This window comes from Halomonas kalidii, from assembly GCF_030010475.1.
GTDB lineage: Bacteria > Pseudomonadota > Gammaproteobacteria > Pseudomonadales > Halomonadaceae > Halomonas > Halomonas heilongjiangensis.
In genome coordinates this window covers 1-97,155 of sequence record NZ_JASCQN010000029.1, presented here as the reverse complement: position 1 = coordinate 97,155, position 97,155 = coordinate 1, and the positions used below count along the sequence as shown (strand labels likewise).

The 97,155-nt window shown below is 67.8% G+C and carries 91 protein-coding genes, 1 CRISPR repeat array and 1 riboswitch; of the genes, 39 read left to right on the top strand and 52 right to left on the bottom strand.

Going from position 1 to position 97,155, the window contains the following annotated elements:
* From QLQ85_RS07705 to QLQ85_RS07675, 7 genes are all read right to left on the bottom strand, one after another.
* The coding region (locus QLQ85_RS07705; protein WP_282738455.1) for a contractile injection system protein, VgrG/Pvc8 family at positions 1 to 356 on the bottom strand (356 nt) is incomplete at its 3' end.
* 253 nt (positions 357 to 609) lie between these two features.
* On the bottom strand, positions 610 to 1,128 hold the full coding sequence (locus QLQ85_RS07700) for an Hcp family type VI secretion system effector (protein ID WP_282738454.1): 519 nt from the start codon (positions 1,126 to 1,128) through the stop codon (positions 610 to 612).
* Positions 1,129 to 1,399: 271 nt separating this feature from the next.
* On the bottom strand, positions 1,400 to 2,869 hold the full coding sequence (locus tag QLQ85_RS07695) for an ABC transporter ATP-binding protein (protein ID WP_282738453.1): 1,470 nt from the start codon (positions 2,867 to 2,869) through the stop codon (positions 1,400 to 1,402).
* On the bottom strand, positions 2,866 to 3,690 hold the full coding sequence (locus QLQ85_RS07690) for an ABC transporter permease (RefSeq protein WP_282738452.1): 825 nt from the start codon (positions 3,688 to 3,690) through the stop codon (positions 2,866 to 2,868). Before QLQ85_RS07690 ends, QLQ85_RS07695 begins: the two co-directional genes overlap by 4 nt.
* Positions 3,687 to 4,673, bottom strand: a complete 987-nt coding sequence (locus QLQ85_RS07685) for an ABC transporter permease (RefSeq protein WP_282738451.1) — start codon at positions 4,671 to 4,673, stop codon at positions 3,687 to 3,689. Before QLQ85_RS07685 ends, QLQ85_RS07690 begins: the two co-directional genes overlap by 4 nt.
* Complete coding sequence (locus tag QLQ85_RS07680) at positions 4,670 to 6,202, bottom strand: ABC transporter substrate-binding protein (RefSeq protein WP_282738450.1); 1,533 nt, start codon at positions 6,200 to 6,202, stop codon at positions 4,670 to 4,672. Before QLQ85_RS07680 ends, QLQ85_RS07685 begins: the two co-directional genes overlap by 4 nt.
* Positions 6,203 to 6,295: 93 nt before the next feature.
* Positions 6,296 to 6,943, bottom strand: a complete 648-nt coding sequence (locus QLQ85_RS07675) for a DUF1826 domain-containing protein (protein WP_282738449.1) — start codon at positions 6,941 to 6,943, stop codon at positions 6,296 to 6,298.
* 249 nt (positions 6,944 to 7,192) lie between these two features.
* Here QLQ85_RS07675 and QLQ85_RS07670 point away from each other — a divergent pair, with 249 nt between their 5' ends.
* The gene (locus QLQ85_RS07670; protein WP_240569720.1) at positions 7,193 to 8,068 is read left to right on the top strand and encodes a DMT family transporter; all 876 of its coding nucleotides are present in this window, start codon (positions 7,193 to 7,195) and stop codon (positions 8,066 to 8,068) included.
* A gap of 6 nt (positions 8,069 to 8,074) precedes the next feature.
* Here QLQ85_RS07670 and thiE read toward each other — a convergent pair whose 3' ends face one another.
* The 10 genes from thiE to QLQ85_RS07620 form a co-directional block, all read right to left on the bottom strand.
* Positions 8,075 to 8,692, bottom strand: coding sequence for a thiamine phosphate synthase (thiE, locus tag QLQ85_RS07665; protein ID WP_282738448.1), 618 nt, complete (start codon positions 8,690 to 8,692; stop codon positions 8,075 to 8,077).
* A 36-nt stretch (positions 8,693 to 8,728) separates the two neighbouring features.
* Positions 8,729 to 8,831: riboswitch (TPP riboswitch) on the bottom strand.
* Positions 8,832 to 8,874: 43 nt separating this feature from the next.
* Positions 8,875 to 9,150: a hypothetical protein gene (locus QLQ85_RS07660; RefSeq protein WP_282738447.1), complete on the bottom strand. Its 276-nt coding sequence runs from the start codon at positions 9,148 to 9,150 to the stop codon at positions 8,875 to 8,877.
* Complete coding sequence (locus QLQ85_RS07655) at positions 9,147 to 9,935, bottom strand: glycosyltransferase family 32 protein (protein ID WP_282738446.1); 789 nt, start codon at positions 9,933 to 9,935, stop codon at positions 9,147 to 9,149. The genes QLQ85_RS07660 and QLQ85_RS07655 overlap by 4 nt, the downstream gene beginning before the upstream one ends.
* 114 nt (positions 9,936 to 10,049) lie before the next feature.
* Entirely contained in the window at positions 10,050 to 11,438 is a 1,389-nt protein-coding gene (locus QLQ85_RS07650; RefSeq protein ID WP_282738445.1) for an ATP-binding protein, read from the bottom strand.
* Positions 11,435 to 12,100 carry a response regulator gene (locus tag QLQ85_RS07645; protein WP_282738444.1) on the bottom strand — a complete coding sequence of 222 codons (666 nt, stop codon included), beginning with the start codon at positions 12,098 to 12,100 and terminating at the stop codon, positions 11,435 to 11,437. The genes QLQ85_RS07650 and QLQ85_RS07645 overlap by 4 nt, the downstream gene beginning before the upstream one ends.
* 96 nt (positions 12,101 to 12,196) lie before the next feature.
* Complete coding sequence (locus QLQ85_RS07640) at positions 12,197 to 12,637, bottom strand: C40 family peptidase (RefSeq protein WP_407650365.1); 441 nt, start codon at positions 12,635 to 12,637, stop codon at positions 12,197 to 12,199.
* 137 nt (positions 12,638 to 12,774) lie between these two features.
* Positions 12,775 to 13,122, bottom strand: coding sequence for a hypothetical protein (locus QLQ85_RS07635; protein WP_282738443.1), 348 nt, complete (start codon positions 13,120 to 13,122; stop codon positions 12,775 to 12,777).
* A 141-nt stretch (positions 13,123 to 13,263) separates the two neighbouring features.
* On the bottom strand, positions 13,264 to 14,286 hold the full coding sequence (locus QLQ85_RS07630; protein ID WP_282738442.1) for an asparaginase: 1,023 nt from the start codon (positions 14,284 to 14,286) through the stop codon (positions 13,264 to 13,266).
* A 2-nt stretch (positions 14,287 to 14,288) separates the two neighbouring features.
* Positions 14,289 to 15,689, bottom strand: coding sequence for an aspartate ammonia-lyase (locus QLQ85_RS07625; protein ID WP_282738441.1), 1,401 nt, complete (start codon positions 15,687 to 15,689; stop codon positions 14,289 to 14,291).
* Positions 15,690 to 15,759: 70 nt separating this feature from the next.
* Positions 15,760 to 17,232 carry an alanine/glycine:cation symporter family protein gene (locus QLQ85_RS07620; protein ID WP_282738440.1) on the bottom strand — a complete coding sequence of 491 codons (1,473 nt, stop codon included), beginning with the start codon at positions 17,230 to 17,232 and terminating at the stop codon, positions 15,760 to 15,762.
* A 157-nt stretch (positions 17,233 to 17,389) separates the two neighbouring features.
* Between QLQ85_RS07620 and QLQ85_RS07615 the strand changes: the two genes are divergently transcribed.
* A complete protein-coding gene (locus tag QLQ85_RS07615; RefSeq protein ID WP_282738439.1) occupies positions 17,390 to 18,208 on the top strand; it encodes a helix-turn-helix domain-containing protein in 819 nt (272 codons plus the stop codon).
* A gap of 12 nt (positions 18,209 to 18,220) precedes the next feature.
* Here the strand turns inward: QLQ85_RS07615 and QLQ85_RS07610 are convergent, their stop codons facing one another.
* The 13 genes from QLQ85_RS07610 to QLQ85_RS07550 form a co-directional block, all read right to left on the bottom strand.
* A complete protein-coding gene (locus QLQ85_RS07610) occupies positions 18,221 to 18,958 on the bottom strand; it encodes a dioxygenase family protein (RefSeq protein WP_282738438.1) in 738 nt (245 codons plus the stop codon).
* A gap of 65 nt (positions 18,959 to 19,023) precedes the next feature.
* Positions 19,024 to 19,446 carry a DoxX family protein gene (locus tag QLQ85_RS07605; RefSeq protein WP_282738437.1) on the bottom strand — a complete coding sequence of 141 codons (423 nt, stop codon included), beginning with the start codon at positions 19,444 to 19,446 and terminating at the stop codon, positions 19,024 to 19,026.
* A gap of 150 nt (positions 19,447 to 19,596) precedes the next feature.
* Positions 19,597 to 20,508 carry a LysR family transcriptional regulator gene (locus QLQ85_RS07600; RefSeq protein WP_282738436.1) on the bottom strand — a complete coding sequence of 304 codons (912 nt, stop codon included), beginning with the start codon at positions 20,506 to 20,508 and terminating at the stop codon, positions 19,597 to 19,599.
* A 3-nt stretch (positions 20,509 to 20,511) separates the two neighbouring features.
* A complete protein-coding gene (locus QLQ85_RS07595; protein ID WP_282738435.1) occupies positions 20,512 to 21,669 on the bottom strand; it encodes a lipocalin-like domain-containing protein in 1,158 nt (385 codons plus the stop codon).
* Positions 21,666 to 24,155, bottom strand: a complete 2,490-nt coding sequence (locus tag QLQ85_RS07590; protein WP_282738434.1) for an ABC transporter permease — start codon at positions 24,153 to 24,155, stop codon at positions 21,666 to 21,668. Before QLQ85_RS07590 ends, QLQ85_RS07595 begins: the two co-directional genes overlap by 4 nt.
* A 144-nt stretch (positions 24,156 to 24,299) precedes the next feature.
* On the bottom strand, positions 24,300 to 24,983 hold the full coding sequence (locus QLQ85_RS07585) for a TVP38/TMEM64 family protein (RefSeq protein WP_282738433.1): 684 nt from the start codon (positions 24,981 to 24,983) through the stop codon (positions 24,300 to 24,302).
* Positions 24,970 to 25,653, bottom strand: coding sequence for an ABC transporter ATP-binding protein (locus tag QLQ85_RS07580; protein ID WP_282738432.1), 684 nt, complete (start codon positions 25,651 to 25,653; stop codon positions 24,970 to 24,972). Before QLQ85_RS07580 ends, QLQ85_RS07585 begins: the two co-directional genes overlap by 14 nt.
* 90 nt (positions 25,654 to 25,743) lie before the next feature.
* Positions 25,744 to 26,865 carry a metal ABC transporter solute-binding protein, Zn/Mn family gene (locus tag QLQ85_RS07575; protein WP_282738431.1) on the bottom strand — a complete coding sequence of 374 codons (1,122 nt, stop codon included), beginning with the start codon at positions 26,863 to 26,865 and terminating at the stop codon, positions 25,744 to 25,746.
* Between the two features lie 45 nt (positions 26,866 to 26,910).
* On the bottom strand, positions 26,911 to 27,801 hold the full coding sequence (locus tag QLQ85_RS07570) for a metal ABC transporter permease (RefSeq protein WP_282738430.1): 891 nt from the start codon (positions 27,799 to 27,801) through the stop codon (positions 26,911 to 26,913).
* A complete protein-coding gene (locus QLQ85_RS07565; protein ID WP_282738429.1) occupies positions 27,795 to 28,532 on the bottom strand; it encodes a metal ABC transporter ATP-binding protein in 738 nt (245 codons plus the stop codon). The genes QLQ85_RS07570 and QLQ85_RS07565 overlap by 7 nt, the downstream gene beginning before the upstream one ends.
* Positions 28,532 to 28,687 (bottom strand): hypothetical protein, encoded by a 156-nt coding sequence (locus tag QLQ85_RS07560; RefSeq protein ID WP_181422068.1) that lies wholly within the window; start codon positions 28,685 to 28,687, stop codon positions 28,532 to 28,534. Before QLQ85_RS07560 ends, QLQ85_RS07565 begins: the two co-directional genes overlap by 1 nt.
* A 149-nt stretch (positions 28,688 to 28,836) precedes the next feature.
* Positions 28,837 to 29,715 carry a metal ABC transporter permease gene (locus QLQ85_RS07555; protein WP_282738428.1) on the bottom strand — a complete coding sequence of 293 codons (879 nt, stop codon included), beginning with the start codon at positions 29,713 to 29,715 and terminating at the stop codon, positions 28,837 to 28,839.
* 92 nt (positions 29,716 to 29,807) lie between these two features.
* Entirely contained in the window at positions 29,808 to 30,473 is a 666-nt protein-coding gene (locus QLQ85_RS07550; RefSeq protein ID WP_282738427.1) for a hypothetical protein, read from the bottom strand.
* Between the two features lie 197 nt (positions 30,474 to 30,670).
* Between QLQ85_RS07550 and QLQ85_RS07545 the strand changes: the two genes are divergently transcribed.
* Both QLQ85_RS07545 and QLQ85_RS07540 read left to right on the top strand, forming a co-directional pair.
* The gene (locus QLQ85_RS07545; RefSeq protein WP_282721043.1) at positions 30,671 to 31,264 is read left to right on the top strand and encodes a malonic semialdehyde reductase; all 594 of its coding nucleotides are present in this window, start codon (positions 30,671 to 30,673) and stop codon (positions 31,262 to 31,264) included.
* Positions 31,265 to 31,462: 198 nt separating this feature from the next.
* Positions 31,463 to 31,696 carry a hypothetical protein gene (locus QLQ85_RS07540; RefSeq protein ID WP_282721042.1) on the top strand — a complete coding sequence of 78 codons (234 nt, stop codon included), beginning with the start codon at positions 31,463 to 31,465 and terminating at the stop codon, positions 31,694 to 31,696.
* 104 nt (positions 31,697 to 31,800) lie between these two features.
* On the opposite strand, the gene QLQ85_RS07535 is transcribed toward QLQ85_RS07540, so the two are convergent.
* Together QLQ85_RS07535 and QLQ85_RS07530 are read right to left on the bottom strand one after the other, a co-directional pair.
* Positions 31,801 to 32,802: an aldo/keto reductase gene (locus QLQ85_RS07535; protein WP_282738426.1), complete on the bottom strand. Its 1,002-nt coding sequence runs from the start codon at positions 32,800 to 32,802 to the stop codon at positions 31,801 to 31,803.
* A gap of 398 nt (positions 32,803 to 33,200) precedes the next feature.
* The gene (locus QLQ85_RS07530) at positions 33,201 to 34,070 is read right to left on the bottom strand and encodes a WYL domain-containing protein (protein WP_282738425.1); all 870 of its coding nucleotides are present in this window, start codon (positions 34,068 to 34,070) and stop codon (positions 33,201 to 33,203) included.
* A gap of 148 nt (positions 34,071 to 34,218) precedes the next feature.
* On the opposite strand from QLQ85_RS07530, the gene QLQ85_RS07525 reads away from it, so the two are divergent.
* The 9 genes from QLQ85_RS07525 (at position 34,219) to QLQ85_RS07485 (ending at position 47,816) form a co-directional block, all read left to right on the top strand.
* Entirely contained in the window at positions 34,219 to 36,444 is a 2,226-nt protein-coding gene (locus QLQ85_RS07525; RefSeq protein WP_282738424.1) for a CRISPR-associated endonuclease Cas3'', read from the top strand.
* A 351-nt stretch (positions 36,445 to 36,795) separates the two neighbouring features.
* Entirely contained in the window at positions 36,796 to 37,464 is a 669-nt protein-coding gene (cas5c, locus tag QLQ85_RS07520; RefSeq protein ID WP_282738423.1) for a type I-C CRISPR-associated protein Cas5c, read from the top strand.
* Positions 37,461 to 39,260 (top strand): type I-C CRISPR-associated protein Cas8c/Csd1, encoded by a 1,800-nt coding sequence (gene cas8c, locus QLQ85_RS07515; protein WP_282738422.1) that lies wholly within the window; start codon positions 37,461 to 37,463, stop codon positions 39,258 to 39,260. The genes cas5c and cas8c overlap by 4 nt, the downstream gene beginning before the upstream one ends.
* Positions 39,257 to 40,126, top strand: a complete 870-nt coding sequence (gene cas7c, locus QLQ85_RS07510) for a type I-C CRISPR-associated protein Cas7/Csd2 (protein WP_282738421.1) — start codon at positions 39,257 to 39,259, stop codon at positions 40,124 to 40,126. Before cas8c ends, cas7c begins: the two co-directional genes overlap by 4 nt.
* Positions 40,127 to 40,135: 9 nt before the next feature.
* Positions 40,136 to 40,774 (top strand): CRISPR-associated protein Cas4, encoded by a 639-nt coding sequence (gene cas4, locus QLQ85_RS07505; protein ID WP_282738420.1) that lies wholly within the window; start codon positions 40,136 to 40,138, stop codon positions 40,772 to 40,774.
* A 5-nt stretch (positions 40,775 to 40,779) separates the two neighbouring features.
* Positions 40,780 to 41,820 carry a type I-C CRISPR-associated endonuclease Cas1c gene (gene cas1c, locus QLQ85_RS07500; RefSeq protein ID WP_282738419.1) on the top strand — a complete coding sequence of 347 codons (1,041 nt, stop codon included), beginning with the start codon at positions 40,780 to 40,782 and terminating at the stop codon, positions 41,818 to 41,820.
* A gap of 24 nt (positions 41,821 to 41,844) precedes the next feature.
* A complete protein-coding gene (cas2, locus tag QLQ85_RS07495; protein WP_253452289.1) occupies positions 41,845 to 42,135 on the top strand; it encodes a CRISPR-associated endonuclease Cas2 in 291 nt (96 codons plus the stop codon).
* 189 nt (positions 42,136 to 42,324) lie between these two features.
* A CRISPR array of direct repeats spans positions 42,325 to 45,279; the repeat unit is 33 nt; unit sequence GTCGCGGCCCGCCCGGGCCGTGCGGATAGAAAC.
* 1,048 nt (positions 45,280 to 46,327) lie between these two features.
* The gene (locus tag QLQ85_RS07490; RefSeq protein ID WP_282738418.1) at positions 46,328 to 47,149 is read left to right on the top strand and encodes a CmcJ/NvfI family oxidoreductase; all 822 of its coding nucleotides are present in this window, start codon (positions 46,328 to 46,330) and stop codon (positions 47,147 to 47,149) included.
* A 76-nt stretch (positions 47,150 to 47,225) separates the two neighbouring features.
* Complete coding sequence (locus QLQ85_RS07485) at positions 47,226 to 47,816, top strand: DUF4202 domain-containing protein (RefSeq protein ID WP_282738417.1); 591 nt, start codon at positions 47,226 to 47,228, stop codon at positions 47,814 to 47,816.
* A gap of 68 nt (positions 47,817 to 47,884) precedes the next feature.
* On the opposite strand, the gene QLQ85_RS07480 is transcribed toward QLQ85_RS07485, so the two are convergent.
* Both QLQ85_RS07480 and QLQ85_RS07475 read right to left on the bottom strand, forming a co-directional pair.
* On the bottom strand, positions 47,885 to 49,432 hold the full coding sequence (locus tag QLQ85_RS07480) for an alkaline phosphatase D family protein (protein ID WP_282738416.1): 1,548 nt from the start codon (positions 49,430 to 49,432) through the stop codon (positions 47,885 to 47,887).
* A 520-nt stretch (positions 49,433 to 49,952) separates the two neighbouring features.
* A complete protein-coding gene (locus tag QLQ85_RS07475) occupies positions 49,953 to 50,888 on the bottom strand; it encodes a 4-hydroxyproline epimerase (protein ID WP_282738415.1) in 936 nt (311 codons plus the stop codon).
* A gap of 116 nt (positions 50,889 to 51,004) precedes the next feature.
* Here QLQ85_RS07475 and QLQ85_RS07470 point away from each other — a divergent pair, with 116 nt between their 5' ends.
* The 7 genes from QLQ85_RS07470 to QLQ85_RS07440 all read left to right on the top strand — a co-directional run bounded on the left by QLQ85_RS07470 (position 51,005) and on the right by QLQ85_RS07440 (position 59,284).
* Positions 51,005 to 52,297 (top strand): NAD(P)/FAD-dependent oxidoreductase, encoded by a 1,293-nt coding sequence (locus QLQ85_RS07470; protein WP_282738414.1) that lies wholly within the window; start codon positions 51,005 to 51,007, stop codon positions 52,295 to 52,297.
* A gap of 67 nt (positions 52,298 to 52,364) precedes the next feature.
* Complete coding sequence (nhaC, locus tag QLQ85_RS07465; RefSeq protein ID WP_282738413.1) at positions 52,365 to 53,807, top strand: Na+/H+ antiporter NhaC; 1,443 nt, start codon at positions 52,365 to 52,367, stop codon at positions 53,805 to 53,807.
* A 72-nt stretch (positions 53,808 to 53,879) separates the two neighbouring features.
* The gene (locus QLQ85_RS07460; RefSeq protein ID WP_282738412.1) at positions 53,880 to 54,770 is read left to right on the top strand and encodes a dihydrodipicolinate synthase family protein; all 891 of its coding nucleotides are present in this window, start codon (positions 53,880 to 53,882) and stop codon (positions 54,768 to 54,770) included.
* Positions 54,771 to 54,772: 2 nt separating this feature from the next.
* Complete coding sequence (locus QLQ85_RS07455) at positions 54,773 to 56,266, top strand: aldehyde dehydrogenase (RefSeq protein ID WP_282738411.1); 1,494 nt, start codon at positions 54,773 to 54,775, stop codon at positions 56,264 to 56,266.
* A gap of 95 nt (positions 56,267 to 56,361) precedes the next feature.
* On the top strand, positions 56,362 to 57,408 hold the full coding sequence (gene dctP / locus QLQ85_RS07450) for a TRAP transporter substrate-binding protein DctP (RefSeq protein WP_282738410.1): 1,047 nt from the start codon (positions 56,362 to 56,364) through the stop codon (positions 57,406 to 57,408).
* Between the two features lie 65 nt (positions 57,409 to 57,473).
* Entirely contained in the window at positions 57,474 to 57,965 is a 492-nt protein-coding gene (locus tag QLQ85_RS07445; RefSeq protein ID WP_282738409.1) for a TRAP transporter small permease subunit, read from the top strand.
* Positions 57,965 to 59,284: a TRAP transporter large permease gene (locus QLQ85_RS07440; protein ID WP_282738408.1), complete on the top strand. Its 1,320-nt coding sequence runs from the start codon at positions 57,965 to 57,967 to the stop codon at positions 59,282 to 59,284. Before QLQ85_RS07445 ends, QLQ85_RS07440 begins: the two co-directional genes overlap by 1 nt.
* Positions 59,285 to 59,337: 53 nt before the next feature.
* Here QLQ85_RS07440 and QLQ85_RS07435 read toward each other — a convergent pair whose 3' ends face one another.
* Positions 59,338 to 60,015, bottom strand: coding sequence for a GntR family transcriptional regulator (locus QLQ85_RS07435; protein WP_102628116.1), 678 nt, complete (start codon positions 60,013 to 60,015; stop codon positions 59,338 to 59,340).
* 157 nt (positions 60,016 to 60,172) lie between these two features.
* Positions 60,173 to 60,544, bottom strand: coding sequence for a DUF6746 family protein (locus tag QLQ85_RS07430; RefSeq protein WP_282738407.1), 372 nt, complete (start codon positions 60,542 to 60,544; stop codon positions 60,173 to 60,175).
* A 209-nt stretch (positions 60,545 to 60,753) separates the two neighbouring features.
* Here QLQ85_RS07430 and QLQ85_RS07425 point away from each other — a divergent pair, with 209 nt between their 5' ends.
* Positions 60,754 to 61,038: a hypothetical protein gene (locus QLQ85_RS07425; RefSeq protein WP_282738406.1), complete on the top strand. Its 285-nt coding sequence runs from the start codon at positions 60,754 to 60,756 to the stop codon at positions 61,036 to 61,038.
* Position 61,039: 1 nt separating this feature from the next.
* Here the strand turns inward: QLQ85_RS07425 and QLQ85_RS07420 are convergent, their stop codons facing one another.
* Together QLQ85_RS07420 and QLQ85_RS07415 are read right to left on the bottom strand one after the other, a co-directional pair.
* The gene (locus QLQ85_RS07420) at positions 61,040 to 62,095 is read right to left on the bottom strand and encodes a C45 family autoproteolytic acyltransferase/hydolase (RefSeq protein ID WP_282738405.1); all 1,056 of its coding nucleotides are present in this window, start codon (positions 62,093 to 62,095) and stop codon (positions 61,040 to 61,042) included.
* 88 nt (positions 62,096 to 62,183) lie between these two features.
* A complete protein-coding gene (locus QLQ85_RS07415) occupies positions 62,184 to 62,942 on the bottom strand; it encodes a dienelactone hydrolase family protein (protein WP_282738404.1) in 759 nt (252 codons plus the stop codon).
* A 344-nt stretch (positions 62,943 to 63,286) separates the two neighbouring features.
* On the opposite strand from QLQ85_RS07415, the gene QLQ85_RS07410 reads away from it, so the two are divergent.
* Positions 63,287 to 64,492 carry an ABC transporter substrate-binding protein gene (locus QLQ85_RS07410; RefSeq protein WP_407650363.1) on the top strand — a complete coding sequence of 402 codons (1,206 nt, stop codon included), beginning with the start codon at positions 63,287 to 63,289 and terminating at the stop codon, positions 64,490 to 64,492.
* Positions 64,493 to 64,576: 84 nt separating this feature from the next.
* Here QLQ85_RS07410 and QLQ85_RS07405 read toward each other — a convergent pair whose 3' ends face one another.
* The 9 genes from QLQ85_RS07405 to tdh form a co-directional block, all read right to left on the bottom strand.
* Positions 64,577 to 65,875, bottom strand: a complete 1,299-nt coding sequence (locus QLQ85_RS07405) for a branched-chain amino acid ABC transporter permease (RefSeq protein WP_282738403.1) — start codon at positions 65,873 to 65,875, stop codon at positions 64,577 to 64,579.
* Complete coding sequence (locus QLQ85_RS07400) at positions 65,872 to 66,879, bottom strand: branched-chain amino acid ABC transporter permease (RefSeq protein ID WP_282738402.1); 1,008 nt, start codon at positions 66,877 to 66,879, stop codon at positions 65,872 to 65,874. Before QLQ85_RS07400 ends, QLQ85_RS07405 begins: the two co-directional genes overlap by 4 nt.
* Before the next feature lie 28 nt (positions 66,880 to 66,907).
* Positions 66,908 to 67,612 carry an ABC transporter ATP-binding protein gene (locus QLQ85_RS07395; RefSeq protein WP_282738401.1) on the bottom strand — a complete coding sequence of 235 codons (705 nt, stop codon included), beginning with the start codon at positions 67,610 to 67,612 and terminating at the stop codon, positions 66,908 to 66,910.
* A 64-nt stretch (positions 67,613 to 67,676) separates the two neighbouring features.
* Positions 67,677 to 68,447, bottom strand: a complete 771-nt coding sequence (locus QLQ85_RS07390) for an ABC transporter ATP-binding protein (protein WP_282738400.1) — start codon at positions 68,445 to 68,447, stop codon at positions 67,677 to 67,679.
* A 120-nt stretch (positions 68,448 to 68,567) separates the two neighbouring features.
* The gene (locus tag QLQ85_RS07385; protein ID WP_282738399.1) at positions 68,568 to 70,013 is read right to left on the bottom strand and encodes a sodium-dependent transporter; all 1,446 of its coding nucleotides are present in this window, start codon (positions 70,011 to 70,013) and stop codon (positions 68,568 to 68,570) included.
* A gap of 178 nt (positions 70,014 to 70,191) precedes the next feature.
* Complete coding sequence (locus QLQ85_RS07380; protein ID WP_282738398.1) at positions 70,192 to 70,518, bottom strand: hypothetical protein; 327 nt, start codon at positions 70,516 to 70,518, stop codon at positions 70,192 to 70,194.
* Between the two features lie 156 nt (positions 70,519 to 70,674).
* The gene (typA, locus tag QLQ85_RS07375; RefSeq protein ID WP_282738397.1) at positions 70,675 to 72,501 is read right to left on the bottom strand and encodes a translational GTPase TypA; all 1,827 of its coding nucleotides are present in this window, start codon (positions 72,499 to 72,501) and stop codon (positions 70,675 to 70,677) included.
* A gap of 208 nt (positions 72,502 to 72,709) precedes the next feature.
* Entirely contained in the window at positions 72,710 to 73,909 is a 1,200-nt protein-coding gene (locus tag QLQ85_RS07370) for a glycine C-acetyltransferase (RefSeq protein ID WP_282738396.1), read from the bottom strand.
* 1 nt (position 73,910) lies between these two features.
* Positions 73,911 to 74,939: an L-threonine 3-dehydrogenase gene (gene tdh / locus QLQ85_RS07365; protein WP_282738395.1), complete on the bottom strand. Its 1,029-nt coding sequence runs from the start codon at positions 74,937 to 74,939 to the stop codon at positions 73,911 to 73,913.
* A 233-nt stretch (positions 74,940 to 75,172) separates the two neighbouring features.
* Between tdh and QLQ85_RS07360 the strand changes: the two genes are divergently transcribed.
* Positions 75,173 to 75,754 (top strand): helix-turn-helix domain-containing protein, encoded by a 582-nt coding sequence (locus tag QLQ85_RS07360; protein WP_282738394.1) that lies wholly within the window; start codon positions 75,173 to 75,175, stop codon positions 75,752 to 75,754.
* Between the two features lie 42 nt (positions 75,755 to 75,796).
* Here QLQ85_RS07360 and QLQ85_RS07355 read toward each other — a convergent pair whose 3' ends face one another.
* On the bottom strand, positions 75,797 to 76,330 hold the full coding sequence (locus QLQ85_RS07355) for a glycosyltransferase family protein (protein WP_282738393.1): 534 nt from the start codon (positions 76,328 to 76,330) through the stop codon (positions 75,797 to 75,799).
* A gap of 556 nt (positions 76,331 to 76,886) precedes the next feature.
* Here QLQ85_RS07355 and glnA point away from each other — a divergent pair.
* The 11 genes from glnA (at position 76,887) to QLQ85_RS07300 (ending at position 89,417) form a co-directional block, all read left to right on the top strand.
* Entirely contained in the window at positions 76,887 to 78,293 is a 1,407-nt protein-coding gene (glnA, locus tag QLQ85_RS07350) for a glutamate--ammonia ligase (RefSeq protein WP_282738392.1), read from the top strand.
* A gap of 195 nt (positions 78,294 to 78,488) precedes the next feature.
* Complete coding sequence (locus QLQ85_RS07345; protein ID WP_282738391.1) at positions 78,489 to 79,061, top strand: DUF4124 domain-containing protein; 573 nt, start codon at positions 78,489 to 78,491, stop codon at positions 79,059 to 79,061.
* A 359-nt stretch (positions 79,062 to 79,420) separates the two neighbouring features.
* Positions 79,421 to 80,464 carry a nitrogen regulation protein NR(II) gene (glnL, locus tag QLQ85_RS07340; RefSeq protein WP_282738390.1) on the top strand — a complete coding sequence of 348 codons (1,044 nt, stop codon included), beginning with the start codon at positions 79,421 to 79,423 and terminating at the stop codon, positions 80,462 to 80,464.
* Entirely contained in the window at positions 80,457 to 81,866 is a 1,410-nt protein-coding gene (gene ntrC / locus QLQ85_RS07335; RefSeq protein WP_102628136.1) for a nitrogen regulation protein NR(I), read from the top strand. The genes glnL and ntrC overlap by 8 nt, the downstream gene beginning before the upstream one ends.
* Before the next feature lie 127 nt (positions 81,867 to 81,993).
* Positions 81,994 to 82,947, top strand: coding sequence for a hydroxymethylglutaryl-CoA lyase (locus QLQ85_RS07330; protein WP_282738389.1), 954 nt, complete (start codon positions 81,994 to 81,996; stop codon positions 82,945 to 82,947).
* Positions 82,948 to 82,949: 2 nt separating this feature from the next.
* On the top strand, positions 82,950 to 84,155 hold the full coding sequence (locus QLQ85_RS07325; protein WP_282738388.1) for a CaiB/BaiF CoA transferase family protein: 1,206 nt from the start codon (positions 82,950 to 82,952) through the stop codon (positions 84,153 to 84,155).
* 90 nt (positions 84,156 to 84,245) lie between these two features.
* A complete protein-coding gene (locus tag QLQ85_RS07320; RefSeq protein WP_282738387.1) occupies positions 84,246 to 85,241 on the top strand; it encodes a Bug family tripartite tricarboxylate transporter substrate binding protein in 996 nt (331 codons plus the stop codon).
* Entirely contained in the window at positions 85,238 to 85,714 is a 477-nt protein-coding gene (locus QLQ85_RS07315) for a tripartite tricarboxylate transporter TctB family protein (protein WP_282738386.1), read from the top strand. Before QLQ85_RS07320 ends, QLQ85_RS07315 begins: the two co-directional genes overlap by 4 nt.
* A 10-nt stretch (positions 85,715 to 85,724) precedes the next feature.
* Positions 85,725 to 87,221, top strand: a complete 1,497-nt coding sequence (locus QLQ85_RS07310) for a tripartite tricarboxylate transporter permease (RefSeq protein ID WP_282738385.1) — start codon at positions 85,725 to 85,727, stop codon at positions 87,219 to 87,221.
* 63 nt (positions 87,222 to 87,284) lie between these two features.
* Positions 87,285 to 88,634, top strand: coding sequence for a deoxyguanosinetriphosphate triphosphohydrolase (locus tag QLQ85_RS07305; RefSeq protein WP_282738384.1), 1,350 nt, complete (start codon positions 87,285 to 87,287; stop codon positions 88,632 to 88,634).
* Between the two features lie 3 nt (positions 88,635 to 88,637).
* On the top strand, positions 88,638 to 89,417 hold the full coding sequence (locus QLQ85_RS07300; protein WP_282738383.1) for a ribonuclease T2 family protein: 780 nt from the start codon (positions 88,638 to 88,640) through the stop codon (positions 89,415 to 89,417).
* Here QLQ85_RS07300 and QLQ85_RS07295 read toward each other — a convergent pair whose 3' ends face one another.
* Positions 89,418 to 90,329 carry a nuclease-related domain-containing protein gene (locus tag QLQ85_RS07295; RefSeq protein ID WP_282738382.1) on the bottom strand — a complete coding sequence of 304 codons (912 nt, stop codon included), beginning with the start codon at positions 90,327 to 90,329 and terminating at the stop codon, positions 89,418 to 89,420.
* 98 nt (positions 90,330 to 90,427) lie between these two features.
* Between QLQ85_RS07295 and QLQ85_RS07290 the strand changes: the two genes are divergently transcribed.
* Complete coding sequence (locus QLQ85_RS07290; protein ID WP_282720998.1) at positions 90,428 to 91,300, top strand: NAD-dependent protein deacetylase; 873 nt, start codon at positions 90,428 to 90,430, stop codon at positions 91,298 to 91,300.
* Here the strand turns inward: QLQ85_RS07290 and QLQ85_RS07285 are convergent.
* The 3 genes from QLQ85_RS07285 to QLQ85_RS07275 form a co-directional block, all read right to left on the bottom strand.
* Positions 91,269 to 91,676, bottom strand: a complete 408-nt coding sequence (locus QLQ85_RS07285; RefSeq protein WP_282738381.1) for a hypothetical protein — start codon at positions 91,674 to 91,676, stop codon at positions 91,269 to 91,271. The two genes, QLQ85_RS07290 and QLQ85_RS07285, sit on opposite strands and share 32 nt — an antisense overlap.
* A gap of 14 nt (positions 91,677 to 91,690) precedes the next feature.
* Positions 91,691 to 92,065: a translation initiation factor Sui1 gene (locus tag QLQ85_RS07280; protein WP_102628142.1), complete on the bottom strand. Its 375-nt coding sequence runs from the start codon at positions 92,063 to 92,065 to the stop codon at positions 91,691 to 91,693.
* 73 nt (positions 92,066 to 92,138) lie between these two features.
* Entirely contained in the window at positions 92,139 to 92,825 is a 687-nt protein-coding gene (locus tag QLQ85_RS07275; protein WP_282720997.1) for an HAD family hydrolase, read from the bottom strand.
* 257 nt (positions 92,826 to 93,082) lie between these two features.
* Between QLQ85_RS07275 and QLQ85_RS07270 the strand changes: the two genes are divergently transcribed.
* From QLQ85_RS07270 to QLQ85_RS07255, 4 genes are all read left to right on the top strand, one after another.
* Positions 93,083 to 93,820, top strand: coding sequence for a GntR family transcriptional regulator (locus QLQ85_RS07270; RefSeq protein ID WP_282738380.1), 738 nt, complete (start codon positions 93,083 to 93,085; stop codon positions 93,818 to 93,820).
* Positions 93,817 to 95,028, top strand: coding sequence for a D-mannonate dehydratase ManD (manD, locus tag QLQ85_RS07265; protein ID WP_282738379.1), 1,212 nt, complete (start codon positions 93,817 to 93,819; stop codon positions 95,026 to 95,028). Before QLQ85_RS07270 ends, manD begins: the two co-directional genes overlap by 4 nt.
* Before the next feature lie 10 nt (positions 95,029 to 95,038).
* A complete protein-coding gene (locus QLQ85_RS07260) occupies positions 95,039 to 96,061 on the top strand; it encodes a Zn-dependent oxidoreductase (RefSeq protein WP_282738378.1) in 1,023 nt (340 codons plus the stop codon).
* A gap of 100 nt (positions 96,062 to 96,161) precedes the next feature.
* Positions 96,162 to 97,130 (top strand): TRAP transporter substrate-binding protein, encoded by a 969-nt coding sequence (locus QLQ85_RS07255; RefSeq protein ID WP_282738377.1) that lies wholly within the window; start codon positions 96,162 to 96,164, stop codon positions 97,128 to 97,130.
* Positions 97,131 to 97,155 lie beyond the last annotated feature (25 nt).

Genomic DNA, 97,155 nt, shown 5'->3' with positions numbered 1-97,155 from the left:
GTCAGCGGCGAGACCTTCTGGAAGATCCGCGAGTTGTGGCGCAGGCCGAGGCGCCACAGCGCCGGCTGGAGGGTCAGCGTGTAGCGGGTGCGGCGGTGGCCGCGGTCGCCGCGGCCGAACTCGGTGGCCACGCCGTGGATCCGGCGCAGCGCCTCGCCGTCCTGCCAGATGGTCAGGGTCAGCTCGCGGTCGAGGAAGGCCTCGGGCGAGAGGTCGCCGTCGCGGCTGGCGAGATTGACGACCAGCGCGAAGGGCGCCGAGAGGGTTTCGGTCAGCGTGAAGTCGACCACCGCCAGGTCGAGGTCGTCGGCCCCGGCGAGGGCCAGGGTGAACTGCAGTCCGGTTGCGTTGGCCATCTGGGCTTCCCTCCTGGAAGATGCTGGCGCGCCACGCCATAGCCCGGCAGGTTACGTGAGTGCCCCGGCATGGCAAGGGCGAACCGGCCGCTGAGGGCAATGGCTGACAGGGAATGTCGTCGATCGCTGACACGCCACGCGGCCAGCACTCGCTGAGCAAGCACTGGCCGCGTGACGCCAAGGGCGTGATGCCCCGCCCGCGCCTGAGAGTTTGCGAGCAGGGAGCGGGCGGGACATCACGCCAGGCTAACCCTCAGCCCTCGATCGGCGCGCGCCAGTCGTCGGAGCCGGAGGTGCCGGCGACGGTGTGCTCCCAGTCGATCTTGCGGTAGGCCAGGGAGACGTCCATCAGCTGGGTGAACTCGGCCTTGTGGATGTCCTGGGCATGGGGCATGCGCAGGTTGATGTCGACGATGGTGGCGTCGGTCAGGCTGGTGGTGAAGAAGTGTTCCTGCTTGCCTTCCACCGAGGTGCGGTACCACTTCAGCTCGACGTTGGGCAGCATCTCGCCGGAGGCCAGGGCGTTGTACATCAGCGGCACGGCCTTGTTCAGCGCCACGGTGAAGACGAACGGCTTGTGGGCGCGTTGGCCGGAGGGCTGGCCGGACTGCGGGTCGGTGGGCACGGTGACGACGTGCTTGAACTCCTGGACCAGCATCTCGTCTTCGTGGCCTTCCACGTAGATGTTGCCCACGGAATCGGGGGTGAAGGCCCCGGCGGTGATGTTGCCCTGGGTCTGGCCTTCGATGCTGATATAGCAAGGTGTCGGCATGAGTCTGCTCCTTGACGAGGTAAGAGAATGTCCGATGGACACCCCGTATAGAGCAGGCGGCGTGCCAATGTCGAGAAAATCATTGTCCATCAATTGATTAGCTGTTTTTTATGGAGCGGGGCTAAATGGGGTTAGGCAATGCGTTGCCCGGGACGGGCAAGAAGTTGCCCGCGGGGCCATTTCTTGCTCGCGACGCGGGGCGCTGTTGGCGGCCACGGTGAAAAAAGGCGGCCAAGGATGGCCGCCGTAAGCACTGCTTGCCATGAAAGGGTTATGACATCGTGAGAGTGGTCTCGGGCCGCGCACGACGCTTTCTGCCCGCGGGTACCTCTTGCTCCAACGACAGCCGCCGGTCGCACAGCCGCCCGATCAGCGCCGGGTCGTGGCTGACCAGCATCACGCCGCAGCGGCGCTCCCGGGCCAGTTCCACCAGCAGGGCGAGGGTCTCGCGCTGGGTGATGGGGTCGAGCCGCGAGGTGGGTTCGTCGGCGAACAGGAAGCGCGGTTCGAGCAGCAGCACCCGCAGGATGGCGAAGCGCTGCAGCTCGCCGCCGGAGATCTCCCCGGGACGGCGCGCCAGCAGCCGCTCGTCCAGCCCCAGGCGTGCCATCCAGGGGGGGATGGCGCGGCGATCGAGGCGATGACGGCGGACCAGGTCGTCGAGCAGCCGGCCGAGCGTCCAGTGGGGCGAGAAGGCCGCCGGCGGATCCTGGTAGAGCTTCTGCCGGCCGAGCGGCGAGCCCGGCGCATGGTGGATCTCCCCGGCGTCGGCGTGGGCCACCCCCAGCAGCATATCGCCCAGGGTGCTCTTGCCGCAGCCCGAAGGCCCGACCACGCCGACGATCTCGCCGGGATGGATGGCCAGCGAGAGGCCGCGGAACAGCTCGCGGCCGCCGCGGGCCTTGGCCAGCCCGGTGGCCGCGATCACGGGTGCGCCGCGGTCGCCCGAGAGCGGCGGCGGTGGCGGCCAGCGCGCCGGTTCGGCGGCCAGCAGGCGCTGGCCGTAGTCGCTCTGCGGTGACGAGAGCAGGCGCTCGGCCGGGCCGCGCTCGACCACCTGGCCCTGGCGCAGGATCGCCACCTCGCCGCCCAGGCGCCGGGCGACGTCGATGTCGTGGGTGATGGTCAGCAGGGCCCCACCCCGTTCCGGCGTGCGCGCCAGCAGTGCCACCACGGCGTCGCGGCGCGGCGCGTCGAGGCCCTTGGTGGGCTCGTCGGCGATCACGATGGTCGCGCCGCCGGCGCTGGCGGCGGCGAACGCGACACGTTGCGCCATGCCGCCGGAGAGCTCGCCGGGCAGCTTGTGCCCGGCCTCCGCCAGCCCCAGCTCGGCCAGGTCGGCCCTGGCCGCCTGGCGCGCTTCATGCTTGCCGCGACCGGCCACGTGGTGGTGGCTCTCGGCGACCTGGTGCACCGCCCGCATGGTCGGGTCCAGGGCGTGCCAGGGTTCCTGGGGCAGCAGCGCCAGGGTGCGGCCCCACAGCGGGCGGCGCGAGCGGCCGTCGGCGGCCTCGAAGGCCTCGCCGTCGATCGCCAGCCGGCCGCGGGCGGCGAGGCCGCGGGGCAGGGTGCCCATGATCGCCTGGGCGATCAGGCTCTTGCCGGAGCCGGTCTCGCCGAGCAGGGTCAGGCGCTCGCCCGGGGCCAGGGTGAGCGAGACCGGGGCGATGGTCACGCCATCGCCGTGGATCGCCAGGTCGTCGACCCGCAGCAGGGGTGTCGGGGGCATCATCGAGGTCATCGCGGGTCCCTCCCGGCCAGCAGGTTGAGGCTCATCACCAGCACGAACAGCACCAGGATCGGCTGGGCCATGGCCCAGGGGGCCTCGTGGTAGTAGGGCAGCAGCTCGATCATCATCAGCCCCAGTTCGGCGGTGGGCGGGCGCAGCCCGACGCTGACGAAGCCGAGCGCGGCCATGGCCAGGATCGCGCTGGCGGCGCCGAAGGCGGCCAGGGTCAGTACCTGGGGGGCGAGCTCCGGCCACAGGTGGCGGCGGAACAGGTAGAGCGGGCCGAAGCCCAGCAGGCGGCTCGCCTCGAGCTGAGGCGAGGCCGCCAGTGCCCGGGTGCGGGCGCGCACCAGGCGGAAGTACTCGATCCACAGCACCAGCGAGATGCCCACGTAGAGCGCCCAGAAGTTGCCCGGGGCGATGGCCACCAGCAGCAGCACCAGCAGCAGGCCGGGCAGCGCCAGGCAGGCATCGGCCAGGCTGCCCAGCCCCCGGTCCAGCCAGCCGCCGCGCCAGCCGGCGATCACGCCGAGCAGCACGCCGGGTACCGCGGCGGTGGCCACGCTGAGCAGCGCCATGCCGAAGGACAGGCGGATGGCGGCGGCCAGCCTGGCCAGCAGGCTGCGCCCCAGGTGGTCGGTGCCCAGCGGCTCGGCCAGCGTGGGCAGCTGCAGGATGCGGGTCAGCTGCTGGCGGGCCGGGTCGGCGTCGAAGAGCCACGGCACCAGCCAGGCGAAGGCCAGCAGCAGTGCCAGCAGCGCCGCCCCCAGGCGCTGGCGGGGGCCGAGCGATGGCAGGGGCAAGGCGCGGGATCGAAGCGCGAGGGTCGTCATGCGTGTCGCCTCCTGGGGTCGAGCAGGTGGCAGACGATATCCACCAGGGTGTTGAGCGCCACGAACAGCAGCCCCATGACCAGGGCGGTGCCCTGGATCATCGGCACGTCGCGGGCGACGATGGCGTGCACCAGGGCGTGGCCGATGCCGGGCCAGGCGAACAGCGTCTCGACCACCACCACGCCCTCGATCAGGTAGACGAACTGCACGCCGAGGTAGGCGATCACCGGTACCGCGGCGTTGCGCAGGCCATGGCGCAGGAAGCTGAGCCGCTCGCTGAGCCCCTTGGTGCGCGAGAAGGCGTAGTAGGCCGACTGGGAGACGTCGGCCATGGCGTTGCGCGCCACCCGGCTGGAGACCGCCGCCAGGGCCAGCGCCAGGGTCAGCGCCGGCAGCACGCTGTGGGCGGTGCGGCCGTGGCCGGCGGCGGGCAGCCAGCCCAGCGTCACCGAGAACAGCAAGATCAGCAGCAGGCCCACGGCGAAGGGGGGCAGGGCGCGCAGCACGCTGGCGGCGACTTCGCTGGCGCGGTCCAGGGCGCCGCGGGGCTTGAGGCCGGCGGCCAGGCCCAGCGGCGGCCCGAGCAGCAGCGAGAGCAGCACGGCGGACACCGCCAGCCCCAGCGAATGGCCGAGCTGGTGCCACAGCTCGTGGACCACCGGTGCGCCGCTGACCAGCGAACGGCCCAGGTCGAACTGCACCAGGTCCCATAGCCAGCCGAAATAGGCCGTGAACGCCGGCTGCTCCAGGGCCAGCTCGGCGCGTACCGCCTCGGCGGCGGCGCTGTTGACCATGTCGTGGCCATAGCGCCCGGCGGCGATACGATAGGCCATGTCGCCGGGCAGGGTACGGGTCAGCACGAAGGTCAGGGTGCCGACCATCCACGCCACCAGCCCGGCCTGGAACAGCCGCTGCAGCAGCAGGCCGCCCACCCCCTTGCCACGCCCCCTGCCGACGGCTGCCTGTGTCAGGGTGGCGCTCATTCCGACCACCTCAGCTCGTCGATGCGGTAGCTGCGTTCCAGCGCGTCGATGGAGAAGCCCTCGAGCGTGCCGTTGACCGCGGCGGTCTGCTGGTACCAGGCCACGGGAATCACCGGCATCGCCTCGTGCAGGCGCCTGGCGACCCGGGTCGCCAGCTCGGCGCGGGCGTCGGGGTCGGCCTCATGGCGCAGGGAGTCGAGCCAATCGGCCAGCTCGGCATCCGACCAGCCCATGGCGCCCCAGTCGCCGCCCATGGCGTCCGGATCGCTGCCGAAGTCGTCGAGCAGCGTGCCCAGCGGGTCGGGCACCAGGCCGTAGTTGCGGGCCATCAGCCCCAGCTCGAGGCTGCCGTCGCGGTGGCCGGAGGGGATCTCGCTGGCGTTGCCCACCGCCACCTCGAGATCCACGCCCAGCTCGCGCCACTGGTCCTGCAGGGCGGTGGCCACCAGCGGCAGCTCCGGGCGGTCGGAGAAGGTGCGCAGGGTCAGCCGGAAGGGCTCGCCGTCGCGCTCGAGGATGCCGTTGCCGTTGGCCTCCCAGCCCAGCTCGGCCAGTAGCCCCCGGGCCTGGTCGAGGTCCCGGGCCGCATCGGCCTCGAGGCCCAGGTGCCAGGGCCCGAGGCTTTCCGGGAACAGCTCGGCGGCCGCGGCCTCCGGGTGGCGCAGCAGGCCGCTGGCGATGCCGGGGCGATCGATGGCCAGGCCCAGCGCCCGGCGGGCGCGGTCGTCGTCGAGGAAGGGGTGGCCGGCATTGGTCTTGAGCACGATGGTGCGCGGCAGCGGTTCGGCGTGCAGGTCGAGCCGGTCGTGGCGGGAGAGCCGCGCCTGGCTTGCCGGGTCGAGGGTGAAGACGATATCGGCGTCGCCGCTCTCGGCCATCAGCGCGCGGGTCTCGCCGCGGCCCACCGCCAGGTAGCTGGCGTGTTCGATCTCGGGGGCCTCGCCCCAGTAGTCGTCGAAGCGGCTCACCGTGAGCCGTTGGGGCGGTGTCAGGGACTCGACCCGATAGGGGCCACTGGCGATCATCTCCGTCACCTGGCCATCGTCGCCGTAGGCCGCGGGGGCCAGGATCAGGGTGGTCGAGTGGGCGAGCAGCGCCGGCAGCGGCGCGAAGGCTTGCGCCAGGCTTATCACCACCTGGTCGCCGTCGGCCTCGATGGCGGTGATCGGCGCCGAGTCGAGAATGCCCGGCTTGGCCAGGGCGTGTTCGAGGCTCGAGACGACGGCCTCGGCGGTGACCGGCGAGCCGTCATGGAAGCGGGCGTCGTCGCGCAGGGTGAAACGCCAGCCGAGGCCATCGTCGTCCTGGTGCCAACGGGTCGCCAGCCCCGGCGCGGGCCGGCCGTCGGCGTCGGTGTCGACCAGGGTCTCGGCGACCCGCATGCGGCCGAACACATAGCCCGAGGTGGAGGGATCGGCACCGGTGATCTCCCAGGGGGCGACGATATCCAGGCTGCGGGCATCGGCCAGGGCAGCGGTGGAGCTCAAGGCCAGGGCGAGGCCGGCGAGTAGGGGGCGGGGAGGGAACATCTTGTGCAGTCTTCCTTGGTGGGTATGTCGTTGAAAGCGGTGTCGGTGGCGCCGGTTCGGTCGCCTGATCCGGGGCGACGCATCCGGGGTGGGTCACCCGGGGTCAAGGGCCAGCAGCAGGCGCGTCTCGCCGGGGACCGGCCGCGGGCTGCGATGCACCAGGCCGCGGCCCTCGTTGCCGATCCAGCCGTCGCCCTTGAGCAGCGCCAGGTCGCCTGCGCCGAGCCGCCCGATCGCGGCGGGGTCGGTGACGATCGCCGGCTTGTCGGCGCGGGGCGCGCCCAGGCCGGCACGATTGACGGCGTGCTCGGGCAGCCACTCGCTGCCGGGGCCGGCGTAGGTGGTCACCAGGCGTACCGGCAGGTTGTCGACGTGGAAGCGCGGGCACATGGCCTCGTCCAGGCGACGCAGGCGGATGCCGATGGTCCCGGTATCGAACAGGAAGGCCAGGGCGCTGGCGATGGTGCCGATGTCGTCCAGCAGGGCCGCGGCCCGATCCGGCGCCGGCAGGTGGCGCCGCAGGTCGGCTCGCATGGCCTCGCCGGGAGCGCCGCGCCAGTGCCAGTCCAGCTTGGCCGCGGGCGGCAACTGGGCCGCCACGCTGTCACGCAGCGCCTCCGGCAGCGTGCGCTCCATGACGGCGAGGGTGATATCGTCCTCGAAGATACGGGGCAGCACGCCGATGTCGTGACCGTAGGCCCAGTGGGGGCAGTCCGGGGGCATGGGAAGCGGGGCGACCATGGCGAGGCTCTCGTCGGCAGAAAAATAAAGGTTACTATATAACATAACAAGGGGGCTCTCGGACAATGCCCGGACACGACATGAGGACGGCATCCTCGCCAGCGTCCAGCGCATGGCTGTCGGCGACCCGGCGGTTGCCGTTTGTCTGCTAACCTCCTAGCCTGTCGTCACGATCACGCCCCGTCGGCCTCCTGGACCGGCGGGGTGGTTTTTTGGGCGCCGGCTAGCCGGAGGGGCGGGGAGGTCTCCATGTCATCGTCGTTGAAGGGCATCCTGTTCATGTGTGCGGGCGTCTTCTGCCTGGCACTCGGCGACGCCATCGCCAAGTGGCTGGGCGAGGTGCATTCGCCGCTGCAGATCATCTTCTTCCGTACCCTGGTGTCGCTGCCGCTGATCGCGCTGCTGGCGCATTTCGGCGGCGGCCTGCGCAAGCTGCGCACCCGCCGGCCCGGCGTACACCTGGCCCGCGGGCTGATCTACACCGGCACCATGGTCTTCTTCGTGCTCGGCCTGACCCTGCTGCCGCTGGCCGAGGCCACGGCCATCGCCTTCGCCGCGCCGCTGTTCGTCACGCTGCTCTCGGTGCCGCTGCTCGGCGAAAGGGTCGACCGCCAGGTGCTGGCGGCCTCGTTGCTGGGCTTTGCCGGGGTGCTGGTGGTGGTGCGGCCGGGCGGCGAGGGTTTCCACTCCGGCGCGCTGGTCATGCTGGCCGCGGCGGTCTTCTATGCGTTGCTGATGATCACCTCGCGGCGCTACGGGGGCCGCGAGCATCTCTGGGCCATGGTCTTCTACATCACCCTGGTGCCGCTGATGGTGACCACGGTCACCCTGCCCTGGGTGTGGCAGACGCCGCATCCCTGGCACTGGCTGGGGTTTCTCGGCTCGGGGATCGTCGGTATCGGAGCGACGGCGTGCATCACCCTGGCGTTTCGTTTCGCGCCGGCGGCCATCGCGGCCCCCTTCGACTACAGCGCCATGCTCTGGGCGGTGCTGCTGGGCTGGTGGTTCTGGGGCGAGATGCCCGACCTCTGGGTCTTCGTCGGCAGTCTGCTGATCATCGGCAGCGGCCTGGCGATCGCCTACCACGACCGCCGCACGACGCTGAAGCGCCGCCCCACCTCCTGAGGACGATCAGCGCGACGCGAAGAAGGCCCGGGCCGCGGCCTCGGGATCGGGTTGGCCGCAGATCGCCGAGATCACCGCCAGGCCGTCGGCCCCCGCCGAGCGCACCGCCGCGGCATGCTCGGCCGTGAGGCCGCCGATGGCCACCGTGGGCAGGGGGCTGGCGGCGACCAGCGCGGCCAGGCCGTCGAAGCCCAGCGGGCGCGCGTGGTCGTGCTTGGTGGGGGTGGCGAACACCGGGCCCAGGCCCAGGTAGTCCAGCGGGCCCGGATCGAGGCGGGCGAGCTGGCCGTGGGTCTGCACCGAGAGCCCGAGGATCGCCCGCTCGCCCAGGGCGGCGCGGGCGGCGGCCACGTCGCCGTCGTCCTGGCCCAGGTGCAGGCCGTCGGCCCCGGCGGCCAGGGCCACCTCGAGGCGGTCGTTGATGATCAGCGGCACGCCGCTGCCGGCGAGTGCGGCCTTGAGGCGGCGGGCCTGGTCGATCAGCTCGGCCGTGGAGGCGTGCTTGTCGCGCAGTTGTACCAGCGTCACGCCGCCGCGCACGGCGGCGACCACCGTGTCCACCAGCCCGCGGTCGGCGCAGAGGCCGGGGTCGGTGACCAGGTAAAGGGAAAGGTCGATTGGCATGCTGTCCTCCCGGCGGGGAGGTACAGGCAAGCGGAAGGCCGTCGCTGCACGACTCCCTACGCCGGCATTATCCGGGTCAGGTTCCGAGGGTACCTCTCAGCCGCTGCGCGGTGTCGCCGCGGCGCCCCTGTCGTCGGCTTCCTACTATCCATGCCGGTCGTGCTCCTGTAAAGCCGCCGGGCTCAGGCCAGCAGGTGAAAGCCGGCCAGGGTGAGCAGGCTGGCCTGGGTCAGGCTGAGGCAGTCGTTCCGCAGCCTGCCTGGGCCAGCCTCGTTCGCCACGGTGTCCCGGTCCTCCGGCCACAGCAGGGCCATGACGCCTGCGGCCAGGCTGATCATTCCCAGTGGCAGGTCCACGAGCTGCCAGCTCGCCGTCAGCCCTCCGATGCCCAGCAGCAGCAGGCCCGCCACCGTCAGCAGGCCGGCGCGCAGGAGGGGATCGATTCGTCTGGCTCTCATGCCGCCTCCTCCCTCACGACCGCGACGCGCTTCTGCTCCCGGTTCCACTTGCCCTGCGGCTTGTCGATGTACTGGAAGTGCTCATTGGTGAAGCTGCCCTGGGTGCAGGCGTAGCGGTAGAGCACGGTGTCCAGGCTGCCCATGTCGAGCACGCGGTTGAACACCCCGGGGCCGGTCATATCGAAGACGCCCTCGAGCGTGTTCGCTTCGATATTGGCGTTGATCGCCCGGATCACGGCCTCCAGCTCGGGAGAGTGGGGCCTGCTGGCGATGAAGAAGTTGTTGAGCGCGTCGCGCTTGGTCCTGATGAACAGCGACTGCCGATCGGATCCGAGCAGCCGGCCGAGCGGCCATGTCAGGTGGGCGTCGATATCCAGGTAGACGCCGCCATGCGCCTGCAGCACCAGGACCCGCCAGAAATCCGCCTGGGCGGCGCCGATCTGCAGCCGGGAATAGTGCCGAACTATCTCGCCGGGGTAGTACTGCGCGATGAAGTCGGCACGGGCCGCCGTCGTCATGAAGCGGTACTCGAAGTCGGGCGCCATGAGGCGGTTGAACAGGTAGTTCAGGTAGACCGGCAGGGTCACGCGGTCGGTGAAGTTGGTCTGCCAGAGGACGCGGGGAATGGTGGCTGGCCGCCGGCTCCGGATCAGGGGGCTGGCTCGAGCCGGCAGGGTGAAGCGCGTGTCGGGATAGGCGTAGTGAAAGGCGTAGCACGCGACCTTGAGCAGGTTGGCAATGAGCTTGATCAGTCGATTGGTCAACAATCTATGCAGCGGCTTCATGGGGGGACCTGTGGTGTCGGATTCGAGAGCACGCGCAGCGGGTTGCGCCGCGTCTCGACACCATCGTGCGGGGTGAAGCTTAAGGCTGACTTAACAAGAGATGACGATCCGGCGTCAGTCGAGTTCTTTGCGTCGTGGCAGCAAGGCCATGGCGCGCAGCCCCCGGTCGGGGGCGTCTTCCAGCACCAATCGTCCACCATGGCGCTGCAGCAGCCGGTCGACGATGGAGAGCCCCAGGCCGGCACCGGCGCCCGGGCCGGCCCGATGGAAACGCTCGATCACCCGCTGGCGCGCCTCGGCCGGGATGCCGGGCCCCTGGTCGTCGACACACAGGGCGACCCGGTCATCGCCCGCCGACAGCGTGACGCGGATCGTCCCGCCGTCGGGTGAGTGCTGCAGGGCGTTGCTCACCAGGTTCTGGATCAGGGTATCGATGGCACCGGGTTCGACCCGAAGCTGCCAGTCGGCATCCTCGTCGGCGTCCAGGCGTATCTCGAGGCCACGTTCGGCGGCCAGCGGCGAGAGCTTGGCCAACGCCTCCCGGGTCTCCTGCAGCAGGTCGCCGTCGCGTCCGGTCTCGGTGGTGTCGTCCTCGGGGTCGAGGCGGGCCAGGGTGAGCAGTTGGGCGACCAGGCGGGTGGCCCGGGCGACGCCGTCGCGCAGCTCGTTCAGCGCCTCGCGGCGATCCTCGGGATCCCCGGCGGCCAGGGCGTTCTGGGCGTGCAGGTCGAGCACGGCCAGGGGGGTGCGCAGCTCGTGGGCGGCATCGGCGATGAAGCGCTTCTCGCGGATGCGCAGCAAGCGGATGCGCTCGAGCAGGCGATTGAGGGCGCCGGCGATGGTGTCCAGCTCGCGGGGCAGGGGGTGCAGGATCAGCGGCTGCAGGTTGTGCGGGTCGCGCCGGCGAATCTGCTCGGCCATCCGCGAGAGTGGCTTGAGGCCCCAACCGATCGCCCACCACAGCAGCAGGGCGAGTACCGGCAGCCCGAGCAGGTCCGGCATCAGGGTACGCAGGGCGATGAGGGTCACCAGTTCGCCGCGGACGTCCTCACGCTCTCCCACCAGCACGCGCAGCGGCCGTTCGGGATTGCTCAGGGCGTAGACCCGCCAGCCGTGCCCCTCCAGGCTGGCATCCTGGTAGCCCTCGGCCTGCGCCGTGAGCGGTGCCTCCGGCGCGCTGGCCGAGCGCAGCAGCAGGGTGTCGTCCTGCCAGATCTGGAAGGTGAGCTTGCTCTCGTAGCGGTGCCCGGCGATGCGCTTGTCGGCCTGATCGGCCCGCTGCAGGGCGCTGTCCAGGCTGGCCAGCAGGGCATCGCGCTGATCGGCGGCCAGCGGGGCCTGTACCAGCCCCTCCAGCAGGCGGGCGTTCTGGGCCAGGTTGGCATCGAACAGCTCCTCCACCTCATGGGCGGCGTCGCGGTAGCTGGTGATGCCGATCGCCAGCATGCTCAGGCCGAACACCAGCAATACCACCCCGAGGGTGCGGCGGCGGATCGAGATCACGAGGCCTTGTCCAGCACGTAGCCGATGCCGCGCAGCGTGCGGATCAACTCGGGAAAGAGCTTGCGGCGCAGGTGGTGGATGTGCACCTCGATGGCGTTGCTCTCGACCTCCTCGTCCCAGCCGTAGACCAGCCGGGTCAGGGTGTCGCGGGTGAATACCCGGCCCGGGTGGCCGAGAAACTCCTGCAGCAGGGTGAACTCGCGACGCGAGAGCGTCACCGGCTCGCCGCGGTAACTGACGCTTCGGGTGCCCGGGTCGAGCCGGATGCCGCGCACCTCCAGCACGTTGCTGGCCAGCCCCTGGCTGCGGCGCAGCAGGGCGCGCAGGCGTGCCTTGAGTTCGCCGACCTCGAAGGGCTTGACCAGGTAGTCGTCGGCGCCGGCATCCAGGCCGCGGATACGGTCGTCGATGGCGTCCCGGGCGGTCAGCACCAGCACCGGCACGCGGTTGCCGCGGCGCCGGACGGCCTCCAGCACCTCGAGGCCGTCGAGCCCGGGCAGGCCAAGGTCGAGGATCACCGCATCGAAGGGCTCTTCGCCCTTCAGGGCGGCCAGGGCCGAGCGGCCGTCGGCGAGCAGGTCGACGGTGTAGTGCTCCGGCTTCAGGGCCAGGCGAATCCCCGCCGCCAGGCTGGGGTCGTCTTCCACCAGCAGTATGCGCATAGCGTGTCCCGAATCACTCCTGTCGCTGACCGAGCAGTTGGTGGTGCGTCTCATGGCATCCCGCGTCGGCGGGGTTGCAGCCGGGGCGGAGTGACCTCAGGGCGCCGGCGCGGCGGCGCCGAGGAAGCGGTCCTGCCAGTAGGCGACCTGCAGCGGCACGCTGACCACTTCGCGGCCGCGGCCCGGGGCGTGGATCATCTGGCCGTTGCCGCGGTAGATGCCGACATGGGTGGCCTTGCGGCGGTCGCCGAAGAACAGCAGGTCGCCCGGGCGGGCCTGGCGCACCTCCGGCAGTTCGCGGTACTGGTCGTCGGCGGTGCGCGGCACCGCGATGCCGGCGCTGCGATAGACCAGCTCGACCAGGCCGGAGCAGTCCAGGGCCTCGGGGGTGTTGCCCCCCAGGCGATAGGGCGTGCCGAGGGCCTGCTCGGCGGAGGCGAGGATCAGTGCCCGCTCGAGGGAGAGGCCCTCGCCGGGGGCGGTGTCGCGGGTGGCCAGCTCGCGGCCGGCGCAACCGGCCAGCATCAGCAGCGCCATGCCTGCCGCCAGCAGGGGCAGGGCCGGGCCGAAGACGGGGCGACGCCGGTGGGCGGCGCGACGGGGCGTGCAGGGCAGGTGGCGCATCGAACGGCATCACTCGCTGATGGTCATGCCCCTACATTAGCCCGAGGTGGTCAGGAGCGAAAGGCGATGCGCGTGCCGTAGGTCAGCCGCTCGTCGGGGGTGATGGCGTGTCCCGGCACACCGATCATCTCGTCGCCGCACTGGTCGGCCCAGGTCAGCACGCCATGGGTCAGGCCCAGGTCGCCGAGCACGTCCTGGATCTCGCCGGTGCCGAGGAAGGTCCAGGTCTTGCCGTCGGCGTCCGCCAGCTCCGAGACCCCGTTGGCATGGTGGAAGCGCACGATGTAGATGCCGTCCTGGGACTCGACCTCGACGATGGGCGAGAGGCCGTGGGACAGCGCGTGGGACAGTTCCTTCAGGGTGAGGTGATCACCCAGGCTCATGTCGATGGCGGTCATGGTGAACCCTCGACTCGTTCCGATTTCAGGGGCGTACCCTCATCAATGTAGGCGCAGGGGGATGGGCCGGCCAGCCCCCTGGCGATACGGCAGGCATTCGCCTCGCTCACGCCCTGCGATGCCAACCGCGTGACCCTCCTCTCACGGCGTCGACAGCGTCATTTCGCCGCGCAACGGCCGGCTCATGGCCTCGCGCAGGGCGTCGCCCGCGAGCCCCCTGCCCAGCAGCACCTGCAGCTTGGTCACGGCGGCTTCCGGTGTCATGTCCCGACCGGCGACGACGCCGGCGGCATTCAGGGCGGCGCCGGTGGCATAGGCGCCCTGATGGACGCGCCCCTGGTGACACTGGGTCAGGTTGACCGTGGCCAGGCCTCGCGCCGTGGCCCGCTGCAGGCCGGCCAGGAGGCGTCCCTCCTGGCTCGGCGGATTGCCGACGCCATAGGTCAGCAGCACCAGGCCCCGGAGCCGGGCATCCTCGAGCATCGCCTCCGCCAGGCGAGCCGACATGCCGGGATGGCAATGGAGCACGCCGACGCGGTCGGCCTCGAAGGCGACCGGCGAGAAGTCCGGCGTGCCCCCGGGCAGGGCCGATGCCTGGCCAAGCCGCAGATCGATGCCGGCTTCGCCCAGCCAGGGGGCATTGGGCGAGTCGAAGGCATCCAGGCCCTGGCTGCGCACCTTGCGCGCGCGGTTGCCGCGCAGCACCCGGTCATGGAAGACGACGCAGACCTCGCGCGGCGCCCCGGGGGCAACGGCCGCCTGCATCGCCGTGGCGACGTTGCCCGGCGCATCGCTGCGCGGCTCGCCCAGGGGGATCTGGGCGCCGGTCAGCATGACCGGCTTGTCCAGGGCGCCGAGCATGAAGGAGAGCGCCGAGGCGGTGTAGGCCAGGGTATCGGTGCCGTGCAGGATCACCACGCCGTCGTGGGCGTCCCAGTGGCGTGCCAGCACGGCGACGATCCGGTTCCACGCCTCCGGGGTCAGGTCGGCGCTGTCGATGGCCGGCTGCAGCTCCACCAGCCGATACCCGGGGAGTGTCGCACCGCCATGGGCCGCCAGCTGGGTCGCCAGCCGTTCGGCGAAACCCTCGCCGGGCCTGTAGCCAGCGGGGGAGGGCCGCATGCCGATGGTGCCGCCGGTGTACAGGATCAGCAGGCGCGGCATGGTCAGGGCTCCAGGTGCGGGGCCAGCATGGACCGGGGGCTCAGCAGGCGGTCCAGCTGGGCCGCGTCGAGCAGCCCCTCGGCGAGGGCCTGCTCGCGGAGGGTGGTGCCGCTGTGCAGCGCCGCCCTGGCGAGGCGCGAGGCATCGGCGTAGCCGATGTGCGGGACCAGTGCGGTGACGATGCCGATGCTCGCCTCCACATGGCGGGCGCACTGGTCGCGATTGGCCTGGATGCCCTCGATGCAGCGTGTCTGGAGCATGTGGCAGGCTTCGCACAGCATGCGCATGGCGTTGAGCAGGTTGTAGACGATCAGCGGCTCCATGGCGTTGAGCTGGAGCTGGCCGGCCTCGGCGGCCAGGGTCACGGCCAGGTCGCCGGCGATCACCTGATAGACCGTCTGGTTCACCGCCTCGGGGATCACCGGGTTGACCTTGCCCGGCATGATCGACGAGCCGGGCTGCACGGCGGGGAGGACGATCTCGCCGAGGCCGGTGCGTGGCCCGCTGGAGAGCAGCCGCAGGTCGTTGCAGATCTTGCCCAGCTTGAGGGCGAAGCGCTTGAGGATGCCGGACAGGTAGACGAAGGCCCCCATGTCCGAGCTGGCCTCGACCAGGTGCGAGGCCGGCACCAGGGGCTTGCCGGAGATGGCCGCCAGGCGTGCGACCGCCAGGGCCTGGTACCGGGGGTGGGTGTTGATGCCCGTGCCGATGGCGGTGCCGCCGAGGTTGACTTCGCACAGCAGCCGGCAGGCGTCGTGGAGGCGGTCGATGTCCTCGCCCAGGGTCACCGCGAAGCCCTCGAACTCCTGCCCCAGCGTCATCGGTACCGCGTCCTGCAGCTGGGTGCGGCCCATCTTCACGATATCGGCGAACTCGGCCCCCTTGTCCTGCAGGGCATCGCGCAGCGCGGCGATGGCGTCCCGCAGCGGCTCGGCGGCGAACTGCAGGCTCAGGCAGGCCGCCGTGGGGTAGGCGTCGTTGGTCGACTGGGCGCGATTGACGTCGTCGTTGGGGTGGAGGTGGCGGTACTCCCCCCGAGCGTGGCCCAGCTTGCTCAGCGCCAGGTTGGCGATGACCTCGTTGGCGTTCATGTTGGTGGACGTGCCGGCGCCGCCCTGGATCAGGTCGACCACGAACTGGTCGTGCAGGGCGCCGTCGATGATGTCCTGGCAGGCGGCCTGGATCGCCTCGGCCTTGTGCGGCTCGAGGGTGCCCACCGCCTGGTTGGCGTGGGCGGCGGCCGCCTTGACCATCGCCAGGGCCCGCACCAGCTCGGGGAAATGGCTGATGGGGACGCCGGTGATCCTGAAGTTGTCCAGGGCTCGCTGGGTCTGGATGCCGTACCAGACGTCCTGGGGCAGTGTCATTTCGCCCAGCAGGTCGTGTTCCAAACGTGTCGTCATGAAGCTTCCACCGGTAAGGGACAGGGGGGCCAGCCCTGCCGGGAAGGCAGGGCCGGCAGGCCGTGGCGGTTCAGTCGCCGGCGCTTGCCGGCTGGCCGGGGGCGCGAGCTTGCAGGCGCTCGAGGTCCTCGGGCTCGAGCTCCCAGGCGCGCGGATCCAGATCGAGCTCGGGGTGCCGGCTGGCGTCGAAGATCGGCTGGTCGATGCCCTGGCGGATCTGGTCGTCGAAATCCCTGAGGATGCGCAGCCCGGGCTTGAACAGCAGGATCAGGGCGACCAGGTTGGCGACCGCCAGCAGGCCCATGGTGACGTCGGCGAAGCCGAACACCGTGCTCAGGTCGGTGGTAGCGCCCCAGCACACCAGCAGCACGATGGCCACGCGGAAGGCATTGAACAGCTTACGGTTGTCGCGGCTGAAGAAGTTGAGGCTGTTCTCGCCGAGGTAGTAGTTGTAGAGGATGGTGCTGAAGGCGAACAGCAGCAGCGCCACGCTGACGAAGCTTCTGCCCCACTCGCCGACATGATCGGCCAGCGCCGCCTGGGTCAGGGCGATGCCCGCCACGTTCTCGCCGCTGCCCGGCACATAGGCACCGCTGAGCAGGATCAGGAAGGCGGTGGCGGAGCAGATGATCAGGGTGTCGATGAACACCGAGAAGGCCTGCACGATGCCCTGGTTGGCCGGGTGAGGGACATAGGCCACGGCGGCCACGTTCGGGGCGCTGCCCAGGCCCGCCTCGTTGGAGAACAGGCCGCGCTTGAGGCCCATCATGATGGCCGCGCCGATGCCGCCACCCACCGCCGGCTCGAGGCCAAAGGCGCTGTTGACGATCAGCGCGATCACCCCCGGCAGCTTGTCGATATTCATGCCCACCACGATCAGGGCGACCAGCAGGTAACCGACGGCCATGAAGGGCACCAGCACCTCGGAGATTCGCGCGATACGCTTGATGCCGCCGAAGATGATCAGGCCGACCAGGATGGCCAGGGCGATGCCGCTGTAGAGCACCGGCACGCCGAAGGCGTCCCCGAAGGAGGTGGCCACGGCATAGGACTGCAGGGCAGTGAAGGCGAAACCGAAGGTGAGCAGCAGCAGCACGGAATAGAGGCCCGCCAGCCAGCCCCAGCGCCGACCCAGCCCCTTGACGATGTAGTAGGCCGGCCCGCCGCGGTAGGTGCCGCCGGCCTCGGCCTGCTTGTAGGTCTGGGCCAGGGTGCACTCCAGGAAGCTCGTGGCCATGCCCATCAGGCCGACCAGCCACATCCAGAAGATGGCGCCCGGGCCGCCCAGGGTGATGGCCACGGCGACCCCGGCGATGTTGCCGCCGCCGACCCGGCCGGCGACCGACAGCACCAGCGCCTGGAAAGAGCTGAGGTGGCCATGCTTGTCGCGCCGGAAGGCCTGGCTGGCCCCGAGGATCCGGAACATACGGCCGAAGTAGCGAAACTGGACGAATCGGGAGGCGATGGTGAAGCCGACACCGACGGCCACCAGCAGTACGAGGAGTATCTTGCCCCACAGGAGCTCATTGAGAAGATCAAGCATGGTACGTCTCCGCTGTTGTGTTGTTGAGAGCGTGAGACGATTGAAGCAGCCGCGAGGCGCCGTGGGATTTGGCGCTGCGTTGCACTCCAGTGCACTATCCGCCAAGGTGAGTGCATCAGACTGCACCACCCTGCGTGGCGCACTGGGAGCCCTCCACATGCATGACGATTTCGTCGCCAACCTGCGGCTGCTGTGCAGCTACTACCCCTCCATCGCCGAGGTGTGCCGGCGGCTGGAGATCAATCGTGCCCAGTTCAACCGGTACCTGACGGGGCGCTACCGGCCCAGGCATGCCGCCATGGGACGCGTCTGCGCCTTCTTCGGCGTGGAGGAGCATGAGCTCTATCTGCCCCACGACGACTTCCGCACCCTGGTGCAGGCGGGCCGTGCGGCCCGGGGGTCACCCAGGGGCGGCGGCGTGGCGTGGCCCGATGAGCTGCTCGAGCGTGGCCGCGAGGGCATGGCGCGCTACCTGGGGTGCTACTTCGAGTACTACCACTCGATGTCACGCCCCGGGCACCTGATCCGCACCCTGGTGTGCCTGGAGGAGCGCGAGAGCGGTATCGTCTACCAGCGCACCGAGCGCATGCAGACCCCGGCCAATAGCCGGCCCTTCCACAACCGCTACCGGGGCGTGGTCGTCAGGCTGGCCGACCGGATCTTCCTGGTGGATCACGAGACCCTCAACGGCCACGAGGTCACCCAGACCATCCTCTTCCCGAGCTTCCGGAGCCAGGTGACCCGGCTCACCGGGCTCAAGCTCGGCGTGGCGGACAACAGCGAGCGCATGCCGTGCTGCGTGCGGGTCCTCTACGAGCGACTCGACGAGCAGGTGGGCCTGCGCCAGGCGCTGTCGCAATGCGGGCTGCTGGCCCTCGACGATCCCGGCCTGGATGCCGAGCTGCTGGCCGCGGTGCGCAACGACGTGGCGCCCGGCGAGCAGCACTTCCGGGCCCGGCACCAAGGCGATGGGTAACGCGCCATGGGGTCAGGCGAAGGCGTAGACATCCATGGCCAGCACGCCGTGCTCGATGCTGTGGTGCAGGCGCTGTGCCGGGCCGCCGGCGCCCAGCGCCACCAGCAGCGGCTGGAAGTGCTCGGGGGTGGGGTGGTTCTCGCGGGCGTGGGGGGCCTGCTCCCAGGCGAGCAGGGCATCGCGGTCGGCGGTGGTCAGCTTCTCGTGCACCCAGTCGATGAACTCGCCGACCCAGGGCGGCATCGGCGTGCCCTGCACCTGCATCTCGCTCAGGTTATGGGTCAGGCTGCCTGAACCGATCACCAGCACGTTCTCCTCGCGCAGCGCGGCGAGCTTCTCGCCCAGTTCGACCAGCTCGGCATTGGACCAGGTGGTGGGCAGCGACAGCGACACCACCGGGATGTTCGCCTCGGGGAACATCAGCGACAGCGGCACCCAGGCGCCGTGGTCGAGACCGCGCGCCACCGGCACGGCGTTGAGCTCCCGGGCCAGGCGCCTGGCCAGCTCCGGCTCGCCGGGGGCGGGGTACTGGCACTCGTAGAGCTCCCGCGGAAAGCCGCCGAAGTCGTGGATGGTCTCGGGGTGGGCGCTGGTGCTCACCAGCAGCTGGCGGCTCTCCCAGTGGGCCGAGACCACCACGATGGCCGAGGGGCGGTAGTGCTTGCCCTGCTCGCGCAGGAAGTCGTTGGCCGGCCCCGGCGTCAGCGCCAGCATGGGGGAGCCGTGGGAGATAAACAGGCTGGGTAACATGGGGAGACTCCTGTGAACGGGGTACGCCTGCCCAGGATGGGCAGGCGCAGGGTGACTCGAGTGGCTCAGGCGAAGCGGCGGCTCAGGGTCAGGCTACCGCTGCCGAGGCCGGCTTGCACCAGAAGGGCGATGGCCCAGAACACCGGGAACTCCCAGCCGCCGCCTTCGTTGGAGAACACCCAGCCGTTGCCCAGGTGGACCCAGGCGGCGCCGAGCAGCACCGGCACCAGCGCCAGGCTGATCCAGCGGGTGTAGAGGCCGAGGATCAGCGCCAGGCCGCCGCCCACCTCGGCGAGGATGGTCAGGTGGGCGAGAAAGCCGGGCAGCCCCAGGGACTCGAAGTAGCCCACGGTGCCGGGAACGGTGAAGAGGAAGACCTTCATCAGGCCATGGGCCAGGGTCATGACGCCGAGCGCGATGCGCAGCAGGGCGATGGCGTGGGGCTGCAGGTCGTTGGCCCGGGTCAGGGCGGCAGTTTGGGTCGTCATGGTGATGATCTCCGTCAGGAATGTTGTGTTGTGTGCCGTTGATGGTTGTCACTCTACTCGACACCTGCACGGAGATAATCTGCGTGATTCGCAAATGACTGTTGCGATTTATGGGGCAGTCGCTGGCGCCGGCTACCGCCGCTGCTCCCCTTATTCCAGCCCCAACCCCAGTTCCCGTTCCCAATGGGGTGGCTCCCCCCAGGCCTCGGCCAGCAGCTCCAGGAAGTGCTCGACCTTGGCCGGGAGGTGGCGGCGGGCGGGGTAGAGCCCGTGGATGTCCAGGGTCACCGGGGGTTCATGGGACAGGATCGGCACCAGGCGGCCGCTGCGGACGCTCTCGGTGACCAGGAAGCTCGGCTGCTGGACGATACCGAGCCCCAGCTCGGCGGCCTGGGTCAGCACGTCGCCGTTGTTGCTCTCCAGCGGGCCCCGCACGCTGAGGTCGCTGCCGCCGAACTGCCAGTCGGTGCCACTGTGGCCGGAGCGGTAGCGCAGGCAGCGGTGACGCTCCAGCTCCGCCAGGTCGCGCGGCTCGCCATGCTCGGCCAGGTAGCCGGGCGAGGCGCACAGCAGCAGGCGGCAGCGGGTCAGGCGGCGGGCCACCAGGCTGGAGTCGGGCAGGCTGCCGATGCGGATCGCCAGGTCGTAGCCCTCCTCGAGCAGGTCGACCCGGCGGTCGTTGAGGTCGAGGCGCACCTCGAGGGCCGGGTGTTCCACCATGAAGCGGGCCACCAGCGGGGCCAGGTAGCGAGTGCCGAAGCTCATCGGGCCGTTGACCCGCAGCCGGCCGCGGATCTCGCTGGCACCGCGCCCGACCTCGGCCTCGGCCTCCTCCAGCGCCTGCAGGATGCCCAGGGCCCGGGCCAGGTAGCGCTCGCCGGCCTCGGTGAGGTGGAGGCGACGCGTCGTGCGCTGCAGCAGGCGCACCCCCAGGTGCTCCTCCAGATCCATCACCTGGCGCGACACGCGGGTGCGCGACAGGTCCAGCGCCTCGGCGGCGCGGGTATAGCTGCCCAGCTCGGCGACCCGAACGAAGGCGGTCATGGCATCCAGCAGGTTCATCGGTCAGTACCCCGTCATCTCCAGATAGCCCTCGCCCAGGGCCTCGTCGCTGTCATGGTCGCTGACCGTCACCTCGCCCTCCCAGTAGGGCACCGAGGTGGCCATCCAGCGTTCGCTGTGGCGCGCCTCGACCACCAGGTCGAGCCCCTGGGCCGGCAGCTCGAGCCGCCAGCGGGTGGGCAGCTCGCGGCCGGCGACGAGGCTGGTGCTCAGTGGCGTCAGGCGCAGTCCTCCCTGAGCGACCGGGGTGGCAGCGCCGTCGGGTGCGATCACATTGCCGAACAGGAAGTCGCCGCCGGCCTCGCCACCGCCCCGCAGCCGGTAGGCCATCAGCTTGTGGCCGCTGTCGAGATGCAGTGCTACCCAGTCCCAGCCACTCTGCTCGGGCTCGAGCAGCTGGCTGCTCCACTCCCGGTCGAGCCAGCCGCGGCCGCTGACCGCGCGGGTCTCGCCGTCGAGCATCACCTCCCCCTCGATGCGCCAGAAGGGTTGGCTGTAGTACATCGAGCCCTGGCCGTCGGCGGTCTTCTGGCTGAACCCGGCCTCGCCGTGCAGCACCAGCGGCCCCTCGGCGGTGAGCTCGAGCCGGTAGCCGAAGCCGCCGTGCGCGTCATCCTGGTGGGCGACCAGGGTTAGCCGTTCGAAGGTATCGGCGTCGGGATCGTCCACCCGGCTCTCGAGCCGCCAGTCGTCGAGCCAGGCGGCAAAGGGCTGGGCCCGGACGCCGGCCTGGCCATCGGCCTGCCGGGAGTGGCTGCGAGCGAAGCGCTCGGCGACCCGGTGGGTGGCGCCCCGGGAGACCGCCATATGCGCCATCCACAGCTGGTCGGTGGCCCAGGGGGCGGGCGCGGGACGCTCTTCCGGCGGCGCCTCTGGCGGGGGAGCCAGGGCCTGGCGGAACAGTGTCCACTGCAGCCCCAGCGGCTCGCCGGCCTCGTCCTTCAGGTTGGCGGTGAGGTACCACCACTCGATGCGGGTGGCGGGGTGGGGGCCATGATCCTCGGGGAAGCGCAGCGTCATCCCGGGGCTCGCCGGCACGAAGCCTTCGCTTGCCTCGCCGAGCCCGGCGAAACCGGGCGTCTCGCCGGGCGGCGGCTCGCCCCCGCAGCCGACGAGCGCCAGCACGACCAGCAGGCCCGGCAGCATGTCCCTGAGCGTCATGTGGCCTCCTCCTCGGCCAGCAGGGCGCGGGGCGGGATGCGCCACAGCGCCAGGGCCGGCAGCACGGTGGCCAGCAGCGCCACCGCCACGGCGGTGGCCAGGGTCAGCAGGATCTCGCCGGGAAACAGCGACAGCGGCAGGCGCCAGCCGAAGGCGGCCACGTTGATCACCTTCACCAGCCCCGCCGTGACGGTGATGCCCAGCGGCACGGCGAGCAGGCCGGTGGCCAGCGCCGCGCCACCCAACTGGGCGAGTTGGCTGCCCACCAGGCGCCTGCGCGGCACGCCCAGCGCCCAGAGCGGCGCCAACTGGCGGCGGCGCTCCCGGGCCTGGGCCAGCAGGCTGGCGAGCAGCGCGAGCGCCGCCACGGCGAGGGTCAGGGTGCTCAGCGCCCGGGTGATGGTGAAGGTGCGCTCGAAGATGTCGGTGGAGAGGCGCTTCACCTCACTCTGATCGAGCAGGGTGTCGCTGTCCGCGCCGAAGCGGGCGGTGAGGGCGCCGCGCAGGGCGGCCTCGTCGGCGTCGGCGCGCAGCGCGATGCCCACCGAGCCCGGCGGCGCCCGGTAGTGCTCGGCGAGGCGCGGCGTGGCCAGCAGCACCTCGCCGCGGGGGTTGCCGTAGTCGGGGTAGATGGCGGCCACGGTCAGCGTCTCGCGGCGGCCCGTGGCGTCGAGGGTGATCCGGTCGCCCGGCGCCAGCCCGGTGGCGATGGCGAGCTGCTCGTTGATGAAGGCCCCACCCTCGCGGAAGGCCTGCCAGGCCGACTCGCGCCCCTCCCGGGTCGCCAGCAGCGGCCAGCTCGTCACGAGCCGCTCGCCCGGGGTGATGCCGTAGAGGCCGACCGGCAGGGGCCCGGGGGCGTCGCCGCCGGCGTCGCGCAGGGTGGCCTCGGTGCGCCGGGTGGCCAGCAGCTCGTCGACCTCCGGCCGGTCGGCGAGCCAGGCGTGGATCTCGTCGTAGCGCTCCGCCGGCGGGCGCAGATAGAGGTCCGCCACCAGGCGCTGGTCCAGCCAGTCGAGGAAGGTCAGGCGAAAGCCGCCCACCATGCTGCTCACCCCCAGGTTGGCGGAGAGCGCGATCAGCAGCGCCATCATCGCCAGCGCCAGGCGCGGCAGCTGCAGCTGCAGGTCGGCCAGGCCCCACTGGAGCAGGGCCCGTCGCCGGGCGAGGCGCGCGAGCCCGGCCAGGCCCAGCGCCAGCAGCGGCGGCAGCCAGAGCGCACTGGCGAGCAGCAGCATGGCCATCAGGCCGAAGCCGGCCAGCAGCCCCTCGCCGGGCGGCTGGCGCACAAGCCAGGCCCACAGCGCCAGCCCGGCCAGGGCGCAGGCGGCACCGGCGGCGGCCATCAGCCGCAGCTGGCGGTGGTAGCCGGTGCGCCAGGCCTGGGCCTGGCCGAGGCCCAGCACGCCGAGCCGGGCGGCCCGCCACAGCACGCCGCTGCCGGCCAGCAGCAGGCCGCCGAGGGTCACCGCCAGCCCGCCGAGCCAGTAGTGCCAGGGCAGCTGCAGCTCGGCCGCCACCCCGGCGCCGTAGAGGCTGTCGAGGGTGGCGGCGACGTCCGGCAGCAGAACCCGGGCCAGCCAGACGCCGCTGACGATGCCGGCCAGGGCGCCGAGGAACCCCAGCAGCACCAGCTCGAGCAGCAGCAGGCCGACCAGGCGGCGGCCGGGCACGCCCAGCGCGCGCAGGGTGCGCAACATGCCCAGGCGCTGCTCCAGGGCCAGGCCGAGCGCCGCCTGGACGATGAACAGCCCGACCACCAGGGCCAGCAGCGCCATGGCGGTGAGGTTGAGATGGAAGCTCTCGGTGAGCTGGCCCGGCGAAACCAGGGTCGTCGCCCGGGACAGGACCAGGCCGTCCGGCGCCTCGGCCAGGGCGTCGGCGGCGGTGACCAGCCGCGTGAGCGTCTCGCCGGTGTCGAGCAGGGCTGCGGCGGCGGCGATATCCATCACCAGGGTGTCGGGGGGCAGCGCGGGGGCCGGGGCCAGGGGCGGCAGCCGCCGGCCGTCGAGGACGGGGGTGGCGCCTGCGGCGTCGCGGGCCGCAACGCCCAGGGCCGGCAGGGTGTCCGGGGCCAGGCGGGTCTGCCACGGCGGGGTGAGAAAATCCGTCAGTTCACCGGGACTGCCCGCCGCGGCGAAGGCGCTGTCGCCGGGCAGGGTCAGCGGGTCGATGCCGATCACCGTCAGCCGGGTGCCGTCGGCGGCCTCCAGCTCGCCCTCGAGCAGCGGCGACACCGGCAGCCCGGCCCGGCGCAGGGCCAGGAAGTCGTCGCGGGTCAGCGGGGCGCCGTCGCGGCGCTCGAGACGGTCCATCCCGGTGGAGAACAGCGCCTCGGCGCGGGCGTAGCTGTCGCGGGCCGAGGCATTGATCGCCTGCACGCTGCTCCACAGGGCGCTGGCCACCCATAGCCCCAGCAGCAGCATGGCCAACTGGCCGGGGTGGCGGCGATAGTGCGAGAGCAGGGTGGCCAGGGTGGTGAGCATGGGGGCACGAGGGTGAGGTTCGACCGGGGCCCAGTGGCCCCTTGTGCCGGCATCGTCTCACAGAAGCGGCGAGGCGGGGAGTGGCAGGCGCCGCGCGCTCTCGACGCCCTGCCACCTCCCGCCGACCGGCGAGCCCGCAGAGGACTAGTCGAGATGCAGCCACCTGGCCAGTCGCGATCGGCGGTGGCGCCTCAGGTACCAGGGCAGCAGGGCCATGACGGTGAGGATCGTGACGGCCGCCGTGGTGCTGAGCAGGGGATGGAGCTCGAACGCATGGCCGAGACTGGCGAATACCACGGTCATCGGCAGCATGCCGATGACCGAGGCCAGGGCGAAACGCCATGCCCGGATGGCGGTCACGCCGGCGGCGTAACTGATCAGGGCGAAGGAAAAGATGGGAATCAGGCGGGTGAGCAGCACCGTGACGAAGAGCAGCCGCTGCGAGCCGTGCGTACCGAACAGCGGATTGTCCCGGAACCGCTCGCGCAACAGGTCACGCCCCAGTAGCCGGGCGAGGAAGAAGGCGATCAGTGCCCCGCTCAGGGCGCCGGTCACCGAGAGCATGACCCCGGGAATGATGCCGAATGCCAGCCCCGAGGCGGCTGTGACCGGCAGCGTGGGCAGGGGGCCGACCACCACCGTCAGCACCATGAGGGCCACCAGCAGCAGCGGCCCCAGCGCGCCGCGGCCGTTCAACCACCGCGACAGGGCGTCGGGCGACAGGGAGTCGGGCATGCCCAGCTGCCCCAGCACCAGCCAGACCAGGATCGTGCTCAGCGCCGCAGCGATGAGCACGCCCGAACGAAACAGCCAGTCACGCCGGGTCATGTCGCTCGCTCGAGGCGTCATCTACCCGGCCATGGGACAAGCGCAGACAACGGTCTAGCGGCGCCGCCACCCGGGGGCTATGGGTCACCACCAGCAGCGCGCTGCCGGCGTCATGCACCAGGGCGAGCAGCAGCGCGAGCACCTCGTCCGCGGTGGTCTCGTCGAGGTTGCCGGTGGGTTCGTCGGCGAGCAGCAGGGCGGGGCGCGGGGCGAGGGCGCGGCCGATGGCCAGGCGTTGCTGCTGGCCGCCGGAGAGCTGCTCCGGGTAGCGCTTCTCCAGCCCGGCCAACCCCAGGCGCGCGACCAGCTCGGCCGACCAGGCGGCCTCTTCGCGGCCGGCCAGGCGCGCCTGCAGGCGCAGGTTGTCGGCGACGTTCAGGCTCGGCACCAGATGGAACTGCTGGAACACCAGGCCCAGGGCCTCGCGGCGCAGCCGGGCCCGGGCGGGCTCGGCAAGCGTCGAGAGCGCGCGGCCGGCGAGGCGCACCTCGCCGGCATCGGGCAGGTCGAGCCCCGCGGCCAGGTGCAGCAGGGTCGACTTGCCGCTGCCCGACTCGCCCATCAGCGCCAGGCTCGCCCCGGCGTCCAGCGTCAGGTCGATGCCATCCAGCACCGTCAACGGCCCCTGGGGCGTGGCGTAGGCCTTGTGGACCTGGCGGAACTCGAGCATGAGGGGCTCCCATCGTGTTCAGGCTTCGATGGTCCCACAAAAAAGGCGCCACCCGAAGGTGGCGCCGGAAACCGTCGTCGGGGACGAGGATCAGTGGCTATGGCCGTGGTTGTCCTCGTCGTGGCCGTGACCATCGTCGTGATCGTGGCCGTGATCGTCATCGCCGTCATCGTCGTGGCCCGGCTCGGCCAGGGCGTCATGCAGGGTCTTGGCGTTGTGGCGCATCATGCCCAGATAGGTGCTCGCTTCGCCCTCGGCGGCCAGGGCGTCGGCGTAGAGGGTGCCGGCGATGGGCAGGCCGGTCTCCTCGGCGAGCTGATTGATGATCGCCGGGCTGGTCATGTTCTCGTGGAACAGCGCCTGGACGTTCTGCTCGCGGATCACGTCGATCAGCCGTGCCATGTCGGCGGCGCTGGGCTCGGCCTCGGAGGAGAGCCCCACCGGCGAGAGGAAGCGCAGGCCGTAGGCATTGGAGAAGTAGCCGAAGGAGTCGTGGCCGGTGATCACGCTGGTGGAGTCGGGAATCTCGGTGAGCAACTCGCGGATCTCTTCCTCGGTGGCCTCGATCTCGTTGAGGTAGCGTTCGGCGTTCTCGTTGTAGGCGATCTCGTTGGCCGGGTCGGCCTCGATCAGGCCGTCGCGGATATTGACCACGTAGACCTGGGCCATGGCCAGGTCCTGCCAGGCGTGGGGATCCCGGTCGCCGTGGTCGTGATCATCCTGGGCGTGATCGTCATGGCCCTCGTCCCCATGCTCGTCATGCCCGTGGTCGTCATCATCGTGGTCATGGCCGTGATCGTCATGGCCATGCTCATCGGGAGTGTCGTCATGGCCGTGGGCCTGATCAGGCGCGTGGCCAGGGTAGCCCAGCTCGTCGACGCCCTCGCTGGCGACCACCCGCGGCCCGGCATAGTCGCTTGAGTCGATCAGTCGCTCCATCCACCCCTCGAAGCGCAGGCCGTTGAACACCACCAGGTCGGCGTCGGCCAGGGCCCTGGCGTCGCCGGGGCTCGGTGAGTAGACGTGGGTATCGCTGTCGGGGTCGACCAGCGACATGACGTCGACGTGCTCACCGCCGACATTCTCGACCATGTCGGCGAGGATGCTGAAGCTGGCGATCACCTGGGGGCGTTCGGCCGCGAAGGCGGCCGGCAGTGCCAGCATGGCGGACGCGCCTATCACCAGGGCGGAGGGTCTGAGGGAACGCAACATGCAAGGGCTCCTTGGAATGATGTCAGTGGGGGTCGGTCACGCTGGTCAGTGGGGTTCGGGGGCGCCCAGCGGTGCGGCCTGCCGGCGCTGGCGCGCCAGCAGGCTGTGGTATCGCCCGAACAGGGCGGAGAGCATGTAGCCGATGCCGGCCAGCAGGATGATCGCCGGGCCGGAGGGGATGCCGAGGTGGTAGGAGAGCAGCAGGCCGCCGCTGCTGGCGACCATGGCGATGCCGATGGCGACGCCGATCAGCCCCTCCAGGCGCTTGCTCCAGAAACGTGCGGCGGTGGCCGGCAGCATCATCAGGCCCACGGCCATCAGCGTGCCCAGGGTCTGGAAGCCGGCGGTGAGGTTGAGCACCACCAGGCCGAGGAAGATGCCGTGGACCAGGCCGCCGTGGACCCCCTGGCCGCGCAGGAACAGCGGGTCGAGGCACTCCACCACCAGGGCGCGGAAGATGCCCGCGAGGATCACCACGATCAGGCTGCTGATGGCGGCGATCAGGACCAGCGCGGTGCTGTTCACGGCGAGGATCGAGCCGAACAGCACATGGGTGAGGTCGACGCTGCTGCCGCCCAACGAGACCAGCATCACCCCGGCGGCCAGCGAGATCAAAAAGAAGCTGGCCATGGCGGCGTCCTCGCGCTGGCCGGTCATCTGCGACACGCTGCCCGCCAGCACCGCCACCAGCAGCCCGGAGAGCACGCCGCCGAGGCTCATGATCGGCAGCGAGAAGCCGGCGACCAGGAACCCCAGCGCCACCCCGGGGAGGATGGCGTGGGCCATGGCATCGCCGATCAGGCTCATGCCGCGCAGCACCAGGAACACGCCCATGGGCGGGGCGGCCAGGGAGAGGGCCAGGCCGGCGACCAGGGCGCGACGCATGAAGCCGTAGTCGAAGGGGGCGATCAGCCACTCCTGGAGCAGCGCTAGCATGTGCCGACCCCCGGAATCGCGATCGACAGCGAGGCGGCCGCCGGGAACGGCGCCTGGGTCTTGAGGATGGCGTCGGGGGACGACCACTGCACATGGCCGCCGGCGAGCACCACGACCTCGTCGGCCAGCCGGGAGAGCTGCTCCATGTCGTGCAGCACCACGATGATGGTGGCGCCGGCCCGGGCCATGTCGCGCAGCACGGTCATCAGCACGTCGACGGTTTCGGCATCGACGTTGGCGAAGGGCTCGTCGAGCAGCAGCAGCTCGGCTTCCTGCATCAGGGTGCGGCCGATCAGCGCCCGCTGGCGCTGGCCACCGGACAGCTCGCCCAGCGGGCGGTGGGCCAGGTGGGAGATGCCCAGGCGCGCCATGATCTCGCGGCCGCGACGATAGTGCGAGGCGCAGTAGCCCGTCAGCGCCCCGTGGCTGGGCCAGCTGCCGGTCATCACCAGCTCTTCCACGCTCATCGGGAAGCTGAGGTCCAGGGCCAGCTGCTGGGGCAGCCAGGCGCGCCGCTCCTTGGGCACCGAGCACTCGACACGGCCGGTGATCGGCTTGAGCATGCCCATGATGCCCTGGATCAGGGTGCTCTTGCCGGTGCCGTTGGCACCGATCAGTGCAGTGATGGCGCCGTCGCGGAAGCTGCCCTCCACATGCTCGAGCACGGTGCGGTTGCCCTGGGCGAGCTGCAGGTCGTGCAGGCGCAGTCGGGTCGATGCTGCCCGGGACATCAGGACCACCACCCCGCCGCCCAGGATACCGTCAGCCACAGCAGGGCGAGCGGTATCGTCGCCAGCAGCAGCCGGCGCGTGGCGGACAGCGACATCAGCGAGAAATGACAGGGCCCCTCCGGGCGATGCCGGTGGGTGTGTGAGCGGTGTGCCATGACACGGCTCCTCCGGGTATCAGGAATAAGATATAACATAACAAATGCGCGACGCGAGCACAGCCTCACGGCGATCATTTTCCCGGGCAGATGGCCGCCCGGGACGGCAGTATCCCGCATCCGGGGAGAAATGGCACCGCCCCGCGGGCTCATGTCGCAGCTCGGTGTCGCGGTCGAGCAAGCCGCCGCCCCAGTATCCCGCGGGGGGCGGCCAGCAGCGAGACCAGGTAGCCCGCACCGGCGAGCAGGATGATGCTGGGCCCGCTGGGCAAGCCCAGGTGATAGGACGCCAGCAGGCCGACCACACTGGCCGCCAGCGCGACGCCCACAGCGATGGCGATCATGCCCTCGAGCCGCTGGCTCCAGTAGCGGGCCACGGCGGCGGGCAGCAGCATCAGCCCGGCGGCCATCAGGGTGCCCAGGGTCTGGAAGCCGATCACCAGGCTGGCGACGACCAGCGCCATGAACAGGGCATGAAACCACCCGGCGTGCCGGCCCTGCAGGGTGAGGAAGGTGGGATCGAGGCACTCCACCACCAGGGCCCGGAAGGCGACCGCCACGGTGGCCAGCACCACGCTGCTCGCCACTCCCACCAGCAGCAGGGTGGGCGTGTCGACGGCGAGGATCGAGCCGAACAGCACGTGGCCGAGGTCCAGCGGCGACCCCGACAGGGACATCACCATCACCCCGGCCGCCATGGCGACCAGGAACAGGCTGGCCATGGCGGCGTCCTCCCGCAGCCCGCTGATGGTGGAGATGCTGCCGGCCACGGCGACCGTGGCCAGACCGGCGGCGAGTCCGCCGAGCATCATCAGCGGCAGCGAGAAGCCCGCCAGCAGGAAGCTCACGGCCACGCCGGGCAGGATGGCATGCGACAGCGCCTCGCCCATCAGGCTCAGGCCGCGCAGGATCAGCAGCACGCCGATGACCGGCGCGGTCAGCGACAGGGTGATGCAGGCGGCCAGGGCGCGCCGCATGAAGGCATAGTCCAGCGGCGAGGTGAACCACCACAGCAGGGTATCGAGCATCGGAGCATCCGGAAGACGATGTTAGGTATGTTATATCATAACATTTGTGCGGATGCTTCCAATGCCTGGCGACTCGAGCCGCGGCGGCTGGCTCAGTAGCGCAGCGCCACCCCCAGCTGGTTGGGTCCCACCAGGAAGGCGTATTCGCCCTCGAGATGGATATCGCCGATCGACACCCGCGCCGGCTGGAAGCGGTTCACCGCCGACGTGGCCTGGCGCGGCTGGGTCTGCAGTTGCAGCTCGCTGACCAGCATGCCGGTGGCGAAGTTGATCGCCCCGTCGCGCTCGCGGCCATCGCCCACGGCGATCAGTAGCCCCGCCGCGGCGTTTACCGCCAGCGAGCCGAGGCGGGCCTCCAGGCTGCGCCGCTGGCGCTCCTCCTCGGCCACGGCCTCGAGCAGCCGGCGGGCGCTCTCGATATCGCCCCCACCGTCACGCAGCTCGCGATGGGCCCGGGGGTGCGGCTGACGATCCAGGAACATGCCGCCCAGCGCCAGGGCGGACTTCACCACCCCCACCCGGGCGTCGTAGCGGTCGTCGCGGTCGCTCGCCTCGCTGGCCTGCCAGGCGTTCACCGCCAGGCTGGTGGCATAGACCCCGGTCCAGCCCGCCTGCCAGAGGTTGGCGTGGCGCTCGCCCCGGGCCAGGGCGTCCTCGTAGGCTTGCAACTCCTGCCCGGGCGTCTGGGCCAGGGTCGGGGCGGCAAGCCCGGTCAGCAGCAGGGCCAGCAGGCAGGCAAGCAGGCGAGTCGATGGCATGGTGGTCTCCGATGGGCAGGGGTGGGCCTTCCAAGCGTAGCACCGGCGGGCCGTCCGGGCGGCGTGGCCGTCACCGGTTCGCCGACGGCGAGAGCCCCTTCATCGCTTGGCTCGCGAGCCGACACCGCCGGGCGCGGAAGTGACCGCTCACCGGCGGATGTCGTAGAGTCGAGGGGCGCAGCCACGAGGAGGACCCCATGCGCCCGTCTCTCGACGACCTTGCCCTCGATACCCTCTTTCGAGAGGCGCACACCGCCCACGACTTTCTCGACGAGCCCGTCGACCCGGCCACCTGGCGGCGGCTCTACGACCTGCTGAAGTGGGGCCCCACCTCGATGAACTGCCAGCCGGCGCGCTATGTCTTCGTCACCAGCCTCGAGGCCAAGTCGCGGCTGGTCCCGGCGCTTTCCGAGGGCAACCGCGACAAGAGCGTCCGGGCCGCCGCCACCGTGATCGTGGCCACCGACACCCGCTTCTACGAGCACCTGCCGACGCAGTACCCCCACTCGCCCAATGCCTGCGAGCGCTTCGCCGCCAACCCCGACAAGGCGCGTGAAACCGCCCTGCGCAACGCCACCCTGCAGGGCGGCTACCTGATCCTCGCCGCCCGCTCCCTGGGCCTGGACGCCGGCCCCATGAGCGGCTTCGACAACGCCATGGTCGACGAGGAGTTCTTCCCCGACGGCCGCTACCGGAGCAACTTCCTGGTCAACCTGGGCGTCGCCGACCCGCAGGCGACCCGCCCCCGGGCGCCGCGGCTGGCCTTCGAGGAGGTGGCGGAGGTGCTGTGAGGGAGCGGCCCCTGGGGGTTCCCGGCGCTCTCGATGAACGGGGCCCGTGGGGTGCCGGCACGCGCGCCGTCGAGGAGTGATCGCGGCCGCGCCGGTTGTCCACTAGGCTTGAGGGTGAGCCAGGGGAGGCCGCGGCGTGGGAAGTCGCGGTGGCGGGGCTTGAGTGCAGGTTCACTTGCCGAAGACAGGAGGTGTGTGATGGGTACCTGTGCCACTTGCGGTAATCAATACGACAACACTTTCACGGTCAGCAAGGACGGTGAGAGCTTCGATTTCGACTCCTTCGAATGCGCCATCCACAAGCTGGCGCCGACCTGTGTGCAGTGCGGCTGCCGGGTGGTCGGGCACGGGGTGCAGCACGACGACACGATCTTTTGCTGCGCCCACTGTGCCGAAATGGCCGGTGAGACCGGGCTGGTCGACCACAACTGAAGCAGGGCCGGATTCCCGCCCGACGCGGCACTGCCGCACTCTCGGTGACGACCAGCACGCCCCCGCCCGCAGGCGGGGGCGCTGGTTTCGGGCCAGGCAAAGGCCTAGGCAAATTCCTCGGTATCGATTTCCTTCTGCAGGGCCTCGCTGTATCGCTCGCCCGCCACCTGGTCCGGCGTCATCATGGCGTTCAAGCGGGTGACGGTGGCGGCCTCCAGGCTCAGCTCCTCGGCGGCCAGGTTCTCGCGCATATGCGCCACGGAGCGGGAGCCGGGGATCGGGATGACGTCGTTCCCCTGCGCCCTGAGCCAGGCCAGCGCCAGCTGCGCGGGGGTCACCTCCAGCTCCGCGGCCACCGCCCGCACCGCCTCCAGTTGGCGCAGGTTGCGGGGCAGGTTCTCGGCGCTGAAGCGCGGCATGTTCCGGCGAATGTCCTTCGCTTCCAGGCTCTCCACCTCGGTGATGGTGCCCGTCAGGAAGCCGCGCCCCAGGGGGCTGAAGGCCACCAGCGCCGTGTCCGCCTCGCGGCACGCCGCGATCAGCGCGATCTCGGGGTTGCGGGTCCACAACGAGTACTCGGACTGCACCGCGGCGATGGGGTGCTCGGCCCGGGCGCGGCGCAGGGTGGCCGCGGAGACCTCGGAGAGCCCGACCGCGCGGATCTTGCCCTCCTCCACCAGGCGCCCCAGCGCCCCGACGCTCTCCTCGATGGGCACCCGGCGATCCAGGCGGTGCAGGTAGTAGAGGTCCAGGTGGTCGGTGCCCAGGCGCGCAAGGCTCGCCTCGCACTGCCGGCGCAGCGTCTCGGGGCGCCCGTCGATCACCTTCCGGCCGAGCTCGGGATCGAAGGCCATGCCGCACTTGCTGGCCAGCAGCACCTGGTTCCGCCTGCCCGCGAGGGCCTTGCCCACCAGCCGCTCGTTGGCCGTCTTTCCGTACAGGGTCGCGGTATCGAAGTGGCGATAGCCCATGTCGAACGCCTGATCCAGGGCGCGCAGCGCCTCGGGCTTGGACACCGGGCTGCCGTAGGCATGGGAGAGGTTCATGCAGCCCAGGCCGATGCTGGGCGAGGCCACTTCCTTCAGGCGAGCGAAGACGGTCGACATGGAGACTCCTGGTCAGGGGGCACGGAAAAGGCGCACCGGCAGGGCCGGTGGCGGTAGCGCCTCATCATGCCGAGGCGGGGCAGGGGATCGCAAGGTGGAGACTCTCACCGACCGGGCGATCCGGCCGGGCCGCCAGCGCCGGGAGGTCCTGGGGCAGGCTCGGAGGAATCCCCAGGAGCCTTACTGGAAAATCAGTATCTCGAGAGTGTTCTGGCGGTGGGCCGCCGGCGCTGGGAGGCCCTAGGGGGTCAGACCCCGGCGGCGGCGAATCCACTCGCCTCGTGCACGATGACACGCCGGCAACTCGGCTGGGGTCTGACCCCTTAGGGGCGGGCCGCGGCGTTTTTGTTCGGCGAACGTGCCGCTATCGTCAAGAAACTTGTAAAAAGGCCCCGGGGTCAATCCCAGCGGATCCAGCTGGCCAGCGCCTCGCGGTTGGCGATCTCGATCTGCTGGGCGCGCGGGTCGGGTTCGCTGTGATGCGGGTTCACCCCGAGTTCCCGCAGGGCGTAGAGCACCAGCGGACCTCGGCAATACAGCAGCAGCTCACCCTCCGTCATGCCGTAGTCCATGGCGAGGAGCTCACGCTCGGCATCGGGCAACCGCCGGTCGGGGATCAGCCTGACGGCCACCTGGGTGTGCCACTTCTCGTCATGCTGGCCGCCATGAGCCCCCAGCATCTCTCCACAGGGCTCCGGTACTCCCCGGAAGCGGCTCAACACGAAGTCCCGATAGGCAAGGTGCTTCTCACAGAAGGCACGCACATGCCAGCGCCCGGCAGCGAACACCAGGGTATGTGGCACGATGATGCGCTCCTCCCCCGCCGGGCTGGAAAACGACGCATAGGTCACCTCCAGCCTCAGCCCCTGGCGCGATGCCTTGACCAGTTCGCGTACCACTTCCGGTGACACCTGGCGGCTGGGCAGGGGCAACGACTCGGTATCCGCAGCCCCCAGCCCTAGACCGGCGAAGGGCGAGTCCAACCCCTGACCCGACCCCAGCAGATGTAGGTACTCTTCGACCCGGCCGAGGGTGACGTGTGGCGAGAAGTGCTCGGCGGGCAGGAATCCCTTGCGCGACTCGTCATACACCAGGTTCGCGGGCACCAGTTCCCGATAGCGCTTGAGCACCTTCTGCGCCTGCTGGCGCCCGATGCCGAACGCCTGGCCGATATGCGAAGACGTCACCCGCCCCTCCCACAGTGCCAGGATCTCGATCAGCCGGTAGCGGGCCAGGGTGTCCCAGGGGAGAGAGGTGTTCTCTTGCATGAGGACTCCTTCCATGAGCATCGACTGATCATGACCCGGATCAGGACAGGGTTGAAGAGTAAGGTGGTCATATCATCAGGAGTGGCGAAGTGGGATTAGGGGTGCTTAGCTGGAGGGACTGAGTTTTATCTGACTAAGGCAGGGTTGCATGCATTACGCACACTCATCTTCCAACCCAGATAAATCAGACTGGCAGTCCCTTGAAAATCATCTCAAGGCTGTCGCACGTTTGGCCATTGAGCGAGCAAGCCGTTTTGGAGCCCCCGCTTGGGGTGAGGCTGCAGGACTGCTCCACGATGTTGGCAAGTACACCCTTCCCTTTCAGCGACGCTTGGAGGGTTCGCCGGAGCGAGTGGATCACTCCACAGCCGGCGCGCATATCGCCATCGAGACGTATCCTCAGGTTGGCCACCTGTTGGCCTACCTGATCGCCGGTCACCATGCGGGGCTCGCCAATGGACGCGATGTCGGCGAGCGCACACCACTGGAGCTGCGCCTGGAGGCGGACCTGCCCACGCTCGATCCGGTATGGCAGCAGGAGATAGGCCTACCCGGCGAGCTGGAGCCCCCACCACACTTCCAGATGCGTCGCGACAGAGGCTACTTTCAGTATGCCTTCCTGGCGAGAATGGTGTTTTCCTGCCTGGTCGATGCCGATTTTGTCGATACCGAGGCCTTCTATGCCGTGCATGAGAAAGGCGTGCCCCACGCGCGTGGTGGCGGGCCGCCGTTGGACGTGCTGCGTGATGCTCTGAATCAGCACCTGGCCACCTTCAAGGCAGACCGCGACGTCAATCGCCTGCGTGGTGAGATCCTCTCCCATGTGCGCGCTCAAGCCGAGCTGCCGCCTGGCAGGTTCTCGCTGACAGTGCCGACCGGTGGGGGCAAGACGCTGACCTCGTTGGCTTTCGCTCTCGATCATGCCATCGCTCACGGCATGGATCGGGTGATCTACGTGATTCCGTTTACGAGTATCGTCGAGCAGAACGCCGCGGTGTTTCGCGATGCCCTGGGGAAGCACGGCAAGGCGGCGGTACTGGAGCACCATAGCGCTTTCGATGCTGGCGATCATCGCGACCGCCATAGCATCGACAAGCTGCGCCGCGATAGCGAGAACTGGGATGCGCCGATCATCGTTACCACGGCGGTACAGTTCTTCGAAAGCCTGTTTGCCGCCAAAACCTCGCGCTGCCGAAAGCTACACAACATCGCAAGTAGCGTGGTAATTCTCGACGAGGCACAGACCATGCCCTTACCGCTACTGCGGCCCAGCGTGGCGGCACTGGACGAACTGGCGTTGAACTATCGAACCAGCATCGTGCTGTGCACGGCGACCCAGCCGGCGTTGGCAGAAACCGACGATTCCGAGCGTAGTTTCGTCGGTGGCTTGCGTAATCTCAGGGAACTGGCACCGGAACCCGAATGCCTCTACCGCCAGTTGGAACGCGTAAGCGTGCGCCATATCGGTCCGCTGGACGATGAGGCGCTGCGCGATGAACTGCTCGCGACCGATCAGGTGCTGTGCATCGTCAACAACCGTCATCATGCGCGGTCGCTGTTCAAATCGATAGCGGATCGGCCCGGTGCCTATCACCTCACCACTTCGATGTGCGCCGTACATCGTCGCCAAGTACTGGCCGAGATACGTTTAGCCCTCGGAGATGGCCAGTTCTGCCGAGTAATTTCGACATCTCTAATAGAAGCTGGTGTCGATGTCGACTTCCCGCGCGTATTGCGCGCCGAGGCGGGACTGGATTCCATCGCCCAGGCGGCCGGGCGCTGTAACCGTGAGGGCAGGCGCAGTACGTCGGACAGCGAGGTCGCCATCTTCGCCACTGCCAACGACGAATGGGCTCCGCCGCCTGAGCTCAAGCAATTCGCCCAGGCCACCGTCGAAGTGCTCAGGCACCACCGAGACGACCCCCTGTCGTTGGCGGCGATAGAGGCCTATTTTCGGCTGCTGTACTGGCAGCAGGGGCCGCAGCGGCTGGATCGGCACGACCTATTGAAGTTGGTCGAGGATGGCCGTCTTGAAGGCCTTCCTTTCGAAATCCTTGAGCAGAAGTTTCGCATGATCGAGAACAACCAGCGTGCCGTGATCATCCCTTTCGATGACAAGGTTCGGGATGCGTTGAGGGAGCTAGCGTATGCCGAGGGGGTAGGGGGTATCGCCCGCAAGCTGCAGCCCTATACGGTGCAAGTGCCGCAGCAGGGCTTCGTCGCGCTGGAGCGGGTGGGAGCCATCGCGGCCATTGAGCCCGACAAGTTCGGCGACCAATTTATGGTGCTGGTCACCGAGGATCTCTATGACGAGCGGTTAGGGCTGAACTGGAGCGAGCCCACGTATATGAAGACGGAGAATTTGATTTTGTAAGGACAACTGATAGGAAGTGGATGTTTGCCAAGTAGGGGACTAGTCTTGTGGACAGCCACACTGAGCTGAGAGCAGGCCATGCCCCCCGACCATCAGGGAGACCCAAGAGAGTTCATCCTGCTGTGTAGTATTCGCAGAGGACGAGTCTTGCTGGCCATGGAGTGGGGGGCAGCGGTTATTAGGCTTGAAGCGCCCACTAGAAGGATTTGGCTTTTGGTCTCCCTGGCAGTAGCAGCGCTACCTATCTGGTTGGGCTGGCTCATGTGAGGGAGTGGATAGAAACCTATCAGTTGTACTTACTGTTGTCGCCCCGACCTGTCGGGGCGCGGATCTCTACCAAAGGACGCAACGATGGCATATGGGGTTCGTCTGCATATCTGGGGGGAGCGGGCCTGCTTTACACGGCCCGAGATGAAGGTCGAACGCGTCTCCTACGATGTGATCACACCGTCTGCGGCACGAGGCATCCTGGAGGCAATCCACTGGAAACCGGCGATTCGCTGGTGTGTGGATCGCATCCATGTGCTGAAGCCAATCCGTTTCGAGTCGCTGCGCCGTAACGAAGTCGCGGGCAAGGTGCCCGCTTCCATCGTCACCAAGGCGATGAAGTCAGGGCGCGTCGACGATGTGGCCTACTTCGTCGACCAGAACCGTCAGCAGCGCGCTGCCACGATCCTGCGTGATGTCGGTTATGTGATCGAGGCTCACTTCGAGTTCACCTCGCGTGCCGACAAAAGCGATACGCCCGGCAAGCATCTGGATATCTTCAACCGCCGCGCCCGGCAGGGGCAGTGCTTCCATATGCCGTGTCTGGGCACACGGGAGTTTCCCGCTAGCTTTACCCTGATCGAAGCCGATGCTGCTATGCCAGCCATTGATGACCTCTTGAGCGGTGAGCGTGACCTTGGCTACATGCTGCACGATATCGACTTCGCCAATGGCAAGGCGCCGCGTTTCTTTCGCGCCAGTATGCTGGATGGCGTGATCGAAGTGCCGCCTTTCGAGGAGGCGCTGGCATGATCCTTACGGCTCTCAATGACTACTACCAGCGGCTGGCGGAAGAAGAGAAGGTGCCGCTGCCAGGCTTCAGCAGTGAGAAAGTCAGCTTCTGCTTGGTGTTTTCCCAGGATGGAAAGCCGTTACAGATCGGTGATCTGCGCGACACTACCGGCAAGAAACCACGGCCGAGACCTTGTCAGATGCCTGTGGACAAGCGGCGCACCTCGGGCATCCACGCCTATCCGCTGTGGGACAAGACTGCCTATGCCCTTGGTGTCTCTGCCGGAGAAGGCAAGCGCCTGGCCGATGAGCATGCGGCGTTCAAGGCGCGCCAGCTGGCGCTGTTCGGCGAGAACGATGATCCCGATCTGGTTGCCTTTCTGAGATTGCTCGATCAATGGAAGCCGGAGCAACTCGCCGAACTCCCCGGATACAGTGAAGAGGTATTGGATACCAATGTCATATTCCGGCTCGATAGCCAGCGGCAGTACCTGCATGAAAACAGGGAGGCGCGCCGGCTATGGGGCGCCGCGCTGGAAAGTGGCGAAGGGGTATCGGGTCAGTGCTTGATCACCGGCGAGATCGCCCCGTTGGGCACCGACCATCCCGCAATTCGGGGAGTCAGGGATGCACAGTCGTCTGGCGCATCGCTCGTTTCGTTCAACAGTGATGCCTATGAGTCTTACGGCTACAGCAAGAATCAAAACGCCTCGATCTCCAAGGCGGCCATCTTCGGCTATTCGACGGCGCTGAATCATTTGCTTCGAGGTGATGCCGACAATCGTCAGCGCCTGCAGATCGGCGATGCTACGGTGGTGTTCTGGGCCAAGGCCAGGGACACGGCGCATGCCGAGGCCGCCGAAGGCTTTTTTGCCATGCTCAACGAACCGCCCAGCGACGAGCAGGAGGCCACCAAGCTAGGTACCCTACTGAAGCAGGTCGCCGAGGGGCGCCTTTTGGCAGAACTGGATCCCATGCTGGAAGCGGATACCCAGTTCTTCGTGCTGGGATTGGCGCCCAACGCGGCGCGCCTATCGGTGCGCTTCTGGCATGTCGATAGTTTGGAGCACCTGGCGCAGCACTATGCCCACCACCACCAAGACATGTCGCTAGAGCCTTCTCCTTGGAAAGGTATGACGCCGGGAGCGTGGCGGCTTGCACTGCAGACGGCACCCATTCATGGCGACAGGCCAAAAGCTGAGGACGTTCTTCCTCAACTAGCCGGAGAGTTGATGCGCTCCATTCTTACCGGCTCTCGTTACCCACGCTCACTTCTCAACAATATCGTCATGCGATTTCGCAATGACGGCAAGATCAGCGGCATTCGAGTCGCACTCTGCAAGGCTGTGCTCGCGCGCGAGGGTCGCCTCGCGGTGCATTCGAACTCAACCACTCAGGAGGTGCCCGTGAGTCTCGATCCTCATTCCACCCACCCCGGCTACTTGCTGGGCAGGCTATTCGCCGAGTTGGAAAGCGCTCAGCGCGGCGCGCTCGGTAACGAGGTGAATGCCACCATTCGTGATCGATATTACGGCGCTGCCTCGGCAACGCCGGCCAGCGTCTTCCCCATGCTGTTGCGTAATGTTCAGCATCATTTGTCGAACATGCGCAAGAAGGACAAGGGAGGGCTGGCGCACAAGATCGAAGGCGAGATAGGCACCATCATCGACGGTTTGGGCGACAGGTTCCCCAGGAGCTTGCGCATTGAAGAGCAGGGGCGTTTTGCGATTGGTTATTACCATCAGTCTCAAGCCCGCTTTGCCAAGAAAGACAGCGCCGCTAAAAATGCAGAAGACGAGCAGGGAGAGTCAGAATGAGTGCCATCACGAACCGCTACGAATTTGTGCTGCTGTTTGACGTCACCAATGGCAATCCCAATGGTGATCCGGATGCCGGCAACCTGCCAAGGCTCGATCCGGAGACCAACCAGGGCCTAGTGACCGATGTCTGCCTCAAGCGGAAGATCCGCAACTACGTTGCCCTGGAGAAGGAAGAAGACGCCGGCTATGCCATCTATATGCAGGAGAAGTCGGTGCTCAACAACCAACACAAGAAGGCCTATGATGCGCTCGATATCAAGCCCGAGCCGAAGAAGCTGCCTAAGGAGGTGGAAAAGGCTCGTGCGCTGACCGAATGGATGTGCCGGAACTTCTTCGACGTACGCACCTTCGGTGCGGTGATGACCACCGAGGTCAACTCCGGCCAGGTGCGTGGCCCGGTGCAGATGGCCTTTGCCAGCTCTATCGACCCGGTAGTGCCGATGGAGGTCTCGATCACCCGCATGGCGGTCACCAATGAGCGCGACCTCGAGAAGGAGCGCACCATGGGCCGCAAGCACATCATCCCCTATGGCCTCTATCGCGCGCATGGCTACATATCGGCCAAGCTCGCCGAGCGTACCGGCTTCTCGGAAGACGATCTCGAGCTGTTGTGGCGTGCGCTGGTTAATATGTTCGAGCATGACCGCTCCGCTGCCCGGGGCGAGATGTCGGCACGCAAGCTGATCGTCTTCAAGCATGACCACTCGATGGGTAACGCCCCGGCGCACCAGCTTTTTGATAGCGTTATCGTCAAGCGTGTCGAAGGCGAGGAGAATACGCCGGCTCGTCACTACAGCGACTATCGCGTCTCAATCGATGCCGAGGCCTTGCCGGCTGGGGTCAGCGTCGTCGAGCAGCTGTAGGCGAATGAGATGGAGGATGACGTTCGCCCGATCCCTCTCTCGGCGCTGCAGCACATGCTGTTCTGTCCGCGCCAGTGTGCGTTGATCCACCTAGAGCAGCAGTGGGCGGAAAACCGCTATACGGCGGAAGGGCGCATCCTCCATGAGCGTGCTGATCATCTGGGGCATGAGCGTCGGCGAGGCATTCATACCGCCATGGCGCTTCCGCTGGCCAGTGAGGCGCTGGGATTGACCGGGGTTGCCGATGTGGTCGAGTTCGATGAATCCCGGGAGCCTGCAGTGGTTCGGCCCATCGAGTACAAGCGTGGTCGGCCCAACGCCCATCGCGCCGATGAAGTGCAGCTCTGTGCCCAGGCGCTGTGCCTGGAGGACATGCTAAACGTCAGGGTTGAGTACGGCGCGCTCTACTATGGCAAGACGCGGCGGCGAAAGAGTGTCGCGTTCGACGATGAGTTGCGGGCACTGACCCTGCGCGTCATCGCCGAGACTCGCGCGCTCTTCGATAACAACCGTACACCTCCAGCCATCTATGAGCCCAAACGCTGTGACCACTGCTCGTTGGTCGATGCCTGCCAACCGCAAGTAATGGGCAAGCAGCGCTCGGCAGGCCGCTGGCTGGAGCGCCAAATTCAATCTCTGGATGAGTGAATCGTATGCGCCGCCAGCTCAATACGCTCTACATCACCACTGAAGGTGCCTGGCTCAAGAAGGATGGAGACAATGTGGTCATGGATGTCGAGGGCAAGGAGCGGGCGCGGCTCCCCATCCATATGCTCGAATCGCTGGTGTGTTTCGGCAGGGTGCTGGTATCTCCACCATTGATGGGCTTTTGTGCCGAACAAGGGGTCACCATTACCCACTTGTCGCCCAACGGTAAGTTCCTCGCGCGTATCGAGGGGCCGGTATCCGGCAACGTGCTGCTGAGGCGCGCACAGTACCGCACAAGCGATGACGCAACCGGCTGCGCCGCCATCGTCCGTGGTATGTTGATCGGCAAGGTGCACAATCAGCGCGCGGTGATCGCCAGGGGGCTGCGTGACTACGGTAGCAAGCTGGACCTGTCCGAGCGCGAAGGGGTGGAAAGGGCGCGTACTCGCTTGGGCAGAATCGCACGCGACCTATTGAGCGAGCCCGCCACGAACGGACTGCGAGGCTTGGAGGGTGAAGCCGCGCAGGTCTATTTCAGCGTTTTCGATAGCCTTGTTCGCCACGACGGAGAAGCATTCCGTTTCACTGGCCGCAATCGCCGCCCACCGCGTGATCGCCTCAATGCGCTGCTGTCCTTTCTCTATACCCTGTTGACCCACGACTGCCGTTCGGCGGTGGAAAGCGTAGGGCTGGACCCCGCGGTGGGGTTCCTGCATCGGGATCGACCCGGGCGGCCCAGTCTGGCACTCGACCTTGCCGAGGAGTTCAGGCCGTTACTGGGGGACCGGTTGGCGCTGTCACTGGTCAATCGTCGGCAGCTGGGGGAGAAGGACTTCACGGTTGCCGAAAGTGGTGGCGTGGTGCTGACCGACGATGCGCGCAAGACGGTGCTGACTGCCTATCAGGAGCGGAAGCGCGAGGAGCTCAACCATGCCTTTGTCGGTGAGAAGGCCCCGATTGGCATGTTGCCGATCCTGCAGGCGCAACTACTGGCACGCCATCTGCGCGGTGATCTGGATGCCTATCCACCCTTCCTGTGGAAATGATCTGTCGATGAGGAGAGCGCGGCGATGATGGTTCTGGTCAGCTACGATGTCAGTACCTCTTCCGAAGGTGGTGAGGGTCGGCTGCGTCGCGTCGCGAAGGCCTGCCGTGATGTCGGGCAGCGTGTGCAATTCTCGGTATTCGAGATTGAGGTCGATCCCGACCAATGGGTGCGTCTGCGGCAGCGGTTGATCGACCTGATCGACGATGAGGTCGACAGCCTGCGCTTCTATTTCCTGGGCAGGAACTGGAAGAACCGTATCGAGCATATCGGCGCCAAGCCCGCCTTGGATATGAACGGCCCCCTCGTTTTCTGATTTTCCTGTTGTCTTGCGAACCCTAAGCGTCCGGTGTTTTTCGGGCAGGTTCGCGACTCTTTAACAATATGATTTTTTTGTGCTTTTTTGACCGTGACCAGTTGGCTTGCTGAAGTGGTCGTCGATATTGGTATGGATCGCCGTGGTGACGGCATTTCATTCAATATTTCAATGCTTTATAAAGAAGCAGTCGCGGCCCGCCCGGGCCGTGCGGATAGAAACATCAAGAGAGGGGCGGGGCCCTGGACAACGATCTGCGTCGCGGCCCGCCCGGGCCGTGCGGATAGAAACAACGACAGCACCCTCGCGGCCATCCGCAAGCTCAAGTCGCGGCCCGCCCGGGCCGTGCGGATAGAAACTTCGCCGCGCCGATGAGCGCTGATAGGTCGGGGTCGTCGCGGCCCGCCCGGGCCGTGCGGATAGAAACCACATCACGCTGAAGCGGCAAGACCCACACTCAGGTCGCGGCCCGCCCGGGCCGTGCGGATAGAAACTCAGTGGAGAGCGGGCCGCATGCATTCACCGAAGGTCGCGGCCCGCCCGGGCCGTGCGGATAGAAACGAGGAGGGCGGCGGCGCCATCCGCGCCGCCGCGCGTCGCGGCCCGCCCGGGCCGTGCGGATAGAAACTACTCGGTAGGGGGTGTTGTGTGAGCACTGACCGCGTCGCGGCCCGCCCGGGCCGTGCGGATAGAAACCCCATCTATTGGGCTCGCGGCATGGTCAATAACGGGTCGCGGCCCGCCCGGGCCGTGCGGATAGAAACCGTCGCGGTGGCGCCATTGGTCGCGAACGACTGGTGTCGCGGCCCGCCCGGGCCGTGCGGATAGAAACAGTCTGTCCAGAAGGAAAATCGCCAGGTCATCGCCTGTCGCGGCCCGCCCGGGCCGTGCGGATAGAAACCTCGTCGCTGCGCCCCTTGCCCGGCCGGCGCAGCGTCGCGGCCCGCCCGGGCCGTGCGGATAGAAACCCATTTAACGTACCGCGTGCGCCCCGCTGGCTGTCGTCGCGGCCCGCCCGGGCCGTGCGGATAGAAACCCGGCGATCGTGACGCCCCTGGAGATTTGACCATGTCGCGGCCCGCCCGGGCCGTGCGGATAGAAACACCACTTTGGGCTTGTCAGCAGCGGCCAGACTGACGTCGCGGCCCGCCCGGGCCGTGCGGATAGAAACCGCGTGTCCGGATGGCGACAAGGTGGCGACGTGGAGTCGCGGCCCGCCCGGGCCGTGCGGATAGAAACAGCGTCTTCCACTCGCTCACAGACTGCTCGGTCACGTCGCGGCCCGCCCGGGCCGTGCGGATAGAAACGCCCCGGGCCTTCACCGGCTGCTCGACAACCCCATGTCGCGGCCCGCCCGGGCCGTGCGGATAGAAACCATCTCGCACGTCGGCCTCGAGGACGCGATCTCCCGCGTCGCGGCCCGCCCGGGCCGTGCGGATAGAAACCTGCTGACCCTCAACCAGGGCGGCGCGACGACCGAGTCGCGGCCCGCCCGGGCCGTGCGGATAGAAACGTCGTGGGCATCGCACAGGTCGCGCAGTCCCTGGAGGTCGCGGCCCGCCCGGGCCGTGCGGATAGAAACGTCGACCGCAACGGCGGCGTCCACCTGATCGCCGGGTCGCGGCCCGCCCGGGCCGTGCGGATAGAAACGAGTCGACCAGCGGCGAGTCGATCCCCGGCTGGAACGTCGCGGCCCGCCCGGGCCGTGCGGATAGAAACAATATGTTCCGCGACCTGGCCGACATCGGGCAGCAGTCGCGGCCCGCCCGGGCCGTGCGGATAGAAACGCCAGCACTGGCGCCGCAACCAGGATGAGGCCAAGGTCGCGGCCCGCCCGGGCCGTGCGGATAGAAACTGCACTGGGCTCGTCGTCATCGCGTGGCCCCTCGTGTCGCGGCCCGCCCGGGCCGTGCGGATAGAAACCCGACGACATGGGCCGCGTGCTCAGCCTCGACGAGGTCGCGGCCCGCCCGGGCCGTGCGGATAGAAACACGCCGAGCGAGCCTGCGACCGAGACGATCCGGCTGTCGCGGCCCGCCCGGGCCGTGCGGATAGAAACTCCGCGCTGCTTCAGGTCGATGCCGGCGACCTCTAGTCGCGGCCCGCCCGGGCCGTGCGGATAGAAACACGCAGATCTACATCCAGAACAACCTGCCGTATGCCGTCGCGGCCCGCCCGGGCCGTGCGGATAGAAACTACCTCCGCCGCCAGTGCCCTCGATGGACACGGGTCGCGGCCCGCCCGGGCCGTGCGGATAGAAACAACACTGACAAGGGGGAGAGAACCTCCCACGAGCAGTCGCGGCCCGCCCGGGCCGTGCGGATAGAAACTCGCTTTTCTCGTCAGTCATCACGCTGACCGCCTTGTCGCGGCCCGCCCGGGCCGTGCGGATAGAAACGTCTTCGAGCGCGACGACATCACCGAGAAGCAGCTGTCGCGGCCCGCCCGGGCCGCGCGGATAGAAACGCTCTCGGGTGAGTAGTGCTCGGTGGCGATCATCGCGTCGCGGCCCGCACGGGCCGCGCGGATAGAAACAGGCTGCCTTTGCCGATAGCGTTGATGTTCAGAGGTCGCGGCCCGCACGGGCCGCGCGGATAGAAACCACCACGGCCACCAGAAGCCCAACGCCTCGCTGCGTCGCGGCCCGCCCGGGTCGCACGGATAGAAACGACGGTCAGCCGCCGTTCGACGCTGACCACCCTGATCGCGGCCCGCCCGGGTCGCGCGGATAGAAACACGTAGCGGCCGACCTTCAGGGCGTTGTAAAGCTGTCGCGGCCCGCTCGGGTCACGCGGATAAAAACTGCCATCCGGGCAGCATGGCCAGATTGTAGAACACGTCGCGGCCCGCTCGGGTCGCGCGGATTGAAACCAGGTCATGGGCTTCCACTGGGAACGCCTCGGCTGTCGCGGCCCGCACGGGCCGCGCGGATAGAAACATGGGCTGGATCGCCGGCAACCGGGCCGACCGGCTCGTCGCGGCCCGCCTGGGCCGCGTGGATAGAAACCGCTGGCAGCGCGCCCCGGTGATGAGCATCAGCGTGTCGCAGCCCGCTCGGGCCGTGCGGATAGAAACTGGCGTTATCCCAAATGGATATTTAACGAGTATTTGGTCGCGGTCCGCCCGGGGCGCGCGGATAGAAACATGAAGGGCGGGGTGATGCTCATCGACCTGGTGGAGTCACAGCCCCGGGCTGCGCGGATAGAAACCGCTCGCTCGGCTCGGCCATGTCGGAGTCCGTGGTCGCGGCCCGCCCGGGCTGCGCGGATAGAAACACAGGGGTAGTCGGGCATGGCTCAGGCCTCCTGGGTCGCGGCCCGCCCGGGCCGCGCGGATAGAAACGGCACGTCACGCACTTCGAGCACGCTGTCGGCGGGTCGCGGCCCGCACGGGTCGCGCGGATAGAAACTTTTATGTTCATTGACCGTCGAGGCCAGGAGAATGTCGCGGTCCGCACGGGCCGCGCGGATAGAAACCCCACCTATGATGAGCTGCAGCCCTTGTTGCGTAATGTCGCGGCCCGCACGGGCTGCGCGGATAGAAACAAGACCACCGCCCAGCTGTGGGTGGAGGACCTCGTCGCGGCCCGCATGGGCCGCGCGGATAGAAACCTCGCCCGAGATCGAGGGCGAGAGCCTTGAGGGCGGGTCGTGGCCCGCCCGGGCTGCGCGGATAGAAACACGCCCAGGCGCTTGGCCTTGCCGCGAACGGCTCAAGTCGCGGTCCGCCCGAGCCGCGCGGATAGAAACATCATCGGCAGGTACTGGCGCCAGGCAGTGGCGTGGTCGCGGCCCACCCGGGGCGCGTGAATAGAAACTCTGTGAGCAGATACTCGTGCAGGCGGTTGAGCAGTGTCGCGGTCCGCCCGGGCCGCGCGGATAGAAACTCGTCGATGCCGTTGATCAGGCCGTCGAGCAGGTGTCGTGGTCCGCCCGGGCCGCGCGGATAGAAACGCCCGCCGCTACAACGGGCCCGACTTCGAGCGCAAGTCGCAGCCCGCACGGGCCTCGGGGATAACAACGCGCCGCATGGCCCCCGACCGAGGCCCTCGCCCCGGCCGGGGCCATGCGCCTCCGGGCGCATTTGAAAGCGCCCGCTGGAAGCCATATACCTGATAGGAAGGAGCCGACAGGCAAGCTACCGCGCCGCCACGGTGATACCCCACCGCATGCGGCCAACCGGGAGGCATTACATGCAGCGCACGACCGACATGCCCGCCAGCGTCACCGCGACACTCACCTATCTGGTCAAGCGCGATGCGAAACCCTACGTGCATACCGAGGCGCTGACCGGTGACAGTGAGCCGCACTATTTTGCCGAGCAGGAGGCGCGCGAGGTCACGCTATACAACGGCCGTCCGTTGGCGGACGGCTTGTCCCTGGACACGCAGGGCTTCGAGCTGCACCGGCGGGAGACGACGGTCGACGATCTCTACGACGATGCGTCGGTCGAAAGCGCCTACTATGCCGAGGTCGAGGCCTTGATCAAGGAGCTGACCGGTGCGCGCCGGGTCGTCATCTTCGATCACACCCGGCGCAGCGACGCCGAGCAGCGGGATATTCGCGGCCCGGCCTGCCGTGTGCATAACGACTACACCGAGCACTCGGGCCCCGAGCGTATCCGCGACGTGCTGGGCAGGGACGAGGCCGCCGCGCTGGAGACGGTGCCGGTGGCCCAGATCAACCTGTGGCGCCCGATACGCGGGCCCGTCAAGCGTTCGCCGCTGGCCTTGCTGGACGCCTCGACGCTCGACCCCGGCGACCTGCTGGCCACCGATCTGGTCTACCCGGATCGCCTCGGCGAGATCTACCACCTGGCCTACCATCCGCACCAGCGCTGGTACTATTTTCCCGATATGCGCCGTGACGAGGCCTTGCTGATCAAGGGGTATGACTCGCGTCGCGACGGCCGTGCCCGCTTCACCCCCCACACCGCCTTCCAGGACCCTACTACGCCGCCGGGCGCCCCGCCGCGCGAGAGTATCGAGGTCCGCACCCTGGCCTTCTTCGGCTAGGCTCCTGCTCCCCGGCGGTGCCGCCCCGTTGCTGTTACCCTCTGGGCAGGCCCCATCTATCGCAAGGAACCGTGCCATGACCCCCGATACCCCCTTCGACAAGACCCTCGCCGCCCTCGATGCCCTGCACGCGGAGGACCCGCGCCGCGTCGAGGTCGATGGCGAGTCGTTGCCGCTGGAGCTGTGGCATGGCCGGCGGATGAGCGCCTGGCTCGAGCGGCTGATGGAGGCTCCCGACGAGCTGGTGCAGCTGGCGGTGCGGGCGCAGCACCTGCAGCGCTGGCAGGTGCCGCGCGGCGACTACCCCGAGGGGCGGGTGGGCTATCTCACCTGGCGGCGCGACCAGGGCAAGCGCGCCGGCGAGACCACGGCGCGGGTGATGCAGGAGGCCGGCTACGCGGCCGAGCAGGCCGAGCGGGTGGCGCAGATGATCCGCAAGCAGGGGCTGGGGCGCGACGAGGGCACCCAGGCGGTGGAGGACTGCGCCTGCCTGGTGTTCCTGGAGAACTACTTCGCCGACTTCTCGAAGCAGGTGGAGCATGACCACCTGATCCGCATCGTGCAGAAGACCTGGAAGAAGATGTCGCCGCGGGCCCACGAGCTGGCGCTGGGGCTGCCCATGGCGCCCGAGGCGCGGGCGCTGGTGGAAGAAGCCCTGGCCGGGTAACCGCGCGGTTGCGTGGAGCTTCACCGGGTAGCCGGCCCAGGCCATGCGCTTCCCTCAAGTCCTGTGCCTCAAGCCCGCTGCGGCACGAGTACCTGCCGATGCAGCGCCTCGCCGGCCGAGTCCATCAGGGTGACGGTGAGGGTTTCGCTCTCGCCGTCCAGGTCGACCTGGCCGAAGAACTGGTAGCCCTCGGCGGGTGACAGGTTGGCGCGGCCCTCGGGCGGGGCCTTCTGGAAGACCACCCGAGGGCCGAAGGTGGCGTCGAGCTCGCCCGGGCCGAAGGTGCCGGCGTGCAGGGGGCCGCTGACGAACTCCCAGAAGGGGGCGAACTCCTGGAAGCGGGCGCGCTCCGGCGCGTAGTGGTGGGCGGCGGTGTAGTGCACGTCGGCGGTGAGCCACACCACGTTGCGGATGGCGTCGTCGCGGATCGCCCTGAGCAGCTCGGCGAGCTCCAGCTCGCGGCCGAGGGGGTCGCCGTGGTGGTCGTTGGCGATGGCCTCGAAGTCGTCGCCGTCGCGCACGATCAGGCCGATGGGCATGTCGGAGGCGATGATCTTCCAGGTCGCCCGGGAGCGGCGCAGGCCGTCGCGCAGCCAGCGCAGCTGGTCCTGGCCGAGGAAGGTGGTTTCCTCGCCGCCGGCCTGCTGGTTGCGGCTGTTGGCCGCGCGGTGGGAGCGCATGTCCAGCATGAAGATCTCCAGGCCGGGGCCGTAGGCGAAGTGCCGATGGATCCGCCCGGGGGCCTCGGGGCGTTGGCGCAGCGGCATGTATTCGTGGAAGGCGCGCCGGGCGCGGGCGGCGAGCAGCGAGACGTTCTTCTCGGTGTAGCGGTCGTCGTCGAGGATCTCGCCGGGGTACCAGTTGTTGACGGCCTCGTGGTCGTCCCACTGGGCGAGCATGGGCACGGCGGCATTGAAGCGGCGCACGTTGACGTCGAGCAGGTTGTAGGCGTGCTGGCCGCGGAACTCGTCCAGGGTCTCGGCCACCTTGGCCTTGGCGGGTGTCACCAGGTTGCGCCACAGCTCGCCATCGGGCAGCGCCACGCTCTCCTTCAGGGGGCCATCGGCGTAGACGGTGTCGCCGGAGTGGATGAAGAAGTCGGGCCGCTGGCGCAGCATGGTGTCGTAGGTGGTCATGCCACCGCGGGATTCGTCGATTCCCCAACCCTGGCCGGCGGTGTCGCCGGACCAGACGAAACGCACGTCGCGGCGGGTCGCCGGGGGCAGGCGCAGCTGGCCGGTGACCGGCTCGCTGACGGCGCGGCGGTCGTCCAGCGCCTCGAAGCGGACCCGATAGTGGGCGGTGTCCATGCCGGCCAGGCCGGTGGCGTCGAGCTTGGCGGTCAGGCCGGTGACCGGCAGGGCCTCGGGGCCGAGCAGCCGGCGAGCCCCCCGGAACTCGGGGTTGTCGGCGATCTCGATCAACATCCGGGCCGGCCGGTCGACGCGCGACCAGAGCATGGCGCGGTCGGCGAGCATGTCGCCGCTCATCACGCCGGCGGTGATCACGGGGCGGCGGCTCTCGGCCAGGATGATGGAGGGCGCGGCCAGGGTGGCGCCCAGGGCGGCATCGCCCTTCAGGCCCAGGCTCAACAGATTCCGTCGCGTCAAGTGCATGGCTAGCTCCTGAGGATGGGGGAAGACCCATGCATCCTGGCAGGGCGCCATGACAGTGGCTTGGCAGCGACATGACAGCTCGGATCGATGTCGAGTAGGTGGGCAATGGGCGAAAGCCGGGCAGGCCGAAGGGTGGCCGGAAGGCGGCGTTGTCGGGCGGCGCCGGGATGGCGCACGCCGCGACCGGAAGGCGCTGCTGTGGTGCAATATGAGGGAAAGGCGTTGCGAAATCCAGGCCGCCAGGTATTGTAGTTATTGGCAAGCCATTGTTATTGATGTTGTTTGTGCAGTCTGGCGCGGGATTCGCATTGTCTTTGGCAGGCTCGCCGCTGTGGCGGCGGCGAGACAAAGCGTGAGCTGGCGTGCTCCACCTGGTCCCCTTCGGGGGGCCTTTTTTATGTGCTCAAGCTGGCGGGTAGGATGTTGGTTCAGGCCGGCGGCGACAATGCGACATAAGTGGAAGGCCACCAGGCCGGTGGAGCCGAGCCCTCCCGGGCCAGTGCCTTGTGGTGGAAGGCGGCTAGTCGCCGGTGATCCCCCAGGCGAACGGGTCGTCCGGGTCGATGACCAGCGTGGCCTCGGCACTGATATGGGCGCGGCCACGGACGTAGGGCCGGATCCTGTCGCCCTCTAACTCGTAGTACCCCTGGAACTCGCTGCCGGTGATGCTGGCCTGGTGCCAGACCGTGCCGGGGCTCAGTTTGCCGTCTGCCGCCAGGCAGGCCAGCTTGGCACTGGTGCCGGTGCCGCAAGGGGAGCGGTCGTAGGCCTTCCCCGGGCACAGCACGAAGTTGCGGCTGTCCGCCCGCGGGTCATCGGCGAACATTTCGATATGGTCGATGATGCCGCCATCCTCTCCCGTGATTCCCTCCCCCTCCAACGCTTGGCGTACCGCCCAGGCGTAGTCGGTCAGGCCCTCCACGTTGTCCAGCGCGATGCGCTGGCCATGCTCTGCGATCAGGAAGAACCAGTTCCCGCCCCAGGCGATATCGCCCGTCACGCGGCCATGGCCCGGTACGTCCAGGGTCACGGCCTGGCGGTGGCGGTAGGCCGGTACGTTGCGCACCGTCACCTCGCCATCCTCGTGCAACGTGGCCTCCACCGTGCCGACCGGGGTATCGATGCGGTGCCGGCCGGGCTTGATCTTGCCGAGATGGGCCAATGAAGCCACCACGCCGATGGTGCCATGGCCGCACATGCCCAGGTAGCCGCTGTTGTTGAAGAAGATCACGCCGCAGGTGGCGTCTTCGCTCGCCGCGGGGCAGAGCAGGGCGCCGACCAGTACGTCGTGTCCGCGCGGTTCCAGCATGCAGGCGCGGCGCCAGTGGTCGTGGTGGTCGCGCAGGGTGGCCAGGCGTTCGGCCATGGTGCCGTGGCCCACGTCGGGGAAGCCATCCAGCACCAGGCGGGTGGGTTCACCTCCGGTATGGGAGTCGATGACCTGGATTCGTTTCATGTGCCTGCCGTCCTCTTTGAGGTGGGGTGATTCCGTCGGGGAGCCGGTTCTCGATACTTGCCAATATAGATTTTATATTTTATACAATCAACGGAGCGCGAGATGGAGAGCCCCCGATGATGGCCTCAGCCACCACCCCGACAACCACCACCGACCGGCCGGCAGCGGATATCGCCGTGATCGGTGCAGGCATCGTCGGCGCCGCCTGTGCGCTGGAACTGGCACGCGCCGGGATGAAGGTCCTGGTGCTGGATCGCCAGGCGCCGGGGCGGGGGGCTTCCTACGGCAATGCCGGTCATATGGCCACCGAGCAGGTCTTCCCGATCGCCGATGCCGGCCTGCTGAAGCGGATTCCCGGCATGTTGCTCGACCCCTTGGGGCCGTTGCGCCTGGACTGGCGCTACCTGCCCAGGGCCATGCCCTGGTTCGTGAAGCTGTTGTGGAACCTGCGCCAGGCTCCCTACCAGGCCAGCACGGCGGGACTCCGTGCGCTGAACGAAGCCAGCCTGCCGGCCTGGCAGGCGTTGCTCGACAGCATCGGCAGGCGCGAGCTGCTCAAGGACGAGGGCTCGCTGCTGATCCATGAACGCCCGGAGACGACCGAGGCGCTGGAGGCCGCGGCCCGGTGCATGCAAGCCCAGGGGGTGCCGGTCGAGCGGCTGTCGCGCCAGGCGGTATTGAGCCAGGTGCCGGCCCTGACGGAAAAGGTGCAGGGCGGGCTGTTCTTCCCGGCCACCGGCCATGTCAGCGATCCCCACCAGGTGGTGTTGGCGCTTTGCGCAGCGGCCGAACGGCAGGGGGTGCGCTTCTCGACCTGCAAGGTGGCGTCGGCGCGGGCCAGCGAGGAGGGCGTACGGCTCGAAACGTCCGAGGGAACCTTGACGGTGCCACAGGTGCTGGTAGCGGCCGGTGCCCACTCCGCCCCGCTCGTTTCTGGGTTGTGTGGCAGGCGTGTGCCGCTGGACACCGAGCGTGGCTACCACCTGATGTTGCCGCGGGAGGTCGCGCGCCTGCCGGTCGCCATCACCTCCCTGGAGCGGCGCTTCATCATGACGCCGATGGCGGAGGGGCTGCGGCTGGCCGGTACGGTGGAATTCGCCGGCCTGCAACGACCACCGAACATGCAGCGCGCGTGGCAACTCGAGCGGCTGGCGCAAGGACTGTTCCAGTGCCCCTTGAATACCGAGGAAGCCACTCCCTGGATGGGCTTTCGGCCCTCGCTGCCCGACTCCTTGCCGGTCATCGACCGGGTCGGCCCGCAAGGCCGGGTATGGCTGGCGTTCGGTCACCACCACCTCGGCCTGACCCAGGCGGCCATTACCGCGCGCCTGGTGCGCCATTTCCACGACGACACGATCGATTCGGCATTGCCGTCCCTGGCGCCTTATCGCCTGGGACGCTTTGCCTGACATGGCCGGAAAGGTGTTCCGGCAGCCAATTCATTCATAGGCGGTACAACAACAACCGGAGAGAACCATGAAGGAAAGGCAAGCGACCCGACTACCCACCATGCAGGAAGTGCTGGCGCTGATGATCGGTTTCATCGCCATCATGTTCCTGTACATCAATGTCTTCGATCTCCCCATTCAACTGGCCCTGTTCACCTCCTGGTTCCTGGTGATGGCGTTGGGGCTGAGGCTGGGGCTCTCCTACGACGGCATGCAGAAGGGGCTGATCGACGGCATCCATAACGGCATGGAAGCGGTGCTGGTGCTGATCACCGTGGGTGCCCTGATCGGCACCTGGATCGCCGGCGGCATCGTGCCGAGCATCATCTATTACGGCCTCACGGTGATGAACCCGCAGATCTTCCTCTGCGCGGCCTTCCTGATCTGCGCCATCACCTCCCTGTCCACCGGCACCTCCTTCGGCACCGCCGGTACCGCCGGGGTGGCGATGATGGGGATCGGCTACAGCTTCGGCATCCCGTTGCCCCTGGTGGCCGGTGCGGTGATCTCCGGTGCTTACGTCGGCGACAAGATGTCTCCGCTGTCGGACACCACGGTGATGACGGCATCGCTGTGCAAGGTCAGCCTGGTCGACCATATCCGCTCCATGTCGCTGGTCAGCGGGCCGGCGGCCCTGATCGCCGCCTTGCTGTTCCTGGTGGTCGGCTTCTTCTACGTCAAGGAGGGCGCCGATATCCAGCGCGCCGAGCAGGCCATGCAGGCGCTGAATGCCCACTTCACCATCAATGGCTGGCTGCTGCTGCCGGCGGCGGTGGTCATCGCCCTGCTGATACGCCGCTATCCCGCCGTACCGGTGATCACCCTGGGGGCGGTGATGGGGGCGGTCTGCGCCTGGCTGGCTCAGGGCGTCGAGCTGCTGGACGCGGTGCGCATCGCCTATGTGGGCAATGCGATGCAGTCGGACGTCGACTTCCTCAATACCCTGCTCAACCGCGGCGGCATCGAATCGATGCTGGGTGTGATCGCGCTGATCCTGTTCGCCCTGGGCCTCGGCGGCCTGATGGAGCGAGTCGGCGTGCTGCAGGCGATCTGCAACGGCTTCCTGCGCTGGGCCAACAACCCCGGCCGGCTGACGGTTTCCACCATGCTGGGCGGCTTCTTCGGCAACTTCTTCGGCGGCGCGGCCTATGTCTCACTGATCACGGCCAGCACCATCACCGAGAAGAACTACGACCAGCAGGGCATCGATCGCCGTGTGCTGTCACGCAATGCCGAGGCCGGCGGCACCATCACCACGCCGATGGTGCCCTGGACCGATGGCGGGGTATTCATGGCCACCACCCTCGGGGTCTCCACCCTCGGTTACCTGCCGTTCCTCTGGTACCACATGCTGGTGATCCTGATCTCGCTGTTCTACGGCTTCGCCAATATCGCCATCTGGCGCACGGCGAGCAGTGCCGACACGCAAGACGCACCTTCCCGCGCCGCAATCTCGACGGCCAACTCCTGAGCGACTCATTTGCCAGGACGGCTCACCAAGACGGCTCATCAGGACGACTCACTAAGACAGGAAGCGACATTTATGCAACTCGATGGTGTATTGGTACCGATCGTCACTCCCTTCGATGCCCAGGGGCGAGTGGACCTGGAGGGACTACGGGCATTGGTCGCCCGATTCATGGACGCCGGTGTACGCGGCATCGTCGCCTGTGGCACCACCGGCGAGTACTACGCCCTCGATGAGCAGGAGCGCGAGGCGGTCCTGCGCACCGTGCGCGAGTCGCTGGGTGACCAGGCACTGGCGATCGCCGGGATCAACTCGCTCTCCACCGCCGCGGCGATCGAGCGTGCGGAGCAGGCCGAGGCCTTGGGCTATCAGGCACTGATGTTGGCGCCACCGGCGTATAGCCTGCCCAACCAGGCAGAAGTCATCGCGCACTACCGCGACGTGGCGGCGGCCACGGACCTGCCGATCGTCCTCTACAACTTCCCCGCCCGAACCGGGGTGAATCTCGAACTGGAGACCGTCGCCAGCCTGGCGCGGCTACCAGGGATCATCGGCATCAAGGAGAGCAGCGGTGACTTCACCCGTGCCCTGGCGCTGATGCAAATGGCCGGGCCGGCGTTCCAGGTCGTCTGCGGCTCCGACGACCAGGCCGCCGACTACCTGTTCTGGGGCGCGCGCTCCTGGATCAGCGGTGGCGCCAACGTCTTCCCCGCCGAGCAGGTCGGCATGCTCGAAGCCGCCAGGCGTGAAGACTGGCATCGGGTGCGCGACCTGATGCGCGACATGCTGCCGGCGATCCAGAACATGGAGGCGGCCGACTACAACCAGAAGGCCAAGCTGGGTTGCCGCCGCCACGGCGTCGACGCCGGTGAGGTGCGCCCGCCGCTTCGCCCTCTCTCGCCAGACGCTGCCCAGGCATTCCTCGATGCCCTGGACGCGTTCGAGACCAAGCAACAGGGAGCGTAACCATGAGCAATCAACCTCTGACGGTGGAGCAGGTCTTCGCACGTGCCCGTGAAAGCCGGCTATGGGCCGGTCACCTGGTGCCCGGCCTGCAGCCGGAAGTGCCGCCGAGCTTCGCCACCCTAGCGCCGCATGATGGCTCGGAAATCGGCCAGGTGGCCCATGGCAGTGCCGAGATCGTTGACACCGCCGTGCGCACCGCCCGAGCCGGCTTCGTCGCCGGCGAGTGGTCACGGCTGGCGCCCGCGGAGCGCAAGCGGGTCATGCTGCGCTGGGTGGCCTTGCTCGACCAGCATGCCGAGGAGCTGGCGGCGCTGGACTGCATCGATGGTGGCAAGCCGATCACCGAATGTCGTGAGACCGATATTCCCGAGACCCTCAATACCCTGGCCTGGTATGCCGAGGCCGTCGACAAACTCTACGGCAAGGTTGCCCCCACCGGCGGTGATGCGCTGGGCCTGATCGTCAAGGAACCCATCGGCGTGGTGGGCGCCGTGCTGCCCTGGAACTTCCCGGCCCAGATGTTCGCTTGGAAGGTCGGCCCCGCCCTGGCCAGCGGCAACTCGGTGATCGTCAAGCCGGCGGAGCAGACCTCGATGAGCGCCTACCGCATGGTGCAACTGGCCCACCAGGCCGGCGTGCCGGCGTCGGCACTGCTTCTGGTGACCGGCCACGGCGAGGATACCGGCCAGCCGCTGGGCCTGCATCCTGACGTGGATGTGGTGTCCTTCACCGGCTCCACGGAGGTCGGGCGCAAGTTCCTCGAGTATTCCGCGCGCAGCAATCTCAAGGAGATCGTCCTCGAGTGCGGTGGCAAGAGCCCCCAGGTCGTGTTCGCCGACGTGCCGGATCTGGATGCCATCGTCGATGACGTGCTCAGCGCCGCTTTCTGGAACATGGGCGAGAACTGCAGTTGCGGTTCGCGGCTGATCGTCGAGCGCAGCATCCAGGGCGCCCTGATCGAGAAGCTGGTCGCCGGGCTCGCGGCCTGGAAGGTCGGTGATCCCACCGATCCCGACACGCGTATCGGCCCGATGATCGAGCAGGTGCACTTCGACAAGGTGCGTGGCTTCCTCGAATCCGCCAGGGAAGAGGGTGCCAGCTTGGTTCACGGCGGCCGGACCCTCGCACAGGGCAGCGGCTGGTTCGTGGAGCCGACCATCTACGCCGACGTGACCCCCGCCATGCGCTTGTTCCGGGAGGAGGTGTTCGGTCCGCTGCTGGCGGTGACCGTCTTCGACAGCGAGGAGGAAGCCCTGCAACTAGCTAACGACACCGCCTACGGGCTGGCGGCCTCGCTCTATACCGCTGACATCAAGCGCGCCCAGCGCATGGCATTCGGTATCCGCGCCGGCACCGTCTCGGTGAACGGTTTCTCCGAAGGTGACATTACCACCCCGTTCGGCGGCTACAAGCTCTCCGGTTTCGGTGGGCGCGACAACGGGCTGGAAGCCTTCGAGCAGTACGTGCAGACCAAGACGGTGTGGTACGTGAACTGACCCTTCCGCGCCTCGGGGCCCGGCCGTGGCGGTTGGCGGTCGGGCAGCCCTGGCTGAATCAAGAAGAACGACGAGGTAAACAGACAATGAGAACAATGAAAACAGCAGTAGCAGCCCTGGCGGCGGCCGCCGTCGTCAGCACCCATGCCATCGCGGCGGAGGTGACGTGGCGGGTACCGACATCGGTGCCTGCGGGCTCCCCCTACTACGAAAACTTTCTGGAGAGATTTTCCGATAATGTCGCCACCCTCACCGAGAGTCGAGTCGACATCAGGCCTTTTGGAGCGGGTGTCATTGTGCCGGCCTTGCAAGTCTATGATGCGGTCAAGGAAGGGACCGTAGAGGCTGGTCATTCAACGCCCAGTTATCTAGTGAATCAGAATCCTGTCAATGCCATATTTTCTGGATTTCCAGGCGGGATGGGGCCGGAGGCCTATATCAACTGGATATATGAAGGGGATGGCCAGGAAAAGCTAAGAGAGCTTCGAGAAAGTGAAGGGCTGCATTCTCTTATCGTAGGTATTGGGTCTTCCGAAATATTTGCGCACTCTAATGTGCCGATCAGGGGGGCAGAAGACCTTGACGGGCTGAAATATAGAACGTCCGGCCCTTGGGCTGAAGTCATGAAGGGCTATTACAATGCGGTGCCTACCGTCGTTCCTCCCGGTGATACCTATACGTTGTTGCAGAGAAAAGGAGTCGATGCCGTCGAGTGGGCAACACCCTCCGGCAACTTGCCGGAAGGCTTTCACGAGGCTGCCAAGTACATTGTGGTTCCCGGCGTTCACCAACCGACATTCCTATGGGAAGTGGTGGTGAAGCAAGAAACATGGGATCAACTCCCAGAAGAACTGAAACCATTGCTGGAGGCGGCGGCCAAGTTAACGACTTATGAAGGCCTTAGCTATTTCTATCGTCATGATAGAGAAGCGATGGTGGATTATCGCTCGGGAAGGAATGAAGTCATTACGCTGGAAAGTGAATTCGTCGATGATCTAGGTAACAGCGGTCGCGACTGGATCACTAAGAAGGCGCAGGAAGAGGCTAGCAATGGCAGGCCCATGATGGCGGAAGTTCTCGAAGATTATTTGGCCTATCGTGACCTCTGGATATCGGAAAGTAACTACTTGATAAAAGAATGACACTTCGTGAGAAGGAGGCCTTGTCAGGCCTCCTGTCCGGTCATGGGGGGAACATGATAATAAAGTTGATCGACAGGACCTCTGTGTTTTTATCTCTAGTGAGTAGGGTGCTATTCCTGGTTCTTGTGGTGGCCATGCTCTATGAGGTGATTGCAAGATATGTTTTCAATGCATCCACCATATGGGCCTTCGATTTGTCATATATGGCCACTGGAGCGGCATTCATGCTTGGTGTGGCCTGGACTGCCAAGATAGATGGCCATGTCCGTGTCGATTTTCTCAGCCAAAGATTTTCTGCTCGTATCTCTCGATCGATCAATGCTGTTGTCTATCTGGGGATGGTTGCTCCCATCATGTCTTGCATGGCCTGGTATGGCTGGCACCGCGCCGCCAGGGCGCTGACGTCCGGTGAGGTGGAAACCGTCAGCATCTGGGCGCCGAAGATGTGGCCTTTCTACTCGGTGATCGCCGTCGGGCTGACGATCTTCACCTTGCAGATCGTGGTGCAGGGTGTTCGCTTCCTGCAGAGAGAAAATGCCTCGGGAGAGCAGCGCTGATGGATATAATGATAGCCGCCTTGATGTTTCCCGGGCTGTTCCTGATGATATTCCTGGGAATTCCCATTGCTTTTTCATTGGCTGTCATATCGGTGATGGCAGGCTGGTTTGCCTTTGGTCCGATGGTGTTTCAGCAACTATATGGCAGTATTTATAGTGCGGCATCCAACTATGTGCTTTCCTCCATCCCGCTGTTCGTGCTGATGGGGGCGATACTCGAGAAGTCGGGGATCGCCAAGAACCTGTTCGATGCCATCCAGATGTGGATGGGCAAGTTGCCCGGTGGTCTTTCATTGACGACCATCGCGATGGCGGCAGTGTTTGCCGCGGCATCGGGCGTGGTCGGCGCGGTGGAGATCATGATCGGGTTGATGGCGATCCCGGCGATGCAGGCCTATCGATACAACAACGCCTTGATCTCGGGGACCATATGCGCGGGCGGGTCGCTTGGGACGATCATTCCACCGACGGTCATCGTCGTGGTATACGCGGCTCTGGCTCAGCTCTCCATCGGTGCATTGTTCGCCGCCATCATCTTCCCTGGCTTGATCATGCTGTCCCTGTTCGCCCTGTATGTGCTTGGACGATGCCTGCTCCGGCCCCAGGACGGGCCTGCCGTCACCACGCAGGACGTCGAGCGTCCACTCGGGGAGAAGCTCGGCATAACGTTCAAGGCCCTGGTGCCGCCGATCATGCTGATGATTGCCGTGCTGGGGTCGTTGCTCGGTGGCATCGCCTCTCCGACGGAGGCGGCGGCTGTTGGTGTGGCGGGGGCACTGATCCTGTCCCTGATCAATGGCGGGTTGAGTGCCAGGTCGCTGAACGACTCCCTCGCCATGACGGTGAGAATCACCGCGATGATCCTGCTGATCGTCGCCGGCGGCACCATGTTCACCGGTATCTTCGCCGTCAATGGCGGCGACAGGATGGTGGCGGAGATCGCCGAGAGCCTCGGCGGGGGGCAGTTGAGCGTGATCCTGTTCTTTCTCGCGGTGACATTCGTGCTTGGCTTCGTGCTGGACTGGACCTCGATCGTACTGATCTGCGTACCGATCTTCACTCCGATTGTCCGCAGCCTCGGCATCGATCCGATATGGTTTGCCGTGATGGTGCTGGTGACGATACAGACGAGCTACCTGACACCGCCCATGGCGTCCTCCATCTTCTACTTGAAGTCGATAGCGCCTGCCGATATCACCTATGGGCAGATGTGCCGCGGGGTCGTCCCCTTCATCATGGCGCAGTTGCTGACTCTGGCCATCGTCGCGTCCTTCCCGGCCATTGCCACGTGGTTGCCCGACAGGGTCGTCGGGTTCTGACCCCGCTGAGGCCATGACGTACGACGTTCGATGTCATCGAGCGTCGTGCCCCATCAGCGCTGATCGGCACCGGCCGCGCTCTCCAATTGCTGCTGCTCCAGCAGCGTCGCGATGCCTTCGCAGGCGCCGAGGATATGTTGACGCAGCAGCTCGCAGGCTTCCTTGGCCTTGCGCTCGCGGCATAGGTCCAGCAGCGCGTGGTGCTCGCGTTCGGCTTTCTCGATGCCCTTGGTATACAGCAGCTGCATGCGGATGTAGCGGTCCGACTTAGTGTTGAGGTGGGTCACCATGCTCATCGTCTCGGGCAACGAGGCGGGGGCGTACAGCGCCTTGTGGAAAGCGAAGTTGTACTCGCTCCAGTTATCGATCTGGCTGCCGCTGTCCAGGGCCGCATCGTACTCGGCGAGGACATGTGCGGCAGTAGTGAGGCTGTCCTCGGTCATGTTGGGGATGGCGCGCTCCAGCAGGTAGCTCTCCAGCAGTACGCGCAGGTCGAACAGCTCGCGTATGGTGTCCACCGACAGCTCGGTGGCGAAGGCCCCCCTATGGGGAATGAACTCGACCAGCCCCTCGGCTTCCAGGTTCAGCAGGGCCTCGCGTACCGGGATACGGCTGACGTCGTAGTCGCTGGCCAGACCATCCTGGCGTAACTGGGCACCGCCCTGGAATTCGCCGCTGAGGATTCGCCGTCGCAGGTCGTTGGTAACGAATTGCGCACGAGTCTTGTACATGCTTGTCGGTTCCAATTTTTCGTCATGATTGCATAAAGTATACGAAAAGTTGGCTTGGCTGTCTGCACCTGGTAGCCCATGGCGCGGGCGCCGGTCGGGGGGCCTGGCGGGCCGGGAGATCGCCGCGGTGCCGGTGGTGGCACCGCGGCGGGGCGGGTCACGGCACCAGCGTCTGGGCGGCGCCGAGGTAGGTCTCGCCGTTGGCGCGTACGCGCTCGACGTCACCGGTCTCCGAGCCCTGGTGGACCTCTTCCAGGGCGATGGCCATGTCGGCCGTCTCTTCTTTGATCTTTTCGAGGGCGTTCTCGAGGGTGTAGGTGAGTTCGTGGATGGTGCCGAGGTCGCTCGTCTCGAGCTCCGGCTGGGCGAGCAGCTCGGCCAGTTGCCGGTTGGTCGCGGAGAAGTTGGTGACGGCCTGCTCGAGCGTCGCGGAGGTTTCGCCCTCGAAGTGGTCGGTACGCTCCTCGGCCTGGGCGGCGGTGGTGGCCAGCAGGCCGGCGAGCAGCAGGGTGGTGATCGATTGCTTCATGGGATGGGGTCTCTCATGCAAATGATAGTGATTAGCATTCAAAGGCTATCCCTTCCCCCCACCCGCCGCAAGCGCCGCGTCCGGAAAGGCGCTCCCTCGAGCGGTTTCGTTGATCTGGCGCAGGGTTTGACAAGGCACGGCACGGCGCCTAGATTGCTAGTTGCAAATGATAATTGTTGTCATTTGAAGGAGTGATCAAGGAGGACAGCATGCCGTACCGCATCAATACCGGACTCAAGGGCTCCAATCCGACCCTGCAGATCTGCGATGCCAGCTCGGGCTCCGTGCGGGTGGCCTGGGAGTATCCCCGTCGCGACCCCCACCTCTCGGCGGAAGAACTCGAGCTGCTGCAGCTCCGGCGCGAGGAGGCGATCCATGACCTCTTCCGCCGCCTGTTCCTGCTGACCACCGAGCAGTACCTCAAGGGCGAGCTGGACGAGGTGCCGGCACCGGCGCTGGGCGCCTGGCGCTGGCGGCACGCGGGTCGCCGCTGAGCTAGGCGGGGTCGAGGGTGGTGCTCAGGATGTCGGTGGTCTCGCAAGGCTTGCCGTGGCGCAGGGTGAGGCGGCGTTCGCCGAGGTTCATGACCACGGCGAACAGCGTCTCCATGCGCTCCTCCGGCGGCTGGTCGGGGTTGAAGTGCCGGCAGATCGACAGCGGGGCGCCATGGTGGTCGCTGAGAATCTCGAACAGGGCGGCCTCGTCGACCTCGACCTGGTCGGGCAGCTGGTCGCGCAGCAACTGGTCGAGCCTCGCCAGGCGCGGCCGGGAGTCGGGACGCGGGAAGTCCTCGACCTGGCAGGTGGCAGCCCGGGCGTAGAGGTGGTTGGTGTGGGTGACCACGCCCTGCTCGGGGACCAGTTGGCCGGGTTCGCCGGGGTGGACCTCGAGGCCGGCAGCCTGGCCGTCGGCGCTGGCGATCAGGAAGTGGGCGGGGGAACAGACCCGGTCGCGGGTGGCCACGGCCACGGCGCTCTTCAGGTCGGGGCTCTCCAGGATCTTGCGCAGGGCGACATGGATCGGCAGGCCCTCGCCACAGGTCCGGGAGCGGATGGCATTGAGGCAGACGCCGATGCCGTGGGCGTTCATGCCGATCTTGGCCACCATGCCGGCCTCGCCGATGCTGAGCAGCGGGGCGGCCTGCTCGCCGGTGATCTTCAGCGCCACGACGTTGCGCAGCTGGTCGGTGCGCCAGTCCCAGTTCTGGGCCAGCCACTGCTGGCCGGCGCGTTGCAGGGCGAAGGCGGAGCAGCCGCCGCTGGCCCGGGTCAGCGAGATCTCGCTGCGGCAGTTGAGGGTCAGGATGTCGGCGAGGTCGACCCCGGCGCCGCGGGCGATGCCCGCCATCTCGTCGAGGATCTCGGGAAAGCCTTGTTCGATCATGGCGGAGAAGCGGTCGGCCTCCTCCCGGGCCGCCTTCCAGCGGATGCCGACGAAGTCGAGAAACAGGCGGTCGTAGACTTCGATACTGCGGTGGATGAGCCGTGCATGGGCCAGGCCGTGGGCCTCGCCGATCTCGTGGCGGCTGCCGGAAAGCGTGGTGAGTTGCATGACGACCTCGCGAGTCGATGAGCCTGATCTCGTCACTCTAGCATGCGGCGGATCCATGCCGGCTCCGGGCCGGCACGGGACCCTCCGGTCACAGCCATTCGTCGAGGCCCGCGAGGAAGGCGGCCCAGGATTTCTCGTCGGCGCGCTCCTGGTAGCGGTCGCTGTCGAATTCCGTGAAGCCGTGGGGGGCCCCCGAGTAGACCTGGATCTCGTAGGTGGCGCCGGCGGCCTCGAGCTCCTCGGTCAGGATGGCGACATCGCTCATGGGCACGGCGCTGTCGGCACCGCCGTGGGCGATCAGCAGCGGCGGGAGCTCCTCCGGCCATGCCTGGCCCTCCGGGGTGCCCAGCCCGCCATGGAAGCTGGTGTAGCCGGCCACGCCCTCGGCCTCGCCGGAACGGGCGATCTCCAGGACCACGGCACCGCCGAAGCAGTAGCCCATCACCACCGCGGGTTCGGCGGCACCCTGGTTGCGGGCCTCGGCCAGGCCGGCCAGGGTCAGCGAGCGCATGCGTTCGCGGTCCTCGTAGAGCGCGCGGGTGGCGGCCTGGCGGCCCTGGGTGGACGCCGGGCGGTTGCCCTGGCCGAAGAGGTCGACGGCGAAAGCGTCATAGCCCTCCTCGGCGAGCATGTCGGCGCGCCGGCGCTCGTAGTCGCCCAGGCCATCCCAGTCGTGAATGATTAGTACGGTGCCACGCGCCTCGCCCTCGGCGGTGGCGAGATAGCCCTCGAAGGCCTCGTCGCCGACCTCGTAGACGATGTCGTCGCCGGCGGGTGTGACGGCGTGGGCATTGGCGGCCAGGCCGAGGGCGGCCAGCAGCACGGCGGAAGCGATGAGGGGCTGCATGGGAGCTCCAGTCGGGTGCGTGAGGATCCGACCTGTCAGTATAGGTACCCGGCGCGGCCGGCGATCCATGAGCGTTGTAAGGTCGAGGCGCTCGTCATGGTAGGAAAAGGGTATGAGCGGCCGGTCATCGGAGGGCCTAACGTTGGTAGCGAGAGCTTGTGTTTTGGGCCGTGGCCTTCCAGATTTAGGAAACGCTGTATCAATGCCTGCGCGGGTAAATCGCTGCGTTGCGCGGTGGGCGGAATCCTCACCTATGTCCTGAGGTCGTGAACGTACCCGCAAACTCCATTGCACCCGCTACAATTTCAATTACGTACGCAGTCATACGAAGGGGAACGACAATCATGAAGAAGAACGTACTGTCGATGGCCGCGGCTGCCTCCGCTCTGGCCCTGGCCGGGGGGGCCCAGGCCGAGGTGAAGGTCGGTTTCCTCGGCGGTTTCACCGGGGGGATCGAGAGCCTGACGCCGCCGATCTTCGAAGGCGCCCAGTTGGCGGTGCGTCACGTCAACGAGCAGGGCGGCATCCTGGACGGCCAGGAGCTGGTGATGCCCAGCGGTGACACCACCTGCAGCGATGCCTCGGCGGCCTCCAATGCGGCGGATCGCATGGTCAATACCGAGCAGGTCACCGCCATCGTCGGCGCGCTGTGCACCGGGGCCACCATCGCCGCGGCCAACAACGCGGCGATTCCCGGCGGCGTGGTGATGGTCTCGCCGGCCTCCACGGCCCCGGCGGTGAGCGAGCTGGACGACAACGACCTGGTGTACCGCACCGTGCCCTCCGACGGCTTCCAGGGTGAGATGCTGGCCAAACTGCTGCTCGAGAAGGGCATCGACGAGGTGGCGGTCACCTATGTCAACAACGACTATGGCCGCGGCCTGGCGGATGCCTTCGTCGAGGCCTATGAGGCCAACGGCGGCATGGTGGCCGAGAACCTGGCCCACGAGGACAACCGCGCCGACTACCGCTCCGAGCTGGGGTCGCTGTCGGCCGCCGGGGTCGAGACCCTGGTGGTGCTGGCCTATGCCGACACCTCCGGCCAGACGGTGCTGCGCCAGGCCTACGAGGGCGGCATGTTCACCCAGTACGTGGGCGGCGACGGCATGGTCGGCGACAGCCTGGTCGAGGCGGTGGGGGCCGACGTGCTCGAGGGCATGATCGCCACCCGCCCGGGCAGCCCGGATCTGCCGGGTACCGAGATCTTCAACGAGGCCGCCGAGGCGGCCGGCTTCGACCCCAGCGCGGTGTTCGCCGCCCAGGCCTACGACGCCGCCTTCCTGCTGGCCCTGGCCATCGAGCAGAACGGCTCTGCCGAGCGCGAGGGGCTCGCCGAGGCGCTGCGCAGCGTTGCCAGCGCGCCCGGCGAGGTGGTCCTGCCCGGCGAGTGGGAGAAGGCCGTGGAGCTGATCGCGGCCGGCACCGAGATCAACTACGAGGGCGCCTCCGGCCGCCACGAGTTCGACGACAACGGCGATGTGCCGGGCGTGGTGGTCGAGATGGCCGTCGAGGAGGGCCGCTTCGTCGGCAGGGGCTTCGTGGATCTCTGATCCCCCTGGCCCGATGCCCACGCCAGGGCCCCGGCGGTCAGTTCAAACCGCCGGGGCCTTTGTCTGGCCGGGGGTCGAAAGGGATCAGCCGTGGTGCTTGACCTTCTCCGGCAACATTCCCTTGGGCGCGAAGCGCAGCACCAGGCTGATCAGCAGGCCGATCACGAACACCCGGGCCTGCAGGGCGCGGCTCTCGAGGTGGCCGGGGGCCTCCCAGCCGAAGGCGCCCTCGCCGAAGCCGATGGCCAGGTGCATCAGCATCAGTGCCAGGGGTTCGGACATGATCCAGATGAGGTAGACCGCCACGGCGCCGAAGATGGTGCCCAGGTTGTTGCCCGGCCCGCCGAGGATCACCATCACCAGCACCAGGAAGGTGTGGTTCAGCGGCAGATAGCCCTGGGGGTCGAAGAGGCTGTTGAAACTGGTCAGCGCCGCGCCGCCGATGCCCATCAGCACGCAGCCCAGCACGAAGATCTCCAGGCGTCGCCGGTTGATGTCCTTGCCCATGGCCGCGGCGGAGACCTCGTTGTCGCGGATGGCGCGGATCATGCGCCCCCAGGGAGCGTGGTAGGCGCGGTGCAGCAGGAAGAAGATCGCCGCGATCATCACCGCCGTGACCGACAGATAGAGGGAGCGGGACAACACGAAACCGAGGTCGCCGGCCCCGGGGGTCGGCCAGGGCAACGGTGAGACGGTGGCGGTGCCGCGGGTCAGCCAGTCGGAATTCTTGAGGAAGGCCTTGATGATCTCGGCGATGCCCAGGGTGGCGATCGCCAGGTAGTCGCTGCGCAGCCCCAGGCAGATATGACCGATGACATAGCCGATGCCGCCGGCCAGCATCCCGCCGACGATCCAGCCGGTCCAGGCCGGCAGGCCCAGGCCGCCGATGAAGCCGGCGCGCGACTCGATCTCGCCGGTGACCCCGCGCAGCACACTGATCACCGCGAGATACAGCACCACCGCCAATACCACGGCGATCAGCGTGCGCAGCTTCTTCGGCACCCCCAGGCGGTCGAGTCGGGTCGCAGCGAAGACCACCGCGCCGGCACCGACCAGGTAGAGCAGCGCCAGGCCGAGCTCGCCGGGCAGTTCGCTGTCCCAGAAGGCCTCGTTGACCGGTACGCTGAAGAACATGGCACAGAAACCGCCCAGGGCGACGAAGCCCATCACCCCGGCGTTGAACTGGCCGGCGTATCCCCACTGGATGGTCAGGCCCAGGGCCAGGATGGCGTAGCAGGCGGCCTCGACCAGCATGCGGGTGCTGTAGGCGACGCCCATGATGGCATAGACGCCGAGCACGGCTACCAGCAGGGCGGCGAACAGGATGACTTCGCGCCGCGGGAAGCGGCGGACGGGGGGCCGGGCTGGGGTCGTCTCGTTCATGTGATCACCTTGCCCTTGAAGAGTCCGGTGGGGCGCCACACCAGGATGGCGACCAGGATGAAGAAGGGCACCACGATCTTGTACTCGGTGCCGACGAAGGCCAGGCTCCGTGGCAGCTCCAGCCACTCGGGGAAGTACGCCTGGACCGGGCGCAACAGCACCGTCCAGTTGAACACCGCGAGCGCTTCGGCGAAGCCGACCACGAACCCGCCGGCGATGGCCCCGAAGGGGTGGCCCACGCCGCCGACGATGGCCGCGGCGAAGATCGGCAGCAGCAGGAAGAAGCTCAGGTCGGGCTTGAAGGTCACGTCCAGCGACAGCAGGGTGCCGGCGATGGCGGCCAGGCCCCCGGCGATCACCCAGGTCACCGCCACGATGGTGTGGGTGTTGATGCCCGAGGCCAGGGCCAGATCGGGGTTGTCGGACATGGCGCGCATCGCCTTGCCCAGCCGCGAGCGGCTGAGGAAGAGGTGCAGCCCGACCACCGCGACGGCGGTCAGCACGAAGAGGATCACCTGCGGCTCGGTGATGACCACCGGGCGGGTGATCGCCTCGAAGGGCAGCTCGAGCCGGTAGATCTCCTTGCGTTCGCCGACGTAGAGGCTCTGGCCGCCGGTGCCGGCGAACAGCCGGATCAGCCCCTGCAGCATCAGGGTCACGCCCAGCGAGGCGATCACCATGACGATCGGCTTGACGCCGTGGCTGCGCAGCGGCTTGTAGAAGGCCCGGTCGATACCGACCGCGAGAGCGGCGGTGAGGACCATGGCCAGCGGCAGCATCACGATGGCGGTGGGCAGCCCCACGGCACTTCCCGCCGCGGGAAACAGGGTCGTGAGCAGCAGCACCATGAAGGCGCCGAAGGTCATCATGTCGGCATGGGCGAAATGGGCGAAGCGCATGATGCTGAAGATCAGCGTCACGCCGACGGCCCCGATGGCGTAGATCGAGCCGGTCACGCTGCCGGCGACGATCACGTTGTTGATGAAGAAGACCAGTTCGTTCAAGGCGTTCTCTCCACGCTAGGATCGGCGTTCAGCCACCCAGGAAGCTTCTGGCGACCTCGGGGTCGGCCAGCAGGGCGGCGCCGGTGTCGGTGAAGCGGTTCTGGCCGGCGGCCAGCACGAAGCCCTTGTCGGCGATGGCCAGCGCCTGCTTGGCGTTCTGTTCCACCATCAGGATGCCGACGCCGGCGGCATTGATCTCCTTCACGCGCTCGAAGATCTCGTTCATGTAGAGCGGCGAGAGGCCGGCGGTGGGCTCGTCGAGCAGCAGCAGGTTGGGCTCGGCCATCAGCGCCCGGCCCATGGCGACCATCTGGCGCTGGCCGCCGGAGAGTTCGCCGGCGCTCTGGTGGCGCTTGTCGCGGAGTGGCGGGAAGAACGCGTAGACCTCCTCGAGCATGCGCTCGACGTTCTCGGGCTTGAGGTAGGCCCCCATCTCCAGGTTCTCCTGCACCGTCAGGCTCGGGAAGACGTTGTGCTCCTGGGGGATGAAGCCCATGCCCTTCTGCACCAGCTTGTTGGCCGGCAGGTTGTGGATCGGCTCGCCGCGCAGCAGGATCTCGCCCTGGCTGACAGTGAGCAGGCCGAACACGGCCTTGAGCATGGTCGACTTGCCGGCGCCGTTGGGGCCGACGATCACGCCGATCTCGTCGGCCTCGATCGCCATGTTCACCCCGTTGAGGATGTTCATGCCGCCGTAGCCGCCGTAGACGTCGCGTGCTTCGAGTAGTGGCATCGATATTCCCTGCGTCCTGTCTGTCTTGTTGTTGTGTGTGGCGTCTCGGGCGCCGCCGGCCCCATCAGGCCACGCTGGAACCGAAGTAGGCCTCGATCACCCGGGGGTCGTTGCGGATCTCGTCGATGGAACCCTCGACCATCACGCTGCCCTGGGCCAGCACGATCACCGGGTCGCAGAGCCGCGCGATCATGTCCATGTCGTGCTCGATCACCAGGAAGGTGTAGCCGAGTTCGCGGTTGAGGCGCTCGATGTTGCCCATCAGGTCGCCGAGCAGGGTGCGGTTGACCCCGGCGCCGATCTCGTCGAGCAGCACTACCCTGGCGTCGGTCATCATGGTGCGGCCGAGCTCGAGGAGCTTCTTCTGGCCGCCGGAGAGGTTGCCGGCCAGTTCATTGCGCACCTGGTGCAGGCCGATGAAGTCGACGACCTCGAGAGCCTTGCGGCGCACCTCGTCTTCCTGCCGACGCACCAGGCCGGGTTTGAACCAGGCATCGAAGAGACTCTCGCCGGCCTGGGAGGACGGCACCATCATCAGGTTCTCCAGTGCCGTCAGCTGGGAGAACTCGTGGGCGATCTGGAAGGTGCGCAGCAGCCCCTTGTGGAACAGCGTGTTGGCGGGCAGGCCGGTGATGTCCTCGCCGTCGAACAGCACCTGGCCGCTGTCCAGTGGCAGGGCGCCGGCGATGATGTTGAACAGGGTGGACTTCCCGGCCCCGTTGGGGCCGATGAGCCCGGTGATCGAGCCCTCCTCCACCCGGATCGAGCAGTCGTCGATGACCTTGAGGCCACCGAACGCCTTGTGAACGTGTCGAACGTCGATGATGGCTGCCATGTCCCGTTCCATGATTGTTGTTGTGTGCTGCCAGTTGTGTGTCGCTGCCTGGGCATGGTTGTCGTGCCGGCCTGGGCCGGGCCGACAGCCGCTGCCCTATCGGGGCGGCGGCATGACGGGTCACTGCTCCTGGCTGCTCTCCGTCAGGAAGGTGCGGCCGGCGGCGAAGGCGCCGACGATCACCAGGGCGCCGATGGTCGGGATCAGGTAGCCGTCGACCTGCGGGATGGTGCGCAGGAAGACGAAGGAGACCGCCGCCGGGGCCACGAAGCGCACCAGGAAGCGCCAGGCGGTGAACCAGGTCTCGCTGGTGCGCATCTCCTTCATCACCTCGGAGGGGGTCAGGGCCCAGCCGGCGAACAGGGCGATCAGCAGGCCGCCCAGCGGCATGAAGATGTTGGTGAGCAGCTCGATGAGGTCGAAGGCGCTGCGGCCGAACAGGGCGTGGAACAGCGAGCCCTCGGCCCAGAGGTTGAAACTGACCACGGTGAGCAGGCCCAGTGCCCAACTGGCCACCACCATGGCGAACACCGCCTGGGGGCGGGTCAGGTCGAAGCGCTCGACCAGGAAGGCGGCCACCGGCTCGATCAGCGAGATCGAGGAGCTGAGCGCCGCCCCCAGCACCAGGATGAAGAAGACGCCGCCGATCAGCGCACCGAAGGGCATCTCGGCGAAGGCCAGCGGCAGGGTGACGAACATCAGGCCGGGGCCCTGCCCCGGGGCCAGGTCGGCACCGAACACCAGCGAGAAGATCGCCAGGCCGGCGACCATGGCCACGGCGGTGTCGACGATGGCGATGGCGATGGCGGTGCGGGTCAGCGAGGCCTCGCTGGACATGTAGGCGCCATAAGCCATGATCGCGCCCATGCCGAGGCTCAGGGTGAAGAACGATTGGCCCATGGCCTGCAGCCAGCCCTCGAGGCTCAGGTCGGCAATGTTGAAGGTGAACAGGAAGCGGGCCGCGGCGCCGAAGTCGCCGTTGGCGATGCCGTAGGCGAGCACCACCAGCAGGATCGCGAACAGCGAGGGCATCATGATGCGCAGGCTGTTCTCGATGCCCCGGTGGATGCCCATGCCGACGATGAGGCCGGAGGCGATGATGAACAGGGTGTGGTAGAGGGTCAGCAGGCCCGGCGAGGCCAGCAGGGCATCGAAGCCGGCGCCGATGGTCTCGGCATCGGCGCCGGCGAGCGAGCCGGTGAGCATCTGCCAGGTGTAGTGGATCGCCCAGCCGGCGATCACCGAATAGAAACTGAGAATCAGGAACGCCGAGGAGGCGCCCAGCCAGCCGATCGACTCCCAGGCTCGGGAGGTGCGGTGAGTTCGGGTCAGGTGGCGCATGCCCATGATCGGGCTGCGGCGGCTGTTGCGTCCGAGCATGGTCTCGGCGATCAGGATCGGGATGCCGACGGCGAAGATGGTCAGGGCATAGACCAGGATGAAGGCGCCACCGCCGTTCTCGCCGGTGAGGTAGGGGAAGCGCCACAGGTTGCCGAGCCCCACCGCCGAGCCGACGGCGGCCAGCAGGAAGGTGCCCTTGTGTGTCCAGACGTTGTGCGTGCTCATGAGCGTTCCGGGTGTCCTGATCGGCCTTGTGGGCCCTGGGGTGGCCTCGTGGGCCGGAGCGTTCCGCAGCGGGACCTGTCCCGGCGTTGGCGCCAACTTTGCGGCATTACCCGGGCCCCTGACTAGTGGCCGATCGTTTAGGGTGCGTTAAGGGCACGCTATGGTATCGCCCCGGGGATCAGTCCTGTGCGGCATCATCGCCCTCGTGGGTGTCGCGGTGTGGCTCCAGGGCACGGCTGGCGTCGGGCAGGCGCACGGTATCGCCCAGGGCGAGCTTGCCGTAGGACTTCATGCGCCGGCCGTTGTTGGCCGATATCAGCGCCACCACCTCGCCGATGCTGGTGCCGTCGACGTAGGCCTCGACCCTGACCCGCACGATGGCGCCCTCGTGACGGGCCGAGAGGATGTCGCCGGGCCCCGGGTCGTCGTGGTCCGCGGGGTCCCGTTCGAAGTGGTGCATGACGCTGTCGGTACCGGGGGCGTCCCATTCCACATGCTTGTGCATGACGCGGTCTCCTCTGCTGGCGGAAGGCGTGCGGTGGCCATGCGACCCCGCTTCCCTGAGCCTAGCCGAGCGGACGGGAATGCCAAGGGGGCGTCGCGTACGGTAGGGCACAGCAAAAGGCCCGCCGGGGAGGCGGGCCTGTCGGGATATCCAGCGTCACTTCTTGCTGGCGCGCTTGCGCTCGTTCTCGGTGAGGTGCTTCTTGCGCAGGCGGATATGGCTGGGGGTGACCTCCACCAGCTCGTCGTCGTCGAGGAACTCGATGGCCTGCTCCAGGGTGAACTTCACCGGCGGCGTCAGCACGATGTTCTCGTCGTTACCCGAGGCGCGCATGTTATCGAGCTTCTTGCCCTTGGTGGGATTGACCACCATGTCGTTGGCGCGGTTGTTGATGCCCACCAGCATGCCTTCGTAGACCTCGGTGGCGTGGTCGATGATCAGCTTGCCGCGCTCCTGCAGGGCGTAGAGGGCGTAGGCCAGCGCCTTGCCGGGGACCATGGAGACCAGCACGCCGTTGCGCCGCTCGATGGAGGCGTCGGGCTTGAGCGGGCCGTAGTGGTCGAAGCGGCTGGTGAGGATGCCGGTACCCGAGGTCAGGGTCATGAACTGGCCGCGGAAGCCGATCAGGCCGCGGGCAGGGATCATGAAGTCCAGGCGCACCCGGCCCTTGCCGTCGGGGTTCATGTTGGTCAGCTCGCCCTTGCGGTAGCCGAGCTCCTCCATGATGGCGCCCTGGTGCTGCTCCTCGCAGTCGATGATGACCTCTTCGTAGGGCTCCTGCTTGACCCCGTCGATCTCGCGGATGATCACCTCGGGGCGACCCACGGCCAGCTCGAAGCCCTCGCGACGCATGGTCTCGATCAGCACCGAGAGGTGCAGTTCGCCGCGGCCGGAGACCTTGAACTTCTCCGGCGTCTCGCCCTGCTCGACGCGCAGCGCCACGTTGTGGATCAGCTCCTGCTCGAGGCGATCCTTGATGTTGCGGCTGGTGACGAACTTGCCGTCCTTGCCGGCAAACGGCGAATCGTTGACCTGGAAGGTCATGGAGACGGTCGGCTCGTCGACGGACAGCGGCGGCAGCGCCTCGACGGCGGCCGGGTCGCAGAGGGTGTCGGAGATCGACAGGTCGTCGATGCCGGTGATGCAGATGATGTCGCCGGCGGTGGCCTCGTCGGTCTGCACCCGCTCCAGGCCCAGGTGGGTCATCACCTGGCCGACCTTGCCCTTGCGGGTCTTGCCGTCGGTCCCCACGATCACGACCTGCTGGTTGGGCTTGACCGCGCCGCGCTTGATGCGGCCCAGGCCGATGACGCCCACGTAGCTGTTGTAGTCCAGAGCCGAGATCTGCATCTGGAAGGGGCCGTCGAGCTCGACCTTGGGCGGTTCGACGATGTCGACGATGGCCTGGAACATGGGGCTCATGTCGTCGGCCAGCGCCTCGGGGTCCATGCCGGCGATGCCGTTGAGGGCCGAGCAGTAGATGATCGGGAAGTCGAGCTGCTCGTCGCTGGCGCCGAGGTTGTCGAACAGGTCGAAGATCTGGTCGATGACCCAGTCGGGGCGGGCACCGGGGCGGTCGATCTTGTTGACCACCACGATCGGCTTGAGGCCCTGGTCGAAGGCCTTCTGGGTCACGAAGCGGGTCTGCGGCATGGGGCCGTCGACGGCATCGACCAGCAGCAGTACCGAGTCGACCATGGACATGACGCGCTCGACCTCGCCGCCGAAGTCGGCGTGTCCCGGGGTGTCGACGATATTGATGTGATAGGGGGTGCCGGAGGCATCTTCCCAGCGGATCGCGGTGTTCTTCGCCAGGATGGTGATGCCGCGCTCCTTCTCCTGATCGTTGGAGTCCATGATGCGCTCCTGCCCTTCGGCCTTGCGGTCCAGGGTACCGGACTGGCTGAGGAGCTTGTCGACCAGGGTGGTCTTGCCGTGGTCGACGTGGGCGATGATGGCTATGTTGCGAAGTTTCTCGATCACGACGCGATCCTGCTGGGAAAAAGTGGGGACGCATTATAAAGCCAGGGCGGTGACCCCTACCAGCTCTGTCGGCGGTTATCGCGTGACTCGAACGCCGGCGCAAGGGAATTCAGGGGGTTGGCGAGGGGCAATCGCGGCGTCGCCGAGGCGGAAACGGCCCTTTCCGCCACAGGCGGGGCGAAAAGAGCCATCGTCGGGGCGTCGCGGCTCAGCTGCCGCCGTCGGCCAGGCGCTGCTTGACCCGGCCGAAGGCCGCCAGGGCGAACTCCAGGTCGTCGCGGGTCAGGGCGGCGGACATCTGGGTGCGGATGCGCGCCTTGCCCTTGGGAACCACGGGGTAGGAGAAGGCGGTCACGTAGATGCCCTCCTCGAGCATGGCCTCGGCGAAGCGGCCGGCGACGGCGGCGTCGTGCAGCATCACCGGCACGATGGGATGCTCGCCGGGCAGCAGTTCGAAGCCGAGCCGCTCGAGCCCCTCGCGGAAGAAGGCGGTGTTGTCCTTGAGCCGGCTGCGCAGTTCAGCGGACTCGGAGGCCAGCTCCAGCGCCTTCAGGGCGCCGGCCACCACCGGCGGCGCCACGGTGTTGGAGAACAGGTAGGGGCGCGAGCGCTGGCGCAGCAGGTCGACCACCTCGCGTTTGCCGCTGGTGTAGCCGCCGCTGGCGCCGCCCAGCGCCTTGCCCAGGGTGCCGGTGGTGATGTCGATACGATCCATGCAGCCGCGGTACTCATGCGTGCCGCGTCCGCCCTCGCCGAGGAAGCCGGTGGCGTGGCAGTCGTCGAAGTGCACCAGGGCGCCGTGGCGCTCGGCCAGGTCGCAGATCTCGTCGAGCCTGGCGATGTAGCCGTCCATGGAGAACACGCCGTCGGTGGTGATCAGCTTGAAGCGGGCCCCGTCGCGGTCGGCGGCCTGGAGCTGCGCTTCCAGGTCGGCCATGTCGCTGTTGCGATAGCGGTAGCGCCTGGCTTTCGAGAGCCGTACGCCGTCGATGATGCTGGCGTGGTTGAGCTCGTCGGAGATCACCGCATCCTCCGGCCCCAGCAGGGTCTCGAACAGCCCGCCGTTGGCGTCGAAGCAGGAGGGGTAGAGGATGGTGTCCTCGGTGCCGAGGAACTCGCTGAGCTTCTGCTCCAGCTGCTTGTGCAGGGTCTGGGTGCCGCAGATGAAGCGCACCGAGGCCATGCCGTAGCCCCACCGTGCGAGGCCCTCCGCGGCCGCGGCGTTGACCTCAGGGTGCTGGGCCAGGCCCAGGTAGTTGTTGGCACAGAGGTTGAGCACCTCCTGGCCGGCATTGATGCCGACATGGGCCCCCTGGGGGGTGGTCAGCTGGCGCTCGTGCTTGGTCAGCCCGGCCGCGTCGATGGCGTCGAGCTCGCCGCGCAGGTGCCGTTGAAAGGCTCCGTACATGTCATGACTCCCAGTTGAGAACGACCTTGCTCGCTTCCCCGCTCAGCATGGCATCGAAGCCGCGCTGGAACTCGGTGTAGGGCAGGCGATGGGTGATCACCGGCGCGATGTCGAGGCCGGATTCGACCATCACCGACATCTTGTACCAGGTCTCGTACATCTCACGGCCGTAGATGCCCTTCAGCGTCAGCATGTTGAAGATCACCGTGTTCCAGTCGATGGCGATTTCCTCGGTGGGAATGCCGAGCATGGCCACCTTGCCGCCGTGGCACATGTTGGCCAGCATGTCGCGGAAGGCGGCGGGGCTGCCGGACATTTCCAGGCCCACGTCGAAGCCCTCGGAGAGCCCCAGTTCTCGCTGCACGTCGGGGAGTTTCTCGTGGCGCACGTCGACCGTGCGCGTGGCGCCCAGGCGCTTGGCCAGTTCGAGGCGCCCCGGGTTGAGGTCGGTGACCACCACGTGGCGTGCCCCGGCGTGGCGGCACACCGCCGCGGCCATGGCGCCGATCGGCCCGGCGCCGGTGATCAGCACGTCCTCGCCGAGCAGGTCGTACTGCAGGGCGGTATGCACGGCATTGCCCAGCGGATCGAACAGCGCGGCCACGTCGAGATCGATACCCGGCTTGTGCTCCCAGACGTTGGACATCGGCAGGGCCACGTACTCGGCGAAGGCGCCGGGGCGGTTGACCCCCACGCCGCTGGTATGGGCGCACAGGTGGCGGCGCCCGGCCAGGCAGTTGCGGCAGCGGCCGCATACCACATGGCCCTCGCCGGAGACGAGCTGCCCCGGATGGAAGTCGTTGACATTGGAGCCGACCTCGACGATCTCGCCGACGAACTCGTGTCCCACCACCATGGGGACCGGAATGGTCTTCTGCGCCCAACTGTCCCACTTGTAGATGTGCACGTCGGTGCCACAGATGGCGGTGCGCTTGACCTTGATCAGCACGTCGTTGATGCCGACCTGTGGGTCCGGCACCTCATCCAGCCACAGGCCGGGTGCGGCCTCCTTCTTGATCAGTGCTTTCATATCGCTCTCTTCCTGTTGCTTGTCGTTGGGCGTCGGTCAGGTGGTTGGGCTGCGAGCGGATTCTGGCAATTCACAACGGGACGTTTACTATGGAAGAACGAATTCCAGTATTGCAGAACTATTCCTAGATGCAAGAATAAATTCCTTCATGATGGAAGTTGCCTTGTCGCCGGGACGGCCCTAGAACCCGAAGCAGCGCCTGGAGACGTCCGGGTCAGTGAGGAGAAGTGTAGGTGGACGATAGAACGATGACCGAATCGCCGGCGGAAGCCGGCCGTCTCTCCACTCGTGTGATCGAGTTGCGCAAGCGGCGCGGGCTCACCCTGGAGCAACTGGCCGCGGCTTCGGGAGTCAGCCGTTCGATGCTCAGCCAGATCGAGCGAGGCAAGGCCAACCCGACCCTGGCGGTGACCCTGCGCATCGCCCAGGCCTTCGACATGAACATCGGCGACCTGGTGGACCAGCCCTGGACCGCCTCGCGCATCGAGGTGGTGCGTGGCGATGATGCCAGCCAGCTGTTTCGCGACGACCAGGAGTGCCGGATTCGTACGCTCTCGCCGCTGCACATGGAAAAGAACGTCGAGTTCTACGAGATCCGGCTCGCGCCGGGAGCGCGCCTGCAGAGCGCCGCCCACTTCGAGGGTACCCGTGAGCTGCTGACCGTTACCCAGGGCCAGGCGCGGATCCTGGCGGGAGAGAATCGCTGTGCATTGAGTCCCGGCGATTCGGCCCATTATCATGCCGACCTCGAGCACACCATCGAGAACTGCGGCGAGTCGGAGCTGGTGAGCTTTCTCGTCGTGACCTATCAGTGATGGCCGTGCGTGCCGCCCGCCGACGCTGCCGCGGCGTCAGCCTCATCGGTACTGGACCCGGGCCTGGCAGGCGTGCAGCCGCTCCAGCAGCTCGGGGAGGGCCTTGGCGTCCAGGGAGGGGTCGAAGCCGCCGATACGGTCGAACCACTCCCGTGCCACGCACAGGGTATCGGCGGGAGGCGTGCGGCCTAGCCATTGCCAAAGACGGGTCGCCGGGCCGCGGGGCCGTGCGGGCAAGACCAGGACATCCCAGCGGTGATGCTCGCGCCCTTCGGCAACCACGTCGAGCCAGTCGGCAGGGAGGGGCAGGGCCGGCGCGAGAAAGACCAGTACCGTCCCCTGGCTGTGCGCCACCGCGGCATTGAGGCGGTCGCCCAACGGCTCGCCCTTGTAGGGGAGCAGGCGGGCGCCGAAGCGAGAGGCGAGCCCCGGTAGCCGCGGATCACCGGTGTCGTCGACCAGCAACAACTCGATACGACCGTCCCGGCCTTTCAGCAGCTTCTGGAGAGCCGCCAGGTGCCTGGGGAGACCGGTACCCGCCGAGCGGGCATCGAGGAAAATGCTGCAAGCGAACATGCTCGGTGCGCTCCGCTGGGCTGGACACCATGCCATGGCGCCGGGGCCGAAACGCGGGCGTTCCCGAACCGGTGCCTTCGTGTAATTGAGTGTAGTTTTTGGTTGTTAAGCGTATCAATGTGTTTCCTGGGTGAAATTCCTGGGGCAGGGGGAGGAGTTCTGCCCTGTGACGGCATGAGCCGCGGCATCAATAAGAAGGCAGCTTCAGCCTGGGATCGCTTCTCGCGCCATGTTGGTGCGTTCGGGCTCCTTTATGCACCAATAATGTGCTTTCGGGGCGGTTCATGGGGCCTCCGCTGGGGTCGCGTGGCTGTCTTGGTGCAGAAGCGTGCGCCGTGATTCTGAAAAATGGCCAATGAAATCATCTGGTTGCTATTTGCTTACGCCATGCTGGTGCAATTCTGGCACGCTGTCTGCATTGATTTGGCCAGCGCCATGTTCGCGTATGGCGGTCGTGGGCAGTAGGCCTGCGACGTGCTAAAACTCTCGCTGGGCTGACCAGCGCCAGTGGATCATCATCCCAACATCTCGAGCCAAGCTCACAGTGGAGGACAACATGTCTGCCAAGACTCTCGCCCTGATCGAAGAACATGACGTCAAGTGGGTCGACCTGCGCTTCACCGACACCAAAGGCAAGGAGCAGCACGTCACCATTCCGACCCGTGACGTCGACGAGGAGTTCTTCGAGAACGGGCAGATGTTCGACGGCTCTTCCATCTCCGGCTGGAAGGGAATCAACGAGTCGGACATGATCCTGCGCCCGGAAGACGGTACCGCCTTCCTCGACCCCTTCACCGAAGATGCCACCCTGGTGCTGCGCTGTGACATCATCGAGCCGGCGACCATGCAGGGCTACGAGCGTGACCCGCGTTCCATCGCCAAGCGTGCCGAGGCCTACCTGCAGTCCAGCGGCCTGGGCGATACCGCCTTCTTCGGCCCGGAGCCCGAGTTCTTCATCTTCGACGAGGTGCACTGGAAGGCCGACATCGAAGGCGCCATGTACAAGATCTCCTCCGAAGAGGGCGCCTGGGCCACCGACCGCCAGGTCGAGGGCGGCAACCTGGCGCACCGCCCGCGGGTCAAGGGTGGCTACTTCCCGGTGCCCCCGGTGGACAGCTTCCACGACATCCGCGGCGCCATGTGCAACACCCTGGAGGCCATCGGCCAGAGCGTCGAGGTGCACCACCACGAGGTGGCCAACGCCGGCCAGAACGAGATCGGCGTCAAGTTCAACACCCTGGTGAAGAAGGCCGACGAGCTTCAGGAGATGAAGTACGTCGTGCACAACGTGGCGCACGCCTATGGCAAGACCGCCACCTTCATGCCCAAGCCGCTGGTCGGCGACAACGGCAGCGGCATGCACGTCCACCAGTCGTTCTGGAAGGACGGCGTCAACCAGTTCGCCGGTGACGAGTACGCCGGGCTCTCCGAGATGGCGCTCTACTACATCGGTGGCATCATCAAGCACGCCCGCGCCCTGAACGCCTTCACCAACGCCTCCACCAACTCCTACAAGCGTCTGGTGCCGGGTTTCGAGGCGCCGGTGATGCTGGCCTACAGCGCCCGCAACCGTTCCGCTTCCATCCGCATTCCCTACACCGCCAGCCCCAAGGGCAAGCGCGTCGAGTGCCGCTTCCCGGACCCGACCGCCAACCCCTACCTGTGCTTCGCGGCGATGCTGATGGCCGGCATCGATGGCATCAAGAACAAGATCCATCCTGGCGATGCCATGGACAAGAACCTCTATGACCTGCCGCCGGAAGAGGGCAAGGCCGTGCCGACCGTGGCCAACAGCCTGGATCAGGCCCTGGAGGCGCTGGACGCCGATCGTGCCTTCCTCACCGAGGGTAGCGTCTTCACCGACGACATGATCGATGCCTACATCGAACTGAAGATGGAAGACGTGGAGCGCATCCGCATGTCCACCCATCCGGTCGAGTTCGACATGTACTACAGCTGCTGATACGGCGTGTGCCGACCGTCCGGCCCTGCGGGGCCGGACGGTGCGACGACGCCTGATGCATTGACCGTAAAGGGGTTCCGCCATGGCGGAACCCCTTTCTTTCGTACACTATCCAAGAAGCAGCAGGGGCGACACCAGATGAGCGACAAGGCCGGTGTCCCCGGAAGTCATCGGCATCGACGCGGGGGGAGAGGCATGAACAAGGTACTCGTGGTATTGGCGCTCGGGCTCGCGGTGGGCCTTGCGGCCCAGGCCCAGACCGTCTATCGCACCACCGATGCCCAGGGCAACGTGACCTTCACCGACAATCCCGAACGCGGCGGAGAGGAGGTCGAACTGACGCCGCTCACCGTGGTGCCCTCCCGCGAGGTGCGCCAGGAGCGGGCCGTGCCGCGGGTCGACGGCAGCCGTGCCGCGACGGCCTCGCCGGGGCAGCCCTTCATGCCCTACGACAGCTTCCGGATCCTCGCGCCGGCCCATGAGGAGACGCTGCCCACCGGCCATGCCGGCAATGTCGAGGTCGAGCTCGATATCGTACCCGAGCTGCGCGAGGATCACCGCGTGCGTCTGCTGCTGAATGGCCAGGTCAGTCAGTCGGCGATGCACACCCGCGCCTTCATGCTCACCAACCTGGACCGCGGTGAGCATCAGCTGCAGGCCGAACTGCTCGATGCCGGTGGCGAAGTCCGCCATCGCACCTCGCCGGTGACCCTCTACGTGCAGCGGGCCAGCGTCAACCTGCCCCAGAACCCCAACCGCCCCAATTAGCCGCCCCTTCGCCGGGCACGGTCGTTGTGCCCGGACGGCAGCCCGAGGCCCTGTCGTGACGTGTCCCGTGACGACAGGGTCGTCGCTTGTCCCGAGCCTGCATTCCCGCTACTGGTGCAGCGGGGTGGCAAGCTGGCCTGCTTTCGTGCGCCGCCTGGTTCTATGCACTATTGTGGTGCACCAAGGGGGTGCGTCAGGGCACCGAAACGGCGCCAGGGCGCCCTTTCTGGTGCTGGCGCGCTTCTTGCAGTGCTATTGGCAACACGCCCTGCCATGTCCGGACGGGGCGGTGGGAGTCGAAGGGTCACTGCCATTCCATGGACGGTGAGCGGGACAACGCCATGATTCGAGAAGGCCCGATGTATCAACGCTTGATGGAGCACCTGACCACGGCCGTGTTGTTGCTGGATGGCCAGTTGCGCCTGTGCTGGATGAACCCCTCGGCCGAGGCCCTGCTGGCCGTCAGCCTGAGCCGGGTCGAGGGCATCGAGTTCACCAGCGTGGTGGGCAGCGAGGAGGGAATCGGCGAGGTGCTGGGCAAGGCCCGCGACGAGTTTCACCCCTTCACCCAGCGTGAGGCGCGGCTGGTGGTCGGGGGCGAGGTGCTCACGGTGGACTACACGGTCACGCCGCTCAGCGCCGACGAGCTGCTGCTGGAGATCGAGCCGCGTGACCGGTTGATGCGCATCTCCCGGGAGGAGGCCCTGCAGACCCGCCAGGAGACCATCAAGGTGCTGGCCCGCGGGCTGGCCCACGAGGTCAAGAACCCCCTCGGCGGCATCCGCGGCGCCGCCCAGCTGCTCGAGCGTGACCTCGACGATCCCGGGCTCAGGGAGTTCACCCATATCATCGTCGAGGAGGTCGACCGCCTGCGCGACCTGGTCGACTCCATGCTGGGCCCCAACCGGATGACCCGCCATGAGCCGCTGAACATCCACAAGGTGCTGGAGCGAGTGCGTTCGCTGCTGATCGTCGAGCAGCCCGGGGTGCAGATCGAGCGCGACTACGACCCCAGCCTGCCCGATCTCGCCGGCGACGAGGCACAGATGATCCAGGCGGTGCTCAACGTGGCCCGCAACGCCGTGGAGGCGATGACCGAGGCCGGTATCGCCGAGCCACGGCTGGTGTTGCGGACCCGGGCTCGCCGCCAGTTCACCCTGGGCGCCGAACGCCACCGGCTGGTCTGCGAAGTGGCGATCATCGACAACGGCCCCGGGATTCCCGAGGCGCTGCACGAGACGCTGTTCTACCCGATGGTCTCGGGACGGGCCGACGGCAGTGGCCTGGGGCTGTCCATCGCCCAGTCGATCCTGCACCAGCACCAGGGGTTGATCGAGTGCGACTCCTCGCCCGGCCATACCGAATTCCGATTGCTGATTCCGCTGGAGAAGCGCCATGACTGATGTCGCACGTGTCGTGATCGTCGATGACGATCGCGCCATTCGCTGGGTACTGGAGCGCGCCCTGGCCCAGCCCGACCTGGAGGTCGAGTGCATCGAGCGCGCCGATACCGCCCTCGGCCGCCTGCTCGACGATCCCCCCGACGTGCTGGTCACCGATATCCGCATGCCGGGCATCGACGGCCTGGACCTGATGTCGCGGGTGCGCGAGGCCCATCCCGACCTGCCGGTCATCGTGATGACCGCCCATTCCGACCTCGAGAGTGCCGTCGCCTCCTACCAGGGCGGCGCCTTCGAGTACCTGCCCAAGCCCTTCGATGTCGACGAGGCGCTGGCCCTGGTGCGCCGCGCCGTGGCCCATGCCCGCGAACGCAAGCGCCCGGTGAGCGTGCCCGAGGGGCTCGATGCCGAGATCATCGGCGAGGCGCCGGCGATGCAGGAGGTGTTCCGCGCCATCGGCCGGCTGTCGCACTCGCACATCACGGTGCTGATCAACGGCGAGTCGGGGACCGGCAAGGAGCGCGTCGCGCGCGCCCTGCACCAGCACAGCCCTCGCGCCGGTCAGCCCTTCATCGCCCTGAACATGGCGGCGATTCCCCGGGACCTGATCGAGTCCGAACTGTTCGGCCACGAGAAGGGCGCCTTCACCGGTGCCACGGCAAGCCGCCAGGGGCGCTTCGAGCAGGCCAACGGCGGCACCCTGTTCCTCGACGAGATCGGCGACATGCCCGCCGAGACCCAGACCCGGCTGCTGCGGGTGCTGGCCGACGGCGAATTCTATCGGGTCGGTGGCCACACCCCGGTGAAGGTGGATGTGCGGATCATCGCCGCCACCCACCAGAACCTGGAGACGCTGGTGGACGATGGTCGCTTCCGCGAGGACCTCTTTCACCGCCTCAACGTGATCCGGGTGCACCTGCCGAAGCTGGCCGAGCGGCGCGAGGACATCCCGCGGCTGGCACGCCACTTCCTGGCCGAGGCGGCCAAGGAGCTCTCGACCGACGGCAAGGTGCTGACCGCCGAGGCCGAGGCGCACCTGACCCGGCTCTCCTGGCCGGGCAACGTGCGCCAGCTCGAGAACACCTGTCGCTGGCTGACGGTGATGGCCTCGGGTCGTGAGGTGCTGATCGAGGACCTGCCGCCGGAGCTGCGCGACGGCGGCGGTGAGGCCGCCACCGGTGACTGGCGGGCCGCCTTCCGCGACTGGGCCGACCGGGCGCTGGCCGCCGGCCACACCCACCTGCTCGAGGAAGCCGTCCCCGACTTCGAGAAGATCCTCATCGAGACGGCGCTCAAGCACACCGGGGGGCGCAAGGGCGAGGCCGCCGAGCTGCTGGGCTGGGGCCGCAATACCCTGACGCGCAAGTTGAAGACGCTGCTGCCGGCCTTGGCGGATGGGGATTGAGCCTGGCGGACCCTCATGAGTATTTCTAAACCGTGCGTAAGGCTACAACGAAAGGCGCATTGTTGCGGGGGAGGGCGCTGCCGTAGCGTCGGTGCATCAGCTACCTGTCATGCAATAGGACAGCCAGATGCCCGTCGCCCCCGAAGCCCCGCCGCGCCGCGTCCATGTCACCGAGGTGGGCCTGCGCGACGGCCTGCAGAACGAATCCGTGGTGCTCGCCACCGAACAGAAGCTGGCCCTGGCCCGCGCGCTGATCGCGGCCGGGGTCCGCGAGTTCGAGGTCACCTCCTTCGTCAGCCCGCGGGCGGTGCCGGCGCTGGCCGATGCGGCGGAACTGGTGGCGGCGCTGCGCGACACCCCCGGGCTGCATCTCTCGGCCCTGGTGCCCAACCCGCGCGGCGCCGAGCGTGCCCTGGAGGCGGGCGTGGACTCGGTGGTGCTGTTCGTCTCCGCCTCGGAGAGTCACAACGCCAAGAACGTCAACCGCAGCGTCGAGGCGTCCCTGGCGGGCTTCGAGCGGGTCGCCCGCCTGCTCGAGGGCAGCGGCGTGGCGCTGCGCGGGGCCATCGCCACCGCCTTCGGCTGTCCCTTCGAGGGCAACGTGCCGGTGCAGGCGGTGGGCGGCATCGCCCGGCGCTTCGCCGAGCTGGGCGCCACCCACCTGTCGCTGGGTGACACCACCGGCATGGCCACGCCACCGCTGGTCGCCGAGCGCGTCCACCACCTGCGCGGGGCCGTTCCCGACCTGCCGCTGACCCTGCACTTCCACAACACCCGCGGCATCGGCCTGGCCAACGTCATGCAGGGGCTGGCGCTGGGCGTCGAGCGCTACGAGAGTTCCATCGGCGGCCTGGGCGGCTGCCCCTTCGCCCCCGGCGCCTCGGGCAACATCGCCAGCGAGGACCTGGCCTACCTGCTCGAGGAGATGGGCATCGACACCGGCCTCGAGCTCGACGGCCTGATCGGCGCCGCGCGGCTGGCCGGCGAGCTGATGGGGCGCCCGCTGCCGGCCCAGGTCTCCAAGGCCGGGCCGCGCCTGGCGCTCGCCGAATGCGCCGCCGTGCCCACGGCCCGGGGGTGAACATGAGCGCCTCCTCTTCTCCCGCCCCGGGCTCCCTGGCCGGCATCCGCGTGATCGACCTCACCCGGGTCATCTCGGGGCCCTTCTGTACCCAGATCCTCGGCGACCACGGCGCCGACGTGATCAAGGTCGAGTCGCCCGGCAGCGGTGACGTGGTGCGTGGCCAGGGCAACATGGTCAACGGCGAGAGCTGGTACTTCGCCCAGTTCAACCGCAACAAGCGTTCGCTGACCCTGAACCTGCGCAGCGACGACGGCAGGGCGATCCTGCACCGGCTGCTCGCGGGCGCCGACGTGCTGGTGGAGAACTTCCGCCCCGGCGTGCTGGCCAGGATGGGGCTCGACGACGACACCCTGCGCGAGCGCTACCCGCACCTGGTGGTGGGGCGCATCAACGGCTTCGGCTCCACCGGCCCCTATCGCGACCGCCCGGCCTACGACTTCATCGCCCAGGCCATGAGCGGCTTCATGGGCGTGAACGGCCCGGCCGACGGCGAGCCGATGCGTGCCGCGCCGCCGATCAGCGACATGGTGGCCAGCCAGAACCTGGCCTTCGGCATCTGCGCGGCCCTGGTGCGCCGCGAGCGCACCGGCCAGGGCGAGATCGTCGAGACGGCGCTGACCAACGGCCTGATCGCCATGCTCGGCTACCTGGCCGCCGAGTACTTCGCCACCGATCGGATCCCGGCGCGCACCGGCAACGACCACCCCATGCTCTACCCCTATGGCCTGTTCCGGGCCAGCGACGGCGAGGTGGCCATCGCGCCCAGCAACGACGCCATGGTGGCGCGCTTTCTCGGCGCCCTGGACATGCTGCACCTGCTCAATGATCCGCGCTTCGCCGACAACGCCCGGCGCATGGCCAACCGCGAGGCGCTGCGCGAGATCCTCGACGGCGTCGTCGAGACGCGCCGGGTCGACGACTGGATCGAGCACCTCAACCGCGCCGGGGTGCCCTGCGGGCGCGTGCACGACCTGCACGAGACCTTCGCCGACCCCCAGGTACGGGCCCAGGAGATGCGCCTGGAGATCGACCAGGGCGACGCCGGCCGGGTGCCGGTGACCGGCTTCCCGGTGAAGATGCGCGAGGCACCGGCGGCCCTCTACCACCGGGTACCGCGGCTCGGCGAGCACACCCGCGAGCTGCTCGGGGAGCTGGGCATGAGCCGGGAGGAGCTGGATGACCTGCGCGAGCGCGGCGTTATCTGAGCTAGTCTGAACACGGCCGCCGCCAGGCGGCCGAATGTCGGTGCGAGCGATCTCCGCTCGCCACAACAACAATCGCGAAGGAGTATGTCCATGCCATCCATTACCAGGGGAATTCAAGGCTTCGCCGCCACGGCCCTGATCGGGGCGGGGGTGGCGTTCAGTGCCCCTAGCCAGGCACTGCCCATCGGCGAGTGCATCGCCCCGGCGGATCCCGGCGGCGGCTGGGACTTCACCTGCCGCTCGGTGGGCAAGTTGCTGCTCGACCTCGAGCTGGTGGACAGCCCGGTGCAGGTCACCAACATGCCGGGCGGGGTGGGCGCCGTGGCCTTCGCCAACGTCGAGAGCAATCGCGCCGACGACAGCGACCTGCTCGTCGCCACCAGCACCGTGGGGGTGACCCAGATCGCCCAGGGCAAGTACCCCGGGGGCGCCGACACCATGCGCTGGCTGGCCATGCTGGGCACCGACGTGGGCGTGATCCTGGTGGACGACGACAGCGAGTACGAGAGCCTCGAGCAGCTGCTCGACACCATGGTCGAGGACCCGGGCGCCCTGTCCATCGCCGGCTCCAGCGGCGCCGGCGGTTGGGACCACATCCGTGCGCTGATGCTGGCCAAGGAGGCCGGAATGCCGACCGACCAGATCGGCAGCCTGCGCTGGGTGCAGTTCGACGGTGGCGGCCCCGCCGTGACCCAGATGATGGGCGGTCACGTGGACGTGGTCTCCACCGACCTGGGCGAGATCGCCGGCTTCATCGAGTCGGGCGACGTGCGCGTGCTGGCGGTGCTCTCCGAGGAGCCCCTGCCCGAGCCCTTCGACGAGCTGCCCACCGCCGCCTCCCAGGGCTATGACGTGGCCGGCTACAACTGGCGTGGCTTCTACACCGGCGGCGAGGTCTCCGACGCGGACTACGCCGCCATGGTGGAGGACCTCCAGGCGCTCTACGACAGCGACGAGTGGAAGGGGGTCGCCCAGCAGAACGGCCTGGTGCCGCTGTGGCGTGGCGGCGAGGAGTTCGACGCCTTCGTCCGCGAGTCCATCGACGAGGTCGAGGCGATCTCCCGGGAGATCGGGGTCATCCAGTGAGCGACCCCCTGCAGGACGACGCCGGGCGGGTGCCCGGCGTCATCGGCGATCGCATCGCCGGGGCCCTGTTGCTGGTGCTGGCGGTGGGCGCCTGGTGGCTGTCCCACGACCTGGAGTCGGGCTTCATGCAGCCCATCGGGCCGGGCGAATACCCGCGCCTGATCAGCCTGCCCCTGGCGGCGCTGTCGCTGCTGCTGATCCTGCGCCCCGGGCTCAACCAGCGCTGGCCCGGGCGCGCCACCCTGGTGCGCCAGGCGCTGACCCTGCTGGTGCTGGCCAGCTACGCCGGCCTGGTCAAGCCACTCGGCTTCCTGCCCGCCTCCCTCACGGCGGTGGTGCTGCTGATCCGCCTGTTCGGGGCGACCTGGAAGTCCGCCCTGGTCAGCGGCGGCGTGCTCACCCTGGCCCTCTACGCGCTGTTCGAGTTCGCCCTCGGCATTCCGCTGCCCAACATCCCCGGCCTGGACTGGTAACCCCCACGACATGGATATCCTCGCCTTTCTCGCCCAGGGCTTCGCCGTGGCCCTGGAGCCTCAGAACCTCTTCCTGGCGCTGATCGGCTGCGTCATCGGCACCCTGATCGGCGCCCTGCCCGGGCTGGGGCCGGTCAACGGCGTGGCGCTGATGATCCCGCTCTCCTTCAACTTCGGCCTGGCCCCCACGGGGGCGCTGATCCTGCTGGTCAGTGTCTACTACGGCTGCATGTATGGCGGGCGCATCAGCTCCATCGTGCTCAACATCCCCGGCGACGAGCCGGCCATGATGACCACCCTGGACGGCTATCCCATGGCCCTGCAGGGGCGCGGCGGCGAGGCGCTGGGGGTCTCCGCCGTGGCCTCCTTCGTCGGCGCCGGGGTGGCCACCCTGGGGCTGGCGCTGTTCGCGCCGCTGCTGGTCCAGTTCGCCATCCGCTTCGGCCCGGCGGAGTACTTCGCGCTCTTCGTGCTGGCCTTCGCCACCATCGGCGGGGTGACCGGCGGCAGCCTGGTCAAGAGCTTCATCGCCGCCTTCCTGGGGCTGCTGCTGGGCAGCGTCGGCATCGACGCGGTCAGCGGGGTGCCGCGCTACACCTTCGGGCTCTACGAGCTCTTCGACGGCATCGACTTCATCGTCGCCCTGGTGGGACTGTTCGCCATCTCCGAGTGCCTGATCTACCTGGAGGACATCCGCGGCACCAGCCGCCCGACCCTGAAACTCGGCTCGGCGATGCCCGGCGTGCGTTCCGCCGGGCGTTGCGCGCCGACCATCGCCCGCGGCTCGCTGATCGGCTTTGTCGCCGGCGTGCTGCCCGGCGCCGGGGCGGCGCTGGGCAGCTTCCTCGCCTACATGCTCGAGAAGCGCTGGGTGGGGCGCGACGGCCGCTTCGGCCAGGGCGACCCGCGTGGGGTGGCGGCCCCCGAGGCGGGCAACAATGCCGCCGCCGGCGGTGCGCTGATTCCCATGCTGTCGCTGGGCATTCCCGGCAGCGGGACCACGGCGATCCTGCTGGCGCTGCTGCTGTCGATGAACATCACCCCGGGGCCGCTGCTCTTCGAGCAGCAGCCGGAGATGGTGTGGGGGCTGGTGGCGGCGCTGGTGATCGGCAACTTCGTGCTGCTGGTGCTCAACGTGCCGCTGGTGAGCCTGTTCGCCAAGGTGCTGCAGGCGCCGGGTTGGTTCCTGATGCCCATGGTGGTGATGGTGGCCTTCGTCGGCGTCTACTCGCTCAACAACAGCGCCTTCGACCTCTACATGATGCTGGGCTTCGGGGTGCTGGGCTATGCGCTGCGCAAGCTGGAGATCCCCACGGTGCCGGTGGTGCTGGGCCTGCTGCTGGGCGGGCAGATGGAGTTCAACCTGCGCCGCGCCATGTCGATCTCCGGCGGCGACTGGAGCATCCTGTGGAACAGCGGCATTTCGGTGGGCATCTACCTCTTCGCCGTCACCCTGATCGTCGCCGGCCTGGTCTACTCCTGGCTGGTACGGGGGCGCCTGCAGTAGGCGCCGGGGCTGGGCGACGGCGCCCGGGGCTGCCAGAATGGGGCTCTCAAGGAGAGACCGCCCATGACGCAGATGAACTGGGAGCGGCTGCTCGATCCGAGTCGCCTACACGACAAGCGTGGCGAACGCCCCGGCGGGGCCCGCGACGAGATCGGCCGCAGCCCCTTCCACAAGGACCACGACCGGATCGTCTTCGCCGGGTCCTTCCGTCGCCTGGGGCGCAAGACCCAGGTTCACCCCCTCACCGACAACGATCATATCCACACCCGGTTGACCCACTCGCTGGAGGTGGGCTGCGTGGGCCGCTCGCTGGGCATGATCGTCGGCGAGTTGCTGCGCGACCGGCTGCCCGAGTGGATCACCCCGGCGGACATGGGGGTGATCGTCCAGGCGGCCTGCCTGGGGCACGACATCGGCAACCCGCCCTTCGGCCATGCCGGCGAGTACGCCATCCGCGACTGGTTCAAGCGTGCCGAGGCCGACGGCAGCGGGCTGCTCGAGGGGCTCTCCGAGCTCGAGCGCGAGGACCTGCTGACCTACGAGGGCAACGCCCAGGGCTTCCGTATCGTCACCCAGATCGAGTACAACCAGTTTCGCGGTGGCATGCGCCTGACCACGGCGACCCTGGGCACCCTGCTCAAGTATCCGTGGACCGTGGAGCACGGCGGGGTGGCCGGCAAGTTCGGCTGCTACCAGAGCGAGCGGGCGCTGCTCGCCGAGGTGGCCGGGCGCCTCGGCCTGCTGCCCCGCGGCGAGGGGCGCTGGTGCCGCCACCCGCTGGCCTGGCTGGTGGAGGCCGCCGACGACATCTGCTATGCCTTGCTCGACCTGGAGGATGGGCTCGAGATGGGTATCCTGCGCTTCGACGAGGTGGCCGAGGTGCTGACCCAGATCGCCGGCGGCGCACCGCCCGACTACGCCGAGATGCAGCGCGACGGGGTCTCCCAGCGGCGGCGCATCGCCGCCCTGCGCGGGGCGGCCATGGAGCGGGCGGTGAACGACGTGGGGGCGGTCTTCGTGCAGCACGAGGCGGAGCTGCTGGGCGGGCGCCTGCAGGAGGACCTGCTGGAACTCTGCCACCCGGACCTGGGCTGGGGGGTGAAGGCGGCCAAGCAGCTGGCCCGGGAGCGCATCTTCCAGAACGAGCGCAAGGCCAAGCTGGAGATCGGCGCCTACACGACGCTGGGAATTCTGCTCGAGGCCTTCATCGGCGCGGCCCATGAGCTGCACCACACCGGCCGCTCCACCTTCAAGCACCAGCGCGTACTGGCGCTGATCGGCGAGAACACCCCGCGGCGCTCATGGCCTCTGTACGACAGCTACCGGCGCATGCTCGACTTCATCGGTGGCATGACCGACCACTATGCCGTGGACCTGGCCCAGGAGATGGGCGGCCGGCTCAGGGGGGACTGAGCAATGCGCGCTCGGCCGACGCTGCTGCTGCTGGTCATCGCCTGGCTGCTGGCGCCGCTCGCCGCGGCGCAACCCGCGGAGAGCGCGCTGACGCGCCTGGAGCGCGACGACTTCGCCCACTACACCCTGGCACTGACCTGGCACCCCGGCTTCTGCGAGAGCCACTCGCGCCCGCCCCGGGAGTGTCGCCAGCCCGAACTGCGCCGGGGCGCCGAGCAGGGCTTCGTGCTGCACGGCCTGTGGCCGTCGCTGCCCGGGCGCTTCGCCGCCCGGGGCGTCGATCGCCGCCGCTGGTGGCAAGAGGGCTGTTTCCTCGAGACGCCGCGCGCTGACGGGAGTTTCTGCCGGGCCCACCCGCCGCTGGATCTGCCCGAAGCGCTCGACGAGTCCCTCGATGCTGCCATGCCGGGGCGTGCCAGCTGCCTCGACCGCTACCAGTACGCCAAGCATGCCGCCTGCTTTGCGCTGGACTCGGCCGACTATTTCGCCGCGGCGGTTGAATTGCGTGAGGCCGTGAACGCCAGCGCCTTTGGTGCCTTCGTGGCGCTCAACCAGGGCGGCGAGGTGGGGCGCAACGACCTGATCGGCGCCTTCGAGGCGGCCTTCGGCCAGGGCACCGGGCGCGCCCTGCGCCTGCGCTGCGGCGGGCGCGGCAACCGCGTGCTCACCGAGGTGCGCATCGCCATCGCCGCCGACCGCCTCGAGGACTTTCCGGCCGCCGGGAGCCTGGCCCGCCAGGACCGCGGGCGCTGCGCGACGCGGGTGCGGATCGCGACGTTCTGATCAGATCGATGGGCCCTGCAACTGCCCGTCGTCGAGCTGGGCGGCCCGCTCCAGCAGCGCGGCGATCACGGCGCCGTGGGTGGTGTCGTCGATCTCGCCCAGCTGGGTCCGGATGAGTCGGTCCGAGAGATCCTCGCCGCTGGTCACCATCAAGTCGCTCGCCGCCTCGCTGGTGTCGATGTCCCAGCCGGGCAGCGTCAGTACGCCCATCACCGCCACCCGCCTGCCGGTGCGCTTGTGCAGCCAGGTGGCCAGCCAGCGGGTGGCCTGGCGGGTCTTCAGCAACGGCTGGCGCTCGCTCCAGCCGGGAAAGCGCAGGCGCTCGCGCTCCACGCTGACCACGTTGATCTCGCGGCCGTCGGGGGTGAAGGGGCGAGTGCGCGCGCGGGTCTCGACCACGAAGACCCCGTGGGGCGTGACCGCCACATGGTCGATGGTGTAGCTGTCGGTGGGGACATCGTGGAAGACATAGTAGGGGTGGGCCTCGGGGCGGATCAGCGTGTTGAGCTCCTGGCCCACCGCCAGCTCACAGGCCAGCCCCAGCTTGAGACGCCGGATACGCTGGAAGTCGCGGATCAGCAGCAGGCAGAACACCAGCACCAGCACGGTGCTGAGTGCCCCGTAGAGGGCCCACTCGATCCAGTTCTGCTGGCTGGCGAAGAGCATCCGGCCCATGCCGTAGACCAGCGGCGCCAGGGTGACGATGGGCCCGAGGGCGCCGTCGAGGAACAGCCCGGCGAAGGCACGGTCGAGCCGGTCGCGCAGCGCCTGGCCCGGTTCACGCAGGGTGTGGGCATCGAAGGGCGAGCGCACCCGGGCGTCATGCAGGTTGCGCAGCGCCAGCACGATCACCGCCGTGGCAGCCAGGGGGAAGAGAAAGATCAGGGGAAGCAGGTATTCCAGCCAGGCCATCGGGTTTCCTTGCCCAGGGGGGAAGCCCACCCATTCTAGACAACCTCGCCCCCTCGGGGCCATGCTCGGGACTCATAGGGTAGCGGCAGGGCGTCTTCATGCAACAGCCTCTCTCCGCGGCGAGAGCCTCCGATCCGGCGGCGCTGGCCGCCTTCGTGGTTCGCCATCCGCGCCTGGCGGTGCTCACCGGGGCCGGTATCAGTACCGCCAGCGGCATCCCCGACTACCGCGACGAGCGTGGCGACTGGAAACGTTCGCCGCCGATGCAGCATCAGCGGTTCATGACCAGCCATGCGGCCCGTCAGCGCTACTGGGCCCGGGCCCTGGTGGGCTTCCGCGCGCTCAGCGAGGCGCGGCCCAACGAGGCCCACCGGGCCCTGGCCCGGCTCGAGGCGATGGGGCTGGTGGAGGGGGTGATCACCCAGAATGTCGATGGCCTGCACCAGTCGGCGGGATCGCGCCGGGTGATCGACCTGCACGGGCGGGCCGACCTGGTGCGCTGCATGAGCTGTGGTGCCCGACGCATGCGTCATGTCCTGCATGATGAGCTGGCGCGCTGCAACCCTCGCTGGGCGACCACGGGGGCCAGCGTCGGGCCCGACGGCGATGCCGACCTGGAACGGGACTTCTCGGGCTTCCGGGTGCCGAGTTGCGAGCGCTGTGGTGTCGGCATCTGGAAGCCGGACGTGGTGTTCTTCGGCGACAGCGTGCCGCAGGCGACGGTGGCGGCGGCCCAGGCGCTGCTCGACGCCAGCGAGGCCCTGCTGGTGGTGGGGTCGTCGCTGATGGTCTATTCGGGATTTCGCTTCGCCCGGGCCGCGGCCCGGGCCGGCAAGCCGGTTGCCTGCCTCAACCTGGGGCGTACCCGGGCGGACGACCTCTATGCGCTCAAGGTCGAGGTGCCCGCCGACGAGGGGCTCTCGGCGCTGGTGGCGGCGCTCAGCGGCGCGGTGCCAGCGGCAGCTCGATGACGCCTTCGGCGTCCCGCTCGCTCGGTGATACCGGCTCCGGACTGGCGTGGGTCACCCGACCCGCCTCGCGCAGTTCCGCATGCAGCCGTGCTGCGCCGGCTCGCTCCAGGGCACGACGGTCGACCTGCAGCACCACCGGCCAGGGAGAGCCTCCGAGCCCGCTGACGCTGGTCTCGGCCAGGGTGCCACTGCCATCGCTGGCCTCGAGGCGGACCCTCAGCTCGGCATCGGCCGTCGGCGACAACGGCGCTTCCGGAGCCACTTCGGTGCGCAGCAGTTCGAAATCGGGCGTGCCGGCGCAGCCGGCTAGTCCCAGTGTCGCCACCAGCCCCAGGGCGATGACGAGGGGCCGGGTCAGGGATCGGGTCGGTAGCATGGTCTGCACTCTCCTCAGCCGCCGGCAAGCTTGACGGTGAAACCGCGGCCTTCCAGCTCCGCCTTGAGTACCTCGCGGTGGTCGCCCTGGATCTCGATGATGCCTTCCTTGACCGCTCCTCCGGTGCCGCAACGCTTCTTCAGTGCCTTGGCCAGTGCCTTGAGCTCGGCCTCCGCCAGTGGCACGCCCGAGACGGTGGTCACGCCCTTGCCCTTGCGGCCGCTGGTCTCGCGGCGAATACGCACGATGCCGTCGAGCGCCGCCAGGCGGGCCGCATCGGCCTGCTCGGCACAGCGGCAGTCGTCCAGGGGGTGACGGCAGTCGGGGCAGATGTCGCCATGCTCGGTGGAATACACCAGGCCGCGAAGCTGGTCCTGCAGGGAGGCCATGCCGGGCTCCTTTCTTCGAGAGTGTCGGCTCGATGATAGCGCCCGCGGCGCCGGCTTGCATGGCGTGGGGCACTCAGGAAAGCGAGACGGCCATGCGGCGGGCCTTGACCAGCCGGGCGACGATCGTCGGCAACTGGAACATGCTGCTGATCATGATGGCGCCCTCCGGGGTCTCCTCCGCATCCGGATAGCGGTTGAGGTGGATCACCGTCATGCCGGCAGCCAGTGCCGCCCTGACGCCGACGATGGAGTCATCGATGGCCACGCAGTCTTCCGGCGCATGGCCCATCACGCTGGCGGCATGCAGAAAGAGGCAGGGGTCGGGTTTCCAGCACTTGGCGGTGTAGCCGCTGAACAGGCGGTCGTCGAAGCATTCGGCCAGGCCGCTGCTCTTCAGCGAGGCGCGGATCTTGGTTTCCGGGCCGTTGGAGACCACCGCCATCGGGTGGCCGGCCAGGGCGGCGAGGGCCTCGGGGGCACCGGGTATCGGCAGCAGCTCGGTCTCCAGGCGACGCATCAGGTTGCGGCGCATCTCGACTTCCATGGTCTCGAGGTGGTCGGGGTCGACCTGGCCATGGCGGCTCTGCAGCTCGGCGACGATATGGCGGAAGCGGGTGCCACGGAACTCGCCCATGTAGTCGCTGGCGAGGAAGGGCAGGCCGACGGCACTCAGGGCGTTGGCCATCTCGGCGGCCAGCAGCGGTTCGCTGTCGACCAGGGTGCCATCACAATCGAAGAGCAGGCAGGGAGCGTATGCCATCGCCGGTCATCTCGCGCAGATATGGACGGATAGTAAACAGTGTCACTGATATCGGCAGGCCACGACGTTTATTGAGAGTGGGGCGCGCCATAACTTTGTGAACGCTGTTTCCTAACAGTATTGCTACATTTCCGCGGTTCTTCAAGGTGCGACCAAGGTCGAATTCATTCGGGCTTTTATCTTTTCTGCCATACTACCATACTAGTCATGTCAGCCGGCGGGTCGCCGGCATTGAATGGAATGGTCGGGGAATCGCCATGAATATCAGCTTGCAGGCCCTGTGGCAGGACACACGAGACGAGGGCTCGGTGCGCCAGCGTCTTCACCAGGTGCTGCGCCAGTCGATCATCCGCATGGTGCTGGCGCCGGGCCAGGCGCTCTCCGAGAAGGAGATCGCCGAGACCTTCGCGGTCAGCCGCCAGCCAGTCAGGGAGGCCTTCATCCGCCTGTCGGAAGCCGGCCTGGTGGAGGTGCGTCCGCAACGCGGTACCTACGTGGTGAGGATCTCCCGCCAGGCCGTGCTCGAGGCGCGCTTCGTGCGCGAGGCGGTGGAGGTGGCGGTGGCCCGGGAGGCCGCCGAGTGCGGGCTGGCGCCGCGCACCCTGGGGGAATTGAACGAGCTGATCGAGCGCCAGCGGAACTGCATCGAGCCGCAGGACCACGACCGCTTCTTCCTGCTCGACGAGGCCTTCCACCGCGCCCTGGCGCTGGGCACGGGGCATACCACCGCGTGGCGGGTGACCGAGGACGTCAAGGCGCAGCTCGACCGGGTGCGCTACCTGAGCATTCCGGACTCGACCCCGATCCTCAAGCTGACCGACCAGCACCAGGCGATCGTCGATGCCATCGCCGCCCGGGACCCCGACCTCGCTGCCCGGGCGATGGGCCTCCATCAGCAAGAGATCCTGCAGTCGCTTCCCGAGCTGATGCGGCGCTTTCCCGAGATGTTCGAAACCCAGCAGACCCCATCACTCGTCGCGGAGGCGAGCCCATGAAGATCAGCGACGCCTATGTGATCGTCACCTCCCCGGGGCGCAACTTCGTGACCCTCAAGATCGTCACCGACGAGGGCGTCTACGGCATCGGTGACGCCACCCTCAACGGTCGCGAGATGGCCGTGGTCGCCTATCTCGAGGAGCACGTGATCCCGGCGCTGATCGGCCGCGACGCCAGCCGCATCGAGGACATCTGGCACTACCTCTATCGCGGCGCCTACTGGCGCCGCGGCCCGGTGACCATGAGTGCCATCGCCGCGGTGGACCTGGCGCTGTGGGACATCAAGGCCAAGGCGGCGAACATGCCGCTCTATCAACTGCTCGGCGGCAAGAGCCGCGAGCGGGTGATGACCTACGCCCACTGCACCGGCAAGGACATCGAGACCTGTCTCGAGGAGGTCGAGGCCCACGTCAAGCTCGGCTATCGCGCCGTGCGGGTGCAGGCCGGCATCCCCGGCATCCCCACCATCTACGGGGTCGCCAAGCGCGAGGGGGAACGCTATGAACCGGCGGATTCCGACCTGCCCGCCGAGCATGTGTGGAGCACCGAGAAGTACCTCAATCACGTACCCAAGCTGTTCGCCGCGGTACGCGAGCGCTTCGGCGACGAGATTCACCTGCTGCACGACGTTCACCATCGGCTGACGCCCATCGAGGCGGCGCGCCTGGGCAAGGCGGTCGAGCCCTACCACCTGTTCTGGCTGGAGGATTGCGTGCCGGCCGAGAACCAGGAGAGCTTCCGGCTGATTCGCCAGCACACCACCACGCCGCTGGCGGTGGGCGAGGTGTTCAACTCGATCCACGACTACCGCGAGCTGCTCGAGAACCAGTGGATCGACTACATCCGCACGCCGCTCTCCCATGGTGGCGGCATCACCCACGTGCGGCGCATCGCCGACCTGGCCGGGCTCTATCACGTGCGCACCGGCTTCCACGGGCCGACGGACCTGTCGCCGGTGTGCCTGGGGGCGGCGATCCACTTCGACACCTGGGTGCCCAACTTCGGCATCCAGGAGCATATGCCCCATACCGAGGAGACCGACGGGGTCTTCCCCCACGACTATCGCTTCGAGGACGGCCACTTCCTCGTCGGCGAGGCGCCGGGACACGGCGTCGACATCGATGAGGAGCTGGCCAAGCAGTATCCCTACAAGCGTGCCAGCCTGCCGGTCAACCGGCTGGAAGACGGCACCCTATGGCACTGGTGAGGAGACGAACATGAAGGCATTCCAGGTCAATGCGCCGCTGGACTATCGGATCGCCGAGGTGGAGGTTCCCACGGCCGCCCCCGGCGAGGCGCTGGTGCGCGTCGCCTTCGCCGGTATCTGCGGCTCGGACATGCACATCATCCACGGCGACAACGCCTTCGTGCGCTTCCCGCGCATCACCGGCCATGAGTTCGCCGGGGTGGTCGAGGCCGTGGGCGAGGGCGTCGAGGACATCGCCGTGGGCGATCGCGTCTGCATCGATCCGGTGATCAGCTGTGGCCACTGCTACCCCTGTCGCATCGGGCGGCCCAACGTCTGCACCTCCCTGGAAGTGATCGGCGTGCATCGCGATGGCGGCTTCGAGGAGCGTGTCGCCGTGCCGGCGGCCAACCTGCACCGGCTGCCGGACGGCCTAGCGCTGGATGTCGCCGCCCTGGTCGAGCCCTACAGTATCGCCGCCAACGTGCTCGATCGCATGCAGCCCCAGCCGGGCGATCGCCTGCTGGTGTACGGCGCCGGGGTGATCGGCCTGACCATCCTGCAGATCGCCCGGGCCAAGGGCATCGAGGAGGTGATCGTCACCGACGTCATCGACGAGCGGCTGGAGGCCGCAAAGGCACTCGGCGCGCGTCATGTCCTCAACGGTCGCGACCGGGACGTCGAACAGGCGGTCCTCGAGCTGACCGAGGGCGAGGGCGTGCCGCTGATCGCCGATGCGGCCTGCGTCCCGGCCTTGCTACCGCAGATCCTGCGCCTGGCCTCGCCGGCCGGTCGCATCGGCCTGCTGGGCTTCACTCCCACCCCGAGCGATCTGGTGCAGCTCGAGGTGATCAAGAAGGAGCTGACCCTGGTGGGGTCGCGGCTCAACAACCGCAAGTTTCCCGAGGTGCTCGAGCTGATGGCCAGCGGTCGTCTCGATCCCCTGGCGCTGGTGAGCCACCGGCTGCCGTTCGACGAGATGCCCGGTGCCATCGACATGCTCGACCACCATCCCGAGCAGGCCCGCAAGGTGCTGATCCAGATCGGCACCTGACGGCCTGAATTCAAGCAATAAGTGCAGCACGCCAACCCAAGCACTACCGCAACTCAAGCACCACCACAACGCACAACATCCACGTGCAGGAGTGAACATCATGATGAAGCAGCTCGTCACCGGTGCCGTCCTCGGGGCGGCCCTGATCGGTAGCCAGGCGGCCCTGGCCGCCGACGTCACCCTGAAGTTCGGCCACCTCGCCAACGAGGAGAACATCTGGCACCAGGCCGCGGTGAAGTTCAAGGAGGAGGTCGAGGCCAACTCCGACGGCCGCATCGAGGTGCAGCTCTACCCCAACGAGCAGCTCGGCGCCGAGATGGACGTGATCAACAGCATCCAACTGGGTACCGCGGACATGACCATCACCGGCGAGAGCCTGCAGAACTGGGCACCCAAGGCCGCCATGATGGCCGTGCCCTACGCCTTCCGCGATGCCGAGCACCTGCATGCCGCGGTGAGCGGCGAGATCGGCGAGTCGATCGAGGCGCAGATCACCGAGCGCGCCAACCTGGTGCCCCTGGCCTGGTTCGAGCGCGGCCCGCGGCACCTGACCTCCAACCGCCCGATCGAGCATCCCGACGATCTCGACGGTATCCGCCTGCGCGTGCCCAATGTGCCGCTGTTCGTCGATACCTGGGAGGCGCTGGGGGCCCGCCCCACGCCGATGGCCTTCAGCGAGGTCTTCACCTCCCTGCAGCAGAGCACCATCGAGGCCCAGGAGAACCCGCTGAGCCTGATCGAGAGCGCCAGCTTCGACGAGGTCCAGGACTACGTGAACCTCACCGGCCACGTGCGCAGCTGGATCTATGTGGTGATCGGCAAAGACAAGCTCGAGAGCATGCCGGAGGATCTGCAGGAGGTGATCTTCGAGGCGGCCGATACCATGCAGGCCCACGAGGCCGAGCTCTTCGCCGAGGACGAGGAGCGTCTGCGTCAGGATCTCGAGGAGCGCGGCATGGAGTTCGTCGAGGTGGATATCGACGCCTTCACCGAGAAGGCTCGCCCGGCAGTGCTCGACGCCCTGGACGAGGAACAGCGCGAACTGTTCGAGGCCATCCAGGACCTGTGATGTCGCATCCGGACGCGCCCATGCC

Bases quoted from the DNA above. Each gene is read 5' to 3' on its own strand.
- QLQ85_RS07275 (WP_282720997.1), bottom strand. From the start codon at position 92,825: ATGGCATACGCTCCCTGCCTGCTCTTCGATTGTGATGGCACCCTGGTC.
- QLQ85_RS07630 (WP_282738442.1), bottom strand. From the start codon at position 14,286: ATGCCGCGCCTGCTGATCCTGTACACCGGCGGCACCATCGGCATGCGG.
- QLQ85_RS07460 (WP_282738412.1), top strand. From the start codon at position 53,880: ATGCAACTCGATGGTGTATTGGTACCGATCGTCACTCCCTTCGATGCC.
- QLQ85_RS07685 (WP_282738451.1), bottom strand. From the start codon at position 4,673: ATGAGCGCCACCCTGACACAGGCAGCCGTCGGCAGGGGGCGTGGCAAG.
- QLQ85_RS07480 (WP_282738416.1), bottom strand. From the start codon at position 49,432: ATGCACTTGACGCGACGGAATCTGTTGAGCCTGGGCCTGAAGGGCGAT.
- QLQ85_RS07620 (WP_282738440.1), bottom strand. From the start codon at position 17,232: ATGCTTGATCTTCTCAATGAGCTCCTGTGGGGCAAGATACTCCTCGTA.
- thiE (WP_282738448.1), bottom strand. From the start codon at position 8,692: ATGCCAATCGACCTTTCCCTTTACCTGGTCACCGACCCCGGCCTCTGC.
- QLQ85_RS07380 (WP_282738398.1), bottom strand. From the start codon at position 70,518: ATGCACAAGCATGTGGAATGGGACGCCCCCGGTACCGACAGCGTCATG.
- QLQ85_RS07565 (WP_282738429.1), bottom strand. From the start codon at position 28,532: ATGTCCCGGGCAGCATCGACCCGACTGCGCCTGCACGACCTGCAGCTC.
- QLQ85_RS07370 (WP_282738396.1), bottom strand. From the start codon at position 73,909: ATGTACGGAGCCTTTCAACGGCACCTGCGCGGCGAGCTCGACGCCATC.
- manD (WP_282738379.1), top strand. From the start codon at position 93,817: ATGAAGATCAGCGACGCCTATGTGATCGTCACCTCCCCGGGGCGCAAC.
- QLQ85_RS07385 (WP_282738399.1), bottom strand. From the start codon at position 70,013: ATGAGCACGCACAACGTCTGGACACACAAGGGCACCTTCCTGCTGGCC.
- QLQ85_RS07310 (WP_282738385.1), top strand. From the start codon at position 85,725: ATGGATATCCTCGCCTTTCTCGCCCAGGGCTTCGCCGTGGCCCTGGAG.
- QLQ85_RS07355 (WP_282738393.1), bottom strand. From the start codon at position 76,330: ATGTTCGCTTGCAGCATTTTCCTCGATGCCCGCTCGGCGGGTACCGGT.
- dctP (WP_282738410.1), top strand. From the start codon at position 56,362: ATGAAAACAGCAGTAGCAGCCCTGGCGGCGGCCGCCGTCGTCAGCACC.
- QLQ85_RS07425 (WP_282738406.1), top strand. From the start codon at position 60,754: ATGCCGTACCGCATCAATACCGGACTCAAGGGCTCCAATCCGACCCTG.
- QLQ85_RS07300 (WP_282738383.1), top strand. From the start codon at position 88,638: ATGCGCGCTCGGCCGACGCTGCTGCTGCTGGTCATCGCCTGGCTGCTG.
- QLQ85_RS07395 (WP_282738401.1), bottom strand. From the start codon at position 67,612: ATGCCACTACTCGAAGCACGCGACGTCTACGGCGGCTACGGCGGCATG.
- QLQ85_RS07690 (WP_282738452.1), bottom strand. From the start codon at position 3,690: ATGACGACCCTCGCGCTTCGATCCCGCGCCTTGCCCCTGCCATCGCTC.
- cas8c (WP_282738422.1), top strand. From the start codon at position 37,461: ATGATCCTTACGGCTCTCAATGACTACTACCAGCGGCTGGCGGAAGAA.
- QLQ85_RS07570 (WP_282738430.1), bottom strand. From the start codon at position 27,801: ATGCTAGCGCTGCTCCAGGAGTGGCTGATCGCCCCCTTCGACTACGGC.
- glnL (WP_282738390.1), top strand. From the start codon at position 79,421: ATGTATCAACGCTTGATGGAGCACCTGACCACGGCCGTGTTGTTGCTG.
- QLQ85_RS07405 (WP_282738403.1), bottom strand. From the start codon at position 65,875: ATGAACGAGACGACCCCAGCCCGGCCCCCCGTCCGCCGCTTCCCGCGG.
- QLQ85_RS07670 (WP_240569720.1), top strand. From the start codon at position 7,193: ATGTCATCGTCGTTGAAGGGCATCCTGTTCATGTGTGCGGGCGTCTTC.
- cas5c (WP_282738423.1), top strand. From the start codon at position 36,796: ATGGCATATGGGGTTCGTCTGCATATCTGGGGGGAGCGGGCCTGCTTT.
- QLQ85_RS07285 (WP_282738381.1), bottom strand. From the start codon at position 91,676: ATGCTACCGACCCGATCCCTGACCCGGCCCCTCGTCATCGCCCTGGGG.
- QLQ85_RS07255 (WP_282738377.1), top strand. From the start codon at position 96,162: ATGATGAAGCAGCTCGTCACCGGTGCCGTCCTCGGGGCGGCCCTGATC.
- QLQ85_RS07415 (WP_282738404.1), bottom strand. From the start codon at position 62,942: ATGCAGCCCCTCATCGCTTCCGCCGTGCTGCTGGCCGCCCTCGGCCTG.
- QLQ85_RS07550 (WP_282738427.1), bottom strand. From the start codon at position 30,473: ATGCCATCGACTCGCCTGCTTGCCTGCCTGCTGGCCCTGCTGCTGACC.
- QLQ85_RS07330 (WP_282738389.1), top strand. From the start codon at position 81,994: ATGCCCGTCGCCCCCGAAGCCCCGCCGCGCCGCGTCCATGTCACCGAG.
- QLQ85_RS07585 (WP_282738433.1), bottom strand. From the start codon at position 24,983: ATGACCCGGCGTGACTGGCTGTTTCGTTCGGGCGTGCTCATCGCTGCG.
- cas2 (WP_253452289.1), top strand. From the start codon at position 41,845: ATGATGGTTCTGGTCAGCTACGATGTCAGTACCTCTTCCGAAGGTGGT.
- QLQ85_RS07580 (WP_282738432.1), bottom strand. From the start codon at position 25,653: ATGCTCGAGTTCCGCCAGGTCCACAAGGCCTACGCCACGCCCCAGGGG.
- QLQ85_RS07560 (WP_181422068.1), bottom strand. From the start codon at position 28,687: ATGGCACACCGCTCACACACCCACCGGCATCGCCCGGAGGGGCCCTGT.
- QLQ85_RS07590 (WP_282738434.1), bottom strand. From the start codon at position 24,155: ATGCTCACCACCCTGGCCACCCTGCTCTCGCACTATCGCCGCCACCCC.
- QLQ85_RS07675 (WP_282738449.1), bottom strand. From the start codon at position 6,943: ATGGTCGCCCCGCTTCCCATGCCCCCGGACTGCCCCCACTGGGCCTAC.
- nhaC (WP_282738413.1), top strand. From the start codon at position 52,365: ATGAAGGAAAGGCAAGCGACCCGACTACCCACCATGCAGGAAGTGCTG.
- QLQ85_RS07345 (WP_282738391.1), top strand. From the start codon at position 78,489: ATGAACAAGGTACTCGTGGTATTGGCGCTCGGGCTCGCGGTGGGCCTT.
- QLQ85_RS07420 (WP_282738405.1), bottom strand. From the start codon at position 62,095: ATGCAACTCACCACGCTTTCCGGCAGCCGCCACGAGATCGGCGAGGCC.
- QLQ85_RS07280 (WP_102628142.1), bottom strand. From the start codon at position 92,065: ATGGCCTCCCTGCAGGACCAGCTTCGCGGCCTGGTGTATTCCACCGAG.
- cas7c (WP_282738421.1), top strand. From the start codon at position 39,257: ATGAGTGCCATCACGAACCGCTACGAATTTGTGCTGCTGTTTGACGTC.
- QLQ85_RS07640 (WP_407650365.1), bottom strand. From the start codon at position 12,637: ATGGCGCTGCTGATGCTGGCCGGTTGCGCCGGCCGCGAGCTGGCCACC.
- QLQ85_RS07270 (WP_282738380.1), top strand. From the start codon at position 93,083: ATGAATATCAGCTTGCAGGCCCTGTGGCAGGACACACGAGACGAGGGC.
- QLQ85_RS07260 (WP_282738378.1), top strand. From the start codon at position 95,039: ATGAAGGCATTCCAGGTCAATGCGCCGCTGGACTATCGGATCGCCGAG.
- QLQ85_RS07490 (WP_282738418.1), top strand. From the start codon at position 46,328: ATGCAGCGCACGACCGACATGCCCGCCAGCGTCACCGCGACACTCACC.
- glnA (WP_282738392.1), top strand. From the start codon at position 76,887: ATGTCTGCCAAGACTCTCGCCCTGATCGAAGAACATGACGTCAAGTGG.
- QLQ85_RS07295 (WP_282738382.1), bottom strand. From the start codon at position 90,329: ATGGCCTGGCTGGAATACCTGCTTCCCCTGATCTTTCTCTTCCCCCTG.
- QLQ85_RS07695 (WP_282738453.1), bottom strand. From the start codon at position 2,869: ATGACCTCGATGATGCCCCCGACACCCCTGCTGCGGGTCGACGACCTG.
- QLQ85_RS07305 (WP_282738384.1), top strand. From the start codon at position 87,285: ATGACGCAGATGAACTGGGAGCGGCTGCTCGATCCGAGTCGCCTACAC.
- QLQ85_RS07600 (WP_282738436.1), bottom strand. From the start codon at position 20,508: ATGAACCTGCTGGATGCCATGACCGCCTTCGTTCGGGTCGCCGAGCTG.
- QLQ85_RS07320 (WP_282738387.1), top strand. From the start codon at position 84,246: ATGCCATCCATTACCAGGGGAATTCAAGGCTTCGCCGCCACGGCCCTG.
- QLQ85_RS07660 (WP_282738447.1), bottom strand. From the start codon at position 9,150: ATGAGAGCCAGACGAATCGATCCCCTCCTGCGCGCCGGCCTGCTGACG.
- QLQ85_RS07325 (WP_282738388.1), top strand. From the start codon at position 82,950: ATGAGCGCCTCCTCTTCTCCCGCCCCGGGCTCCCTGGCCGGCATCCGC.
- cas1c (WP_282738419.1), top strand. From the start codon at position 40,780: ATGCGCCGCCAGCTCAATACGCTCTACATCACCACTGAAGGTGCCTGG.
- cas4 (WP_282738420.1), top strand. From the start codon at position 40,136: ATGGAGGATGACGTTCGCCCGATCCCTCTCTCGGCGCTGCAGCACATG.
- QLQ85_RS07605 (WP_282738437.1), bottom strand. From the start codon at position 19,446: ATGACGACCCAAACTGCCGCCCTGACCCGGGCCAACGACCTGCAGCCC.
- QLQ85_RS07435 (WP_102628116.1), bottom strand. From the start codon at position 60,015: ATGTACAAGACTCGTGCGCAATTCGTTACCAACGACCTGCGACGGCGA.
- QLQ85_RS07530 (WP_282738425.1), bottom strand. From the start codon at position 34,070: ATGCAAGAGAACACCTCTCTCCCCTGGGACACCCTGGCCCGCTACCGG.
- QLQ85_RS07545 (WP_282721043.1), top strand. From the start codon at position 30,671: ATGCGCCCGTCTCTCGACGACCTTGCCCTCGATACCCTCTTTCGAGAG.
- QLQ85_RS07540 (WP_282721042.1), top strand. From the start codon at position 31,463: ATGGGTACCTGTGCCACTTGCGGTAATCAATACGACAACACTTTCACG.
- QLQ85_RS07575 (WP_282738431.1), bottom strand. From the start codon at position 26,865: ATGTTGCGTTCCCTCAGACCCTCCGCCCTGGTGATAGGCGCGTCCGCC.
- QLQ85_RS07470 (WP_282738414.1), top strand. From the start codon at position 51,005: ATGATGGCCTCAGCCACCACCCCGACAACCACCACCGACCGGCCGGCA.
- QLQ85_RS07455 (WP_282738411.1), top strand. From the start codon at position 54,773: ATGAGCAATCAACCTCTGACGGTGGAGCAGGTCTTCGCACGTGCCCGT.
- QLQ85_RS07390 (WP_282738400.1), bottom strand. From the start codon at position 68,447: ATGGCAGCCATCATCGACGTTCGACACGTTCACAAGGCGTTCGGTGGC.
- QLQ85_RS07610 (WP_282738438.1), bottom strand. From the start codon at position 18,958: ATGTTACCCAGCCTGTTTATCTCCCACGGCTCCCCCATGCTGGCGCTG.
- ntrC (WP_102628136.1), top strand. From the start codon at position 80,457: ATGACTGATGTCGCACGTGTCGTGATCGTCGATGACGATCGCGCCATT.
- QLQ85_RS07625 (WP_282738441.1), bottom strand. From the start codon at position 15,689: ATGACGACACGTTTGGAACACGACCTGCTGGGCGAAATGACACTGCCC.
- QLQ85_RS07700 (WP_282738454.1), bottom strand. From the start codon at position 1,128: ATGCCGACACCTTGCTATATCAGCATCGAAGGCCAGACCCAGGGCAAC.
- QLQ85_RS07645 (WP_282738444.1), bottom strand. From the start codon at position 12,100: ATGCGCATACTGCTGGTGGAAGACGACCCCAGCCTGGCGGCGGGGATT.
- QLQ85_RS07680 (WP_282738450.1), bottom strand. From the start codon at position 6,202: ATGTTCCCTCCCCGCCCCCTACTCGCCGGCCTCGCCCTGGCCTTGAGC.
- QLQ85_RS07440 (WP_282738408.1), top strand. From the start codon at position 57,965: ATGGATATAATGATAGCCGCCTTGATGTTTCCCGGGCTGTTCCTGATG.
- QLQ85_RS07410 (WP_407650363.1), top strand. From the start codon at position 63,287: ATGAAGAAGAACGTACTGTCGATGGCCGCGGCTGCCTCCGCTCTGGCC.
- QLQ85_RS07525 (WP_282738424.1), top strand. From the start codon at position 34,219: ATGCATTACGCACACTCATCTTCCAACCCAGATAAATCAGACTGGCAG.
- QLQ85_RS07485 (WP_282738417.1), top strand. From the start codon at position 47,226: ATGACCCCCGATACCCCCTTCGACAAGACCCTCGCCGCCCTCGATGCC.
- QLQ85_RS07595 (WP_282738435.1), bottom strand. From the start codon at position 21,669: ATGACGCTCAGGGACATGCTGCCGGGCCTGCTGGTCGTGCTGGCGCTC.
- QLQ85_RS07615 (WP_282738439.1), top strand. From the start codon at position 17,390: ATGCATGACGATTTCGTCGCCAACCTGCGGCTGCTGTGCAGCTACTAC.
- QLQ85_RS07555 (WP_282738428.1), bottom strand. From the start codon at position 29,715: ATGCTCGATACCCTGCTGTGGTGGTTCACCTCGCCGCTGGACTATGCC.
- QLQ85_RS07655 (WP_282738446.1), bottom strand. From the start codon at position 9,935: ATGAAGCCGCTGCATAGATTGTTGACCAATCGACTGATCAAGCTCATT.
- QLQ85_RS07290 (WP_282720998.1), top strand. From the start codon at position 90,428: ATGCAACAGCCTCTCTCCGCGGCGAGAGCCTCCGATCCGGCGGCGCTG.
- QLQ85_RS07475 (WP_282738415.1), bottom strand. From the start codon at position 50,888: ATGAAACGAATCCAGGTCATCGACTCCCATACCGGAGGTGAACCCACC.
- QLQ85_RS07635 (WP_282738443.1), bottom strand. From the start codon at position 13,122: ATGACCGCCATCGACATGAGCCTGGGTGATCACCTCACCCTGAAGGAA.
- QLQ85_RS07535 (WP_282738426.1), bottom strand. From the start codon at position 32,802: ATGTCGACCGTCTTCGCTCGCCTGAAGGAAGTGGCCTCGCCCAGCATC.
- tdh (WP_282738395.1), bottom strand. From the start codon at position 74,939: ATGAAAGCACTGATCAAGAAGGAGGCCGCACCCGGCCTGTGGCTGGAT.
- QLQ85_RS07430 (WP_282738407.1), bottom strand. From the start codon at position 60,544: ATGAAGCAATCGATCACCACCCTGCTGCTCGCCGGCCTGCTGGCCACC.